Source organism: Streptomyces sp. SUK 48, from assembly GCF_009650765.1.
Taxonomy (GTDB): Bacteria; Actinomycetota; Actinomycetes; order Streptomycetales; family Streptomycetaceae; genus Streptomyces.
In genome coordinates this window covers 454,795-566,058 of the sequence record NZ_CP045740.1, presented here as the reverse complement: position 1 = coordinate 566,058, position 111,264 = coordinate 454,795, and the positions used below count along the sequence as shown (strand labels likewise).

Sequence of the window (111,264 nt, the reverse complement as noted above, 5' to 3'; positions counted from 1 at the left end):
TGGGGGCGCAGCCAGTCCTGTCCGGAGACGACGTCCGGGGTGGCGCCGGGCAGCAGCCACGCTCCGGTGGCGGGCGGCAGCGGCGCCTCGTCGACGCGGTGGACGGTGACGTCGCCCACGGTCCAGGAGGGGACGGTGGTCGGGCCGGTGGTCTGCGGAGTGCCGGTGGTCTGCGGAGTGTTCGTGCGCGTGCTCATGATCGGTAGTTTCCTCGGGTCTCGTTACGGAAGGTCGTGGTGGGCGGGGTGCGCGTGGTGGGCGCCGTGTGTGTGGTGTGTGCGGTGGGACGTCCCGCGCCCCGGCAGGGCGAGCGCCGCCAGGGCCGCGGCGGCGAGCAGGGCGACGGCCAGGGCGTAGCCGTGGGCGGTGGTGCCGAGCCCGTAGTGCTGGGTGGCGGCGCCCGCGGCGATGGCGGGCAGGCTCATGGACAGATAGCTGAGGACGTAGTAGGCGGCCAGGGTCGCGGCGCGGTCCTGTTCGTCGAGCGAGGCGAGCGTCATGCGCAGCGCCCCTTGGGAGACGGCCCCGAACGCGACGCCCGCCAGGGCCGCGCCGCCGTAGACGGCGGGCAGGCCGAAGCCGTGCAGACCGAGCAGGCTCAGGGCCGCGGACGGCACGACGGCGAGGCTGCCGCCGGTGGCGGCGGCGCGCGGCGCGGTGCGCCGCAGCGCCCACACGGTGAGCGTGGCCGCGGCGGTGAGCACGAAGAAGACCAGGCCGCCGGCCGCCGGTGGGGCACCGGGGGCCACGAGGCGTACCAGCGCCGGCCCGAGGGAGGAGTAGAAGCCGCCCAGCGCCCAGACGGCGACGACGGCGGTGCCGACCGTCAGCAGGGCGCCGCGCGCCGACGACGGCACGGCGAGGCGAGGGCGCAGCGACCGCAGGGCACCGGCGTGCGCGCGGGCCGTCTCCGCGGTGAACGTGACCGCGACCGCCTGGGCGGCGAAGAGGGCCGCCAGCAGGACGTACACGGTGACCGTGGGCGCGGGGGCGAAGCGGACGAGGAGGGTGGAGACCAGGACGCCGACGGCCATGCCCGCCACCGGGGCGATGCTGTTGGTCAGCAGGGCCCGGCCCGGGCGCAGGGGGTCCTGGAGGTCGAGGAGGGCCGCTCCGGCGGCGCTGGTGGCCGCACCGGTGGCCGCTCCTTGCAGGATCCGGGCGCTGATCAGCGCTCCGGCGCCGTCCGCCGAGGCCAGCAGCGCCATGGCGGCGGCCGCCAGCAGCAGGGCGCCGACCAGGACGGGGCGCCGCCCGAGGTGGTCGGAGAGCGCGCCGGTGGTGAGCAGGGCCAGCAGCAGCGTCAGGGCGTAGGCGCTGAAGACCACGGTGATGGTGAGCGCGGACAGCCCCCAGGCGTCCTGGTAGCGGGGGTACAGCGGCGTCGGCGCGCTGGAGGCCGCGAGGAGGGCCGCCAGGATCGAGGCGTCCAGGGCGAAGGACGCCGCGCGCCGGGCGGTCCGGGTGCGGGCTCCCGGGCGGCTGGGGCCGGAGTGCGCGGGTGCGCTGGGTGTGACGGTGCACATGAGATTCCTCGGCGCTAAAAGCAATGGGTTTGCTTTAAGTCACCGTAGGCCCTACCATCGGCTAAAGCAAAACCTTAGCTTTTAGCCGAGGGGTTCCGTCCCCCCGGCCCCGAGGAGAGAGAAGTCCATGTCCTCCGTCGAGCTCACCCCGCCGGAAGCGGCCCGCTGGGCCGCCCGCACCGGGCTCCCGCTGCCTGCCGACCGCCATGCGGCGGTCGCGGCCATCGCCAACCACATCCACTCCGTCGTCGCGGTCCTGCGGGAGCTGGACTTCGGGGACACCCCGCCCGCCCTCGCCTACCGCGTGGAACAGGAGACGCACGATGCGACCGTATGAGCTGTCCCTGAGCGCGGCCGCCGAGGAGATCCGGGCCCGGCGGCTGTCCCCCGTCGAACTGACGGACTCCGTCCTGGAGCGCGTCGCACAGGTGGAACCGCACCTCCAGGCGTACGTCACCGTCACCGCCGAGCACGCCCGCCGGGCCGCGCGCGAAACCGAGGACGACATCGCGGCCGGCCGCCACCGCGGTCCGCTGCACGGCATTCCGATGGGCCTCAAGGATCTGATCGACGTCGCCGGCGTGGCGACCTCGGCCAGCTCCCGCGTCCGGGCCGACCACCGCGCAAAGGCCGACAGCACCGTCGCCGCCCGCCTGTCGGCGGCCGGGGCCGTGCTGGTCGGCAAGACGCACACCCACGAGTTCGCCTACGGGCTGACCACCCCGCAGACCGGCAACGCCTGGGACGCCGGCCGGGTCGCCGGCGGCTCCAGCGGCGGCTCCGCCGTCGCCGTCGCCGCGGGCGGCGCCACCTTCGCCCTGGGCACCGACACCGGCGGATCGATCCGGGTGCCCGCCGCGCTGAACGGAGTGGTCGGCCTCAAGCCGACGTACGGCCTCGTCCCCCGCCACGGCGTCACGTCCCTGTCCTGGTCGCTGGACCACGTCGGCCCGATCACCCGCACCGTCGCGGACGCGGCCCTCGTCCTGACCGCCCTGGCCGGACACGACCCCCGCGATCCCGCCTCGCTGACCGCACCCGGCACCGACTACCGGCCGGATGCGGACCCGGACCTGACGGGCCTGCGGGTGGGCGTGCCGCGCACCTACTTCTTCGACCATGTCGATCCCGAGGTGGAAGCCGCCGTACGGCACGCGATCGACCGGCTTCGAGAGCTCGGCGCAGTCCTCGTCGACGTCGAGATCCCCATGACCCGCTACATCCAGGCCACGCAGTGGGGCCTGATGGTGCCCGAGGCGACCGCCTACCACGAGCGCACCCTGCGCACGGTCCCCGAGCTGTACCAGGACGACGTCCGCATCCTCCTGGAGGCCGGCGAACTGATGCCCGCCGGGGACTACCTGCGCGCCCAGCGCGCCCGCACCCTCATGCGGCAGGAATGGACGCGCATGCTGCGGGACGTCGACCTGGTCGTCGCCCCCACCGTCCCGGCCACCGCGGCCAAGGCCGGCCAGGAGACGATCACCTGGGCCGACGGCACGGCCGAGGGCGTCTCCGACGCCTACGTACGCCTGTCGTCCCCCGCCGACATCACCGGGTTGCCGTCCCTGTCGGTACCGGTCGGCCACGACACGGCGGGTCTGCCGATCGGCATGCAGCTGCTCGGGCGACCGCTCGGCGAGAGCGTGCTCCTGCGGGCCGGCCACGCCTACGAGCGGACCCAGCCCGCCCGCGAGCTGGCGCCCGCGGTCTGAACGAGGCGCTTCGGCCCGGCCGGACCGTTCCCTCCGGGCCGAAGGCGCCGCCCCTCCCCGTCGCGTGCGCGAGGCGGACGGCGCGGGTGTGGGACGGAGGGGCGTGCGTGAGGCCGACGGCTGGCTAGACGCAATGATTTTGCTTTAAGGTGAGTGCTGTGAGCAGGCAGATGGTGCGTCCCGGTGGGCGCAGCGCCCGGGTCCAGGCGGCGGTCCACGACGCCGTCCACGAACTCGCCTCGGAAGTGGGCCGGGACGCCCTGACCGTGCCGATGGTCGCCCAGCGCGCGGGGGTGACGCCGTCGACGGTCTACCGCCGCTGGGGGGACCTCCAGGAACTGTTGTCGGACGTGGCGGTCGAGCGGCTGCGGCCCGACACCGCGCCGGGGGACCACGGCGCCCTGGCGTCCGACCTGACGGCCTGGGCCGAGCAGTTCCTCGACGAGATGGCCTCTCCCGCCGGTCGCGCCTACATCCGCGACGCCCTGCTCGGCGACCCGGACGGCAGCAATGCCGGCCAGTGCTCGGCCTACGCCGCCGACCAGATCGGCTTCATCCTCACCCGGGCGGCTGAACGGGGGGAGGAGACGCCGGGCGTCGAGACGGTCATCGACCGCGTCGTCGCGCCCATGATGTACCGCATCCTGTTCCGCCCGGACGGCCTCGACGCCACGTACGCGCGCCGGCTCGTGGCCGGGATCCTCGGTTGAGTTCCGCCGTCGGCGCCGGGGGTGCCGCTCTCGCTCGTACGCGCTGACCGGCTCCCGGCTCAGCGCACCCGGCCGCGTGGTTTCAACGGCACCGGCGGCAGCTCGGGCGCGTGCAGCGGGGCGCCGTCGTAGCCCTTCACCTCGCCGAAGCGACTGCCCTTGGCCCAGTCCTCACGGGCCTGTTCGATCTCCTCCTGCGTCCGCCCCACGAAGTTCCACCACATGATCAACTCCTCGGCGAAGGGTTCGCCGCCCAGGAGCACGACCCCGGCGTCGGACTCGGCGCGCAGGGGGAGTTCGGAGCGGCCGCAGCCGAGGTAGAGCATCGAGCCGGGCAGCACCGGTACGCCGTCCACATGGACCTCGCCGGACATCGCGAGGACGCCGTACTCGAAGTCGGGGTCCAGGGGCAGCCGGACCTCGGCGCCCCGGGTGAGCGCGAGGTCGGCGCCGACGATCGGGGTGTACGCCGTGCCGGGGGAGACGGCGCCGTCGAGGTCGCCGAGGAGCACCGTGGCGGTCAGCCCGGGCGCGGTGACCGTGGGCAGCTCGGCGTGGAACTCGAACCGCGGGTCCGTGTGCCGGTGCGCGTCGGGCAGCGCCACCCACAGCTGGGCGCCGTGGAGCAGACGGGCGTGCGGGCGGGGGCTCTGCTCGGAGTGGCTGATCGCGCGCCCCGCGGTCATCAGGCCCAGCTGCCGGGGCCGGATCGTCTGGAGGCTGCCCGTGGAGTCGCGGTGCAGCACCTCGCCCTCGTGCAGCCAGCTGACCGTCTGCAACCCGATGTGGGGGTGCGGCGGGACCTGCATGCCGGGCTCGTCGGCGATGTCGTCCGGGCCGTAGTGGTCGACGAAGGCCCACGCGCCGATCATGCGGCGGCCGAGGTTCGGCAGCAGCCTGCGCACCTCGGTCGATTCCCCCAGCCTGACGGGGCGGGGGCTCAGCAGCTCGCGGACGGGTTCGGCGACGACGAATCCACGGCCACCGCAGACGGTCGGCTCGGGCGCGCGGTCAAGGTTGCTCATGCCGCCCAACTTAGCGGTGCCGGTGCCGGACCGGTGAGCGCGGACGGGTGCAATTCGCCGGCGTGCTCACCGCGCGTGCGGCGCCGGGACGGAAGGGCTCGCCACGGGCGTGGGCGACGCGGAGCTCGGCACCGGTGAGGGAGTGCCCGCGGTCGGACGCGGGGGGTGGGCCGGCGGTGCCGGGCGGCTGCCGCCGTCGTGGAGGGCGAACAGGACGAGGGCCGCCACCGCCGCCAGCGCCAGCAGCCCCACCACGGTGCCGCGCAGCGAGGGACGGCGGACCCCGAGCGCGTCGGTCGGCGGGCGCAGGGGGCGCAGATCGGATGGTCCGACGGCGTTCGCGCGGGCGGCCAGGGCGGCGCGCAGCCGTTCCTCGACGGCCTCCCGGACGGCCCCGTCGACGGGTGAGTGGTTCATCGCAGACCCTCCAGTCGCCGGCCGAGCGCGTCCAGGGCCCGGCTGGCCGTGGACTTGACGGCCCCGCGCGACAGACCGAGCGTCGTCGCGATCTCGGCCTCCGTCAGATGCGACCAGTAGCGCAGCACCAGTACCTCCCGCTGGCGCCGGGTCAGGGTGCCCAGCGCCGCCAGCACCTCCCGGTGGTCCTCATGGATGAGCACGTCCTCCTCCGGCGCGGGCGCGTGCCCCTCCGGCACCGGAGGGTGCGCCCGTACGGTCCTGCGCCGGCGCAGCACCGAGCGCGCCGTGTTGACCACACTGGTCCGCAGGTACGCCTCCGGGTCGTCCAGGGCGGCGAGCCGATGGCCGTGCCGGCGGAACAGCGCGGTGAACGCGTCCTGTACGACGTCCTCGGCCGTGGGCAGATCGTCCACCAGCAGCACCGCCAGGCGCACCAGGGGCAGCCGGCGGTGGTGGTACAACTCCTCGATCCCGGGCGGGGGTTCGGGCGTGGCCGTCCCCGCGGTCGGGGGACACGGCCCGGACACGGTGTCCGTGTCCATGCCGATACGGGCGAGGAGCCGGGTGAACCGCCGCCGGAGCGAGGGGAGTCGGGCCGCTGTGACCCGTTCCCAGGGCAGGGCCGCCGGTGGTGTGGCTGTCGTCATGGATCTCCCGGGACCGGGTGCGGGGAACCGCCGTACGACGGCTCCCCGCACCCGCCCCTACCTCAGTGCTGCGGCGGAACCGGCGCCGGAACGGCCGGGCCGTGGTGCGGGTGCGCGGGCGTCGACGGCACCGGCGACGGGGACGCGGAGCGCGGCGGAGCCGGCACGGGCGACGGGGTCGCCGTACCGCCGGGCACCGAGGGGACGGGACGCGGGGTCGCCGTACCGCCCGGCACCGAGGGGACGGGACGCGGGGTCGCCGAACCGCCCGGGACCGACGGCACCGGCTTCGGCGTGGCCGCGCTGCCGGAGTGGCCCGCGGCGTGGTGGTCGGACTGCGCGGCCTGGGCGGCCACGGTGCCGGTGACGGCGAGCGCCGCGCCGAGCGCGGAGACCCCGAGGACGGTGCGCAGCTTGCGGGCGCGCAGCGGACGGGGGACACGGTGTGCGGACATGAGTTCCTTCGGGGCTGGTCGGACAACTGGACGAAAAGGAGGGCCTCCACCCGGACAGACGTCCGACCCCGGTCGAGGTTGCGGGTCCCGGCCGACGAATTTTCCGTACGGTCCCCACCGCCCCGACCACCACCGCGCCGGCCACCGCCCCCACACCCTCGCAACGCCCCCGCGCCCGTCAGTACACCCCCGCCCCCTCCTCCGCGGCCGTCACCGCCGCCGCATGGCCGAACAGCCCCGGCAGCCCCCCGGTGTGCACGAACACCGTCTTCTCACCGGGGAGTACGTCGCCGTCGCGCACCGCCGCCGCCAGTCCGGCCAGCGCCCGGCCCGTGTACGTCGGGTCCAGCACGATCCCCTCGGTGCGGGCGGCCAGCCGCAGCGCCTCGGTCACCGGCTCCGTCAGCGTCGCGTACCCCGCGCCCACCTGGTCCCGCCGTATCCGCAGCCGCTCCGCCGTGACCTCCCGCGAGGTGAGCGGCGCCGCGAACGCCACCACCGCGGCGGCCGGGTCGGGCAGCGCGCCCACGTCGACGCCGAGGACCCGGTCGGTGCCGAGGGCGGCGACCAGACCGGCCATGGTGCCGCCCGAGCCGAGCGCGACCACCGCCGTGCGCGACTCCGGCAGTTGGGCGCGCAGTTCCTCGCCGCAGCGCACATAGCCCCGGGCGCCCAGGGTCCCGGACCCGCCGAACGGGATCAGCGCGGGACGCCTCCCGTCCGCGCGCAGCCGGTCGCACACCTCGGCCGCGGCCGCGTCCAGACCCGCCTGGTCCACCTCGCCCGCCCAGGCGAGCCGGGCCCCGAACAGCCCGTCGAGCGCGAGGTTCCCGGAGCGGGAGGCCCCGGGGGAGCCGCGCAGCACCAGCACGACGGCAAGCCCCAGCCGGGCGGCCGCGGCGGCGGTCAGCCGGGCGTGGTTGCTCTGCGCGGCGCCCGTGGTCACCAGCGTGTCCGCGCCCTGCGCGAGCGCCGCGCCCACCGTCCACTCCAGCTTGCGGATCTTGTTGCCGCCCCCGCCCAGACCGGTCAGATCGTCCCGCTTGACCCACAGGTCCTCCGGGCCGAGCCCCAGCGCCGCGGCCAGCCGGGGCGCCGGTTCGAGCGGGGTGGGAAGGGTGCCGAGCGGCACGGGCGGGTGTGTCATGGGCGGTCCTCGGGGGAGGAGGGCCGGGACTCCCGGCACGGTGCCGGAGGACCGGAGCCCTCGGTGCGGAGACGACGGGGAGACGACGGTACGACGACCAGTCGATCACGGGAGATCGGGTACGTCACTCACGTCGCTCACACCGGCAGCAGCCGCCCCACCAGCCCCCCGAGCTGCCGCGCCGTACGGCACTCGTGCATCTCCACCAGGTCCGCGTACGCCGGCGCGGCCGAGTCCCCGGTGCCCCACTGTTCTGCCGGTTCGGGGTTCAGCCAGTACACGCGCCGGGCCCGCCGGGCGATCTCGCGGACCGCGGGCAGGTTCGGGTCGCTCTGGTTGGTGCGGGCGTCGCCGAGGACGAACACCGTGGTGCGCGGGCCCACCGCGGCGCCGTACCGCTCGGTGAACTCGCCCAGCGCCATGCCGTAGTCGCTGCTGCCGTGCCAGCCGGTGAGCGTGGCCTCGGCGCGGATGCGGGCGCCGAGGCCCTCGGGGTCGGCGCGGCCGTGGTCGAGCAGTCCGGTCACCTCGTCCAGGCGGTTGACGAAGGCGAACACCCGGACCTTGCCGAACTGGTCGTGCAGCGCCTGCACCAGCAGCATCGTGAAGTCGGAGAAGCCCGAGACCGAGCCGGACACATCGCAGAGCAGGACCAGTTCGGGGCGGACCGGACGGCGCCGGCGCAACACCGGCCGCATCGGGACGCCACCGGTGGACAACGAGGAGCGCAGGGTGCGGCGCAGATCGATGGTGCCGCGCGCGGCCCGGCGGCGGCGCGCGGCGAGCCGGGTGGCCAGCTTGCGCGCGAGCGGCTGGACGGCCCTGCGCAGCTCGGCCAGTTGCTCCCTGCTCGCGAAGAGGAAATCCACCCGGTCGGCCGTCGGGCGCACCGCGCGCCGCGCGATCTCGTCCCGTCCGCGCCGCTCGGCGACCCGGCGCCGCGCCTCCGCGCCGACCAGCCGCCTGAACTCCTCGATCCGGCGCCGGATCTCGTCGTCCAGCAACCGGTCGGCGAAGTCACCGCCGGCCCCCGCACCGGCCCGTACATCGGCCCGCACCCGGGCCAACAGGGTCTGCGGGCGCAGCCGTTCGAGGGTCTGGTACGCCGACCAGCCGTCCGACCCCGGTGAACTCCCGTACCCGCCGAACCCGTCGACCGCCTGAGCCGCCAACTGGGCCATCAGCGTGCGGTCGTCGGCCGCCAGTGCCTCGGCCAGCCGGTCGCGCAGGCCCTCGCGGTCGGCGGGACCGGCGTCCGGGGCGCCCACCCCGCGCGGGAAGTAGAGGTCGAAGACCGGGTCGAACACGGCGCGTTGGGCCGCACCGTGCAGCAGGGTCGCGGCCAGCCCCTCGCGCAGCAGCTCCCGGTCACCGAGTCCCAGCGCCTCGGCCGCCAGGGCCGCGTCCACCGTCTCCCCGGTGCCGATCCGCACCCCGTGCGCCCGCAGCGCCCCGACCAGGCCGGTGATCCGCTCGGCGGGGTCTGTCACAGCGCGTCCAGATCGAGCTTGGCCGCGGCCTTCTGGATGTCGTCCTGATGCTTGAGGATCACCCCGAGACTGTCCCGTACGACCGTCTCGTCCAGCGTGTCCGCGCCCAGCGCCAGCAGCGTGCGCGCCCAGTCGACGGTCTCGGCGACGGACGGCGCCTTGCGCAGGTCCATCGCGCGCAGCGCCCCCACCACCCGGACGACCGACTCCGCCAGCGCCTCGGGAAGGCCCGGCACCTTCAGCCGTACGATCCGCCGCTCCAGCTCCTCCTCCGGGAAGCCGATGTGCAGGAACAGGCAGCGGCGGCGCAGCGCCTCGGACAGCTCGCGGCCCGCGTTGGAGGTGAGCACGACGAACGGGCGGCGGGTCGCGGTGACCGTGCCCAGCTCCGGCACCGTGATCTGGAAGTCGCTGAGCACCTCCAGGAGCAGGCCCTCCATCTCGACGTCGGCCTTGTCGGTCTCGTCGATCAGGAGCACCGTCGGCTCGTCGCCGCGGATCGCGGTCAGCAGCGGGCGCGGGAGCAGGAACTCCTCGCTGAAGACGTCGGTCCGGGTCTCGTCCCAGCTCTCGCCGGGGCCCGCGCTGATGCGCAGCAGCTGCTTGGCGTGGTTCCACTCGTACAGGGCCCGGGACTCGTCCACGCCCTCGTAGCACTGGAGCCGCACCAGCCGCGCCTCGGCCACCTGGGCGACGGCCTTGGCCAGTTCGGTCTTGCCGACCCCGGCGGGGCCCTCCACCAGCAGCGGCTTGCCGAGCCGGGCCGCGAGGAACACGGTGGTGGCGACCGCGGGCGAGGCGAGGTAGCCGGTCTCGGCGAGGCGGGCGGAGACGTCGTCGACGGACGTGAACAACGGGGTCCTCCGGCGGGGTCGGGGCGAGCCGGGCGCGGAGTGCCACCCGAGCCCTCCTATCTAAGCGCTTGTTCAGCGCCCCTGTCACGCAGCGATTCCCGGCCGCTCGTCCGAGCGTCGTACGGCCGTCTCGCGTACGCCCCTCCCTCGTACGGCCCCCCACCGCGCGCACCCCGCCCCGCCCGCCGGTGCAATGGACCCGTGACCGCGGCCCCCGACGACTGTCTCGCGCGCAACGAATGGATCTGCGGCGCCTATCTGAGCAGCCGTCGCGGAATCCTCCTCGACGCGGTCGTCCAGCACCTCCAGCTGACCGCCCTGGCGGTCCTGATCGGCCTGGCCGTCGCGGTGCCGCTCGCGGTGCTGGCCCGCCGCTGGGGCTGGGCCGCCGGACCGGTGCTCGCCCTGACCACGATCCTCTACACCATCCCGTCCCTCGCGATGTTCTCCCTGCTGCTGCCCCTCTACGGCCTCTCCGCCACCCTGGTCGTCGCCGGCCTGGTGCTGTACTCGCTCACCCTCCTGGTCCGCAACCTGCTCGCGGGCCTGCGCGCGGTCCCGGAGGAGACCCGGCAGGCGGCGCGCGGCCTCGGCTACGGCCCCATCCGGCTGCTGCTCACCGTGGAACTGCCCCTCGCCCTGCCCGCCGCGATGGCCGGGCTGCGCATCGCCACCGTCTCCGCGGTCTCCCTGGTCACGGTCGGCGCGATCGTCGGCTACGGGGGGCTCGGCAACCTCGTCTACGCGGGCATGAACACCTACTTCAAGGCCCAGGTGCTCACCGCGTCCGTGCTCTGCGTGCTGATCGCGATCGCCGCGGACCTCCTGCTGCTGGGCGTACAGCGGCTGATCACCCCCTGGACCAGGGCGGCCGGCGCATGAGCACCCTCACCGCCACCTGGGACTGGCTCGCCGACCCCGCGCACTGGTCCGGCGACAACGGCGTGTGGCACCGGCTGCTCCAGCACCTCCTCCTCACCGTCGTCTGCCTCGTCCTGAGCTGCCTGATCGCGCTGCCCGTCGCCCTGGTCCTCGGCCATCTCGGCCGGGGCGGAGCGCTCGCCGTGAACATCTCCAACGTCGGCCGGGCCGTGCCCACCTTCGCCGTGCTGGTCCTGCTGCTGCTCACCCCGGTCGGCAACTGGGGCGAGGGCCCCACCGTCGTCGCCCTGGTGCTGTTCGCGGTGCCGCCGCTGCTCACCAACGCCTATGTCGGGATGCGCGAGGTCGACCGGGGAGTGGTCCAGGCGGCCCGGGGCATGGGCATGACCGGCCGCCAGCTGATGTTTCACGTGGAACTGCCCCTTTCGCTCCCTTTGCTGATGAACGGGGTGCGGATCGCCGCCGTACAGCTCGTCGCCACGGCCACCATCGCGGCGCTCGCGGGCGGCGGCGGACTCGGCCGGATCATCACCGCGGGGTTCAACCTCGCCAGCACGCCCCAGGTGGTCGCGGGCGCCCTGCTGGTCGCCGTGTTCGCGCTCCTCGTGGAGAGCGGCTTCGAGATCGCCGAACGGCTCGGGCCCGCCTGGGCGAGGGGAGGACGATGAGACGCGTCCTGGGTCTGCTGCTGCTCCTCGCCCTCACCGGCTGCGCCACCGGCCCCTCCCTGGAGAACCGCGGCCGGGTCACCGCGCCGCCCGGGGACAGCCACCACCTCATCATCGGCTCGGCCGGCTTCACCGAGAGCGACCTGCTCGCCCAGATGTACGCCCAGCTGCTGAACCGGGCCGGGTACACGACGTCGATCCTCACCGTCTCCAACCGGGAGCTGTACGAACCCGCCCTGGAGTCCGGCCAGATCGATGTGGTGCCCGAGTTCGCGGCCACCTTCGCGGACTGGCTGAACGCCAAGGTCCACGGCACCGACGCCCAGCCGGTCGGCTCACCCGACCTGGACACCACGATGAACGCCCTGCGCGCGCTCGCCGCCCCCCGCGGACTCACCGTCCTGCCCCCGGGCCGGGCCGTCGACCAGAACGCCTTCGCGGTCGGCGCCGACTACGCCCGCCGGCACCACCTCAAGACGCTCAGCGATCTCGGCGCCTCCGGACTGAAGGTACGGCTCGCGGCGGGCGACGAGTGCGTGCAGCGGCCGTACTGTGCCCCGGGCCTGAGACAGGAGTACGGCATCGACGTCACCGCCGTCGACCCCAAGGGCGTCGGCACCACCCCGGCCAAGCGGGCGGTGCAGCAGGGCCGGGACCAGATGGTGCTGACGACCACCACGGACGCCACCCTCGACCAGTTCGGCCTGGTCCTGCTCACCGACGACCGGCACCTCCAGAACGCGGACTACGTGGTCCCGGTCGTCAACCGCGCCCGCGCGGGCGGCGCCGGGGTCACCAGGGTCCTCGGCCGGCTCAACGAGGTCCTCACCACCGCCGACCTGGCCGACCTGAACGAGCAGGTCGACAGCTGGCGCAGGCTCCCCGCCGACGTGGCCCGCGCCTATCTCAGGGACAAGGGTCTGCTGAAGTAGACCCGCCCGCGTCCGCGGCCCTTGGCCTCACGCGTCGGACACCGAGTCGAAGGGCACCTGCCCGCGCGCCACGCCCCGCGCGTCCGCGTCCACCGAGCGGCGCAGCGCCTCGTGCAGCTTCGCCGGGGTCAGCACGCCGAGGAAGCGCGCCCCGTCGAGGACCGCGACCCACCCGGCGTCGTGCTGGAGCATCACCCCGAACGCCTGCTTCAGCGGCGCCCCGACCGGCACCCACGCGGTCATCCGATGGCCGAACTCCCCGACCGTGCCGCCCGCCGCCAGGTCCGCCACCCCGACCCAGCCGTGCAGATCGCCCCGCTCGTCCAGCACCACCGCCCAGCGCGCCCCCTGCTCGGCCAGCCGCTCCCGCGCCCGCTCGGCGGGCTCGTCCGGCCGGGCCACCGGCGGCTGCTGGAGATCGTCCGGCTCGATCGCGGTCACCGAGAGCCGCTTCAGCCCCCGGTCCGCGCCCACGAACGAGGCGACGTACGGCGTGGCGGGCGCCCCCAGCACCGCCCCCGGGGTGTCGAACTGTTCGATACGGCCCTGTCCGTACACGGCGATCCGGTCGCCGAGCCGGACGGCCTCCTCGATGTCATGGGTGACCAGCAGCACCGTCTTGCGCACCTCGGCCTGCATCCGCAGGAACTCGTCCTGCAACTGCTCGCGCACCACCGGGTCGACCGCGCCGAACGGCTCGTCCATCAGCAGCACCGGCGGATCCGCCGCCAGCGCCCGCGCCACGCCGACCCGCTGGCGCTGCCCGCCGGACAGCTGCTGGGGATAGCGCGGCCCGTAGGTCTTCGGGTCGAGGCCCACCATGTCGAGCAGCTCGGCGGCCCTGGCCCGCGCCTTCGCCCGCTTCCAGCCGAGCAGCGCGGGCACGGTCGCGGTGTTGTCCAGCACGGTGCGGTGCGGGAAGAGGCCCGCCTGCTGGATGACGTACCCGATACGGCGGCGCAGCCGCACCGGGTCGACGGCGGAGATGTCCTCGCCGTCGACGCTGATCCGCCCGGAGGTCGGCTCGATCAGCCGGTTCACCATCATCATGGTCGTGGTCTTGCCGCAGCCCGAGGGGCCGACCAGCGTCACCAGCTCGCCCTCCGCCACCTCGAAGGAGAGGTCGTCCACGGCCGTCGTACCGTCCGGGTAGCGCTTGGTGACCTGCTCGAACCGGATCATGTCCTCACGCTAACGGCGCCGCCGGTGCGACGCGCGCCGACGCCGGGCGCCGTGCCGGTGGTTCAGTCCGGTGGTTCAGCCGTCCAGCAGGATCACTTCCAGCGTGCGCGGCCCGTGGACGCCCTCCACCCGGTCCAGCTCGATGTCACTGGTGGCCGAGGGGCCGGAGATCCAGGTCAACGGGCGGGTGGGGGCCAGGCGTTCGAGGGCCTGCGGCACCGACGCCACGACCTGCGACGGGACGCGGACCACGCAGATGTGGTGGTCGGGGATCAGCGAGATACGGCGGCGGCCCTGGTCGGGGGAGCCGTCGAGGACGAGGGTGCCGGTCTCGGCGATCGCCACGGCGCAGCCGGTCACCACGCTGCCGACCCGGTCCAGGCGCTGCGGGGTGAGTTCCGCCCGGTCGTGGATCCGGACCGGGTCGGCGGCCGTCATCCACCAGTCCGGCAGCCCCGGCGGCACCAGCACCTCCTCGGCGCCGCGCGCGGCCAGCAGCCGGGTGATGAGGAGCGGCAGATCCGCCGCGTCGGCGCGGTGCACGATCGCCCGGTAGTCCGCGAGGTTCTCGGCCAGCAGATCGACGCTCTCCTCGACCGTCCGCTCCCCGTGCTCGCGCAGATAGTCCCGGGGCACGGCCTCCTCGTACGGCCGCTCGCCCGCGGGTACGTCGGCCAGCGCGCGCCGCACCCGGCCCAGGATCCGCTCCCTGCTGTTCACTTGGCGTCCTTTCCGCCGCGGGTGCGCTGCCACCAGTCGCGGAACGGCTCCGCGGGCAGCGTCGGCAGATCCCGGGTGTGGGACCACGCCCGGCCGGGACCCGGCAGGGTACGGGGGTGCAGCCGGCGGGAGCGGGAGGCGAGCCGCTGGCCGGTGCCCAGGGCGCCCGGGTGCCCGAACGCCCAGGCCGCCGCCCGCATCGCGGCCCGCTCGGCCGCGTGCCCCTTGGCCGGGCGCAGCACCACCTTGTTGCCGCCCCGCACCGCCGGGCCGCCCTCGACGACCCGTTCGCGCAGATGCACCAGCACCTCGGGGATGTCGATGGCGACCGGGCACACCTCGTAGCAGGCGCCGCACAGGCTCGACGCGTACGGCAGCGAGGCGTCGATCTCGCTCCCGGTGCCCCGGAGTTGGGGGGAGAGGATGGCGCCGATGGGGCCCGGGTAGACCGAGCCGTAGGCGTGTCCGCCGGCCCGCTCGTAGACGGGGCAGACATTGAGGCAGGCCGAGCAGCGGATGCAGCGCAGCGCCTGGCGGCCGACCTGGTCGGCGAGGGCGTCGGTGCGGCCGTTGTCGAGCAGCACCAGGTGGAAGGCGCGCGGGCCGTCCTCGTCGGTCGTGCCGGTCCACATGGACGTGTACGGGTTCATCCGTTCGGCGGTGGAGGAGCGGGGGAGGGTCTGGAGGAAGACCTCCAGGTCGCGCCAGGTGGGCACGATCTTCTCGATGCCGACGACCGAGATCAGCGTCTCGGGCAGGGTCAGGCACATCCGCCCGTTGCCCTCGGACTCCACCACGACCAGGGTGCCGGTCTCGGCGACCATGAAGTTGGCGCCGGAGACGCCGACCCTGGCCCGCAGGAACTTCTCCCGCAGATGCAGCCGGGCGGCCTCGGCGAGATCGGCGGGCGTGTCGGTCAGGTTCTCGGGCGCCGGGCGGCCCCACGCGGCCATCTCGTGCGCGAAGATCTCGCGGATCTCGCCGCGGTTGCGGTGGATGGCCGGGACGAGGATGTGCGAGGGGCGGTCCTTGCCCAGCTGCACGATCAGCTCGGCGAGATCGGTCTCGTAGGCGCGGATGCCCTCGGCCTCCAGCGCCTCGTTGAGCCCGATCTCCTGCGTGGCCATCGACTTGACCTTGACGACCTCCGACTCGCCGGTCTCCTCGACCAGCCGGGCCACGATCCGGTTGGCCTCGTCGGCGTCGGCGGCCCAGTGGACGGTGCCGCCGGCCGCGGTCACCGACGCCTCCAACTGCTCCAGATAGCGGTCGAGATGGCGCAGCGTGTGGTCCTTGATCCGGCGGCCCGCCTCGCGCAGCTCGGCCCAGTCGGCCAACTCCGCGACCGCGCCCGCGCGTTTGGCGCGGATGGTGTGGGTGGCGTGCCGCAGATTCCCGCGCAGGGTCGCATCGTCCACGGCGGCGCGCGCGGCCTCTGGAAAGGCAGGCATGCCGACGAATGTGCCGCTCATAGCGCCGGGTCCTCCTCGGTGCTCGCCAGGATCTCCGCGATGTGGACGGGCCGGATGCCCGCCCTGAGACGGGTCATGGTGCCGCCGATGTGCATCAGGCAGGAGTTGTCGGCGGCGCACAGCACCTCGGCGCCGGTCGACTCGGCGCTGCGCACCTTGTCCGTGCCCATCGCGGCCGAGACCGCGGCGTTCTTCACGGCGAAGGTCCCGCCGAACCCGCAGCACTCCTCCGCGCCCGGCAGCTCCACCAGGTCGAGGCCCGCCACGGCCTCCAGCAGGCGGCGCGGCCGGTCGCCGAGGGCCAGGCCGCGCAGGCCGTGGCAGGTGGGGTGATAGGTGACCGTGTGCGGATACCAGGCGCCCACGTCGGTCACGCCCAGCACGTCCACGAGGAACTCCGTGAGTTCGTACGTCTTCGGCACCACCGGCGCGACGGTCCGCGCGAGCGAGTCCCCGCGTCCCTCGGCCCTGGCCCGTTCGCCCATCCGGGGATACAGCTCCCGCACCATCGCCCCGCACGACCCGGAGGGCGTCACCACCGCCTCGTACTCCCCGAACACCTCCGCGAACCGCCGCGCCAGCGGCTCCGCCTCGTGCCGGTACCCGGTGTTGTAGTGCGCCTGCCCGCAACACGTCTGCCCCATCGGGAAGTCGACCTCGACCCCCAGTCTCGTGAGCAGCCTCACCACGGCCTTCCCGGTCTCCGGATAGAGCGTGTCATTGACACACGTCAGGAACAGGGCGACACGCATCGCGGCTCCTCGGGAGGGATCACGGGGCGCGACGCAGCCTAGTCGCCGCAGGGGCCGCGACGCGGACCGGGGACCGGGGCGTGGCGCGCGCCCTGGCATGTGCGGAAGTGCTCGCGGCGGGCGCCGATCCCGGGATTCTCGCCGACTACCTGGTGGACCGCCGGGTGGCCGCCAGGCCGCCGGCCCGCGCGAGGGGGACCGTCGGGGACGCGCTGGAGGCGGTCGTCGGCGCGGAGGCGCTGAAGGAGAGCGCGGAGGGCGCCTTCCGGTACTCCGGACATTCCGGACCCTGACGCCCGCCGCGGGCGCGCCGCGACCGACGCCGCGGCGGCCCGGCACCCGTCCACCCCGGCGCACCGCCCATGTGCTGAACTTGACCCGTCCGTCCCACCCCTCCCGGGAGACCCGTTGAGCATCAGCTACCGCCAGCCCGGCGTCGTTCTGACCGATCGCCGGTTCACCGTGCCCCTCGACCACGCCGATCCCGGCGGCGAGAGCATCGAGCTGTACGCGCGGGAGGTGGTCGCGGGGGACAAGGCGGGCAAGGAACTGCCCTGGCTGCTCTACCTCCAGGGCGGCCCGGGCTTCGGGGCGAATCGTTTCATCGGACGGGGGGCGTGGCTGGACCGCGCGCTCGACGAGTACCGCGTCCTGCTCCTCGACCAGCGCGGCACGGGCAGCTCCACCCCCGCCACCCGCCAGACCCTCCCGCAGCGCGGCGGCCCGGCCGCACAGGCCGACTACCTCGCCCACTTCCGCGCCGACTCCATCGTGCGCGACTGCGAGGCCGTCCGCGCCGAGGTCACCGGCGGCGCCCCCTGGACCGTGCTCGGCCAGAGCTTCGGCGGCTTCTGCACGGTGTCGTACCTCTCGCTCGCCCCCGAGGGCCTGGACACCGCCCTGATCACCGGCGGACTGCCCTCCCTCGACGCCCACGCCGAGGACGTCTACCGCGCCGCCTACCCCCGCATCGAACGCAAGGTCACCGCGCACTACGCCCGGTACCCGCAGGACATCGAGCGGGCCCGCCGCATCGCCGACCACCTGCTCACCCATGACGTGGTCCTGCCGAACGGCTACCGCCTCACCGTCGAGGCGTTCCAGTCCCTCGGCCTGATGCTCGGCAGCGGCGACGGCAGCCACCGCCTGCACCACCTCCTGGCCGACGCGTTCGTCCGCACCCCGGCCGGACCCGAGCTGGCGGACGCCTTCCAGGAGCAGGTGCAGAGCCTGCTGTCGTTCGCGGGCCACCCCCTCTACGCCCTCGTCCACGAGTCGATCTACGGCCAGGACGCCCGCCCCACCGCCTGGGCCGCCGAACGCGTCCGCGCCGAGTTCCCCCGGTTCGACGCCGCGAAGACCCTCGCGGGCGACGAGCCGCTGCTGTTCACCGGCGAGACCATCCACCCCTGGATGTTCGAGACCGACCCGGCCCTGCGCCCGCTGCGCGAGACCGCCGAACTGCTCGCCGCCCGCACCGACTGGACCCCGCTGTACGACCGCGACCGCCTCGCCGCCAACGAGGTCCCGGTGGCCGCGGCCGTCTACCACGACGACATGTACGTGGACGCCGGCCACTCGCTGGACACGGCCCGCGCCGTCCGCGGTCTGCGCACTTGGGTCACCGACGAGTTCGAGCACGACGGGCTGCGCAGCGGCGCGCCCCGGGTGCTGGACCGGCTGCTCGCCCTGGTCCGGGACGAGGTGTGACACGGCGGGTCCGGGCACCCTCGGCGGGCGCCCGGACCCCTCTGTCTCACGGCCTCACGCGGCGAGCGCGTGCCCCGGATGCAGGACGACCTTGGTGTAGCCCTCGATCCGCTTGTCGAACTTCTCGTACGCCTGCGGCGCCTGGTCCAGCGGCAGTTCATGGGAGACCACGAAGCTGGGCTTGGCCCGCCCGGCGATGATCAGATCGCGCAGCTGGCGGTTGTACCGCTTCACGTTGCACTGGCCGGTGCCCATCTTCTGGCCCTTCTCGAACATCTTGCCGATCGAGACCAGGAGCTGGCCGTGCTTGGCGTGCTCGTCGGGCCCGCCCGGGTCGGACGGCACATACAGCCCCGGCACGCCCAGCCTGCCGGTCGCCCGTACCGTCTCCACCAGCGAGTTCAGGACGATGGCCGGTTCCTCGTGGCTGGTGTCGTCGTGCGCCTGGGCCTGGTAGCCGACGGCGTCCACGCCCTTGTCCGTGCCCTCGCCGTTCGTCTGCGCCCTGATCTGCTCGGCGGGGTCGCCCTGGGTGAAGTCGATCGGGATGGCCCCGATCTCCTCGGCCTTGGCCAGCCGCTCGGGCACCCGGTCCACCACGAACACCTTGGACGCGCCGCGCAGCAGCGCCGAGTAGGCGGCCATCAGACCCACCGGCCCCGCGCCGTAGACGGCCACGCTCTCGCCGGGGGACACCTGGGCCAGCTCACAGCCGTGATAGCCGGTCGGGAAGATGTCGGCGAGCAGCACGAAGTCGGTCTCGAACTGTTCGCCCGGCGGGAGTTTCAGACAGTTGAAGTCGGCGAACGGCACCCGCAGGTGCTCGGCCTGCCCGCCCTCGTACGGGCCCATGGCCACATATCCGTAGGCGCCGCCGGCGAAGCCGGGGTTCACCGTCAGACAGAAGCCGGTCTCGCCGGCGAGGCAGTTCTTGCAGAATCCGCAGGCCACGTTGAACGGCATCACGACACGGTCGCCCACGGACAGCGAGGTCACACCGCTGCCGGTCTCCTCGATCACCCCGAGGTTCTCGTGGCCGAAGACGATGCCCGGCTCGGCCGCCGTGCGGCCCTCGTACATATGCAGGTCGGAGCCGCAGATCGCGGTCGACGTGACGCGTACGAGCACGTCGTTGGGGTGCTCGATACGCGGATCATCGACGTCTCGCACCGCCACGCTGAACGGCTCTTCGTAGACGACGGCTTTCACCTTGGTCACCTCCGCGTGGAACGCTGGACGGCGGCGGCGAGCCAGGGCCGGGGGAGCAGGCGTCGGACCCGGGCCCCCGGTACGTGCCGGAGCCCCCGTGCGCGCGCTTCACCGCCGGTACTTCCAGGTAACCCCCGTGGGGCAGGGGTCGCAACCCCCGGCCGGGCGGGCCGGGATTCCGGCTGGTCGGCGCCAGTAGGCTGTGCTCATGCCAGATCAGATAGCCGGGCTCGGGGAGCTGCGCGGGGATTGCGCGAGCTGCTTCGGGCTGTGCTGCGTCGCCCTGCCCTTCGCGGTGTCCGCCGACTTCGCGCTCGACAAGCCGGCGGGCCGGCCGTGCCCCAACCTCGCCGCCGACCACCGCTGCGGCATCCACGCCCGGCTGCGGGACAAGGGCTTCTCCGGCTGCACCGTGTACGACTGCTTCGGCGCGGGCCAGAAGGTCTCCGGGCACACCTTCGACGGGCAGGACTGGCGTACGGCGCCCGAGGACCGGGCCCGCCGGATGTTCGACGTGTTTCCCGTCGTAAGACAGCTGCACGAACTGCTCTGGTACCTGACCGAGGCGCTGACCCTGGCCGCCGCCCGGCCCGTGCACGCGGAGCTGCGACGGGCGCTCGGGGAGACCGAACGCCTCACCCTGCTGCCCGCCGAAAAACTGGCCCGCCTGGACGTCGCCGCGCACCGCTCGGAGATCAACGTCCTCCTGCTGCGCACCAGCGAACTGGTCCGGGCCGGGGCGAGCGGCGGCAAGGGCAAGAAGGACGGCAGGGGCAAGGACCGCCGCGGCGCGGATCTGATCGGCGCCCGGCTCCGGGGCGCCGACCTGCGCGGGGCGACCCTCCGCGGCGCCTGTCTCATCGCGGCCGACCTCACCGGCGCGGATCTGCGCGACGCCGACATGATCGGCAGCGACCTGCGCGACGCCGACCTCTCCGACGCCGATCTGACCGGCGCCTTCTTCCTCACCCAGCCGCAGGTGAACGCGGCCCGGGGAAACGCGGGGACGAAGCTGCCGGGGACGTTGAACCGGCCGGGGCACTGGGCCGGTGCGGCGGGGGAGTAGTACGGCAGCGGGGAAGCGACCGAGGCACCGCACACGTCGGCTGTCGCATCGGGGCGCCGGACGTGCGGCCGGGGCAGGCCATGGCGGCGCGCGGTTTCCCACTCGCCCGCCGGTGCGACAGCACGCCCCCGCCGCCGCGGCGATTCCCGAGCCGATGTGCCGGCAGGTGCACGGGTGCCGTGGCCCCGGGTCCGGCGTGCGACCCGGCCGACGGGGCACCGGCGCTCCGTCAGCGTTCCCGGAGCGGTCCGCGCGCCGGCGTCGCCCGGGCGGGCCGCACCGTGCCGGGCCGCCGAAGCTCTCCGAACCGGCCCCTGTCCGTCCCGGCACCACGCTGATCCCGCGTCACGCGGACCGCCGCCGAACCGTCATCCCCGGGTCCGCTCCCACGCCGCCCGGCCCACATCTGTGACGGCCCCCTCAACTCCCGCTCCCCGCAGCCCCTTCCGCATGCGCCGGGCAGCCGCCCCCGGGGGCCTCGCCGTTCGCCCGCTCCGGCGCCGCGTCCGGCCGCGCCGTCCGCTCGGGCGTCGCCCGGCGCGACAGCCGCAGCCGGAAGTCCTCCGGCATCAGGGTCAGCCGCTCGGTCACCTCCAGCCGGTACGCCGGGTCGGCGTGGAGGTCGTAGCGGCGCAGGAGGAGGGCGAGCACGAGGGTGGCCTCGTGGAGGGCGAACTGGCGGCCGATACAGGCGCGGAGCCCGGTGCCGAAGGGCTTGAAGGTGTGCGGGGCGCGGGTGCGCACCGCCTGGGGGGTGAAGCGGTCCGGGTCGAAGTCCTCCGCGTTCTCGCCCCAGACCGCGGGGTCCCGGTGCAGCATGGGCGTCAGGACCAGGGCCCACGCGCCCCGGAGCATCGGATGGTCCCCGGCGAGCACCGTGTCCCGGCGGGCCTCACGGGCGAACGCGGGCGCGGTCGGCCACAGGCGCAGCGACTCGTCGAGGACCCGCCGCACATAACGCAGCTTGGCCACCTGCTCGTAGCCCGGCCGCCCGGTGTCACCCCAGACGCGGTCCACCTCGGCGCGCGCCTTCGCCGCGATGTCCGGGTGCCGGGCGAGGTAGTACAGGGCGAAGGAGAGCGCACCGGACGTGGTCTCGTGCCCGGCGACCAGGAAGGTGATGACCTGCCGGCGGACGTTCCGCGCGGACAGCCTCTCGCCGGTCGAGGGGTGCTCCGTGGCCAGCATCCGGTCCAGCAGGTCCCCGGCACCGCCGCCCGACCCGCGCCGCTCCTCGACCAGGGCGTCGACCGTGCGGTTCAGATACGCCATGTCGGCCGCGTTGCGCCGGGCCGCGCCGCGCAGCAGCAGCGGGGCCAGCGGGCCGGGCACGGAGTTGAGCCGCTGGGCGTAGGTCAGCGTGCCGATCATCGCCGAGACGAAGGGATGCGGCCGGTCCCGCTCGAAGGAGCCGAAGTCGTGTCCGAACCCGGCCCGCGCGATCGTCTCCAGGGTCAGCTTGGTCATGTCCGCGGGCACGTCCACCGGGCGCCCCGCGGCCAGTTCCCGGTCCCAGCGGTCGGTCAGCCGCCCGGCGACCGCCAGCATCATCCCGTGGTAGCCCTCCATCGCGTCCCGGCTGAACCCGGGCACCAGGACGTCGTGCGCCAGCTGCCAGTTGGGCTCGTGGTTGTACGCGGTGAACAGACCGTCCCCGGCGACCGGCCGCAGGTTGGCCACGCCCAGCCCGACATGCTTGGCGAACCGGGACTCGTCGGCGAGATCGGCGGCCGGCCCCGCCCCCCACACCACCACGATCTCCTTGTTGAAGATCCGCCGCCGGAAAACGGGTCCCAGCTCGCGCGCGAACCGCATCGAGTCCTGGACGGGCTTGCGCCGGTCGACGCCCACCACATCGCCGAGCAGCGGCAGCCGGCGCGGCGGATGCGGGACACGGTCCAGTTCGGGCCACCCCAGCTCGGCACTCCGGAAGCCCTTCGGACGCTGCGGATCCCCGGTCGCGTCCGTGGTCCGCGCGCTCTCCGTCGTCTGCGCCATGACGCCGATCTCCCTTGACCCAGTGGGCCGTTGAGCCCCCGATACGCGCTTGTTGTACGTGGATTCAACAACGCCCTCAGTCTGGTCCGCTTGTTGAACCGACGTCAAGTAAAGTGACGCCATGCCCGCGAACCAGGGGGAACGCGCCCGGCGCCGCCTCAGCACCGGCGAACGCCGTGAGCAGCTGCTGACGGTCGGCGCGCGACTGTTCTCGGAGAGCCCGTACGACGAGGTGTGGATCGAGCAGGTCGCCGATCTCGCCGGGGTGTCCCGGGGGCTGCTCTACCACTACTTCCCGACCAAGCGGGACTTCTTCGCGGCGGTCGTGGAGCGCGAGAGCGAGCGGATGCTGCGCATGACCGCGGCCGAGCCGGGCGTGCCGGCCCGCGAGCAGCTGACCGCGGGACTCGACACCTACCTCGGCTACGTCGAGGCCCACGCCCACGGCTTCCGCGCCTTCCACCGCGCCGACGCCGCGGGCGACCAGGCCGTACGCAAGGTCTACCAACGGGCCCTGGCCGCACAGGAGAAGCAGATCCTCGCCGCCCTCGCGGCCGACCCCGAGTTCGGTCCGGTCTCCGAGCGCGCCCCCCATCTGCGGCTCGCCGTGCGGGGCTGGCTGGCCTTCACCACCGCCGTCTGCCTGGAGTGGCTGCGCGACGCCGAGCTGAGCCGGGACCAGGTACGCGACCTGTGCGCGCGGGCACTGCTCGGCTCCATCGCCTGAGCCCCGGCAGGGCCCTCCGGCGACCTCGTACGCCCGTTCCTGACTGTGTATTACCTATGAAGATTCCATGGGTTACCCATGGTGATGATCACGTTGTTTCGTGACTGACGCCGTTTTAGGGTCCCAGTCGACCACTTATTTTTGCGTTACATCTGTGCACGGGGGCTGGCAGATGATTCGTCTTCGTGCTGTCACCCGTGCCTGGAAAGGAACTCGGGTGACTCCTCGTATGCGCAGGATGCTTCCCGTCGTGGGGGTAGCTGCGGTTCTGGCGCTGGCGGGCGCGCCGATGCTCGCGTCCGCCGACCCGCAGCCGACAGGGGGCCCCGCAGGAGCCACGCCGCCGTCCGCGGTGGAGGACTACGCCTATCCGAACGCGGATCAGATCCAACGGGACAACGGCATCAAGCTGATCAAGGGCGACGGACACATCACGTTCGCCGCGTGCGACGACTCCGCCCAGCAAATCAAGGTCCTCACCGTGCAGGGGCAGAGCGGCAATCCGCAGGGCGCGTACTGCTTCAAGGCGAACGCGAAGACGGGGTATCTCACCCTCGAACTGGGGCGGGTGTTCGCTCTGGAGACGGCCGACCACCCCATCAGCGCGGACTTGAGGCCGCAGGCGGATCCGTCGGCGCCCGTCAAGACGGTGACCGTGGACAAGAACGGCTACCAGAGCGTGGGCGAGGGCGCGGCCGGTGGTGCGCCGACCGTGCTGCTGGAACTGCGGATCACCGGCTGACCCGGTCCACCCGCCCGTTCTCCCTCCGTTCTCGCACGACAGCAAGGAACTTGTCATGTCTGGTTTTCGTCCGCGTACCGTGTGGACCGGCGGCCTCATCGCCGCCACGTCGCTGGCCGTCTCCCTGACCGCCGCACCCGCCATCGCCGTATCCGGTCCGGCCGCTTCCGCCACGGTCTCGGCCTCCACCGCCCGGCTCGACATCGGCGGCCGGCGCGGTTGTTCGGCCACCCTGGTGGCCCCGCAGTGGGTGCTGACCGCCGCGAGCTGCTTCACGGACACACCGGGCGGCGCGCTTGCCTCCGGCGCGCCGAAGCTGAAGACGACCGTCACCCTCGGCGGCAGCGCCGAGCAGGTGGTGAGCCTGGTGCCGCGCACGGATCGCGACGTGGTCATGGCCCAACTCGCCAAGCCCGTCACCGGTATCACTCCCGTCCAGGTGGCGGCCGCTGCGCCTGCCGCCGGGGACGAGGTCCAGGCCGCGGGGTTCGGACGCACCCATGACGAATGGGTGCCCGGCCAGGTCCACGCGGCCGCCTTCACCGTCCAGAACACCACGGCCACCGCCCTCGATCTGGCCGGCAAGTCGGACGGCGCCGCCCTCTGCAAGGGCGACACCGGCGGTCCGGTGTTGAGCGGCACGGGGGCGGTCGTGGGTGTCAGCAGCCTGTCCTGGCAGGGTGGTTGTCTGGGCACCGATGCGGCCGAGACCCGCACCGGCGCGGTGGCCGCAAGGGTCGACGACCTGTCCTCCTGGGTGCAGCAGGTCGTCTACGCCCCTGTCTTCGCGGCCGCCCCGTGGAAGCACGCGGTGCACCTCACGGCCGGCTACTACACGGGTGATTCCGCGGGCGGCACCCGCCACATGGACATGATCGTCGTCTGGGACGACGGCGAGGTCACCCTCTACCAGGGTGGTTACGGCAACGACCCCGCTCGCCCCTTCGCCGCGGAACACCAATTGCAGCCCGGGAAAAGCGTCTGGACCCACGCCGTCGACGTGACCAGCGCGAACACCGGCGGCCGCACCGACGGAGTCGTGGTGCGCTGGACCGACGGCGAGATGACCCTGTACACCTCCGTCGATACCAAGGGCCTCCACGGTGAGAAGCAGCTCGCCCCGCCGAACACCGCCGCGTGGAAGGACGACGTCCAGCACCTGACCGTCGGCCGCTTCACCGCGAACGGCCTGCGCGACGACCTGCTGGCCACCTGGAAGGACGGCCACGTCTCCGTCTTCGGCGACCTGGCGGCCAACGGACTGAAGAAGCAGACCCAGACCGTCGCCAAGAACACCACCTGGCCCCACGCCGAGAATCTCGCCTCTGGCTTCTTCACCGGCAAGGACACCGACGACCTGCTGGTGCGCTGGACCGACGGCGAGACCACCATCTACCCCGGCATGAGTGCCAAGGCCCTGCCCGGTGAGATCAAGGTCCGGCCCGCCAAGTCGTACTGGACCAACGCGGCCGCGATCACCGCCGGCGCCTTCACCGTCAACACCACCGCCAACGACATCCTCGTCCGCTGGAACGACGGCCACGTGAGCCTCTTCACCGGCGTCGACGCCAAGGGCCTCCACGAGGAAATTCCGCTCGCGCCCGTCGGCTGACACATCGGAACCCGGTCTTTTGGGGGCGGCTCGCGGGTGACCGTGCGAGCCGCCCTGGCACCGCGCTGCCCAGCGGCCAATGGCCCGGGCGGCACAGACCCGCGGTAAGTCACCCCCCCAACCGAAGGAACGAATCGAGTCCGCAGTGACATATCAACGACGCCCACGGCGCGTCACAGCAGGGGCTCGGCACGCGATCCGCGTGCTGTGTGTGGCCCTGCTGCCCGGCGCGCTCGTCCTGGGCCTGCTGGGACCTGTACCCACCCCGGCCAGAGCCGAGGGAACCACTTATACGGACACCGGTATCTCCGGTGCGCTGCCGGACACCGACCGCGCCAGGGTGGTGCGCCTGTGGGAAACGGGCGGTCCCGGAGTGCGAGCTGCCGCCGAGGTCGCCCTCATCGGCAGTGACGACGACGTCAAGAACTTTCTCTCCGGGGCCTCGGACATCGCTGTCCAGGACGAGCGGGTGGCCGTCGCCCAGTTCGCCAGTGTCGGCGGCCTGAGCCTCCAGGACGCCGCCCGTAAGGCGCTCGACGGGACGCCGGACGACCTGAAGGCGTTCCTGAAGGACGGGTGGAAGGCACCGCTGGAGCAGGATCAGCGGGTCCGCGTCGCCCAGATCATCGACGTCGGCGGTCCGGAAGTGCAGAAGGCGGGACGCGCCGCGCTCAACGGCACCTCCGAGGACATCAAGAAGTTTTTGGCCAACGACCAGTACAACGACCGGGAGCAGGACGAGCGGCTCGAGGTCGCGCAGATCATCGCGGCCGGCGGACCGAACATCCAGGCGGCCGGCCGTATCGCCATCAACGGCACCGCCGACGACATCCACGAGTTCCTCCAGGTCGGCCAGTACGTGTCCCGTGCTCATGACCAGGAGCACGCCACGATCGCGCAGCTCGCCGATCAGGCGGCCAAGGCGGGCAAACTGGCGGGGCAGCAGACCAAGGCCGCCAAGGACGCCTCCGCCCGGGCGGTGACCGCGGCGAAGCTGGCGAAGGCAGCGGCGCAGAAGGCCGAGACCGAGACGGAGGCCGCGCGCAAGGACACCCAGCACGCGGCTGCCGCCGCGGCGCGCGCCGCGAGTGCTGCCAAGCAGGCCGCGGCCGCCGCGCAGACGGCGATCGACGCGGCCAACGCCGCCACCAACGCGGCGAGGGTCGCGGCCAACGCCGCCTCAGCGGCTGCCGCTGCCGCCGGCGGTGCCGCTCAGGCCGCCGCCCAGGCCCGGGACGCCGCCGCGAACGCGGCCGTCAACGCCGGCCAGGCAGGCGCCGCGCGCAAGGCGGCCCAGCAGGCACGGGACGCTGCCGCGGGAGCCCATGCTGCTGCCGAGGCCGCCGACTCGGCCCACACCGCCGCCGCTCAGGCAGCGGACGCGGCGAAGGCGGCCAGCGGCGCCGGCAGTGACGCCACCGATGCCGCAAGCGCGGCCGACCAGGCCAACACGCTGGCCGACCAGGCCGGCGCCCACTCCGGTGAAGCCGCGAATGCCGCCGCCAGCGCGCACCGGCACGCCCGGGAAGCGAGCCGTGCCGCCGCCGCCGCCGAATCGCTGGCGAATGAGGCCGCCACCGATGCCGGTGAGGCGCGTGACGCGGCGAACGACGCCGCCACGCATGCCGAGAACGCGGCCAAGGCGGCAGACGACGCCGCCGCCCACGCCGGGCAGGCGGCAACCGCCGCCAAGCAGTCCGCCGCGCACGCCAAGGAGGCCAAGAAGGACGCCGACACCGCCAGCGCCGCGGTCGCCAAGGCACAGAAGGTCCACGACCTCGCGGTCCGCATCGACACCGAGCAGCTGACCGCGCGTACCAACGAGGCCATCGACCGCGCCCAGGACCTCAAGGCACAAGAGGACCAGCGCACCGCGACACAGCAGGCGGCCACGCAGCAGACCAAGGACCTCGACGCCACGGCGGCCAAGCTCGCCGACCAGGCGTCCAAGCCCGGCGCGGATGCCGCTCAGATCGCTCCCGAGGCCCGCAAGGTGGCCCTGGCGACGGCGAAGACCGGTCGCCCGTGGAGCCAGTCGGCCGCGCTCGTGGCACTGGCCGGCTCCGACACGGACATGACCGACTACATCCGTACCGGCCGCCGGGACGCGAGCGCCCAGGACGATCGCCAGGACGTCGAACACGTCGCGGAGGCCGCCGGATCGGCCGATGTTCGCACCGCTGCCGCCAAGGCCCTCGAAGGCGACGGTGGCACGGTGAGCGCGTTCCTCGCCACCGGCCAGTACGAGGCCATGAAGCAGGACATGCGCCTGTACATCGCCCGGACCATCGCCAACGCCGGACCGATCGAACAGCAGGCCGGCCGCACCGCGTTGAACACCGACACCACGGACGCGCTGCGCCAGTTCGTCACCACCGGCGACGGTCAGGCGCGCACCCAGGACGAACGCGTACGCGCCGCCCAGCTCGCCGACGCCAAGAACAGCGGCAACGGTCCCCAGGTCAGGGCCGCGGCGCGGATCGCCCTGGAGGGGCCCTCCGACCTCCTCCATCTCTTCGTCACCGTCGGCCAGTACAAGGCGCAGCGTCAGGACCAGCTCGGCGCCACCCACGAATCCCAGATCCAGCAGCTCATCGCACAGGCCGCGGGCGTGGCCGCCACCGCACAGAAGAACGCGGCCGAGGCGGGCAAGGCTGCAGCCGACGCCGCCAAGGCCAAGGACGAAGCCGCCGGTTACGCGAAGCAGGCGTCGCAGTCGGCCGAGGACGCGAAGAAGTACGCCACGCAGGCCGACGGGTACGCCACACAAGCCGAGCAGTCCGCCAAGGACGCCGCCGCTTCGGCCTCCACCGCCCGCAAGGCACAGCAGGACGCCGAGAACGCCGCCGCCTCGGCCGTCACCTCCGCGGCCCAGGCCCAGTACTCGGCCACCGCCGCACGTGGTTCCGCCGACTCGGCCCGGACGGCGGCCCAGCAAGCCCGTGCCTCCGCCCTCGCCGCAGGCAAGGACGCGAATGCCGCGGCCAACGCGGCGACGGAGGCGTTTCGGACCGCGGTCCAAAAGCAGCAACAGGAAATCGCCAAGTGGCAGCAGCTCCGGGACAAATGGCATAAGGAGCAGTCCGACCAGCAGGACGACGGCAGTTGGGTGCCCGACTGGTTGAAGGACACGGCCAACACGATCGGCGACTACGGCCAGGCGATCCTCGGTAATTCAGACGTCTGGGCGGGCCTGTTCGAGACAGGTGCCGGCATCTTCGGCGTCGGGGCGGGCGCCTCGGTCGACGTCGCGGGCGGAGGTCTGTGCCTGACCATCATCGGCTGCCTCGAGGGAGCGCCGGCGATCGTCGTCGGCACCGGGATAGCGGGCGCGGGGATCTACGGAATCACCGACGGCATCGGCAGGTTCAGCAACGGCCTCGGCCAGGCGCTGCGCGAGGCCGAGTCGAATGGCGGCGGCGGTTCGCTCGGCTCCGACAAGTACTGGCCCGGCGGCAAGGCGTCCGATGTCTGCGGCATCGAGCGCAGCACCGGTTGTGAACAGGTGGCGGAGTCCATTCAGCAGGACATCGGGGGAACCCATATGCGCATCACGGACCGCTATGGAGCGCCGACTCTCGGAAAGTACCGCGAACAGGATTCCTTCTGGGGTCACCACGACGTCGTCGTCAAGGACGGCCGTGTATACGATGCCTGGACCGGGCCGGAGGGCGAGACGCTGGACGAGTACCGAGGCAAATTCGAGTACGGCGACGACCTGGTATTCACTCCAGTCGACTAGGAGGGACAGCCGGTGGACTTTCCCACCCGTCTCGGAGACGTCCAGAGAAGGCCCGGTGCTTACGGGCTCGACGGCTCCTACAGGAACTATGTGGCCTTCATCAACGGAGGCGACGCGGCAACGGATGGCGAACTGCTCCGGGGTTTCCGCCCCTGGCTCGCGGAACGGCTCGGGCATGGCGCGAACCTTGTCTGGTGGGTGCTGGTGGAGAAGACATACGCTGCCGAGGCCGGTGTCCCGAGCGATGCTCCGCTTGCCGACGAGGATCTGTGTGACCGCTTGTTCGGCCTTCTGAGCGAGTACTTCGCCGACGGCGCCAGCTGAGCGAACCACCCCGACGCAGTCGGCGCACGGCCCGGACCACACGTGGTCCGGGCCTTCGCCGTACCGGGCGCCCCGTGAGGCCCGACGGCCCGAGCGGGTGCGCCCTTCGGGAGCTGTCGGCCGGTGCGCCTGGTTGGCGCGCGCCTCGATCTCCGATAGGTTAGGCAAGGCTTACCTAAGGAGGTCTCGGGATGGGTGACACGCAGGCATGGACGGCCGCCCCCGGCGCGGCGGAGATGGCCCGCTCGGTGCTCGCGGCCGCGTGGTCGTGCGCGGTGACGGCGGGCGGCGCCCGTGAGGAGTACGTCGGCGCGCACACCGTGACCGACGAGGGTGCGGTCCTGCTGACGGTGCCCGAGGACAGCGCCCTGCACGTGGCGGCCCTGTGCGCCCCGCGCCAGGACTCCCGCGCGGTGCTGGAGTTCGCCGACGTGGCGCCCGTGGCCGTCCGCGACCGGATCCGCGCCCGCCTCTGGCTGGCCGGCCGGCTCACCCCGACCGGCGACGCCCTGTGCTTCCACGCCAACCGGGTGGTGCTGCGGCGCTCCTCGGGCGCCGTACTCGTCGACCCGGACGAGTTCGCCACCGCCGCCCCCGACCCGCTGGCCACCGCCGAGGCCGGGCTGCTCACCCATCTCGCCGAGGCCCACCCGGACGCCGTGGAACGGCTCACCCGGCTGGTGCGCCCGGAGAGCCTGCACGCCGCGATCCGGGTGCTGCCCCTCGCCGTCGACCGGCACGGACTGACCCTGCGCATCGAACGCACCCGCGCCCACGGCGACGTACGCCTGCCCTTCCACACCCCGGCCGACGACCTCGGCCAGCTCACCGAGCGGGTGCACGCCCTGCTGGCGCAGGCGAGCGCCGCCGGATGCCCCCGGACGCTACAGCGGCAGCGCGCAGACGGCGACGGGTGACGCGAACGGCCCGCCCGCGGACCGCAGTTCACCGCGCTCGGTGTCGACATGAAAGACGGTGACCGTGCCGGAACGCTGGTTCGCCGCGAACAGCAGCCTGCCGTCCGGCGAGAAGGCGATCTGCCGCGGGAAGTCCCCGCCCACCGGCACCGTGCCGAGCAGCCGCAGCCGCGCCCCCTCGGCCTCGACGGCGTACCGGGCCAGGCTGTTGTGCCCGCGATTGGCGAGGAAGGCGTACCGGCCGTCCGCCGTGACCAGCAGCTGCGCCGGATAGTTGGTGACGTCCCCGGTGGCGCCGGTGGACTGCGGCTCGCCGATCGTCAGCCGGCCGGTGGCGGGGTCGTACCCGCAGACGACGACCGTGTCGTCCACCTCGTTGGCCAGATAGGCGTGCCGCCCGCCCGGATGGAAGGTCAGGTGGCGCGGCCCCGCGCCCGGCCGGGTGTGCGCCTGGCTCACCTCGCCGAGCGTGCCCCTCGCGGGGTCGAGGCGGTACGTGTAGACGGTGTCGGTGCCGAGGTCCACCGCGAGCAGATGACGGCCGTCCGGACCGGTGCGGAACTGGTGCGCGTGCGGCCCCTCCTGCCCGGGTCCTGGCGCCGGTGAGGTGTGCGTGACCAGGTCGGTGCGCTCGCCCAGGGCACCCGAGGCGCCGATCGGATGCACGGCGACACTGCCCGAGGTGTAGTTGGCGCTGAGCAGCCACCGCCCGGACGGGTGCACCGACAGATGGCAGGGGCCCGCGCCGCCGGTGCTCCGCGCCCCGAGGACGCGCCGGTCGGCGAGCCGTACGGCCGTCACCCCGCCGTCCTGGCGCTCGTCCACGGCGTACAGGGTCCGGCCGTCCGGGTGGACGGCGAGGTACGAGGGGTCGGGCACCCCGGTGAGCGTCCCGGACCCGGTGATCAGGCCCGACTCCGGGTCGTACGAGGCGAGCCCGATGCCGCTGCCGCCGCCCGGCACCGAGGTGTACGTCCCCAGGTACAGCGGGCGGGGCCCGTCCACGCGGCCGGCGGTCCCGCGCCCCGGCGCGGTGGCCGGCGCGCGGTCCGGGGGAGGGGCGGCCGGGGCCGGCACCGCCACGGCGGCGGCCGCGCCCGCGCCCATCCCGATGAATCTGCGCCTGCTCCAGCGGCCGTCCACCCGTGCCCGCGTGCTCATGCGCCCACCTCAGGTCGTCCCGGTCGTGCACGGCCACCCTCGCCCGAGCCGGGCCCGCGGGGCAAGCCCGGCACCGGCCCGCTCACTGTGTGCGGTCACCGAAGCCCGTACGGCGCCACAGCTCCTCCTGGACCCCGAGCCGCTCGCGCAGCCGGGTCATCCGGGGCAGCTTGGCGCGCTGCTCGCGCGAGACCCGGTCCAGCTCCTCCAGCAGACGGTGGGTGCGGTGCTCGGTGTCCATCTCGTCGATGATCCGGGTGGTCTCGGTCAGCACGGCGCCCAGCAGCTGCCAGTTCGCCCAGTCCGCGCGGATCTGCTCCCGCAACTGCTCGGCCAGCCGGTCACGGGTGCCGGCCGCGGTGTGCAGCTCGGCCGTCAGCCGCGACTCCGCCGACTCGGCGTCCGCGCTCAGATGGGCGGTCACCAGCACCGCGAAGCTGACCACCGCGTCGCCGATCTCCGACAGCAGCTCCTCCACGGTCGCCCCGACCCGCGGCGGGAACAGATAGTCGGACTCGCGGGCCTTCGCCAGGTCGGTGAAGGAACGGGCCAGCACCCGCAGCACCACCGTGCAGATCTCCAGCGTGTCCAGACCGGTGCGCAGCACCACCCGGTGCAGCAGCCCCTCCTTGACCCGCGGATTGAGCCGCAGACTGTCCTCGGCCTGCCGCAGCGAGGCGTCCACCTCGGCGATGTACTGGTCCAGCCGGCGTGCCTCGTGCAGCCGCTCGGCCGCCCGCTCCCAGGGGATGCGGTCCGCGGCCTCCTCACCCATCCGCAGCATCAGCTGCCGCACCCGGCGCGCCAGGTCCTCGATCGACTCGCCCGCCTTGTCCACCCAGACGGGCGGCGGCAGCAGCAGATTGCAGGCGGTGCCGACGACCGCGCCGATCAGCGTCTCCACGATCCGCGCCCAGGCGGTGAACCCGACCGTGGTCACCCCGAGCACCAGCATCGCGCTGATCGCCACCTCGGCCACGTACTCGTCCACCCGCACCAGATGGCCGACGCCCAGCGAGGCCACGATCAGCAGCGCGAGGCTCCACCAGGTCAGGCCCACCAGCACACTGAAGGCGATGGCGACCAGGACGCCGGCCACCACCGCGTTCACCCGGCGGATGCCGTTGGTGAGGGTGGCGTAGAACGTCACCTGGACCACCAGCAGTGCGGTCAGCGGCGAGGTCAGCGGGGCCGGCTCGGGACTGAGCCGGAGCGCGATGACGTAGGCGATCGTCGCCGCCGTGGCCGATCGCAGCGTCTGGACGACCACCGGCTCCCGGCGGCGCTTCGCCAGACGCAGCAGTCCCTCGAACCCCTTGCGTACCTGGTGCATCCCTTCGCCTTTTCCCGTTCCCCGGGCGCGTCGAACGTGGCTGTTCGAGGGGGGTGGGCGGTTGGGCCGTCCGGCGGGGGTACGGGACCGGGACCGGGTTTCTCAGACGTACAGCTTGTCGAGGAACGCGGCCAGATTGCCCGTCGTCCGCGCGATCTGCTCCTCGACGGTGAGGCTTTCCTCGATCCGCATCCCGGTGTCCGGGGTCTTCTTGCCCCGCAGGTACAGCGAGCACGCCAGGTCCGTGCACATGTACAGGCCGACCGAGTTGCCCTCGCGGCCCGCCGTGCCCGCCTTGCGCGCGGTCATCAGCGATACCCCGCCGCCGCGATGGGTGGTCAGACACAGGGAGCACATGCTGCGGTGCAGGAAGCCGCGCTGGGAGGAGGGGAAGCGCAGCGCGACGCCCGCCGGCCGGCCCTCCCGCTCGGTGACCAGATAGCTGCGGTCGGGCGCGCCCGGATCGCGCCAGCCGAGGAAGTCCAGATCCTCCCAGGGCCGCTCCCCGAGGTCGCGCGGGACGGCGAGCCGCTTGGCCTCACCCTTCGAGCAGTTCACGAAAGAGCTGCGGATGTCCTGCTCGGTGAGCGGTTTCATGGAAAATCCTTCGTCGTGCGTGCGCCTGACCCGGGAACATGGGGCCCCTGATCAGCCTAAGTACCCCAGGGGAGGGCAGGCCAATGGATTTCCCGGACGGACTTTCGACCCGCGCCCGGCGCGCCCTGCGCCATGTGGCGGCCGGCGCCCTGGGGCCGCCGCTCGCCGCCGGCCCGCGCATCACCCTCAATTTCCACCCCGACCGTTTCTCGGGCGGGCTGCCGATCCTCGCCTCGCTCGCCCGGGACGGCGTCTACCACTCGCAGTTCGTCACCGGAACCGGCAACGGCGGGCTCACCGCGCACCCCGGCGGCGACCGCTGGCGCTGGGAGAGCCGGATCTTCGGGGGCGCCTACGACGACGCCGAGCCGGCGGAGCGGCCGGTGTACGGCGCGCTGGACTTCCGCCGCCAAGTGGTGGGCGCCGCACCCCGGTTCGGCTCCTCGCATCTGCGGCTCACCGCCCCGGCCACGGCCCGCGCGACCTTCTGCTACCCGGACAGCGCCGCCGAGCCCACGCACTTCGGCACGGCCGGCGCGATGGGGCTGATCGCCCTCGCCGAGGCGGACCGGCGGGACGCCCTCGACGACTACATCGAGAGCCATGTCCACGGGGGAGTGCTGCTCGCCCGGGACGTCGAGGCCCTGGTCCTGGACGCGAGCTACCGCGGCACCCCGGTGGAGGCGGCCGCCCGGAGCCTCCCCTTCCCGCTGGAATGGCACCCCGGTTACGCCCTCACCGTCGACCGGCTCCGCCACCACGCCGACTACCGGGGCCCGCGGTACACCGCCCTCGGCGCCCGCCTCGCGCCGGACGGCCTCCTGACGCCCCGCCACCTCGGCGACGCCGCCCGCACCGGCCGGCACGACCTCCAGCACCTGAAGATGCTCTGGCACACCCTGGCCCGCTTCGGCGCGCCGGAGGGAGCGGGCACGGCGCGCGTCGAGGGGGTGTGCGCGGCGGGCTGAGCCGGCGGGTTCGCCCCGGCGCGTGGAGCACACGGAGTTCCTGCTTAGCTCACAGCATGAACTAAGGGTTGGTGGAAAGTCGCGTTCCGGTCGCCCGAAGGAGTATGTTGCAGGTCGGGCATGGTTCGTGAAAGGAGCCGCATGGCGGGGCGGAACGGGCGCACGGTGCGTGATCTTCGGCGGGGCAACCGCACCGCCGTGTTGCAGCGGCTGTACTTCGACGGCCCGTTGAGCCGGTTCGAGCTGGGTCCGGCCACCGGTCTCAGCTCCGGGTCGGTCAGCAATGTGGTCGCCGATCTGGTCGCCGACGGACTGGTCGAGGAGGCCGGCAGCGTCGACTCCGACGGCGGCCGGCCCCGTACGCTGCTGCGCGTCGCCCCGGGCAGCGGGCAGATGATCGGCGTCGACGTCGGCGAGACCCGCGTCCGGGTCGAGCTGTTCGACCTGGCCCTGAGCGAACTCGCCCGCACCGAGCGCCCGTTGACCGCCCAGCGCTACGACGCCGACGTCATCGCCGGACACATCCGGGACGGTGTCGCCGAGGTGCTGGGGGCGGGGGCCGCCGTACCCGAGCGGCTGCTGGGCATCGGTGTCGGTGTCCCCGGCATCGTCGAGCACACCGCCGACCGGGGTGCCGTCGTCCACGGCCAGACCATCGGCTGGGACGCGGTCCCGTTGGAGCGGCTGCTCCGGGCCACCTCCGAACTGCCCGGCTCCGTGCGGTACTTCATCGACAACGGCGCCAAGACGCTGGGCCAGGCCGAGATGTGGTTCGGCGCGGGACGCGGTGCCCGCAATGCCGTCGTCGTGCTCTTCGGCTCCGGCGTCGGCGCCTGCCTGGTGACTCCCGAGGTGGAGCGCGGCCGGGCCGTCGAATGGGGGCATCTGACGGTACGGGTGCGCGGGCGCCGCTGCCGCTGCGGCGCTCCGGGCTGCCTGGAGGCGTACGCGGGGGCCGAGTCGCTGCTCGCCCGCTGGCGCGAGGAGGGCGGGCGCCCGCCGGCCGGGGCCGACGAGGAGACCGCGCTCACCGCCATGCTCGCGGCCGCCTACCCGGTGGCCGGCGGCACGGCCGACCCGGTGGCGCTGGCCGTCCTGGAGGAGACCGCCGAGTACCTCGGGGCGGGCCTGTCCGACCTGATCAACCTCTTCCAGCCCGAGCGGATCATCGTCGGCGGCTGGGCCGGGCTCCAGCTGGGCACCCGGTTCCTGCCCGCCGTACGCCGGCACGCGACGACGTACGCCCTGCGGCACCCCGCCGACAAGGTCACCATCGAACTCGGCCGCCTCGGTCCGGACGCCGTGACCGTCGGTGCCGCGATCCTCCCGCTGGCCGACTTCTTCACCAGCGGCGGCCACCGCCCCGCACCGGCCCCCGAGAGCCCGCTCCCCGCCTGGCGGACGGCGTTGCGGGAGCGGACTCCGGGCGCGTGACGGGCGCACGACGGGCACGTGAGACGCGCGTGTGACGAATGCGTGACGCTCCGTCAGGGGCCGGCGGGCCGCGGTCTCAGGCCGCGGTCAGGGTGCGGCCGAGGAGCGGGAGCAGCCGGTCCCAGTGGCGCTGGAACGCGGCGGCGTCGAAGGCGTCGGTGTCCGCCATCGTGAAGCCGTGGACGGTGCCGGGGTAGACCTCGGTGCGGTGGCCGACGCCCGCCGCCTCGAACGCCTCCTCGATCGTGGCGATCCCCTCGGGCGTCATGTCCCCCTCGGCGAGACCGAGATGCACCTCGGCGGTGAGGCGCTCCGGGACGAGCAGGTGCGGGCTGTCGGGGTCACCGGTGACCAGGAACCCGGGGTGGAACCCGGCGACCGCGGCCACCCGGCCGGGATGGGCCGTCGCGGTGCGCAGGGCGAGCACGGCGCCCATGCAGTAGCCGATCGCGGCGAGGGGCCCGGCCGCCACCTCGGGCCGGTCGGCCAGGAAGGCCAGGTAGGCGTCGGCGTCGCGCAGGACGCGTGCGGTGGTGTGCGCCTCGACGAGCGGCATCAACTGGGCGATGACCTTGGGCCGGATCTCCTCGCCGATGTGCTCGGGCAGGTCGATCAGCGGCACCGGGCCCTGCCGGTAGTAGGCGTTGGGCACGAGCACGTAGTACCCGTGTCCGGCCAGTTCCCGGGCCATCTCCTCCAGCACGGGCCGCAGGCCGAAGGCGTCGGGGTACATCAGCACGGCGGGGTGGGGCCGGTCGTCGTCGGGAAAGGCGGCGAACGCGTCGGCGACGCCGTCCGGGGTGGGGATGCGCAGTGTCTCGGTGGGCATGATCGATCATCCTTGCCCGCGCCGCCGGACGCGCGCAAGGGAGATCAACCGTGCGGGCGACAAGGGGCGTTCAGTCGGGTGACTCGTCCGGGCCCGGGTGCTCGGGGTGGACGGTGGCCGCACGCGGCGCGCCACGCGGTCCGGTGCCGGCCTCGTCCGTGTCCGGCAGTTCGTCCCCGTCGTCCCTGTCGGCCTCGTCCGGCCGCCCGCCAGGGTTCTCGCTCGCCGGACGGTCCGTCGGCCCGTCCGCCGGCCGGTCCTTGGGCAGGTCCAGCGGATCGTCGGACCGCGCCTGCTGGTCGGGCATGTCCCTGGGGACCGGGTCCGGCTGCGGCGCCCCGGTGGGTTCCTGTTCGGGTTGTGCGGTCATGGTGTTCTCGCCTTCCTCCCCTTGTGTGCGGTCAAGTTGTGTGCGGTCAAGTGTCATCGCCGGTCAGCCCACCGTGCGGCCCCGCAGCGGCGCGGTGTCCAGCCCGCCGCCCCGCTGGAGTCCCTCCAGGAACTCCTCCAGCACCTCGGTCGCCGTCCACCGGGGCCGCCAGCCCAACTCCTCGTGCGCGCGCGTGCAGTCCATCAGCGGCAGCCGCAGCACCGCGTCGAACAGATGCGGGGACGCGGGCAGCAGCCGCAGGTTCCAGGCCGCGGCCACGGCCGAGCGGACGGCCGTCCGCGGCAGCCGTACCGGACGCGCGCCGAGCAGATCGCCGAGGACCGCGGCGTCGAGCGGCGGGTCGGCGGCGAGGTTGAAGGCGCCCCGGGCCGTCGCCGAGCGCACCGCGAGCCGGTACGCCTCGGCGGCGTCGTCGGTGTGCAGCGCCTGGACGCGCAGTCCGGGGATGTCCGGCAGGAACGGCAGCAGCTCGGGCCGGGCCAGCGGGCCGGGCAGGAAGCGGCCGCCGAAGATCCGGCGCTGCTCGCTCGCCGACTCCCGCTTGAACAGGAACGCCGGCCGCATCCGCACCACCCGCACCTCGGGGTGATCGCGTTCGAACACGTCCAGGGTGCGTTCCAGATACGCCTTCTCCCGGCAGTACGCGGCGTCCGGCCAGCCGTGCGTCGGCCAGGACTCGTCCACCGCGTGGTCCTTGGGACCCGGCGAGTACGCCCCCACGGAGGAGGCGTGCACCAGCACCGGCACCCCGGCCGCGGCGACCGCCTCGAACACCCGGATGCTGCCGAGCACATTGGTCCGCCAGGTGGCCGCCGGATCGTGCGTCGGCTGGAACGCCCACGCCAGATGGACCACCGCGTCCGCGCCCGCGAACCGCTCCTCGAGGTCCGCCCCGTCCGACGCCAGGTCGACGGCGGACCACTCGGTCCCCGGCGGCGACCACTCGGGCATCCGGCGCGCGAGGCCCCGTACCGAGGCGATCCCGGGATCCTGGGAGAGCAGGCGCACCACGCTCGTACCGACATTGCCGGTGGCCCCCGTGACCACCACCGTGCTCCCCGCTGAGCTGCTCACCTTCGGCTCCTTCCGTCCTTCGGCGAAGGGTCCGCGACGAGCGGCCGGGTACCCGGGCGGACCGCCCGCACACGCGTGCCCGGCACTCGGACACACGTGCTTGACGTGCCGGGTCATCGACCGGGCCGTCCGTTTTGGGCACGATCGGGATCATCGGCGGACCGCTGCCCCCGCGCGTCCGCCGACGCACGCGCGCGCCCCACCCCGAGGAGGACCCCCATGCCGTACTACGACAGCCCCGTCGACGGCACCCGGCTGCACTACGTCGACCACGGTCCCGCCTCCGGTACCGTCGCCGTCTTCGTCGCCGGCGCCTATCTGGGCCACGAGATGTGGGAGCACCAGATGCTGCCGCTCGCGGAGGCCGGGTACCGCTGCGTGGGCCTGGACCGGCGCGGGCACGGGCGCTCGGACGACGTCTGGTCGGGGTACGACCTCGACAGCCTCGCCGACGACCTCCAGGGGCTGCTCGACCATCTCGACCTGCGCGAGGCCACCCTGGTCGCGCACTCCGTGGGCACCGCCGAGGTGGTGCGCTGCCTGACCCGGCACGGCTCGTCCCGGGTGGCCCGGGCCGCGCTGGTCGGCGGGGTCGGCCCGGGCATCATGCGCTCCGAGCGGCTGCCCGACGGGCTGGACCCGGCGATCGCGCGGGCCGACGAGGAGTTCTTCCGGCGCGACCGGGCCGCCTGGTTCACCCGGTTCGCGGACGCGTTCTTCGCCGTCACCAGCGCGGGGAACGAGGTCTCCGACGCCTGCGCGCGCTATCTGATCGACCGCTGCCTGGTGGCCACGCCCCGCGCCGCCACCGCCGTGCGGTCCGTCGTGACCGGCCTCGACCTCACGGCCGAGCTGCCCGCCGTGGACGTACCGGTGCTCGTGGTGCACGGCACCCACGACACCTCCGCACCCCTGGCCCATACGGGTGAACGGCTGGCCCGGCTGGTGCCGGACGCCGCCTTGAAGGTGTACGAGAACGGCGGCCACGGCCTGTTCCTCACCCACGCGCGGCGCCTCACCGCCGATCTGCGGGAGTTCCTCGGCGCCGCCGGGGCCACGGCGGCCGCCACCGGGATCTGCCGGATGCTGGCCGCGGCGGGGATCGGCGGATAGCCGGGCCCGCCGTCACGGCCGGGGGAGGGGGCGAGTGTCCGGGAACGGAGAAGCCCCGGCCGTGACGGGGGGACGCACGGCCGGGGCGGTCTGAGTGTGGGTGCGGACGGCGGTCGCCTCTCGGCGAAAGGCTCCACAGGGCTTCAGCCGAACGATCGTCCCCGTGGGCGGAAGGTGAGGCCCGGGGACACTGTCCCGTCCGTACCCACGCCTGGTTCAACGGGCGGGGGGCATCCGCTGTTCCACCCCCGCCGGTGAGCTGTGCCACAGGGCGGAACGCTCAGGCCAGCGGGCTGCCGTCGAGACGGGCGAGCAGGTCCGCGGGGTCCGCGTAGACCTCCCGCGCACCGGCCTCCGTCAGATCGGCCCGGGGAATCCCGCCGCACAGCAGTCCCAGGCAGCGCACCCCGGCCTTGGCGCCGGCCCGCATGTCCCACACGGTGTCCCCGACGAACACCGCCCGCTCGGCCGGCACCCCGGCCAGCTCCAGCGCGTGCTCCACGGGTTCCGGAGCGGGTTTGCCCTCCTGGACGTCGTCGCTGCTCGCGGTGGCCTCGATCGCCTCGTCCGCGTCGATGGCCCGGCGCAGCGCGCCCAGCTCCGAGCCGCTCGCCGAGGTGGCGAGGACGACCGTCCAGCCGTCCCGGTGCAGCCGTCGCAGCAGCTCACCGGCGCCCGGCAGGGCGGGCAGCCGGTCGAAGTACTGCCCGTACAGCGCCTTGTGCGCCGCGTCGAGTTCCGCGTCCTGCTCGTGGTCGCGGTCCTCGCCCAGCAGATGCGCGATCAGGTCCGTGGAGCCGAGGCCGACGGCCCGGTGCAGGGCGTGCATGGGCACGGTGTGACCCGCCTGGCGGAACGCCTCCCACCAGGTGACGACGTGCAGATGATTGGTGTCGACGAGCGTTCCGTCGACGTCGAAGACGGCGGCGCGCTGCTCCATCCGGGGACCCTCTCTGTCGCTCTCTGTCGTTCTTGCGCTTCGCGAGCGGGTACCACGTCAGGCGTCCGCCACGCGTGCGGGCAGCCGCCCCTCGCGCGTCCAGCCCAGCAGCTCCTCCGCCGGCCAGGTGGTGACCACCCGTTCGGCGGGCACCCCGCACTCCTCCGCGCGGGCGCAGCCCAGGATCTGCCAGTCCAGCTGGCCGGGCGCGTGCGCGTCGGTGTCGATCGCGAAGAGGGTCCCCGCGGCCACGGCCCGGCGCAGCAGCGGGCGGGGCGGGTCCAGCCGTTCGGGGCGGCTGTTGATCTCCACGGCGGTCCCGGACTCGGCGCAGGCCGCGAACACCTCGTCCGCGTCGAACTGCGACGGAGGGCGCCCCCGGCCGGTGACCAGGCGCCCGGTGCAGTGCCCGAGGACATCGGCGTGCGGATCGCGTACGGCGGCCACCATGCGGCGGGTCATCGCGCGGGCGTCCATCCGCAGCTTGGAGTGCACGGACACCACGACCACGTCCAGCCGCTCCAGCAGCTCGGGCTCCTGGTCCAGCGAGCCGTCGTCCAGGATGTCGCACTCGATGCCGGTGAGCAGCCGGAACGGCGCCCAGCGCGCGTTCAGCGCGGCCACCGCGTCCAGCTGCTCGCGCAGCCGCTCGGGGGAGAGGCCCCGGGCCACGGTCAGCCGCGGCGAGTGATCGGTGAGCACGGTCCACTCATGGCCGAGCGCGATCGCCGCCCGCCCCATCTCCTCGATCGGGCTGCCCCCGTCGGACCAGTCCGAGTGCGTGTGGCAGTCCCCCCGCAGCAGCGCCCGGAGCGCGGCCCCGGGCCCCTTCGCACCGGCGCTCTCGCTCTCCTCCTCCAGCGCGCGCAGATACCCGGGCACCTCCCCGTCCAGCGCCTCCCGCACCACCCGCGCCGTCTTCGGCCCGACCCCCTTCAGCGACTCCAGCGAACCGTCCGCCGCCCGCGCCGCCACCTCCCCGGGCGGCAGCCCGTCCAGCACCCGGGCGGCCGTACGGAACGCCCGTACGCGGTAGGCGGGCGCCAGCGACCGCTCCAGCAGGAAGGCGATCCGCTCCAGGGCGGCGACGGGTTCCATACGGCCAAGACTGGCACCGCCCGCCCGCCCGGGGCGCGGCGGACCGATCCCCCGCAAGGCGCCCCGAACGACCCATCGGGGGCGTTCCGTCCTAACCTGAGTTGCATGACCGAACAAGCAGCCCCCTACATCTCCCAGCCGCGTATCTGGGTGCTGGGCGTGTGCCCGGGGAAACCGGGTGAGCCGCCCTTCAGGATCATGGAGATCGACGGGGAGGTGATCGGCGCGGCCCGGAACGTCACCGATGTGCTGCAGGTCGCCGCCGCCTACGGCATCACCATCCACGACCTCGACGATCCGGACGTGGTCCGCTGGGTCGGCGGCGGCAAGTACACCTGGACGCTGCACTGAGCCGCCGGCTCAGCCCACCGTCCACTTCTGGTTGGCGCCGCCCGTGCAGGTCCAGAGCTGCAGCCGGGTCCCGTTGGCCGAGTTGTTCCCGGTGACGTCCAGACACTTGTTCGCCTGCGGGTTGACGATGTCGTGCGCACCCGTGACGGTCCACTTCTGGTTGGTGCCGCCGGTGCAGTCCCACAGCTGGACGGCCGAGCCGTCCGCCGTACCCCGGTCGGTCACGTCCAGGCACTTGCCGAGCGCCCGTATCGTGCCGTCCGAGCCGACCGTCCAGGACTGGGCGGCGGTGCCGTTGCAGTCGTAGAGCTGGACCGGGGTGCCGTTCGCGGAGTTCGCGCCCGCCACGTCCACGCACTTGCCGGCCAGCCCCCGGATCGGCAGCCCCGCCGCCGTGTCGCTGGTCGTGACGGAGACCGAGTCCACCACCAGCTGCGCCGGGAACGGGGTGCTGCCGTCCGGGTCGCCGGGCCAGTAGCCGCCGACCGCGAGGTTCAGGATCAGGAAGAACGGCCGGTCGTTGTACACCCAGGTCTTGCCGCCCAGGTCGGCGGGCGTGCGCCGCTCGTAGACGGTGCCGTCCACCGACCAGGTGATCGAGTCCGGCGCCCAGTCCACGGCGAAGGTGTGGAAGCCGTCCGCGAACGCCTGTCCGTTCGGCAGGCTGTAGCCGGCGCCGATGCCGTTCGAACCGGAGTAGCCGGGCCCGTGGATGGTGCCGTGCACGGTCGAGGGTTCAAACCCGACGTTCTCCATCACGTCGATCTCGCCCGAGTCCGGCCAGTTCACCGGCGTGCCGAGCATCCAGAACGCGGGCCACATGCCCTGCCCCCGCGGGATCTTCATCCGCGCCTCGACATGCCCGTACCGCGCGTCGAACTTCCCGGCCGTGTTCAGCCGCGCCGAGGTGTACTGGCAACTGCCGTACCAGCACTGGTATCCGGCCGGATTCTCCTTCTTCGCCGTGATCACCAGATGGCCCTGGCCGTCCAGGGCCGCGTTGTTCGTGCCCGAGGTGTAGTACTCCCGCTCGTGGTTGTTGACGTTGTCGCCCGTCTCCTGGGTCCACTTCGAGGAGTCGACCGCCGAGCCTGCGGGCCCGTCGAAGGTGTCGGAGAAGGTGGTCACGGTCGCGGCGGGGGCGATCCGGCCCTCGGGGCGCGCCTGCGCGGGGCCGACGGCGGCCGCGCAGGCCAGCGCGGCGGACAGGGCGGCGAACAGGCAGCCGCGGAGCGTACGGGGGGAGGCCATGGCTCTCCGATCGGTGGGGGGAGGCTCTCGGATGGAGCGATGCTTCTTGATTTAAGGAGTGAGATAAGGGGGCGTCAAGAGGTTGGCGCAGAGCTGCTGTCGGGCGGTCGGCGCGCCCCGCCGGTCGCCGTTCACGCTCCCGGGGCACTGCGCCCGCGCATCCGCGTGCCGCCGCCCCGCCGGGGGTCCGGCGGTGCTTGGATGCACCGAGCGGCGAAGCGGACACACCGCCGCGAACCGGAAGCGGCTGGACAGGAGCGGGGAAAGAGGAGGCGAGGGATGCGGCGGCGTACGACGCCTCGTGCGGTCCTGCTCGCCACCGGTGAACTCCTGCTCTGGTGGGGTGCGTTGGCCCTGCTCTGGCTGGTGCTGATCAGTGCCGTCGACACTCTGGAGCGGATCGTGGGCGCGAGCGTCGCCGCCGCGGGCGCGCTGCTGGCACGGGCCGGCCGGCGGGCGGTGACCTGGCGGTGAACGGGTGGATCCTCGCGGCGACCGTGGAACTGGGCGGGGGAGGAGTGGCCGCCCTGTGGGGCGTGACCACCGGCCCCACCGCCCGCCGCGTCGTCGCCCAGAACCTCACCACCGCCGCCCTGTGCCCGGCCCTGCTGCTCCTCGCCCAGGGGTACGGCCGCCCCGCCTATCTGGACCTCGCCCTGCTGCTCGCCCTCCTCGGACCGGTCGGCACCCTGGTCTTCGCCCGGCTGCTGCACGAGGACCTGGAGGGGCGGCGGCCGAGCGCCTGGGGGCTCACCTACGCCGTGGCCGCGGTGGGCGCCGCCGTCGTGACCGCCCTCTGCGCGGTCACCGGACCGGGCCGGGCCCTGGTGAAACTGCTGGTGATCGGCGCGCTGCTGATCGGCGGCAACCTGATCGCCTCCCGGGCCCTGTCGGGCGGCTTCCGGGGGGTGCGCGGTGGCTGACCCGGGACGGGAAGACGGCCGGGGGAACGCGCGGGCAACCGCGCGCAGGAGAGACGCCGGATGACCGATGCCCCGGTCCTCGTGGCCCTGCTGCTCGTCGCCGCCGCCGCGACCGCCGCCGTCGCCCAGCGCGACCCCGCCCGGCAGGCCCTGGTGCTGTCCGTGCTCGGGGTGCTCCTGGCCGTGCTGTTCACCGTGCTCCAGGCCCCCGACGTCGGCCTGTCCCAACTCGCGGTCGGGGCCGCCCTCACCCCGCTGCTGATCATGCTGTCGGTGCGCAAGATCCGCAGGCGCCGCCGGGACCGGGACGGCACGCGGTGAGCCGGCGGCTGCGGCTGTGGCTGCTCGCCGCGGGCGGCGCCGGGCTCGCCGCCCTGCTGGCCGCCGCCTGCCTGGACCTGCCGGCATTCGGCGGCCGCTCGCACCCCTACGGCACCCGGGCGGTGCGCGCCTCGCTCGCCCGGCACACCGCCAACACCATCGCCTCCGTCAACTTCGACCAGCGCGCCTACGACACCCTCGGCGAGATGAGCATCCTGTTCGCCGCCGTCCTCGGCTGCGTGGTGCTGCTGCGCCAGGCCCGCGACGAACACCGCGAACGGCCGCGGCCGGCCGAGGTGGCCCGGCCGGTACGGCGCTACGCCCTGCTCGTCGTCCCCGTCGCCCTGGTCTGCGGTCTGTACATCGTGGCGCACGGCCAGCTCAGCCCCGGCGGCGGCTTCCAGGGCGGTGTGGTCGCCGCGACCGCCCTGCACCTGCTCTATCTGGGCGCCGACTACCGCGCCCTCGAACGCGTCCGCCCGCTCGGCGCCTTCGAGACCACCGACGCCTTGTCCGTCTGCGCCTACCTGGTGCTGGGCCTCGCCGGGGTGCTGGCCGGGACCGCGTTCCTCGCCAACACCCTTTTGCCGTACGGCACGTTCAACACGCTGTCCTCGGGAGGCTCCGTGCCGCTGCTGAACGCCGCCGTCGGCATGGAGGTGGCGAGCGCCGTCGTCGTCCTGCTCGCCAACTTCCTCGACCAGGCCGTGGAGATCGTGGAGGGGAACACGAAATGAGCGCCGTGACGCAGGTCCTGCCGTACCTGGTCGCCGCCTATGTCTTCCTGACCGGCTGCTACGGCCTCGCCACCAGCCGCGATCTGATCCATGCCGTCGGCTGTCTCTCGGTGTGCCAGGTCTCCACCTACGTCCTGCTGCTGGCGGTCGGCTACCGGTCCGGCGGCACCGCGCCCGTCTTCTCCGACATCGAGCCCGGCAGCCGGCCGCTGGTGGACCCGGTGGTGCAGGCCCTCACCCTCACCGACATCGTGGTCGGCGCCACCGTCACCGCGCTGCTGCTCGCCCTGGTGCTCCAGATCGTCAAGCGGCACGGCACCCTCGACCCGGACGAACTGCGGGAGCTGCGCGGCTGATGCCCCATCTGCTTCCGCTCCTCGTCGCGGTGCCGCTGCTCGGGGCCGCCCTGCTGGCCGCCGCCGGCCGCCGGCTGCCCCGGGCCGCCGCCGAGCTGACCGGCCTCCTCTGCTGCGCCGCCACGGCCGCACTCGCCCTCGTCCTGCTGCTGAACTCCTCGCCGCCGATGGTCGAATGGGCCGGCGGCTGGGTGCCCGTCGGCGGGGAGAGCGTCGGCATCGAGGTGATCGGGGACGGCCCCTCGCTCGGCATGGCGGCCCTCGTCTCGCTGCTCACCCTCTCCGCCCTCGCCTACTCCTGGCGCTACTTCGACGAACCGCCGCGCGGCCACGCCGGTTCGTTCCCCGCCCTGCTGCTCGTCTTCCAGGGCGCCATGTGCGGATTCGCCCTCGCCGGGGACCTGTTCAACGCCTTCGTGTTCTTCGAGCTGATGAGCGTGGTGGCGTACGCGCTGACCGGCTTCCGCATCGACGAGGCCAAGGCCGTGCAGGGCGCGCTGACCTTCGGGGTCGTCAACTCGCTCGGCGCGTACGCCATGCTGACCGGCATCGGCCTGCTCTACGCCCGCACCGGCGAGCTGTCCATGTCGAAGATCGGCCGGGGCCTGGACGCCTCGGCCGGGCGCGGTGGGCCGGACGCGCTGGTCCTCGCCGCGTTCGTGCTGGTGCTGACCGGGCTGCTGGTGAAGGCGGCCACCGTGCCCTTCCACTTCTGGCTCCCCGACGCCCACGCCGTCGCCCCCACCCCGGTGTGCGTGCTGCTGTCCGGGGTGATGGTCGAACTCGGCGTCTACGGCGTCTGGCGGGACTACGGCACCGTCTTCGCCGGACCCGGCGGCATCCCGGCCGCCGGCCTGACCCGCGCCCTGGTCACCCTCGGCGTGCTCACGGCCGTGACCGGCGCCGTCATGTGCTGGTACCAGCGGCACATCAAACGGCTGCTCGCCTTCTCCACGATCGCGCACACCGGCCTGTTCCTGGTGGCCGTCGGCGTGCTCACCCCCGAGGGCGACGACGGGGCCGCCCTCTACATCCTCGGGCACGCCGGGGCGAAGGCCGCCCTGTTCGCCTGCGCGGGCGCGCTCCTCGACCGGTTCGGCAGCGTGGACGAGCACGAACTGCACGGCCGGGCACGCGAACTGCGGGCCACCGGCGTGCTGTTCGCCGTCGGCGGGCTCGCCCTCGCCGGACTGCCGCCCTTCGGCACCGGGCTCGGCAAGGCGGTCAGCGAGGAGGCGGCCGGCGGGCCGCTCACGGTGGTGTACGTGCTCGCGTCCGCGGTCACGGCGGGCGCGGTGCTGCGGGTCGCCGCCCGGGTCTTCCTCGGGCTTGGGCCGCCGCCCGAGGACACCGACGCGTACGAGACCAGCGGCACGGCGGAGCGGCCGGAGACGTCCGGGCTGCTGCGCCGGGTGCCCGACACCATGACGACGGTCCCGGCCGTGCTCCTCGCGGCGGCCCTCGCCGTGGGCACCGTCCCGGGCTTCGGCGACCTCGTGGCCCGCTCGGTCAACGAGGCGGGCTCGGGCGGCGCCCGCGCCTCGGCCGCCTGGACCCTCCACGGCGTCCTGCTCGGACTGGTCTCCACCGCCCTCGCCCTCGCCCTCGCCACCGCCGCGCTCACCCGCCACCACCGCCCGCCCGCCCCCGCGTGGACGACGCCCCTGCGCCGCCTCCAGTCCGGCCACGTCGGCGACTACGTCGCCTGGCTCCTGGTGGGCACCACCCTGCTGGCGGCGCTGGCCCTGCCGGGGGTGCTCGGCGGCTGACGGACGGTCATCGCGCCGCAGGTAATGACTCCGCTTTACCGGAGCAAATTCCGTATCGTGCGATCAAAGAATTGCTCTGTTCGCGATGAGAGTTTCCTTGAAGAAGGCGCGACACGGCGTGCCGGGCGCCCGGCGTGACCAAAACTTCCGGGCATGGCAACAAACGTTCTCGACGCGACCGCCGCCACCGGCGCCGGCCGCCGCGCACCATGGAAAACCCCGGCGGGTGAGCCCCCGTACGCCCGTCCGGCACTACTGCTCCTCACCTTCCTCGCCGCGGTGTTCTACGCCTGGGGCATCACCCATAGCCAGTACCACACCTTCTACGCCGACGCGGCCCGCAGCATGACCGGCAGCTGGAAGGCGTTCTTCTACGGCTCTTTCGACCCCGCGAATTCCATCACGCTGGACAAATCCCCGGGATTCCTGTGGCCGCAGGCCCTGTCCGCGCGCCTGCTCGGCTTCCATCCCTGGACCCTGACGCTGCCCCAGGTCCTGGAGGGCGTGGCGAGTCTGCTGGTGCTGTACCGCCTGGTGCACCGCTGGGCCGGGACGCACGCGGCCCTGCTCGCCGCGACGGCCTTCCTGGCGACCCCGGTCGCCGTCGGCCTGTTCCGCACCTCGGTGGAGGACCCGGCATTCACCCTGTGCCTGCTGCTCGCCGCCGAGGCCACCCAGCGGGCCGCGCGGGCGGGCCGGCCGCTCCCGCTGCTGCTGGCCGGGGTCTGGGTCGGCGCCGCCTTCCAGGCGAAGATGCTGGAGGCATGGGCCGTCCTGCCCGCCCTCGCCCTGGTCTACCTGGTCTCGGCCCCGCTCGCGCTGCGCCGCCGCCTCGCCCACCTCGGCCTGGCCGCCCTGGTGACGACCGCCGTCTCGGCCTCCTGGATGCTGGCGGTGACCCTCGTACCGGCCACGGACCGCCCGTACGTCGACGGCACCACCAACAACTCCGCGTTCAGCATGGTCGTCGGCTACAACTTCCTGAACCGTTTCGGCTCGCTCGGCATCAGCGCCGCCTCCACCGGGAGCGTGAGCGCGACACAGGGCGGCGGGCACCGGGGTGCCGGGGCGAGGGGCGCGGCCGGGCCGGGGGCCGCAGGCGGTACGGCGGACACGCGCGGGACGTCCGGGCGGCGGGGCGCCAAGGCGCGGGGAGCGTCCGGGCCGCGCGGTGCGGCGGCCGCCGCCGGTGCCGCGTCGCCGTACGCGGGCGGGTTCGGCGGCGCGGAGAACGGCTGGGCGAAGATGTTCGGGACCACGCTCGCCGCCCAGACCGGCTGGTTCTACCCGTTCGCCGCCGTGGCCGTCGTCTGCGGTCTGCTCTGGCGGCGGGGACGGCCGCGCACCGACGCCTCACGCGCCGGGTTCCTGCTGTGGGGTGCCTGGCTCGCCACGTACTTCCTGGTGTTCAGCGCCGGCAGCGTCGGCCCGCACACGTACTACATGGGGGTGATCGCGGTGCCGCTCGCCGCGCTCACCGGTGCCGGGACGGTGCTGCTGTGGCGCGCCCACCGGGCCGGCGGCCGGCGTGCCTGGGCGCTGCCCGGCGCGGTGGCGGCGACCACGGTGTGGAGCGCGTGCCTCGCCGACCGGTTCGCCGCCTCCTTCCTGCCGTGGCTGGCGCCCGCCGTCGTCGCGCTCGGCCTCGCCGCCGTCGTCCTGCTGGCCCTCACCCGGCCCGAACGGCCGCGTGGCGGCGGCCGGTTGGCGCTCGCCGGGCTCGCCGTCTCGCTCGCGGCCCTGCTCGTCGCCCCGAGCGCCTGGGCGGTGCAGGTCTTCAACCCGGCGTACGGCACCTCGGGCATGGGCTCGGTGGGCCCGACCACCCCCAACGGGGAGCGTACGAGGGGGAGTTCGGGACCCCAGGCCGCCGGCGGCCGGACGGCGTCACCCTCCGGATTCGCCGCCCTGGCCGGCATCGCCTCGAACGGCACCCTGACCCCCGACGAGCGCCGCCTCCTCGACTACACCCGCGCCCATCAAGGCGGCGCACGCTATGTGTTCGCCACCACCAACTGGAACACGGCCTCCCCGTACATCCTGTCGGCCGGCGCCGACGTCCTGCCGCTCGGCGGATTCAGCGGCAAGGTGCCCTTCCCGGCCCGGGCCGACTTCCAGCGGCTGGTGGCCGCGGGGCGGGTCCGGTACGTGCTCGCGGGCGGTCCCGCCGGGCTCGGCCCGCTCGCGGCCGGCAGCGGCAACGCGGCCGCCGGGCCGACGCAGGCCACCCGGATCACCGACTGGGTCGAGGCCACCTGCGCGAAGGTCCCCGCGTCGGCGTACGGCGGCACGAACGCCCCGGCCACGCCCCCGGCGGCCAGACGGACCGCCCGGACGCTCTACCGCTGCGGCCCCGGCCAGTAGCATGAGCGACGGCAGCCCGGAATGATCATGCGAGGAGCAGATCGTGCGCGACATCGCCGTCTTCAGCGGCAGTGCCCATCCCGAACTGGCCAAGGAGGTCTGCGCGCATCTGGGGGTGCCGCTGAGCCCGGCCCGGGTCAGCCGGTTCGCCAACGACTGCCTGGAGGTGCAGCTCCAGGCCAACTGCCGGGAACGGGACGTCTTCCTGATCCAGCCGCTGGTCAAGCCGGTGCAGGAACACCTGGTGGAGCTGCTGCTGATGTGCGACGCGGCCCGGGGCGCCTCCGCCTCCCGGATCACCGTCGTGATGCCGCACTACTCCTACGCCCGCTCCGACAAGAAGGACGCGCCCCGCATCTCCATCGGCGGCCGGCTCGTCGCCGACCTGATGGTGGCGGCGGGCGCGAGCCGTGTCCTCGCCATGACCCTGCACTCCCCGCAGGTGCACGGCTTCTTCTCGGTACCGGTGGACCATCTGCACGCGCTGCGCGAACTGGCCGCGCACTTCGGGCAGTACGACCTGTCGCGCACCACGGTGGTCTCCCCGGACCTCGGCAACGCCAAGGAGGCCGCCGCCTTCGCCCGGCGCATCGGCGCGCAGGTGGCGGCCGGCGCCAAGCAGCGGTACGCGGACGACCGGGTGAGCATCAGCTCCGTCATCGGCGAGATCGCCGGGCGGGACGTCATCGTGCTGGACGACGAGATCGCCAAGGGCAGCACCGTACTCGAACTCCTGGACCGACTGCGCGAGTTGGGTCCGCGCTCGATCCGGGTGGCGTGCACCCACGGGCTGTTCGCGGCCGGTGCGCTGCGGCGGCTCGGGGAGCAGCCGGACGTGCTGGAGATCGTCTGCACCAACACCGTGCCGATCCCGGCCGACGAGCACACCGACAAGCTGCGCGTGCTGTCCATCGCCCCGGCCCTCGCCGAGGCGGTACGGCGCATCCACAACGGGGAGTCGGTCAGCGCCCTGTTCGAGGAGGGGTGAGCCGTCCCGGGGGCGCCCCCTCACCGTGAACCGGACGCGGCCCCGGCTCCCGCCAGGGCCGCGTCCGGCGTGGCGTGCGGCGGCAGCAGCCGGGACAGGCCCGTCGCCCGCAGGACGCGCAGGGTCAGCGGGTGGGTGCACACCAGGTGCAGCTGTCCGCCGTGGCCGAGGCTCCGGGTCCGCGCCCGGTAGAGCAGGCGCAGCCCCGAGCAGTCGAAGAACTCCACGGGCCGCAGATCGAGCACCACCTGGGCGCCGGGGCGGCCGGTGATCCGGTCCAGGAGGGGGAGGATCTCCGCCGCCGCGACGAGGTCGATCTCGCCCCGGAACTCCAGGACGGTGTGCGCACGGTATGCGTACACGCGCAGATGCCGGGTGAGGGACACGGGTACCCGTCGCACCTCGGCATCACCTCCCACCCGCACCCGGACGTCGGATCTCCGACCGTCAAGTTACCCTCGATGGAAGGAATTTGAGCATGTTCGATTGACATATGTCTTCAGGTTTCGCGCGTGTCCGCGGGCCGTTCAGTCGACCAGCAGCACCAGCTTCCCCGTGGTGCGCCCGGTCTCCCCCCGTTCGTGCGCCTTCGCGGCGTCGCCCAGCGGGTACGTCCCGGCGATCTCCGCCCTCAGCGTCCCCGCCCCGGCCAGTTCCGCGACCGACCGCATGCCGGACCGGTCGGCGTCCACCAGCATCCGTACCGCCCGTACGCCGAGCCGCTCGGCCTCGTCGTACAGCTCGCGGGAGCCCACCGGCAGGATCGACACCAGGATTCCGCCGGGCCGCAGCGTCCGCAGGGAGCGCAGCGCCGTCTCGCCGCCGAGGGTGTCCAGGACGACGTCCACGTCCCGTACCGCCTCGGTGACATCGGTGGAGTGGTAGTCGACCGGCTCGTCCACGCCGATCTCCCGCAGGAAGCCGTGCTTGGCGGCGCTCGCCGTACCGATCACGTACGCGCCGTGCGCCGCCGCGATCTGCGCGGCCACGTGCCCGACCCCGCCGGCCGCCGCGTGGATCAGCACCCGCTGTCCCCGCCGCAGTCCGGCCCGCTCGGTCAGTGCCTGCCAAGCGGTCAGCGATACCAGCGGCAGCGCGCCCGCCTGGGTGTGGTCGACCGAGGCCGGCTTGTGCCACAGGGCGCGGGCGGGGGCGATCACGTACTGGGCGTGCGAGCCGTGTCCGAAGGGGTAGGGCAGCATGCCGAACACCTCGTCGCCGGGCCGGAACTCGGCCACCCCGACGCCGGTCTCGGCGACCTCACCGGAGACGTCCCAGCCGAGCACGAACGGGGGCTCGCCGAGGAATCCGCCGGTGGCGCGGTGTTTCCAGTCGGTGGGGTTCAGACCGGCGGCCCGCACCCGGACCAGCACCTCGTTCGGCCGGGGCGTCGGCCGCTCCAGCGTCACTTCCCGCAGTACCTCGGGGCCGCCGAGGACGTCCTGGCCGATGGCTCGCATGGTGGTCACATCGTTCATGGTCCCCCAGCCCGCCCCGCCGCGCCCCGCGGCGGGCCCGCTCCCGCGTCCAGGGGTCGTACGGATGGCGCACGAGAGGGAGGGCGCGGTATGCGCGCAGGACTGGCGGCGGTAGGACTGGCGGCGGTGACGGCCGCGGCGGGGGCGGGCTGCGGTGCCGACGGCCCCGGGACGGGACCCCTGGTGGTGAAGGGAACCCCGCCCGTACGGCCGTACGGCGGACCGCTGCACGTCCGTACCGGGCAGACGGCGGGCAAAAGCGGCACCCGGGCGCTGCGCGCGGCCTCCGGCGCGGCCGACCGGGTGCTGTACTCCTTCGACGTCGGCGGCCGTACCAAGGTGGCCGTCGTGGTGGCCAGGGACCGCAAGGACCGGCCCGGCCGGGGCCCCGAGACCAGCGCCTCCCGCGATCCGGCCGAACTCCCCGAGCGCTTCACCGCCACCACCGAGTGGGAGGTCTGGACCGGCCGCGACGGCCGCCGGTCCCGGTGACCCGGCTCTCCGGCTCACCCGGCCCGGACCACGGCGGCTGGGCGTCCGCCCACTTCCTCACCCTCGGCGACCGGATCCACGCCCGTGATCCCGAGGGCGTCCTCGCCCGCGCCGGCTTCCGCACCGCGCCGTACGCCGGCCGGCTCCCCGCCCTGCCCGCCGACGCGTACGACACCGGATACCACCGGCGCGACCAGCGTCTTTGGCTGACCCCCGGCCGGGCCACGGCCTACGGAGACGCGCCGTCGGTGACGCGCCTCGTGCGCGGGCCAGGGCCCCGCGGCCACACTGGAGCGCGCCCGCATCTTCCCGCGCACCCGCATCCCGCCAGGAGGCCGAACGCGATGACCCCGCCGCCCGCCCGCACCGCCGAGCAGCGCAAGAAGGACACCCTGCACCGGCTGGACCACGACGAGGACGCCTGGGTGGCCACGGCCGGACCCGACGGCGGGGCGCCCTACCTGGTGCCGCTGTCCTTCGTCTGGGACGGCGCCCTCCTGCTGTTCGCCACCCCGGCGGACAGCCCGACCGGCCGCAATCTGGTCGACAGTGGCCGGGTCCGGCTCGGCATCGGGTCGACCCGGGACGTCGTCATGGTGGACGGCAGCGTCCAGTCGGTGAGCCCGGAGGACCTGCCCGAGGAGGACGCGGAGGTCTTCGCGGGCAAGACCGGCTTCGACCCCCGGCGGCTCGCCACCCGCCATCTGTACTTCCGGGTCGTCCCCGAGCGCGTCCAGGCATGGCGCGAGGCGAACGAACTGCCCGGACGTGACCTCATGCGCGACGGCCGGTGGCTGCTCGACGGCTGAGCGGGGCGGGGCGGCACCTCAGCGCCGTCCGCGCTTGCCGCCCTTGCCCCGCTTGTGCTCCGCGCGCGTCCGGCTCTCCGCGCCGTTCTTCTTGTCCTCGGCGTCCTCGGCCACCGGCCACACGCCCGTGGAGCGGGCGATGGCCTTGGCGCCGGTGCGGTCCACGGCGCTGCGCACCACCGCGAAGATCGCGCCCTGGATGGCCGCGGCCAGCAGGATGTCGCGCATCCTGCGGTCCTCGTCCAGGGCGCTGGGCGCGTCGTCCTCGTGCCGGATCGCCTTCCACGCCTGTTTGAAGGCGAGGCTCGCGACGGCGCCGCTCGCCCAGCTGAGCACGAAACCGATCGGCTGGTAGACGAAGGGGAGCTTGGTCTTCTTCGACTTCGACATGGGTGTCTCCTTCCTCGTCAGATGGATCTCATACGGGGCGGCCCGCGGCGGCCACCCGTTCGCCCTCGGGCACCGGGCCCGGGGGTGTGCCGTCGCCGAACGGTCGGCCGCCCAGCTCCTCGCGGTGGTGCGGGCTCAGCCAGGACGCGAGATCGGGGCCGAGCGGCACGATCCCGGTCGGGTTGATACCGCTGTGCACCTGGTAGTAGTGCCGCTTGATGTGGTCGAAGTCGACGGTGTCGCCGAACCCCGGGGTCTGGAACAGGTCCCGGGCGTACGCCCACAGCACCGGGTCCTCCGCCAGCTTCCAGCGGTTGCACTTGAAGTGGCCGTGGTAGACGGGGTCGAACCGGACCAGCGTGGTGAACAGCCGGATGTCCGCTTCCGTGAGGGTGTCCCCGACCAGATACCGCTGTCCGGCCAGCCGTTCGGCGATCATTTCCAGCCGCCGGAAGACGCCCGCGCACGCCTCCTCGTACTCCTTCTGGTGGGTGGCGAACCCGGCCCGGTACACGCCGTTGTTCACGTCCTCGTACACCCCGGCCATCACCTCGTCGATCTCCTCGCGGCGGGCCGCCGGATACAGATCGGGGGCGCCCGCGCGGTGCAGGGCCGTCCACTCGGTGGCGAGGTCCAGGGTGAGCTGCTGGTAGTCGTTGGTGACCAGTTCCCCGCTCGCCACGTCCACGACGGCGGGCACGCTCACCCCGCCCGGGTAGCCGCTCTCCCGGCGGTCGTACGCCTCGCCGAGGTAGCGGATGCCGAGCACCGGGTCCCGGCCGTCCGGATCCAGGGTGAAGCGCCAGCTGCGGTCGTCCTGGATCGGGTCGGCGACCGCCATCGACAGCGCGTCCTCCAGGCCCAGCAGCCGGCGGGAGATCACCGCCCGGCTCGCCCAGGGGCACGCGCGCGACACCACGAGCCGGTAGCGCCCCGCCGCCACCGGCCACCCGTCCCGGCCGTCCGCCGTGATCCGGTCCCGGAAATGGCTGCGCGACCGGCTGAAGCTCGTGTGGCCGTAGGCGCGGTTGCCGTCACCGCCCATGTCTCCTCCTCGCCGCCGGGCCCCAGGCCCCCGCCGCCGGGGCCCCGGAGCACCGGCTTCTCCGTCAGAGCACCGACTTCCCCGTTTCCGGGCACCCGCACGGTGTGATTCCCCGGCCCCCGGGCAGTCGGCCCCCGTGAGCGGAACACCACCGGAACGACAGGAACAGGGGGCCGTCCCGACGGGGGCCGCCCGCGACGAGGGGCACACCCGGGGCAGTGACCGGATCCGGGCCCGTGAGCGGCGCGCCCGGGCGAGCGACCGCCGTACCCGGGTCACCGTCCTGGTCGCCCTCGGAGCCAATCTGCTGATCGCGGTCGCCAAGGCCGCCGGCGGGGTGATCTCGGGCTCGCCCGCGCTGCTGTCGGAGGCCGCGCACTCGGTCGCCGACTCCCTCAACGAGGTGTTCCTGCTGGCCGCCCTGCGCCGCAGCCGCCGCCCCGCCGACGACCGGCACCCCTTCGGCTACGGCAAGGAACGCTTCTTCTGGTCCCTGCTCGCCGCCGTCGGGATCTTCGTGATGGGCGGCTGCTTCTCCTTCTACCAGGGCGTCGAGGCGCTGCGCCAGGACACCATGGAGACGACCCGCGGCTATGTGGTGGGCCTGATCGTGCTGGGCGTGGCGCTGCTCGCCGAGGGCGGCTCGCTGCTGCGCGCCCTGCACCAGGTGCGCAACCGCGGCGGGCGGGCGGCGCTGCGCGATCCGGCGCTGCGCACGGTGGTCGCGGAGGACGGCACGGCGGTGCTCGGCGTGACCCTGGCGATCGCCGGGATGGCCCTGCACATGGCCACCGGGCAGGTCGCCTGGGAGGCGTCCGCCTCGCTCGCCATCGGCGTGCTGCTGGTCTACATCGCCTACCGGCTGGGCCGCGAGGCCCGCGACCAGCTCATCGGGCAGGCCGCCGACCCGGAGCTCAGCGGCCGGATACGCGCGCTGCTGCGGGCGCAGCCGGAGATCGACAGCGTGGAGGAGCTGTTCACCATGAAACTGGGCCTCGACTCCACGCTGGTGGCCGCGCGCATCGACCTCGCGCCGGGCCTGGACAGCGAACGGGTCGAGGAGGTCGCCGACCGCATCAAGCGCTCGCTGGCCGCGACGTTCCCGGCCGCCGACCAGATCTTCCTCGACGTCACCGACGGACCGGACGGCGGGACACGGCAGAGCCCCGCCGCGACGGGGGAACGCGGCGGGGCCTGACGGCACGACTGCCCGTACGAAAGAGGGCGCACACCCGCCGGGTGAGGATTTCCCCGGCGGGCGCCCCCGTGCCGGGCGGTCAGCTGCCCTCGGCCGGCTCCAGGACGAACACCGGGATCTCCCGGTCGGTCTTCTCCTGGTACTCCGCGTACGGCGGGTACGCGTCGACCGCCCGCCCCCACCACTCGGCCTTCTCGGCGCCGGTGACCTCGCGGGCCCGCATGTCCTGCCTGACCGGGCCGTCCTGGAGCTCGACGCGCGGATCGGCCTTGATGTTGAAGTACCACACCGGGTGCTTCGGCGCTCCGCCCTGCGAGGCCACCACCGCGTACGCGCCCTCGTGCGTCACCCGCATGAGCGGGGTCTTGCGGATCTTCCCGCTCTTCGCGCCCCGGGTCGTCAGGACGATGACCGGCATCCCGGTGTCCATCAGGGTGTTCCCCTTCGTCCCGCCGGAGCTCTCGTACAACTCCACCTGGTCGCGCACCCACTGATCCGGGCTCGGCTCGTACTCACCCTCGAGAGGCATGGATCCGTTCCCCTTCGTCGCTCTCACGCATGCATGGCACCGGTCACAACACCGGCGGCCGCATGATTCATCCGTACCGTATCCGTACCGTGCTTCCCCGCGCCGCCGTGATCATTACCTCCTCGGTCATCGCGTCACCCCCACCACACCCGGCACAGTGGTCACCGTCCGAAACCGGCACCGACCCCCGGGAGCGACCTCATGCCGTACGACCCCACCCCCGAGACCCGCGCCGCGGTCCGGGAACTCCTGGCCAGGATCGGCGCGGGCGACCCCGACCGGATCGCCGGGCTGTACGCCGAGGAATGCGACTGGCGGCTCGACTGGCCCGAGGAGGAGCATGGCCGCCCGGACACCCCGTGGATCCGGCACCGCGCCACCCGGGCGGACGTGGCCGCCCACTTCCGGGAGCTGGCCGCCCACCATGTGCCCGCCGAGGCGGACACCAGGGTCGAGCGCGTGCTGGCCGACGGCGAGGACGCGGTCGTCCTCGGCGTCGTACGGCAGACCGCCGCACCGACCGGCCGCGCCTACACCGCCCGGATCGCCCTGCACCTCACGGTCCGCGACGGCGTCGTCGTACGCCACCACGTGTACGAGGACAGCCTCGCCGTGGCCCGCGCCTTCGCCCCGCGCGAGGGGGGCGCCGGGGCGCCGTGAACAGCGGATGCGCCGTCTGGCCGGAACTCGACCCTCCTACCTTCGCGATCCGGACGGATCGGGAGGATCCTTGAAGTGGCTGAACTTGTCATCGACCCATAGGTGCCTGAGGCATCTAATGAAGATCGGCACGACGCACTTCTTCGTCTGCGAGGTCTTTCCATGACGGAACTGACGGACATCACCGGCCCGGCGACCCCGGCCGACCCCGTCGCCTTCCCCCAGGACCGCACCTGTCCCTACCACCCGCCGACCGGCTACGCCCCGCTGCGCGAGGACCGGCCCCTGGCGCGCGTCACCCTGTACGACGGCCGTGAGGTCTGGATGGTCACCGGACACGCCACCGCCCGCGCACTGCTCGCCGACCCCCGGCTGTCCAGCGACCGCCGCCGCGGCGAGTTCCCGTCGATCTCCCCCCGCTTCGAGGGCGTCCGCGACCGCCGGGTGGCGCTGCTCGGCCAGGACGACCCCGAGCACCAGCGGCAGCGGCGGATGATGATCCCGTCGTTCACTCTCAAACGCGCCGGCGGGCTGCGGCCCGCCATCCAGCGGATCGTGGACGACCTGCTGGACACGATGATCGAGCAGGGCCCGCCCGCCGATCTGGTCTCCGCCTTCGCGCTGCCCGTGCCGTCGATGGTGATCTGCGATGTGCTCGGCGTGCCCTACGCCGACCACGAGTTCTTCGAGGAGCAGTCCCGGCGGCTGCTGCGCGGGCCGACCGCCGAGGACAGCCAGGGCGCCCGCGACCGTCTGGAGGAGTATCTCGGCGGCCTCGTCGACGCCAAGGCCCGGCAGTCCGAGCCCGGCGACGGCGTCCTCGACGATCTCGTCCACCAGCAGCTGGGCCAGGGCGCGCTGGAGCGCGCCGACGTCGTCTCGCTCGCGGTGATCCTGCTGGTCGCGGGCCATGAGACCACCGCCAACATGATCTCCCTCGGCACCTTCACCCTGCTCCAGAACCCCGGCCGGCTGGCCGAGCTGCGCGCGGATCCGGCGCTGCTGCCCGCGGCCGTCGAGGAGCTGATGCGGGTGCTGTCCATCGTCGACGCGCTGGCGCGGGTGGCGCTGGAGGACATCGAGATCGACGGCACCACCATCCGGGCCGGTGAGGGGGTCTTCTTCTCCACGTCGGTGATCAACCGGGACCCGGGCCAGTACGACGACCCCGACGCCCTGGACCTCCACCGACCCACCCGGCACCACGTGTCGTTCGGCTTCGGCATCCACCAGTGCCTGGGCCAGAACCTGGCCCGCGCGGAGCTGGAGATCGCCCTCGGCACCCTGCTCGCCCGGCTGCCGGGACTGCGGCTGGCCGCGCCCGCCGAGGAGATCCCCTTCAAACCCGGCGACACGATCCAGGGGATGCTGGAACTCCCCGTGACCTGGTAAGAGGCTCAGCTCATGCACATCGAGATCGACAAGAACGTCTGTATCGGCGCGGGCCAGTGCGCGCTGACCGCGCCGGGTGTGTTCACCCAGGACGACGACGGGTTCAGCATGCTGATCCCCGGCCGGGAGGACGGCGCGGGCGACCCGAACGTCCGCGAGGCGGCCCGGGCGTGCCCGGTGGGCGCGATCACCGTGACGGACCCGGCGGCGGCGGAGGCGTAGGCGGGCCGAGCGAGATGACGACGGGGGCGGGCGGCGGCCGGCGAAGTGGGCGACGGGCTCGCCCGGCCGCCCGCCTCACTGCCCGGTCCGCCTGCCCGGCCCTTCGGGTGCCCGGACCCGCCGTCGGCCCTGTCGGTCGGCGACGGGTCCGGCGTCCGGGCCGGTCGCCGCCGGGGGGTCAGTTGGCATGCATGCTCTGCGCCATCCGTACCAGCTCGTCGCTCTCCGCCGCGTCGATCTCGACGTCCAGGACGGTGCAGACGCGGGCCAGCAGGAAGTAGAAGCCCGCGAGGACGAGGGTCTCTACGATCTGTTCCTCGGTGTAGTGGGCGCTGACGGCCGCGTAACGGGCGTCGTCCACGAGGGGCGAGGCGGCCGCGGCGGCGGCGAAGGCGACGAGCGCCTGCTGGGCCGGGGTGAAGACCTCTGCGTCGTACCGCTGGGCGCGCAGGGCCGCGCGCTGCTCGTCCGTGACCCCCGCGGCCCGGGAGATGGGCACGTGCTGCGCCCACTCGTACTCGGCCTCGAACACGGTGCCGTAGGTGAGGATGAGCAGCTCGCGGTCGACCGCGCCGAGGCTGGCGTCGGCGAAGAGCGAGGCGCCCAGCCGGGCGATCTGCGTGACCGACCGGGGCGCGTGGCCGAGCATCCGGTACACGTTGATGATGCGGCCCTGGCTCAGCGAGCGCAGGGATTCGGGCAGCGCCTCGGTGTCGAGGCAGGGGATGCGGGACATGGGTCTCTCCTTGGGACAGGTCGGCTGGGGGCAGGTCGGCACGAGGGGCAGGGCGAGGGGCGGGTCAGGAGTCCTGGTCGTCCAGCCAGCGGGGTCCTGACGAGCCGCGGGGGACCAGCAGCGGGCCGCGCCAGGCCGGCGGGGTCTCGCTCAGGGTCACCGGCGGTGCCACGAGCGAGAGTTCGCCGAGCGGGGTCTGCCGGACGAGGCGCTCGGGCTGGACCAACGGCGTCGCGGGAAGCAGCCGTTCGACCTGCTCGGGCGTGAACGTGCCGAGCTGATAGGCCCAGTTGGAGACACCGGCGAGGGAGACCCGGACCCGGTAGCTGCCGCCCTCGTGGGCGCGGCGCAGGACCGCGCTCATGACGCCGGCGGCGACGAGGTAGGCGGCCAGGTAGTCGTTGAGCATCCGGCCGGGTGGCAACTGCGGCTGCCCGTTCCGCCGTTCGCTCCAGTTGACGCCGGTCAGGGCCTGGGCGTGCTGGTCGAAGCCGCCCCGGTCCTGCCAGGGGCCGCTGTGGCCGTAGGCGCGCACGGAGACATGGATGACGCCGGGGGAGATCTCGGCGCACTCCTCGGGGCCGAGCCCGAGCCGGGACATCTTCCCGGGCCGGTGGTTGTGCACGAACACGTCGGCGGTGCGCAGCAGTTCCTCGAAGGCGCGCCGGCCCTCGCCGCCGGAGTCCAGGGCGAGCCGGGCCGAGCGCAGACCGACACCGGTCTCGTTCCAGCACAGATCGTGGTCGAAGGCGTTCGGCTCGCACACGTGCAGCACGTCGGCGCCCTGCTCGGCGAGGACCCGGCCGGCCGCGGTGCCCGCGAAGACATGGGTGAACTGGAGGGAGCGCAGCCCGGACAGCGGCTGGGCGCCGGCCGGCAGCGGGCGCGGCGGGGCGCCGTCGTCCACCCGCTCCACGGACACGAGGGGTTCGTCCATGACGGCCCGGCCCTGCGGGTGCGCGAGGAACTCCTCCCGGCTGCGGACGATCGCGAGCGGGACCCCCCGGACGGCCGCCTCCTCCTCCAGCTCCCAGGAGATCCGCCGCGCGACGGCGGCGCCGATGGCCTCGCGGGTGTGCGCCGTGCCGAGCAGGTCGAGGAAGGCGTCGCGGGTGCTCGGATAGCAGGCGATCGGGATGGCCCAGCGGTCGTCCGCGGTGCGGTACAGATCCCACAGCGCGGGGGCGAGCCCGCCGCCGAGCCCGAGCACGCTGCCCATGTTGGAGCCGTAGCCGTTCAGCGTGTTGCCGCCGCCGAGGTAGGGCGTGAGCTGGTGCACCGCCTGCCCGAGGTCGAGGCCGAGGCGCTGCGGGCGGCCCGTGGCGCTGTGCCAGATCTGGGCCGCGCCCACGGCGGAGGACAGCAGGGCTATGCCCATGGCCGAGCCCAGCCGGACGGTCGACGGCACCAGCGGATCCTGTCCGCGCACGACGAGTTCGCTGACCGCGCCGTCGCGCGACAGGCCGAGCGTCTTCAGGGTCCTGTCTAATTCACCGATCAGATCGAATTCGTTTTCTTTCATGCCCGGAAACATAGCACCGATGAGGTGGCAGTAAACCGGTCGAGTGTCATTTTCGGAGGGGATGCGGGACGCTGTTGATGAAAGTAGAACCGTCATCAGCCGGCTATCAGTTCACTATCAGGAAGGGCTGGTTCGGTTGTTCTGAAGCAGTCGATTCGTAGAGAGGCGGTGACGTGGATGTCGCATGATTTTCCCGCCGTGGAGGAGCTCGACCACCTGCCCGAGCACGAGCGCCGGGAAGTCATCGAGGACCTGGTGGTGGCGGAGTTCAGGAGTGCCCTTTTCATGACCGACCGCGAGGAGTTCGCCCTGGACGTGGGCTTCTTCGACCTGGGGATCACCTCGCTGCGGCTGAGCGAGGTGAAGCTTTCCCTGGAGCGGAAGCTGGGGCGAGAGATTTCGACGGCCACCCTTTTCGGCCATCCGACCGCCGGTCAGTTGATCGACCATCTTTGTGCGTGATCTTTTTCCTGACCGGAGGGAATAAATGTCGGACACATCGAATCCTACGGCGGCCGAACTGGCCGCCGTACTCGCCGAGCTGCAACGCAAGGACGAAGCGCTCGCCGCCCACGCGGACGCGCTCGCCGCCCTGGAACGAGAGAAATACGAACCCATCGCCATCGTGGGGATGGGGCTGCGTATTCCGGGCGGGAACAACGACGTCGACACATTCGCCGAGTTCCTGCGCGAGGGCCGTTCGGGCATCGGGCCGCTGCCGGCCGACGAGCGCCGTCAGATGGCCCCCGGCGACGGCGAGGGAGCCGACGGGACGGACGGCGACCTGCCGCCCGGCGGCTACGTCCGCGACGTCGACCGCTTCGACGCCGCCTTCTTCTCGATCTCCCCCAAGGAAGCCCCCTACATCGACCCCCAGCAGCGGCTGGCCCTCCAGACCGCCTGGGAGGCGCTGGAGCACGCGGGCATCGACCCCACCTCGCTGCGGCACGGCGACACCGGCGTGTTCATGGGCGTCACCACCCTCGACTACATCTTCGAGTCCACCGACCTCGCCCCCGCCGACCTCGACGGCTACCTCGCGCCCGGACTGACCCACAGCGCCGTCTCGGGCCGGATGTCGTTCTTCCTCGGGCTGCGCGGCCCGTGCATGACCGTCGACACCACCTGCTCCTCGTCGCTGACCGCCACCCACCTCGCCGTGCAGGCGCTGCGCGGCGGCGAGTGCGGGATCGCGCTGAGCGGCGGGGTCAACGTCATCCACAACGCGCAGAACCACACCATCCTCAAGCTGGGCGGGGTGCTCTCCGCCGACGGGCAGTGCAAGACCTTCGACGAGCGGGCCGACGGCTACGCCCGTGCCGAGGGCTGCGGGGTGCTGGTCCTCAAGCGGCTGTCCGACGCGGTGCGGGACGGCGACACCGTGCACGCCGTGATCCGAGGCTCCGCGGTCGGCCAGGACGGCGAGAGCGCGGGCCTGGTGGCCCCCAACGGCGCCGCCCAGGAACAGGTCATGCGCTCCGCCCTGGCCCGTTGCCGGCTCACCCCCGGCGACATCCACTACGTCGAGGCCCACGGCACGGGCACCGCGCTCGGCGACCCCACCGAGATGGACGCGATCAGCGATGTGTTCGCCGAGTCGCACAGCAAGGAACGGCCCATGGTGGTGGGCTCGTTGAAGACCAACATCGGGCACATGGAGGGCGCGGCCGGGGCCGGCTCGCTCATCAAGGCGGTGCTCCAGCTGCGGGAGCGGACGGTCTTCCCGCACCTCAACCTCGTCACCCCCTCCCGGCGCATCGCCTGGGACGAGGCCCCCGTCACCGTGCCGACCGAGTGCCGCGCCTGGCCCGGCACCGGCCCCGGGCGCGCGATGGTCAACGGGTTCGGCGTGACCGGCACCATCGCCTCCGTCGTCCTGGAGGAGGCCCCGGCCGTACCCGCCGAGGAGACGGCGGCCGAAGCGCGCCCGAGCGCCGTGCTCACGCTGTCCGCCAAGAGCCGCGCCTCGCTGCGCCGGCTCGCCGAGCGCTACCTCGACCACCTGGACCGCCACCCCGGCACCCCGCTCGCGGACCTGTGCCGCACCTCCAACACCGGGCGCGCGCACTTCCGTTACCGGATCGCCGAGGTGGTGGGCGACCGGGACGACGCCGTACGGGCCCTCGGCAAGCGGGCCGAGTCCCTGGCGGCGGGCAGCGCCCGCGGCGGCTCGGCCGGCGTCCCGAAGGTGGCGTTCCTGTTCTCCGGCACCGGCACCCAGTACCCCGGCATGGGCGCGGCGCTCTACCGGCAGTACCCGGCCTTCCGCGCCGCGCTGGACGCGTGCGACGCCATCCTCACCCCGCTGCTCGGCGTCCCGCTCGGCGCGCTGATCCGCGGCGAGTGCGAGGCACCCGAGCGCATCCACGAACCCCGTTACCTCCAGCCCGCGTTGTTCAGCCTCGAATACGCGATGGCCCGGCTCTGGCTGTCCTGGGGCGTGCGTCCCTCGGTACTGATGGGCCACAGCCTGGGCGAGTTCGCCGCCGCCGCGGTGGCCGGGCTCTTCTCGCTGGAGGACGGCGCCCGCCTGGTGGCCGCCCGCGGCCGGCTGAGCGAGGCGCTGCGCAGCAAGGGCGGGATGGCCGCGGTCGGCGCGCCCGCCGCCGAGATCGCCCCGCTGGTCGAGGACTACCCGGACCTGACGATCGGCGCCGTCAACGGCCCCGGCCAGTGCCTGCTCACCGGCGGTCACGACGCGCTCGCCGACGCGGGCCGGAAGCTGACCGAACGCGGCGTGAAATTCACCCCGTTGAAGGGCGCCGTGCCCTACCACTCGCCGCTGATGGCCGAGATCACCGACGCCTTCCGCGAGGTCCTCGCCGGTGTCGAGTTCCGCACCCCGGGCATGGCCCTGGTCTCCAATGTGACCGGACGCGTGGCCCGCGGCCGGCAGATGGCGGACCCCGAGTACTGGATCAGGCACCTGCTCGAACCGGTGCAGTTCGAGGCCGGTGTCCAGGCGGTGGACCAGCGCGGACGGCACGTCTTCGTCGAACTCGGCCCCTCCGGCGCGCTCACCGCGCTGGCCCGCACCTCGGCTGGCGACGGTGACCACGTCTGGCTGAGCAGCACCTTCCGCGACGACCGCGACGGCGACATGGTCCGCCGCTCCCTCGCCAAGGCGTACGAGGCGGGCGTGCCCGTCTCCTGGGCCGGCTACCACGAGGGCGCCCCGAAGCGCCGTATCCCGGTGCCGTCCTACCCCTTCGACGGCAAGCGGTACTGGCTGCCCACCGCGCAGCGCCGCGCCGCCGAGGCCGCCTGGCAGGCGGAACGGACCGGCGAGGACCAACCGGGCGCGAACGGCGGCCTGTTCTACGAGCAGCACTGGCTCGCCCAGCCCCTGCCGGACACCCGCCGCGAAGGCCGGCGCGTCCTCGTCACCGGGGACACGGACCGGCTGCCGCGGGCCCTCGCCGAGACCGCCGCGGCGCAGGGCGTCGCCCTCGACGTCGTACCCGACCCCACGGCCCTCGCCGGGGCGCTGGAGGGCGAGCCGCCCACCGATGTGTGCTGGCTGTGGCGCGCGCACACCGGCGAGGAGACGGGAGCGGCGCGGCTGCGCGCCGAGTCCGAGGCCAACTACCGTGAGCTGCTGGCCGTGTTGGACACGCTGGGCCGCTCGGGCTTCGGCCGGGGCCAGCGGCTGTGGCTGGTCACCGAGGGCGCGCAGCACCTGCCCGGCGACAAGGACGCCGAACCGGCGGCCGCCGCCACCCTGTGGGGCTTCGGGCGTGCCCTCGGCGCCGAGTTCCCCGGCTACCGGGTGACCCTGCTGGACCTGGCGCCCGCCGCCGACGGCGTCGCGGGGCTGGTGGGGGAGTGCCTGGCGGCGGGGGAGAGCGAACTGGAGATCGTCCACCGCGACGGCGGGCGCTGGGTACGACGCCTGCGCACGGCCGACCCCGTGCCCGCGGACTCCCGCCCGCTCACCGTCCGCCCCGACCGCACCTATGTGGTGGCCGGCGCGACGGGCATGGTCGGACGGGCCGTCGCCCGCCGCCTCGTCGCCCTCGGCGCCCGCCATCTGGCCCTGCTGAGCCGCACCGGCGGCCCCGCCCCGGCCCTCGGCGACGGCGTCACGGTCCAGGTCCACGCCTGCGACCTCGGCTCCGCCCCGGACGTGACCCGCGTCCTGGCCGAACTCGCCGCCACCGCACCCCCGGTGGGCGGTGTCGTGCATGCTGCCCAGGAGGCCGCGCGGGACCTGCCGCTCGCCCAGCAGACCTGGGAGAGCCTGGACGCCGTGTTCCAGTCCAAGGTCTACGGCGCCTGGCTGCTGCACGAGGCCACCGCCGACCTGCCCGAGCTGGACTTCTTCCTCGGCTGCTCCACGGCCGGCGCCCTGTTCGGCGCCGCCACCCAGACCGGAGCCGGTGCGGGCGCCGCCTTCCTCGACCATCTGATGGCCCAGCGCGCCGGTGCCGGCCTGCCCGCCACCGCCGTCAACTGGGGCCCGTGGGCGCCCCGGGAGCCCGGTCGGCGGCTCAGCTCCTCGCTGGTGCGCAGCTGGGAGGGGCAGGGCATCACGCTCCTGGAGGAGGACGAGGCCACCGACGCGCTGCCCGCGCTGCTGGACGCCGGACGCGCCCAGGTCCTGATGGGCCGCTGCGACTGGAACCGCTTCGTGGCCCGCAGGGCGCCCAGCGCGCTCTTCGCCGAACTGGTCTCGGGGACCGCCGCGGACGGGGCGCCGACCGGCCTCGACGCCCTGACCGACACCCCGGGAGCCGCCCGTTCGGCCGGGATCAACGCCATCGTGCGGACCCGGCTCGCGGACGTCCTGCGCTTCGAGTCGGCCGACGACATCGAGCCCGACGCCGAACTGGCCGCCCTGGGCATGGACTCGCTCAACGCGGTCGAGATCCGCAACGCGCTGGAGGCGGCCTTCAGGATCACGCTGCCCGCGTCGGTCACCTTCGACCGGCCCAGCGTGGACCTGCTCGGCGCATACATCGAAGAACTGCTGTCCGGTGCCGAGGCGCCGGCGCACGAGGCGGGAACGGGAGCACACCGATGACCACAGCCACGCGATCGCGGACCCTGGGGGACGTGATCTCCCGCCAGGCCGCGCTCCGGCCCGAGCAGCCGGCCGTCGTCTGCGCCGGACGGTCGCTCACCTACCGGGAACTGGACCGGGAGAGCGCGCGGACCGCCGAGGTGCTGCGCGCGGCCGGTGTCGTACCCGGCGCCCGGGTGGGCTACCTCGGCAAAGAGGCCGTCGAGTACTGGGAGCTGGCCTTCGCCTGTGCCCGCACCGGCGCGGTCCTGGTCCCCGTCAACTGGCGGCTGACCTCGCAGGAGGTGGACCACATCCTGCGGGACTCCACCACCCAGGTGCTGCTGGTGGACCAGGAGCACCTGCCGGTGGCCGCCGAGGTGCGCGCGGGGCTGCCCACGCTGCGGACCCTGATCTGCCTGGACGCCGACACGCCCGGCGCCGGGTCGCTGGCCGCCCGCAAGGACGCGGTGGCCGCGGGCACCGGCCCGCAGGCGTCCGGCGGCCGGGAGGTGCCAAACGACGCGGAGAGCCCCGTCGTGCAGATCTACACCAGCGGCACCAGCGGGCTGCCCAAGGGCGTCGTCCTGCCGCACCGCAGCTTCTTCAACGTCGCCGAGGCGATGGACGACAACGGCCTTGACTGGCTCGACTGGAAGCCCGGCGACCGCAGCCTGATCGGCCTGCCCGGCTTCCACATCGGCGGCCTCTCCTACGCGATGCAGGCGTTCAACGCCGGTGTCACCGTGGTGTCGCTGCCCGCCTTCATCAGCTCCGACGCGGTGCGGGTGATCGAGGAGGAGAAGGTCACCACCGGCATCGTGGCGCCCGCCATGCTGGAGCTGATGCTCCTCGAACCGGCCGCCGCCCGGGGCGCCCTCGGCTCGCTGCGCAAGGTCGTCTACGGCGGCTCGCCGATCGGCGAGGACCTGCTGAGCCGGGCGATCGACCTCATGGACTGCGACTTCCTCCAGATCTACGGCAGCAGCGAGACCGGCAACTTCGCGGTCTGCCTGCCGCCCGCCGACCATGTACCCGGCAGCCCCCGGCTGCGCGCGGCGGGCCGCCCCTACCCGGGGATCGAGGTGCGCATCGAGGACCCCGAGGGCCGGGTGCTGCCCACCGGTGAGGTCGGCGAGGTCTGTGTGCGCACCCCCGCCCGGATGCTCGGCTACTGGCGGCTGCCCGAGGCCACCGAGCGCACCGTGGTGGAGGGCTGGGTGCACATGGGGGACGCAGGCTACCTGGACGAGGACGGCTACCTCTACGTCCGCGACCGCGTCAACGACATGATCATCGTGGCGGGCGAGAACGTCTACCCGAAGGAGATCGAGGACGCCCTCGCCCGGCACCCCGCCGTGTCCGGCGCCGCCGTGGTGGGCCTGCCGCACGAGCGCTGGGGCGAGTCCGTGCACGCCCGGGTGGTCCTGGAGCCCGGCCAGGAGGCGGGGGCCAGGGACCTGCACCTCTTCCTGCGCGGCCGGCTGGCGGACTTCAAGATGCCCACGTCGTACGACTTCGCCGACGCCCTGCCCCGCAACCCCAGCGGCAAGGTCCTGCGCCGGGCGGTACGCGACGAACTCGCCGCCGCGAAGAGCTGACCGTACGTCCCGTACGACGCCGGCCCGTCCCCTCACCGAGGGGGCGGGCCGGCGTCGTACACGAGGGCCCCGGACCGGTGAACCCGCCGCTCACACCACCCGGGTGCCGGGCAGTTCGTGGAGGTCGCCGGCGGTGCGGTGCGGGTGTGGACGACACCGAGCGGACGCCCCGGGGGAGGGGCGTCCGCTCGGTGTCGTCCGGTGGGGGTCAGCCGTGCAGGTGGCGGCGCAGATAGTCGTGCCAGGTCTGTTCGAGGGTCCTGGAGAGGGCCGACCGCGGCGCGAACACGTCCCACGAGTGGAAGGCGTGCGCGTAGACGTGCAGGTCGACCGGGACACCGGCGTCGATCAACCGCCGCGCGAAGTCGAGGTCCTCGTCGCGGAAGACGTCGAACTGGCCCACGGCGACGAAGGTGTCCGGCAGACCGGCGAGGTCGGTGGCGCGGCCGGGCGCGCAGTACGGGTGCACGTCCGGCGCCCCCACGCGGTCGCCCAGCACCGCGGCCCAGGCGTACAGGTTCTCCCGCCGGTCCCAGACGCCGAGTCCGGTGATCTCCCGGCTGGAGCGGGTCTCGTTGCGGTCGTCGAGCATCGGGTAGTGCAGCGACAGCAGCCGCGGACGCCGCTCACCGCGGTCGCGGATCATCAGCGCGGCGACCGTGGCGACCGCCCCGCCGCCGCTCGCGCCCGCGAGCCCGACGCGGTCCGGGTCGATCCCGTGCGCGGCGGCGTGCGCGGTGAGGTACGTGTAGGCCAGATGGCCGTCCTCGGCCGCGCCCGGTGCCGGGGTCTCCGGCGCCAACCGGTAGTCGACCGCGGCCAGTACGACATCGAGCCGCAGTGCCAGGTCCGCGGCGTACGCGCGGGCCGTGCGGTCGTGGGCGCTGCCGAGGACCTGGCCGCCGGCGTGGAAGTAGAGCAGGGCCGGGCGCACGCGGCCGGTGTCGCCGGGGTGGAACATCAGCACGTCGAGCCGGGTCCCGTCCGGGCGCGGGAGGCTCAGGGTCTCGGCCTTGACGCGCGGGTCCGGGTCGGGCGCGGGCAGCCACGCCTCGGCCGCCGCCACCCGCTCGCGGCACGCGGGGATGTCGGAAAGGTCCAGCAGGGCGCCGTTCGGGGCCTTGGGCAGCGCGGCCAGCGCGGCCGCGAGCTCCGGGTCGATGTCGTAGGCCATGGTCTCTTTCCTTCCCGGGATCGGAACAAGGGGGCGTCGCCCGACGCGGAGAACCCGGCCGCGCGGGCGATGACGGCCGGGGCGCGGCGACCGTGCACACCCGGACGGCACCGGGGCGTCGCCGCCGTCCGGGAGCACCGGACGCGACGCGGCCGCGATGCCGCCCGGAGCCCCGGCCGGGAGCGGGGCGAGGACCGCCTAGCCGATGTAGTCCCCCGGCTCGAAGACGGCGGTGCGCTCCTTGTACGCCTCGATGCTGGCGGGCCAGTTGTTGACCACGCGTCCGTCGCCCGTCTTGTACCAGCTCGCGCAGCCGGCGGCGAAGGCCGTACCCGACAGGTCCCGCTGGAGCTCCTCGTTGTACCGGCGCTGCACCTCGGGGGCGACGTCCAGGGTGCGGTTCCGGTCGCCGTCGAGGGAGCCGAGCGCCTTGAGGACGTAGTCGATCTGGCACTCCACCATGAACAGGATCGAGTGGTGGCCCAGGTTGGTGTTCGGGCCGTAGAGCATGAACATGTTGGGGAAGCCGCTGACGGACACGCCGAGATACGCCTCGGGGCCGTCCTTCCACGCCTCGCGCAGCGTCAGCAGGTCCCGTCCGACGACCTCCGCCCCGCCGGTGCGGTCGAGCGGCTGGAAGCCGGTGGCGTGCACGATCACGTCGACCTCGTGCAGCCGCCCGTCCGCGGTCCTGACGCCCTCCGGCTCGATCCTGGTGATGGGCTCGGAGACCAGCTCGACATTGTCGCGGGAGACCGCCGGATAGTAGTCGTCGCTGATCAGCACCCGCTTGCAGCCGAACGCGTAGTCGGGGGTGAGCCGCTCGCGCAGCCCCGCGTCGGCCACCTGTGCGGCCAGGTGGTCCTTGGCCACCCGCAGGAACTCGTCCCGCACCGGGTTGCCGTCGTCGCGCAGGCCGACGGCCCAGCCGTCGCGCTCGCGGTAGAGGCCCTCGCGCAGCTCGTCGTAGCGGTGCGGCTCGGCGAGCAGCGCGGCGCGCTCGTCGTCGCTCAGCGCCTGGTCCTGGCGCGGCAGCAGGTAGTTGGGGGACCGCTGGAACACCGTCAGCCGCCCGGTGTCCCGCGCGATGGCGGGCACCAGCTGGACGGCGCTGGCCGCGCTGCCGATGCAGGCGACCCGCTTGCCCGTCAGATCCAGGTCCTCGGGCCAGCGCGCCGTGTGCGCCTGGAGCCCGGTGAAGCGCTCCGCGCCCTCGATGTTCGCCCAGGCCGGCAGGTTGAGCTGCCCCCACGCGGTGATCAGCGCCCGGGCCCGCAGCCGCTCGCCGCGCGCGGTGCGCAGGTGCCAGCGGCCGTCCTCGTCCGACCAGGTGGCCTGGGTGACCTCGGTGCCGCAGCGGATGTGCTCCGTCAGACCCTGGCTCTCGGCGAACCGTTGAAGGTTGTGCAGGATCTCCGGCTGCCCGGCGTACGTACGGCTCCAGTCGGGCTGCTCGCCGAAGGAGTACCAGTACAGGTGGGACTGCACGTCGCAGGCCGCGCCGGGGTACGTGTTGTCGCGCCAGGTCCCGCCGATGGAGGCGGCCTTCTCCAGCACCGTGAACGTGTGCCGGCCGGCCTCCTTGAGACGGGCGGCCATGCCGAGGCCCGACATCCCGGCGCCGATGATGACGATCTCGAAGTCCTCGTCCATAGTCATCCCCTTCCTAGTGCCTCTTCGCGGTCCACCCTGGACAGGACTGCTGATCGACGACTGAAGAACGACTGATGAGCCAAAGACCGAGATTTGCTCACTAGAATTGCAATAGAAAAGGATGTGGCAAGTAAACCCTCGCCGACGCGGAAGAGAAAAGCATCCGATAACGCTTTGACAGCGCTCTCTTGGTGCTCGCGTCGACATTTTGTGCGGGGTATGCGCGAGGAATAGTCTCGCGCAATGCGCTGACACGGAGCTGACGCGCCGCGGACCCCTTCCGAAGGGGCCCGGAGGGGGAACGAGGAACGAGGCTGCGGCGGTACGCCCCCGGGGGTTTCCGGGCGTACTGCCGCAGCCTCGTCGATGGCCGGCCGCTGCCGGCCGCGGCGCCCCTAGGCGGGCACGGCGGCGTCCAGCGAGGGCGCCTGGTTGAGGATCTGCTGGAGCCGCTGGCGCAGCTTGAGCGAGGGCTCCATGCCCAGCTCGCTCGCCAGCCGGTGCCGCGTGCTGTTGTACGTCTCCACCGCCTCGGCCTGCCGCCCGGTCCGGTACAGGGCCAGCATGAGCATCTCGGTCAGCCGCTCCCGCCAGGGGTGGATGGTGCGCATGCGCTTCAGCTCACTGATGCTGTGCACCGGGTCCGCCAGCTGTATCTCCAGCCACAGCTTGTCCTCGACCGCGCACAGCTGCTCCTCCTCCAGGGCCAGCGCCACGCTCTGCGACATGGGCCCCTGGGCGACGTCCTGGAAGGGCGCCCCGCGCCACAGGCCCAGCGCCTCGTCGAGCAGGCGAAGTGCCTGGTCGGGGGCGTGCCGGGCGCAGGAGCGGGCCTGGCCGGCCAGCCGCCGGAAGGCCGCCGCGTCGGTCTCCTCGTCGCCCAGCTCCAGTACGTACCCCGACGAGCGGGTGAGCAGCTCGGGCGCCCGGCCGTCCGGTCCGGCCAGTTGCTGGAGGGTCCGGCGTAACCGGTACACGTGGGCCTGGAGCGAGTTCTCGAAGGTGGGCGGGGGGTTCTCCCCCCACAGCTCGGTGTACAGCTGCTCGGCGGCCAGCGGCCGGCCGGGGCTCACCAGCAGCGCCGCCAGCAGGGTGCGCTGCCGGTTGCCGCCGACGGTGTGCGTACGGCCGCCGGTGCGCACCTCAAGGGGGCCGAGGAACGCGCAGACCGGACGCGCGGGGGAAACCTCGCGGACCGCTGGCTCGGAAGGCAGTCTGCGGCCGTTGTTCGGATAGGTGTCCTCGAACTGAGAATAGGTGATCACTTTTTCCTCCTGCCGTGCCGTACGCGGTTCCTTTAATTGACTCCAGTAACCTTCGCAACCGCAAGTATCGAGGAGAGTCGGCCGTCGCTTCCAGGCCAGTGCGTGTCCATTGAAACAATGCTGATTTCTATCGGTGATGTCGGGACGGACCACCGCATGTCGGACATCATCGTCGCCGGTTCGCCATCGTACGGTGCCGAATATCGAGCTCAGCCACGGCTGGTTAAGGCACCGTATTAACGGTTTTCCAATTCTCGGGCCCGCTTTCATCGGTCGATCAGGAACCTGTCAGGTGCGGTTGCTTGGATCGCGGGTACCGCCGACCGCGACCAGTGAAAGAGGTGTGTGATGGGGGCCGTCCGTCAGCCGCTCCGGGTGGGGGTCCTGTTGCCGACCCGGGAGCAGGCGATCCTCGGCGAGCACGACGCCTCCTCCCTGCTGGACTTCGCGCGCCGCGCCGAACAACTCGGCTTCGACTCCCTGTGGACGGGCGACTCGCTCACCGCGCGCCCGCGGCTCGACCCCCTGGTGGTGCTGTCCGCCGTGGGCGCGGTGACCCGCCGGGTGCTGCTGGGCACCGCGGCGATGACGCCTGCGCTGCGCCACCCGCTCGTGGCCGCGAGCATGGTCAGCAGCCTGGACCAGGTCAGCTCCGGCCGGCTCGTCCTCGGCGTGGGATCCGGCTTCCCGGTCCCGGAGACCGACGAGGAACTGGCCGCCGTGGGTGCCTCGGCCGCTGCCCGGGCCGGCACCCTCGACGAGGTCACCGCGCTGTGGCGGACGGCCTGGAGCAGCACCCGGCCCGGCGCGCCCAACCACTTCACGGGCCGGCACTGGCAGGCGGAGGGCCTGGATCGGATGATCTGCCCGGCCGCGCTGGACGGACCGCCGCTGTGGCTCGCCGCCGGCGCCGACAGCGCCCGCGCGCTCGAACGGGCCGCCCGCCTCTACGACGGCTGGCTGTCGTCCCGTACCTCGGCCGAGTCCTACGCCGGTGCCCGGCGCCGTCTGGAGGACCTCTGCCGGCGCGCCGGGCGCCGGGCCGGCGCGGTGACCCCGGCCCTGTACCTCACGGTCACGGTCGGCCCGGACGAGCGGGGGGCCAGGGTCGAGCTGGACGACTACCTCGAACACTGCTACGGGCGCGCCCTGGAGCAGATGTCGGCCATGCGCGCCTACGCCTGGGGGCCCAGCGAGCACTGCGCGCAGCGCGTCGCCGACTATGTGCGGGCGGGCGCCCGGCACATCCTGCTCCGCATCGGATCGCTGCGACCGGAGACACACCTGCGGGAGATAGCGGACGTACTCGTCTCCAAGGCCCGCCAGACAGATCAGGAGAACACATGAGCACCGCCGGCAGCACCCGACGTGCCCGCTGGTTCACCACCGCGGGGGCCGAGCCGCACGCCGACCACCAGGTGTTCCTCTTCCCGCACGCGGGCGGCACCGCCCCGGCCTACCAGGCGTGGGCCGCCACCCTGCCCTCCACCATGGACGTGCGCACCCTGCAACTGCCGGGCCGTCAGGAGAGGCTGGGCGAGGAGCCGTTCACCGACGTGGAGGTGCTGCTGGACGCGCTCCTGGAGGTCTTCGAGGCCGAACTCGACGGCCGGCCCTATCTGCTTTTCGGCCACAGCTTCGGCGCGCTGCTCGCCTACCGGCTGTCGGTGGCCGCCGCGTGGAACGGCCTGCCGGCCCCCGCGCTCCTCGGCGTCTCGGCCTGGGCGCCGGCCCTGGAACCGGCCGCCGAACTGGACCGGGTCGCCACCATGACGGACGAGGAACTCCTCGACCGGGTCGGCCAGTTGGGCCTGATGCCGGAGGGTACGACGCTCGACCCGGCCACCCTGGCCTCGATCATGCCCGCGCTGCGCGCCGACTTCCTCGCCGCGGGCAGCCTGCGCGAGGACGGCGAACCGGCGCCCTGCCCGGTCGCGGCCTACTGCGGCACCACCGACCCGATCGTGGCACCCGGCGACATGGCCGCCTGGGCCGGCCACAGCGCCGACTTCCTCGGTGCGACCCAGTTCCCCGGCGGCCACTTCTACCTCTTCGAGCACACCGCGGCCCTCCAGCACAGCCTGGACCGCCATCTGCGCCGCCTGTCCGCCCGGATCTGACGAGCACGCTCCGGCACGGCGAGGCGGGAAGAGCGCCTCATCGGCCGATGGACGCGGCCTGCGTCCGGCCCCGGTACGGTCCGGGTCGAACTGCCGGACGGCACCGTCCTGCCCGCCGGGAGCGCGGAACCGGACGCGCGGCTCTCCGGCCTGCCCGGCCGCCAGGTCCGCGTCCCGGACCGGCCGCCGGAACACGGCACCCTGGAACGCGCGGTGCCCGCGTACGCGGGCGGCCTCCCGGATGCCCTGTGCGAGCGGGCGTCCCGGGACGAGACCGGCGACCCGGTGGCCGTGGGCGCCGGGAGAGGCCGGAGCACCGGCCGGTTCGCACTCCGGCCCCCCCTGAACCGGGCCGCACCGCGCGGTCGCCGGTCGATACGCTTCCCGGGTGAGCGAACACGCCGGAGCATCCGAGAAGCCGTTCCTGTACGTCGTCGTCTGCGCGGCCGGTATCGCCGCCGGGGTCGAGGAGTTGATCGCGGCCGGGCAGGAGCGGGGCTGGGAGGTCGGGGTCATCGCCACACCGGTGGCGATGGGCGGCTTCTTCGACGTCGCGGCGGTTCAGGCCCGTACCGGCAGGGTCGTACGGTCGGCCTGGCGGTCCCCGGGCGATCCGCGGCCGTTCCCGGCGCCGGACGCCGTGGCGGTCGCGCCCGCCACCTTCAACACCGTCAACAAGTGGGCGGCGGGCATCGGCGACACCCTGGCCGTCGGCACCCTGTGCGAGGCCGCCGGTCTCGGGGTGCCGATCGCGGTGCTGCCCTCTGTGACCGGCGCGCTGGCCGCCCATCCCGCCTACCAGGACAGCCTGGTACGGCTGCGCGGGATGGGCGTGCGCTTCGGGGAGCCGTACCCCGGTGAGCCGGGCCCCGACGGCGCTCGCCCGAAGTTCCCCTGGACGACCGCCCTGGACCTGCTGGAACGCGCCTAGGCGCAGGTCAGTTCGGGCCCCTCCAGCATGCCGCCGGTGTACAGGGCCTGGCCGTCGGGCATCCAGTAGCCCAGCTTGGAGACCACGGTCGAGCAGGTGGCGCCGACGGTGACGCGGACCCGGACCTGCTCCGGGTGGCCCGGCTGGAGCTCGGTCAGCGCGCAGTCAAGCGAGTACGGCAGCCGGGTCCTCGCCGGGTACTCGCCCACCAGCGGGTTGACGCAGCGGGCGTCGGTGGTGGCGATCCGGACACCGCTGGCCGCCTCGCCGATCAGCCCGAACCGGGCGCTGCCGTCGCCCTCCGCGCTGTCCCGGCGCACCGTGTAGACGAGCGTGGTCGTGGCGTTGCGGCGCAGCGTCGTCCGGTCGGCGGTGATGGCGTGCGTGGGCGGCGCCTTGGGCGCGGTCAGTGTCAGGGTGGCCCGGACCTGGCCGGTGAGGTCCACCCCGGCGGGCGCGGACCGTACCCGCACGGTGGCCGTGATGTCGTACGTGCCGGGCCCCGGGTAGTCGCCCGAACCGGGCAGCGGCCCGCCGGCCAGGGCCTTCCCGGAGCGCTCGGCGGTCCAGGTGCCGTTGGTGCGGCAGCTGTAGCGGACCCGGGTGCCGGCGCTACCGCAGGCGGCCGGGGCGGAGACCGCGAACTGCGGGGTGCCGCTGCCCGCGCACAGGCTGACCAGCGCGTACTGGCCGTGATCGCCGCGCAGCGTGCCGGCGACCGCGCACAGCGTGGCCGGCTCCTCGGCCTTCGGGGCCCCGGCGGCGGCCGGGCTGCCCCAGGCCGGGGTGACGAGGGCCAGGGGCAGCAGCGCCGCCCCGGTCAGTGCTCTCAGGGTGATCGGACGAGTCGGCACCGCGTTCCTCCCGGGCGGCCGGGACCGGCCGGTCGCCGGTCGCCTACCCATGAGGATCGTCCGACGGTACGACCGCCCGTCGCCTCCCACGCCGAACGGTCACCTGGGGGCAGCAACACCTCCGCCCCGGCGGCCCTACCGCACCGCGCGTACGTACCCGGCGGCGCCCGGAGCGGAGACGTCCCGGTCCCGGCGGACGATGCTCAGCCGCTTGCCCCAGCCGGCCAGGGCCTTGCGCAGTCCGGCGGACGTGTACTCGATGTCCACCACCCGGTCCCCGAACGCCTTCGCGTACACCCCGCATTCGTCGTACTGCCCGCACTCCTCCGCCACCGCGAAGTCCAGCCCCGCCCGGCGCCGCTCACCGGCCAGCTCGGCGGTGTTCTTCTGCGCGATGGCCAGGTGCCGCTCGTGCGCGTGCCGGGAGAGCAGGGCGATGAACGAGGTCGCGTCGGCGGCGGAGAGCAGCCCGTCGGAGCGGGTGTAGCTGTCGTAGTTGTCCGGCTCCACCGCGTCGAAGCCCTTGCGCGCGCAGTCGTCGATCCACCCGTCCACCCGGCGCGCGACCCGCTCGCGCTTGGCCGGGGTGCCGATGTCGAGCAGCGCCTCGTTCCAGTCCCTGTCCATGACGACCTTGCCGTGCGCGTCGCGCAGCAGCAGGTCGCGCGGCCAGGAGGCGCGTTCGGCGGGCTGGGCCTGGAAGGCGTTGACGTAGCAGATGTTGTACAGGCCGGGCGCGGGGGAGTCGGACCGGTCCCGGCTGACGACGCGGACACCGGCCGGCGGGGGATAGGCGCCGCCGATCTGGTAGTCGAACCCGGCGTGCCGGGGCGGCAGCCGCACCGCGCGCCCTTTCGCGCCGTCGTCCTTTCCGGTGGCGGCACAGCCCGTCAGGACGGAGACGGCGACGGCCAGTACGACGAGTGACGCGGCGCGGAACATGTCAGGATCAAAGCGTTCAAACGCTTCGGCCGTCAAGCCGCTCCCCGGCCACGTCGTAGGCTCGGCCGTGACCACCCGTCCCGAAGGCAGGAGCAGCAACGATGCAGTATGTGAAGCTCGGTTCGACGGGCCTGGACGTGTCGCGGGTCTGTCTGGGCTGCATGACCTACGGGGTGCCGGAGCGCGGCAATCACGAGTGGACCCTGGACGAGGAGGCCGCCCGCCCGCTGATCCGGCAGGCGCTGGAGGCGGGCATCACCTTCTTCGACACCGCCAACGTGTACTCCGACGGCACCAGCGAGGAGATCGTCGGCAAGGCGCTCAAGGACTTCGCGCACCGGGACGAGATCGTGCTGGCCACCAAGGTGCACGGGCGGATGCGCCCGGGGGCCAACGGGGCCGGGCTGTCCCGCAAGGCGATCATGACCGAGATCGACCACAGTCTGCGCCGCCTCGGCACCGACTACGTCGACCTCTACCAGATCCACCGCTACGACCACGGCACGCCGATCGAGGAGACGATGGAGGCGCTGCACGACGTGGTCAAGGCGGGCAAGGCCCGCTACATCGGGGCGAGTTCGATGTACGCGTGGGAGTTCTCCAAGGCGCAGTACACGGCGGAGCGGCACGGCTGGACGAGGTTCGTCTCCATGCAGGACCACTACAACCTGCTCTACCGGGAGGAGGAGCGGGAGATGCTGCCGCTCTGCGCCGACCAGGGCGTCGGCGTGCTGCCGTGGAGCCCGCTCGCCCGGGGCCGGCTCACCCGTGACTGGGGCACGGTCACCGAGCGCAGCGAGCACGACGTCTTCGGCGGCAAGCTGTACCAGGAGGGCGACCGCGCGATCGTGGAGGCGGTCACCCGGATCGCCGGGGAGCGGGGCGTGCCGCGCGCCCAGGTGGCTCTCGCCTGGCTGCTGCACCAGAGCACCGTGACCGCGCCGATCGTCGGCGCAGGCAAGTCCCGGCACATCGAGGACGCGGTCGCCGCCGTCGAACTCACCCTCGGGGACGAGGAGATCGAGGAGCTGGAGCGGCCGTACACACCGCGTGCGATCAGCGGTCACTGAGGCCGGTACCGGCCGTTCTCAGGGGTGATGCGGCGGGTGATGCGGTGGTGGCGGGGGGATGGTCGCGAGGCCGGGGGCCGGTTCGGGCCAGACCAGCAGGACCGGGCAGGGGGCGTGGTCGACGGCGAAGCGGACCGCCGGGCCGAGGCTGCGCGGGCCGAGCCGGGACCGGTCGCCGTCCCGGGCCAGCACCAGCAGATCGGCCCCCTCGGCGGCGGCCACCACCTCCCGCTCCACCCGGCCGGCCCGCTCCTCGCACGCGGCGGGCCGGCCCAGCCGCTCGGCCGCCGCGGCCAGGAGTGCGGCCGCCGATGTCCCGCCCAGCTCCTCCAGCAGGGCACCGGGATCGCGCTCCGGGTGCCCGCGGCCCAGCAGCCCCGCGAACGCGCCGTGCGCGACCCCGGGCACATCGGGCCCGCTGACATGCAGCAGCACCACCTCGGCGGAGTCGGGCGCATGCGCGCGCACGGCGTCCACACAGGCGGGCCAGGTGCCCTCGACCAGCCAGACGATCACCCGCATCGGGTCGGCCTCCCGTCACAGAACGTGCAGCGACCCCCACAGTGCCACCACCGCGACCGCGAGGGAGGACGGCACGGCGAGCAGACCCAGCCGGGTGAACTCGCCGAGGTTCACGCCGTGCTCGTGCTGGTGCACGATCCGCCGCCACAGCAGTGTGGCCAGCGACCCGGCGTAGGTCAGGTTCGGGCCGATGTTCACCCCGAGCAGCACCGCGAGCACCGCGCCGGGACCGGCCGGGGCCGCGAGCGGCAGCAGGACCAGCACGGCGGGCAGGTTGTTGACGATGTTCGCGAGGAGGGCGGCCAGCGCGGCGATCCCCAGCAGCGCGGGCAGCCCGGTGCCGCCCGGCACGATGTGCCCGAGCGCGTCGGCGAGCCCGTTGTCCACCACCGCCCGCACCACGATGCCCAGCGCGAGCACGAACGCGAGGAACGCCGGGGCCGCCGCCTTCACCACGGTCACCGGGGTCGCCTCGCGGCGCAGCAGCGACCGCCCGGCCAGCACCAGCGCACCGGCCGCCGCCACCCAGGCGGGCTCGACACCGAACGCCGACGCCACCACGAACCCGGCCAGCGTGCAGACGACGGTCACCACCGCGAACCGGGGGAAGATGGGCGGCTCGCCGGTGTCCGGGGCCGCCGGGGCCGCCGCCGCGAGGTCACCGGCGAAGAACCGCCGGAACACCGCGTACTCCACGGCGATCGCCGCCAGCCACGGCAGCGCCATCAGCCCGGCGAACCGGGTGAAGCTCAGCCCGCTCGCCGCGAACGCCAGCAGGTTCGTCAGATTGGACACCGGCAGCAGCAGCGACGCCGTGTTCGACAGATGCGTACAGGCGTAGACGTGCGGCTTGGGACGTACGCCGGTGCGGGCGGCGGTGGCGAACACCACCGGGGTGAGCAGCACGATCGTGGCGTCCAGGCTGAGTACGGCGGTGATGGCGGAGGCGAGCGCGAAGACCGCCGTCAGCAGCCGCACCGGCCGTCCCGCCGCCCAGCGGGCCATCCACGCCCCGCAGGCCCGGAACAGGCCCTCCACGGCACAGAAGTGGGCGAGCACCAGGACCGCCGCGAGAAAACCGACCACCGGGCCCAGCCGCTCGGCCTCGGCGCGGGCATGGTCGAGGGAGATGGCGCCGGTGGCGATCACGATCCCGGCGGCCGGGACGGCCATGACCGCCTCCGGCCACCCGAAGGGCCGTACGACGGCGAAGGCGAGCACCGCGAGGAGCAGTACCACGGAGAGTGCTTCGGCGAGCGGGCTGTTCAGGGCGGGTCCTTCCGGATTCGATCACGCTTTCCCGCCCATGAAAACAGATGTCCCCGGCCGCCCCGCGGCGGCCGGGGGCGGAAGGATCAGGGAGCGGTGCCGGGGCTGAACACGGTCAGGAAGACGGCCGAGGAGTTCCCGGAGACCGGGACCTCGCCGCCCGTCCACGTCACCTTGAGATGATCGCGTTCATTCGGCGGGGTGATCAGCAGGGCCGCCGGCTTGGCCGTCCTCGCGCCGCTGACCCCCGGGTTGGAGAAGGTCAGCCCGGCCCAGGCGCTCTGGCCGGGCTTGAGCGTGACCGTCGTCGACGAGCCCGACTCGCGCCCCGGGTTGGGGCCGAGCTGCCCGCCGGAGGCGTTCACGAAGGCCGCGCCCGGGAAGCCGCGCACGGTGCAGGTACGCCCGGAGGTGTTGGTGAGCACCACGGGGAAGTTCTCCTGCCCGGCGCCCGGGTCGTTGCGGCCCACGGAGGCGCGCAGTTCGGAGGTGTGGCAGCGGGTGCTCGCCGCGGCGGTGGTGCCCCCGCCCGAGGTGGCGGTCGTCCGGGTCGACGCGGTCGCGGGGGCGCCGGTGTGCGTGGAGGAGGCGGGGGAGGACGTGGTCGAGGCGCCGGAGGACGCCGGTGCGGAGGAGTCGCCGCTCGCGGGCGCCGCCGTACCCGAGGACGTCATGGGGGGATCGCTGTGCACGGTCTGGCCGTTGCCGCAGGCGGTCAGCAGGCCCAGCACGGCGACCGAGCCCGCGAACAGGGCTCCGCGCCGCGCGGACCGTGGGGTGTACACCATGTCGCTCAACACTCCTGGTTGGTCGGGGCACGCGCCGGACGCGTGCCTACGGTGCCGAGTGCGCCGTCACCCCACTCCGATGCACGGACCGTGGGAAAAGTTCGGAACACGAGGATTCTTTTTCCCGCTTCGGCCCCGGACCGACCCTCGCGTCACCCCTCAGCGCACCCGCAGGGAGCGCAGTACGCCATCGGTGGCGTCGCCGTCACCCCGCTGGCGTAGCTGCACATACACCTGCGGCTCGGTGGCGCCGCCCGCCGGGACGAGCGCGGACTCGGTGATCGAACCGCCGTCCGGACAGCCGCTCCAGGTCCGCACCAGTCCGTGCCAGTCCGCGCTGCGGAAGGCGCGGCTGCCGGAGTGGTGACAGCCAAAGTGCGCGAGCGCCTTCACCCGTGCGGTGACATCGCCGTGCGCGCTGACCCCGACGAACACCCCGTCGACCGGGGTGGCCAGATCGGGCCAGTGGGCCAGGTCGTCCGCCACCACCAGGCCCGGTTCGTGCCCGGAGCCCAGGCCCAGCGCATGCGGGTCCCAGCCGGAGTCGCGCAGCTCGCGGTCCCAGCTCGCGGGCACCCGCACGCTCACCCGGCCGCCCGCGTCCGCCACCCGCGGCTGCTCCGGGGCCCCGCCGCGATGGAGCACCACGGTCACCGTGACCGCCGCCACCGCGGCGGCGGCCAGCGCGGCCACCGACAGGGTCACCGCGTTCAGCCGGCCCCGGACCCGGTCGAGGCGCGGGCGCCCGGGCCTCCCCGCGGCCGCCGGGAGGCCCGCCAGCCGGTCCAGCTCGGCCGCGAACGCGCCGGCGCCGGGCCAGCGCCGCGCCCGGTCCGGCTCCAGCGCCCGCAGCAGCGCCCGCGCCACGCCGTCCCCGAGTCCCGGCCGCAGCCGCGCGGGCGGCACCACCTTGCCGGGCGGCCCCGGCACGCTCCCGGTGACCAGCTCGTAGCCGACCGCGCCCAGGCTGTAGACGTCGGCCCGCTCGTCGATGCCCGCGCCGGGCTCCGCCTGCTCCGGCGGCCGATAGCCCGCCGAGCCCGCCGCCAGGGTCAGCGCGGAGCCCTGCGCCAGGCTCTTGGCGAGCCCCAGATCGGCGAGCAGCACCCGCCGGGTGCCGTCCGGGGCGGTGTGCAGCAGCACATTGGTCGGCTTGATGTCGCGGTGCACGATCCCCGCCTCGTGCAGCGCGGCGGCGGCCCGCGCCGCCTGTGCCGTCAGCGCCAGCGCGTCCGGCACCGGCAAGGGGCCGTCCCGCAGCAGCTCGGCGAGGGTGCCGCCGTCGGCGTACTCCATCACGAAGTACGGCCGTCCGTCGGGGAGTTCACCGATGTCGTAGACCTGCACCACCCGGCTGGAACCGGCCCGGCGCAGCAGCCGCGCCTCCGACAGGAACCGGTCCCGGACGTCCAGCCGGTGCGACCAGTTCTCGGCGAGCACCTTCACCGCCACCGGGGCCTGAAGCTCCGGGTCGTGGGCGAGCCACACGGTGGCGAAGGCTCCGGTGCCCAGCGGCCGTTCGAGGCGGTAGCGGCCGATCCGCTCCAGGGAGTGCATACGACTATCATGCCTGCCTTGAGATCGACCCGAAGGAGTGCGTGACGTGCAGGACGAGGCGCCGGTGGAGGAACTCGCCCGGCATGCCGCCGCCGGTGACCCCGCGGCCCTGGAGCGGCTGCTGGCCGAGCTGCGGCCGGACGTCGTCCGCCGCTGCGGGCGCTTCCTGCCCTGCCGGGAGGACGCCGAGGAGGCCGCCCAGGACGTGCTGCTCCAAGTGGCCCGGCACATCGGCACCTTCGAGGGCCGCAGCCGTTTCGGCACCTGGCTGTACACCGTGGTCGCCAACTGCTGCCGGCAGAAGTACCGCGAGCTGAAGCGGCGGGCCGCCGAACAGCCCGTCGCCATCGAGCCGGCGCACGCCGTCGACCCGCGCACCACCAGCGTCATCGCCGGCTCCCGGGTGGACCTGCTGGAGGCGCTGGAGCGGCTGGAGCGCGAGCATCCGCAGCTGGTCGCGCCGCTGGTCTACCGGGACATCTGCCAGCTCGACTACGCCGAGGCCGCCGAACGCGCCGGCATCCCCCTCGGCACCTTCAAGTCCCGGCTGCACGAGGCCCGCAGACAGGTACGGCCCTGGCTGACGAGCCTGTGAGGGCGACCAGCCCTCGTCCTCGCCTCTAACCCTCCTCTCCTCTAGCCCTCCTCCTCGAACAGCGGCAGCTCCGCCCAGATCGTCTTGCCGTCCCCGGTGTGCCGGCTGCCCCAGCGCTGGGTGAGCTGGGCGACCAGCAGCAGCCCCCGGCCGCCCTCGTCGAAGGTCTTGGCCCGGCGCAGATGCGGGGCGGTGTGGCTGGTGTCGGAGACCTCGCAGATCAGCGTGGCCGCGTCATGGATCAGCCGGAGCCGGATCGGATGGGCGCCGTAGCGGATGGCGTTGGTGACCAGCTCGCTGACCACCAGCTCCGCCGTGAACGACGCCTCGCTCAGCCCCCACACGTCCAGTTGCTCCACCACCGCCTTGCGGATCGGCGCGACCAGCGCCGGGTCCGCCGGGATGTCCCAGGTCGCCACCTGGGAGGCGGGCAGGCCCTGGGTGCGGGCGAGCAGCAGCGCCACGTCGTCGGCGGCGCCGCCGGACGGCAGCAGGGTGTGCAGGATCCGGTCGCAGGACAGGTCCAGTGAGCCGACGCCCGCGCCGAGCGCCTCGAAGAGCTTCGCGCGCCCGGCGTCCCCGTCCAGGTCCCGGTCCCCGGACGTGACCAGGCCGTCCGTGTACAGCGCGAGCACCGTGCCCTCCGCCAGCTCCACCTCGGCGGACTCGAACGGCAGCCCGCCCAGGCCCAGCGGCGGTCCCGCGGGCAGCTCCAGCTGGTGCGGTCGGCCGCCCGGCGGCAGCGCGATGGGCGGCGGATGCCCGGCGCGGGCCAGCGTGCAGCGCCGCGACACCGGGTCGTAGACCGCGTACAGACAGGTCGCGCCGACCTCGCCGGTGCTGCCGTCCCGGCCGGTCTCCTCCGCGAGCCGCATCACCAGGTCGTCCAGATGCGTGAGCAGTTCGTCCGGGGCGAGGTCGATGTCCGCGAGGGTGCGTACGGCGGTGCGCATCCGGCCCATGGCGGCCGACGCCTGGACGCCGTGCCCCACCACGTCCCCGACGACCATCGCGACCCGCAGCCCCGACAGCGGGATCACGTCGAACCAGTCGCCGCCCACCCCCGCGCGTGCCGCCGGCAGATACCGGGAGGACGCCTCCAGGGCCGCCGTGCGCGGCAGCGTGCGGGGCAGCAGGCTGCGTTGCAGGGCGAGGGCGGTCTCCCGCTCGCGCGAGTAGCGCCGGGCGTTGTCGATGCAGACGGCGGCCCGGGCGGTGATCTCCTCGGCCAGCATCCGGTCGTCGGCGTCGAAGCTGTCCGGGCGCCGGTGCCGTACGAAGACCGCGACGCCCAGGGTGAGTCCGCGGGCCCGCACCGGGACCGACATCGTGGAGTGGATGCCGAAGCGCCGCACCTGCCGGGTGCGGGCGCTGTTCCAGTTCATCCAGGGGCTCGTGCCGCCCGCGGTCCTGGAGAAGACGAGAGTGCGGCCCGCGGTCAGCGAGTCCGCCTGCGGCGAGCCGCCCGGATAGCGCTCGGTCTGCCCCGGCTCCATCACCGCCTCCGGCACCCCGTCCAGGACCGAATGGTGGGCGGCCCGGCGCAGGGTCACCGGGGTGGCCACACGGGCCGGGGGCTCCCCGCCGTACTCCTCGGGGTCCAGCAGATCGATGGTGACGAAGTCGGCCAGCGCCGGCACGCACATGTCGGCCAGCTCCTGCGCCGTCCGGGTGACGTCGAGGGTTGTGCCGATGCGCATGCTCGCCTCGTTGACCAGTTGGAGGCGCTGCCGGGCCCGGTGGCTGTCGCTGACGTCGTGCGCGGCCAGGCACACGCCCCGCACCCGGCCCGCGCGGTCGTGCACCGGCGCGAGCCGGGCGAGCCAGGCGTGCGCCCGGCTCTCGCCGCCGGCCCGCATGAAGGTCCGCACGTCCAGCGGGCGCCCGGTGGCCAGCACCTCGCGCATGCCCCGCGCCAGTTCCTCGCTCTGCGGATCGTCGACCAGCTCCGTGAAGGGCAGACCCAGCGCGTGGTCCTGCGGCAGCCCGGACACCACGGACATGGCGTCGTTCATCCGGCGCAGCCGCAGCTCCTCGTCGTAGACCGCGATCGCGCACGGCGACTGGATCAGGCCCGCCTCGCCCAGCGGATCGTCCGCGGCGGGCGGCTCCGTGCGGGGCACCGGGGCGACCAGGATCCACCGGTTGCCCGCGCCGCCGTCCGGCGCCGGGCGGTACCGGGCGAGCAGCCATACGTCGACGCTGTGCCCGTCGAGGTGGCGCACGGCGAGCGTGCCGTGCCAGCGGGAGTCCCGGGGCAGGGCGGGGGCGGGCCCGGTGAGCAGTTGCGTGGCGGGGCGGCCCACGACGGTGTCGGCGGGGTGGCCGAGCAGGCGCCGCGCGCCCTCGTTCCACTCCACCAGCGTGCCGTCGTCGGCGATGACAGCCCGGGCCGTCGCCGCCTCGTCGAACGGATAGACCCGGCTCATCGTCGCCGCTCCCAAGCGCACACTCACAGTGAACAGGTGGCACCCCTCGCGGCCCCAGCCTAGTGCTTCCCGCACACCGGCGGACGCCGGGCCCCGGGACCCGGCGCGGCCGCTGTCCGGGGTACCGCAGCGGATATGAGGCGACCTGCGGAAATTTACGGGCGAGTACCCGAGCGGTACCGTTTGGCCCATGCCAGCTCTCAACGTGGAGTTCAGTGACCGGGAACTAGAGGACCTGCGGCAGATCGCCAAGGAGCGCGGTACGTCGATGAAGGCCCTCGTCCGCGAGGCCGCCGCCGCCGACATCGCCCGGCACCGGGCGCTGAAGGAGGGCGCCGCGGCGTTCCGCAGCTTCTTCACCGCGCACGCCGAGGAGTTCGCCGCCGCCTTCCCCGAGGACGAGCCTCCCGCACGGGGCGAGGCCGCCTGAGTGATGCAGCCCGTCATCCATATCGATGTCCCGTGGCTGCTCCAGCGGCACGAAGAGGTCCTGCCCGAACAGCCCGCGGTCGACGACTTCTCCGCGCTGGTCGCCGCCGTCGCCCGGCACCGGGTCGACCCGCCCCGGCTCGGCGTGGACTCCGACCCCGCCTGGCGGGCCGCTGCCCTGCTGCACACCCTCGCCCTGCTCAAGCCGCTGCCCGCGGCCAACGCGCGGTTCGCCTGCGCCACCGCCGTCGCCTACATGTTCGTCAGCGGCGCCGGCATCGACCCGCCGTACGGCGCCCTGGTGGACCTCGCCCGCGATCTGATCGTGGGCAAGACGGACGTGTACGGAGCCGCCGACCGGCTCCGCTCCTGGCAGATCTGAACGCCGGGCGCCCGCCTCGGCGGATGACCCCGCCGGCCTACGGCGGCGCCGCCCGTCTCCGTGACGTCCAGCCTGCGCCCGCCCCGGAATCCCGGACCCGTGGGCGGTGATCACCGGGTGAACACGAGGAGTCATGAAGGGGGTTCCGGACGGCGGTGTCGGAATGTTTCCGGACGATTAAATAACCGCTGATTTTCGGCCAATTGACGACTTCCCAGGGGCCGCCGCCGCCCAGTTCCCGGGTCCCGACGTTCGAATTCCGTGACTTCACGCCACTGCTTCAACACGAAAGGTTACCGAAACCTGTGGGGTCGATGTGTGTTTCCGGCGGGGACTCGGCAGAGTGGCGCTCGCCGGTCCGACGTCCTACCGGAAACGGAGCCGGCACCCGTCTAGTTCGAGCGGAAGGATGCACACCATGCGGAACACCGCGCGCTGGGCAGCGGCCCTCGGCCTCACGGCCGTCGCCGTCTGCGGACCCCTGACCGGGGCCGCCGTCGCCGCCCCGGACGCCGCCCCGGCCTCGCTCTACGCCCCTTCGGCGCTGGTGCTGACCATCGGCCACGGCGGCGCAGCGGCCACCGCGACACCCGAACGCGCCGTCACCCTCACCTGCGCCCCGACCTCCTCCGGCACCCACCCGGCCGCCTCCGCGGCCTGCGCGGAACTGCGCGGTGTCGGCGGTGACTTCGCCGCCCTCAAGGCGCGCGACGATGTCTGGTGCAACAAGCTCTACGACCCCGTGGTCGTCACCGCCCAGGGGGTGTGGCAGGGCCAGCGGGTCAGCTACGAGCGCACCTTCGGCAACTCCTGTGAGCGGGACGCCGTCGGCGGCAGCCTCTTCGCGTTCTAGCGGGGCCGCCCAAGGACCGGGATCGCAGGGTCTTCCGTACACACCGGATCAGGACCGTTACTGGGGAGTGCGGACCTCTCGGAACGGGGAACCCGCGATCTCGCGCCGGACCGCCGAGCGAAGTGGGGTCGCCCGCCGGTTTGCCGGCACACAGAGCCGCTCCCCGGACAGGCCCGTGGGGGGCCTACCGGGGAGCGGCGAAAAACGAACGGTGTTCAGGACTTGCGCCGATGGCTCGTGTCGCACCACGGGTAGCGGCGGCTGCGCCGACAGGTGCACAGAGCGACACGGAAGCGGTCCGAGGACACCGTCGTACCGTCTTCCAGTTCCACCTCGACCGGACCCTCCACGAGCAGCGGCCCCCGCCGTTGCACCGTGATCCGGCGGGCGCGGTCAGCGGGTTCGTTCGGCACGGATCACCACCAGCTCCTCCGTTCTCTCGTGCGGCGCGAGCAGCCCGCGCCGGCGCAGCCACTGCTCCCGGGAGCGCAGCACCGGGCCCAGCGCGATCCAGCGCCGCCGCACCACCGTGGCCTTCAGGCCCGCGCCGCGCAGCAGTTCCAGACTGCGCCCGGGATCGCTCAGCGCCGACTGCACGATCAGCACCACGCCCCGGGACGTCAGCAGCGCCGGGGCATCCCGGCAGATCCGGTCCAGCAGCAGCCGTCCGTCGTGGCCCGCGTCCCAGGCCCGGGACCGGCCGCGCGGCCCGCGCCCGCCGTGCGGGGCGGGGACGTAGGGCGGATTGGCGAGGATCAGGTCGTACGGCCGTCCGCGCGCCGGCGTGAAGAGGTCGCCGCGCCTGGCCCGTACCGGCAGCCGGAACAGCAGGGCGTTCAGCCGGGCCGTCCACACCGCCCGCCGGGACATGTCCACCGCGGTCACCTCGGCGCCCCGCCGGGCCGCCGCGAGTGCCAGTGCACCGCTGCCGGTGCCCACGTCGAGCACCCGCGCCCCGGCCGGCACCGCCTCCTCGCGCAGGGCCTCGGCCAGCAGTGCCGTGTCGTCCTGGGGTGCGTAGACACCCGGAAGCAGCAAAGCGATCACAGGACGCGAGTACCCGGACATGGCGGAAATATGGGTCATGTCCCGCTCGGCCGCGCGAGCGCGTCCGGCTGTCCGAGGGGGACGCGCAGCGAGGACCGGCCCGCGTGCCAGTCGGCGAGCAGCCGCCCGGCGAGCCGCTCCTCCAGGTACTCGGTCGCGTCGATGCCGAAGGCGATGTCCGCGGCCAACTCCGGTTCCTCCGCGAGCAGTCCGCCGATCACCTCGTGCCGGATTACCTGCTCGTGCACCGCGTCGGCCTCCACGTGCTCGTCGTAGAAGAACCGCGCGGCCGCGCCCGCGCCGGTGCGTCCCAGCGCTTCGGAGAGGCGCCGGGAGCCGGGGGAGGAGGTGATCTCCACCTCCGCGAAGTGCCCGACCAGCGCGCCGCGCAGCGCGCGGTGCAGGCCGAACAGGGACATCAGGTTGACGACGGCCAGCATCTCGGCGGGCGCCGCGTCCAGATAGCGGCCGTATACGGTGTCCAGGCCCAGGTCCCGCATCAGGTCGACGAACAGGCGCGCGTGCACCCGCTCGGCCCGGCCGCCGCCGAACTCGTCGTACTCCACCGCCGCCATCGCGGCCTTCGCCCGCCCCCACAGCCGGGGCAGCACCCAGGCGTGCGGGTCGGCCTCCTTCAGGTGGTACAGGGAGCGCTGCGCCGCGTACTCGCGCAGGTGCCACAACTCGCCCTCGGCGCACAGGAAATGAGTGACGCCCGTGCCCTCGGCCGGTTCCACCAGGAGCGCGCCGAGCGCGTCGTCCAGGCTTTCGTGCCCCGGGGTGTCGGCGCGCAGCGCGGCCAGGAAGCGGTGCTCCAGCGCGGCCCGCAGCCGCAGCAGGTCCGGGTCCCACTCGGCCTCGGCGGGCACGCCCGCGAAGCCGCGGTAGTGCAGCTCGTAGCAGAGGTACAGGGCGAGTTGCGGGTCGTCCCCGTAGGGGTCCGGGTCCCCGGCGCCGGCCGGGTCGGGCAGCGGTCCGGCGCCGCGCAGGTAGGCGACGAGCGCGGCGGACAGCGGGCCGCGCGCGGGCGGCAGCTCGGGTCCTCGTGGGTCCATGGCGGCCGGGTACCCGGATCCGGGCAGGTCAGTGGCGCCGTCCGGCGGCCGTCCGGTCGCCGCCGGACTGTTCCTGGGCCTCCGTGCTCGGGCTGAGGGCGTCTCCCGCCTCGCCGTCGGCCTGGCGCTTGCCGTCGCGCAGCTCGGCCCGCTCGACCTCGTGCAGCACTTCCTCCAGCGCCGTCTCGGGCCGCTTGCCGTGGTCCCCACCGGACATGGTGTCTCCTTCTCGCGAATGATCGTCCTGACCGGCTCCCGGTACCCGGACCTGCGGAGAACACGCCTGGCCCCGATCACGTACGGCCGGGCACGGGCGAGGGGCCGCCGTCTCCCTGCGGACGGCGGCCCCTCGGATCGCGTGGCCTCACATGTGGACGACGGTCGGCGCGCCCGCGTCCTGCCGGGGCACTCCGCGCCGGTAGAGCAGGAAGCAGATCACCGTGCCGGCGGCGAAGAAGCCCGCCGACCACCAGAAGGCGGTGGTGTAGCTCTCGATCGTGGCCTGTGCCTGGACCAGCTTGCTGGTGGCGTCACGGCCAGCCATGTAGTGGGTCGCGGCGCTGGTCGCGAGGGTGTTCAGCAGGGCCGTACCGACCGAGCCGCCCACCTGCTGCATGGCGTTGACGCTCGCGGAGGCCACGCCCGCGTCCTCGGCGGCGACCCCGCCGGTGGCCAGCTGCATCGCGGGCGGCATCACCAGGCCGAGGCCGAAGCCGGTCACGATCAGCTGCGGCAGCACGGCGCCGCTGTAGTGCGAGCCGAGGCCGATGCCGGTCAGCCAGGCCATGCCCGCCATCGCGATGGCGAAGCCCAGCGGGATGACCGCCTTCGGACCGAGGCGCGGCACCAGCAGCGTGGTGCCCAGCTGCGCCGCCACCATCAGCGCGCCGACCATCGGCAGGAACGCCACACCGGTCCTGGTCGGGCTGAAGCCCAGGTTGAGCTGGAGGTAGTAGGTCAGGAAGAGGAACACGCCGAACATGCCCGCGCCGGTGATCAGCACAGCGAGGAAGGAGGCCGAACGGTTGCGGTCCAGCAGGATGCGCAGGGGCAGCAGCGGGTGCGCGGCGCGGGTCTGCCACCAGGTGAACGCGGCGAGCAGTATGGCGCCCGCGAGCAGGAAGCCCCAGGTCAGCGGGGAGTGCCAGTGGTGGCTCTCGGCGTTGGAGAAGCCGTAGACCACGGAGAAGAGGCCGCCGGCGACCAGGACCGTGCCCGGCACGTCCAGCTTGGCGTGGCTCGCGTCGCGGTGGTTGCCCAGCAGGATCCAGCCGCCCGCGAAGGCGACGACCGCGATGGCCACGTTCACGTACAGCGTCCAGCGCCAGTCCAGGGCGTCGGTGAGCAGGCCGCCGAGCAGCAGGCCGACCGCGCCGCCGGCACCGGCGATCGCGCCGTAGACGCTGAACGCGCGGGCCCGCTCGCGGGCGTCGGTGAACGTGGTGTTCAGCAGGGACAGCGCGGCCGGTGCGAGCAGTGCGCCGAAGGCGCCCTGGAGGGCGCGGGCGGTGACCAGCATGGCGAAGCCGTTCGCCGCGCCGCCGAGCGCGGAGGCCCCGGCGAAGCCGACGACACCGACGAGGAAGGCGGGCTTGCGGCCGAACAGGTCCGCGATGCGGCCGCCGAGCAGCAGCAGTGAGGCGAAGGCCAGCGCGTAGGCGGTGACGACCCACTGCCGGTTGCCGTCGGAGAAGCCGAGGTCGCGCTGGGCGGAGGGCAGGGCGATGTTCACGATCGTGGCGTCGAGGACCACCATCAGCTGGGCGACGGCGATCACCGCGAGGATCCACCACCGCCGGGGCGAGGCGTCGTGCGGCGCGGGCCCGGCCCCCGTTCGGGGGTCGTCGGTCAGGGTTTTCTGGGACATGGGGGAACCACTCCAGGGAAAGTCGTTCACGCGCGAGTCATACGGCGTACATAAACGAAACGGTTTCGTACGCGTCGAGGCTAGACCAGCTTGAGCGAAACGGCAACGTTTCGCTGTTGCGCCCGGGAAACGCACCGGGCGGCGACATCGACGCGCCACGCGCCGACACCGACGCCGCGGCTCCATCACGGGCGCGCCGCGCCGACCGACCCCCCCGCCCCCACGCGCAAGGACCGAGGCACCATGCCCACCGACCTCACCGGCACCTACCGTGCCCTCGACGACGGCCGCTGCGCCCTGCGCTTCGGCCGCGTCTACGACCGTCCCGTCGAGCACGTCTGGCGCTTCGTGACCGACCCCGGCGAGCTCTGGCGGTGGTTCCCCTGCCCCGCCGAGATGGAGCTGCGCCCCGGCGGCACCGTCCGCTTCGGCGCCGACCCGGCCCGGCCCGGCGCCACCGGGGAGGTCAACGCCGCCGACCCGCCCCGGCACGTGTCCTTCACCTGGGGCCCAGACGAACTCCGCTTCGACCTGGAGCCCCTGGCCGAGGCCGGCACCCGGTTCACCTTCACCGACATCCTCGGCGTCCCCGACACCGCCGCCCGCACCGCCGCCGGCTGGGAGGTGTGCCTGACCTGCCTCGACGCCCTGGCCCGCGGCGAGCACCCGACGGGCCCGCCCACCCGGCCCACCCCGCTGTGGCGGCGGTACTACGACGGCTACGTCGGCGCGGGCCTGCCCTGCGGCGCCCCGGTCCCGGACCCGGACTGACCCCGGCGGGACCCCCGTCCGCGCCGCTTCCACGTGCGCGGAGTATCCGGGTGTGGCGCCCTGGATACACCGCGCGGGTCCGGCCCAGGAGCTCGCGCATCCCGCACGCCGTCGCAATGAGGTCGCCACCATGTCCCACGCCCCGTCCCCCGCAGGACCGTCGAACCGCGCACGGCCGGTGACGAAGTCCGGCCCGGCGGCGGGAGTTGACGCCCGGCCCGCCGATCAGCGAACCCCGCACTCCACGGCCCTGGTGACCGGCGCCTCCTCCGGCATCGGCGCGGCCGTGGCCCGCCGGCTGGCCGCCGACGGAGGCTGGCGGCTGGTGCTCAACGGCCGCGACCTCACCCGTCTGGAGCAGGTGGCCGCAGAGATGTCGGCGACGACCGTCGCCGCCGACCTCAGCTGGCCCGGCGCCGGCCGCCGGGTGACCGAGGCGGCCCTTAACCACCTGGGCCGGGTGGACCTGGTCGTGGCGGGCGCCGGCGTCGGCTGGGCCGGTGATTTCACCGGCATGCCCCGCGCCCGCATCGACGAACTGGTCGGCACCGATCTGCTGGCCACCCTGCACCTCGTGCGCGGACTGCTGCCCCACATGGTCGCGGCCGGCTCCGGGCGGATCGTGCTGCTCGGCTCGGTCGCGGGCAGCGTGGGCGTGCGCGGCGAGGCCGTGTACTCCGCGGTCAAGGCCGCCGTCGCCGCGTTCGCCGACGCGCTGCGCTACGAACTGCGCGGCACCGGCGTCGGCGTCACCCATGTGGTCCCCGGTGTGGTCGACACCCCCTTCTTCGACCGGCGCGGCGCCCCCTACCGGCGCTCCTGGCCCCGCCCGGTGCCGCCCGAGCGGGTCGCGGACGCCGTGCTCAGCGCCGTGCGGCGCGGCACCGACGAGGTGTACGTGCCCGGCTGGCTGCGGCTGCCCGCCCGGGTGCGCGGTGCCGCGCCGGGGCTCTACCGGCGGCTCGCCGCCCACTTCGGGTGAGCGCCCGTGCTCGCCCTCACGGTCGGCCTGGCCCTGTGCTCGGCCCTGGCGAACGCCGCCTCCTCGGTGCTGCAACGCCGGGCCGCCGCGGTCGACACCCCGGCGGAACCCGGCGGGGCCGGCGCGCTGCTGCGGGGGCTGCGGCGGCTGCTGCGGCGCCCGGACTGGCTGGCCGGTGTCGCCCTGCTGATGCTGTCCGCCGTCATGCAGGCATGGGCGCTGGCCGTGGGCAGTCTGTCGCTGGTGCAGCCGCTGCTCGCCACCGAGCTGCTGTTCACGCTGATCGTGGGCGGCCTCGTCTTCCGGCGCCGCCCGGACCGCCGCACCTGGCTGGCCTTCGTCGCGCTCGCCCTGGGACTGGCGGTCTTCCTGCTGTCGGCCGCGCCGCGCCCGGGCCGCGACGACGCCACGTCCCGGGCCTGGCTCATGGCGGGCGGGGTGGCCTGCGTCGTCGTCCTGCTGCTGGTGCTGGCCGCGCGCACGGTACGCGGGCCCGCCCGCGCCGCGCTGCTGGGCCTCGGCTCCGCCGTCTCCTTCGCGACCACCGCCGCGCTGCTCAAGGAGACCGTGGGACGGCTGGAGCTGGGGCCCGCCGTGATGTTCTCCCACTGGTCCCCGTACGCCACCGCCGCCGTCGGACTGGTCGCCTTCCTGCTGCTGCAGAGCGCGCTCGGCGCCGGGTCGCTGGCCGCCTCCCAGCCCGCGCTCACCCTCGGCGACGCCCTCACCAGCGTGGCGCTCGGCTGGGCCCTGTTCGAGGAGTCCGTGCAGCTGGGGCTGCGGATCATCCCGGAGATCATCGGCATCGCGCTGATCGGCGCGGGCAGCATCGGACTGGCCAACGCGCCCTCCGTGGGCCGGGGCTGGGACACGCCCGCCGAGGCGGACGGCGGTCAGGTCCGCACGCGCCATGAGTGAGCACCCGGCTCCGTGGCGGGCGGCCTCACCCTCCGCGCGCGCCCTGCGCACGGCCGCCGCCCTGCTGCCGCTCGGGCTCGCGGGTGCCCATATCGGCCCGGCCGCCACCTGGCTCCCCGCCGTACGACTGCCGCTGTTCCCCGGGCTCGCGGGCACCGGAGCGCCCCACCATGCCGCCCTGACCTTCGACGACGGCCCCGATCCCCTCGCCACACCCCGCTTCCTGGACGCCCTGGACGGGCTCGGCGTGCGCGCCACCTTCTTCGTGCTCGGCGAGCACGCGGTGCGCCATCCCGCGCTGGTCGCCGAGACCGCCCGGCGCGGGCACGAGATCGCGGTGCACGGCTGGCGCCACGACCGGCCCTGGCACCCCGCCCTCACCCGCGAACGGCAGGGCGTCGCCCGAACCGCCCGCGCCGTCCACGACCTGACCGGCCACCGCCCCCGCTGGTACCGGCCGCCGTACGGCATCCTCACCTCAGCCCGCTGGCTGGCCGCCCGGCGCGCCGGGCTGCGACCGGTCCTGTGGTCCGCCTGGGGCGAGGACTGGCGGGCGGACGCCACCGCGGAGTCGGTACGCGCCCTGGTGACCACGCAGCTGCGGGGCGGCGGCACGATCCTGCTGCACGACTCGGACCGGCAGTCCGCGCCCGGCTGCTGGCGCTTCGCCCTCGACGCGCTGCCGGGCATCGTCGGGGACTGCCGGGCGGCGGGACTGACGGTGGGTCCGCTGGGGGAGCACGGCATCGGCTGATCAGGAAGACCCGGGGCCGGGGCGTTCGGCGAGGTCCGCCACCGCCGCCATCGGGTCCGCCCGGAACAGGGCGCGGGTCTGTGCCGCCCTCGCCTGGGCGGAGGACGGGAGGCCGGCCAGGGCCTTCAGCAGACCGGGCGCGTGAGGGGCGAGGGCCGACAGCCCCAGGTCGGCCATCCGGCGGACGCCCTCCAGACCATGGCCCGGCAGCGGGCGGTAGCCGATGACCGGCAGCCCGGCCGCGAGGGCCTGGACGGCGGTCTGGCCGGCCGCGTTGTCCAGCAGGGCGTGCGCGGCGCCGAACAGCCCCGGCATGTCCGCGACCCAGTCGAGGGCGAGCACCCCGGGAACCCGGCCGACCCGCTCGTACAGCCGCCGGTTACGGCCGCACAGCACCACCGGCAGATATCCGGCACCGGCGAGCAGCGCGGCGGTGGCGTCCGGCCGGGACGCCGCTCCCCAGGCACCCGCGGACAGCAGCACCGGCGGCCGGCCGGGCGCGTGCCGGGCGAACCGCTCCCGCCAGCGCGCCGCTCCCGGGGCCGGTGCCGAGAACATCGGCGCCACGGCGGGACCGGTCGGCACGGCCGCCGTGCCGAGACTCCGGCGCACCTCCCGGGCCGCCGCCTCGGTCAGGCACAGATAGCGGTCGTTGCCCGGGTGCAGCCACTGCCGGTGCACGGCGAAGTCGACCAGGTAGACCGCGCTCGGCACCCGCAGCCGCCCCCGCGCCCGCAGATCCCCGGTCAGCTGGGCGGCCAGATGGAAGACGGACACCACCACATCGGCGTCCAGCCGGTCCACGAGCGCGAGCAGCCGCTCCCCGGCGAGCCGCGCGAGCGGCACCCCGCTCGGCCGGGCGCCGCCGCGGTCGCCGCGCAGGAACGCGTCGTAGACCCCCGCGTACACCCAGGGCGCGTGCCGGACCACCGCCCGGTACCAGCCGCACAGCCCCGCCCCGAGCCCGCGGGGCAGCAGCGTCAGCACGTCGACGACGTACGGCTCATGGCCGTACCCCCCGGCCCGCCGAGCGAGTTCGGCGGCGACCGTGTCATGACCGGCCCCCATGCTCGCGCTCAGGATCAGCGTCCGGCGCCGCCGGGGCACCTCGGCGGATGCGCACACGGGCCCGATTCTCCGGGGCCGGGGCGGTCGAACCGGACAACCCGGGCCCGTGTCGCACCGCGTGTCGCGGCGCCCCGGTGGACCCGACTGGCCGACTCCTCCGTGGCGGGACGCCCGGTCCGTGCCACAGTGAAGCCAGGCGCGCGTCCACGCCGGACCCGCACGCGCGCGGCGGTGAGCACGGGAGGTGCCGTGAGTCGGTTGCGGCGCGGCCTGCACCGCGCTTGGCGGTGGATCCGCGTCCAGGCCCTGTTCACGCACGGCCGGGAGCTGGAGCTGATGCACCGGGCCATGGGTTTCGCCACCCTGGCGCTGGTGACGTTGGCCCCGCTGCTGATCGTGGTGGCCGCCGCCGATCCGCTGGTCCAAGGCGGGTTCGCCTCCTGGCTGACCGACGGGATGGGGCTGTCCGGGCCCTCCGCGCGCGTGGTCACGGACGTCATCAGCCCCCCGCACAACGTCATCGGCACCACCAGCGCCTGGAGCGCCGTGCTGCTCGCCGTGTTCGGGGTGTCCTTCGGCGGCAGCGTGCAGAACGCCTACGAACGCATCTGGGGTCTGGCCGCCGGGCCCTGGCACCGGGTCTGGCGGCAGGCCACCTGGCTGATCGTGCTGACGGCCTACCTCTACCAGGAGGTGGCGACCAAGGCCGCGCTGCACGGCTCCCAGCGCATCCTGCTGTCCGGGCTCAGCGGGGTGCTGTTCTTCTGGTGGGGACAGCACTTCCTGCTCGGCGACCAGGTCCGCTGGCGGGAACTGCTGCCCGGCGCGCTGGCCACCATGGTCGGCCTCGCCGGGCTGCGTGCCTTCTCCTACCTCGTCTTCACCCCCCTGATCGTCACCAACGCCCTGAGCTACGGCGCGGTCGGCACCGTCCTCGTCCTGGAGTCCTGGCTGATCGGCGTCGGCTTCGTCCTCTACGGCGGCGCCCTGTTCGGCCGCTGGTTCTGCGAGCACCACTGGGTGATGCCGGTCCATCTGCGCCGGCACGAGGAGGCACACGATGACGGGGACGGAGACGTTGGGGACGGCGGGGAGCCGGAGCGGGACGAGAAGGGCTCCTAGCGAACCGTCCGGGCTTCCCCTAGCCTCCGTCGTCCGCGCGGTCCACGAGCCGCCGCCGGGCGATCGCGTCCCCGGGACCGGCCCGGCGGGCCAGTAGGCCGGCGACGTGGGCGCGGTGCGGGGCGTCCGCGTTGCCGCCGTACTTGAACTTGGCGGTCACCTTCTCCACCCGGACCCGCAGCCCCTGGATACCCGAGAGGCGCCGCCCGTGTTCGGCGGGGTCGACGAGGGAGGCGCCGCCGTCGCTCTCCTCGCGGGCGAGCTGGCGGCGCAGGATCTCCGCCTTGCCCTCGGCGTCGGTGACGATCCGCGCGGTGCCGACCAGCTGGGCGGCGGCGTAGTAGGTGGTCGGGACGCCCCGCGCCGGGTCCTCGTCGCCGATGGTCTTCCACGCGCCCGGGATGTAGGCCCAGTCACCGGCGACGGACATCATGACGACCGGGTTCTCCTCGATCGCGGCCCACACGGGGTTGGCACGGGCGAGATGCAGCAGGACCTCCGCCCCGTCCGCGCCGCGTTCCACGACGAACTGCGTCGGCACGACCACCGGCACGTCGCGCCCCCGCCCGGCCGCGACCAACTGCCCGAACCGGTGCGCCCGGGCCAGTTCGAGGCCCTCCTCGGCCGTCCCGGCGTCCCATGGCTGAACGAACAACGTCCCCTCCTGTGACGGTTCCAGGGTCGTGAGCCTACGCGGAGGCCGCGCCCGATTCGGGCGCGACCTCCGGTCCCGGGGCCTTCGGTTCGTCGTCCTCACCGTCGTCCGCGGCCGGCCGGGCGCGGTGTGCGGCGAGCCCGCGCCAGGCGGTCGCCGCGCTGGCCACGCTGAGGGCGGCGGCGGTCAGGAAGCTCCAGCGGGCGTCGCCGCCCGCGCCGGAGGCGATCGCGCCGAACAGCACGGCGCCCAGGGGGTTGGCGGCGAACGCGAACGTACGGGCGTTCGCGGTCACCCGGCCGAGCAACTGCGGCGGCACGACGCGCTGGCGCACGGCGCGGATGTGCACGGACGCGAACACCGACAGGCCCCCGTGCAGGAAGTTCGCGGCGGCCAGGAACAGCGGATCGCGGGCCGCCCCCATGGCCAGCAGGGTCCCGCCGAGGCCGATGACGGACACGGCGATCAGCGGACCGGCGTCGAAGCGCCGGGCCGCCGCGTTGGCGACGGAGGTGGCGCCGATGCCGCCGAGCCCGGCCGCCGCGAGGATGACACCGATCCAGGTGGGTGAGGCGTGCAGATCGTGGGTGGCGTAGAAGACGACCAGCGTCTCGGCGGCGATCACCAGGTTGATGACCACCTGGAGCGAGACCAGCCGCATGACGAGCGCGTGGCCGCGGATGTAGCGCAGCCCCTCGGCCATGTCCCGGCGGACCGAGGCACGCGCCCCGGGCTCGGCCGGGGCACCCGCGTCGAAGCGCATCGGGACGAGGGTGAGGGCGGAGAGCAGGAAGGTGACGGCGTTGAACCACATCGCGGAGGGCACGCCGAACGCGGCCACCCCGGTCCCGATGACGGCGGGCCCCAGCAGCAGACCGAGCTGATTGCTCATCTCCAAGCGGGCGTTGCCGGTCACCAGGTCCCGCGGGCGCAGACTGGTCTGGACGGCGACGGCCAGGGCGGTCTCGAAGAACACCCCGGCCGAGGACGCGGCGAAGGCCAGCAGCAGGACGAGCCCCGGGCCGAAGGGGGCGTGCACGGCGGCGGGCAGCGCGCCGAACACCGCGAAGCGCAGCAGGTCGCAGACCAGCATCACCCGTCGGGGGTTGCGCATACGGTCCACGATGGGCCCGGCGAGGAAGCCCACGAGCAGGTACGCGACGGTGCGGGGGGTCGCCGCGAGGGCGCCCAGGACCGGGCTGCCGGTGGCGTGGATCACCAGCAGGGGGACGGCGAGGGCCGCCGCGCCGTCCCCGATGACGGAGATCGTCTGACCGCCCCACAGCAGCCTGAAGGTGCCGCTGCGGACCGTACCCGTGCTCAACGCCACGTCTGTCGTCCTTTGCCTGCTCGCTCGTCGGCGGCTCGTCGGCCGTCGCCGGTGCCGCGCGTTCTCCGGGTCTCGCGGGGCATCCGCGTCCCGCGTGTCATACGAGGAAGTCGCCGGGCCACCCCTGCCACGGGTCGCGTCCGAAGCCCACCAGGGTGCCGAGCGCGCCGGCCGCGTCGCACGGCAGGGCGGTGTATCCGGCGACCTCCGCGGGTGGTTCGTCGAGGGAGTCGACGAGCCTGAGGACGGTCGAGGGGTGGGCCGCGGCGACGGCCTCCGCGGGCGTGGCCGCGGTGTCGTCGCGCCGCCGCCAGGGCGGGGCGCCCGCCGCTCCGGTGCGCCACACCCCGCCGAGGCGGGTGCAGCTGCCGGGGTGCTGATGGGCGCCGAGCGCGGCCGCCGCCGCGTCGAGCCGCTCGCCGCCGGGGCCGGCGAGCACCACGCAGCCGCCGGTGGCGCCCAGCACACTCGCGCGGGTGGCCGCCCGCACCTTCTCGGCGGTGGCGGGGTGTCCGGTGACCACCACCAGGTCGTCGGCGGTCAGCGCCGTGACCGCCTCGGCGGCGGGCACGGCTGCCGGGCGCAGCGAGTCCTCGGGCAGGCGCAGCAGCCGTGCCGTCCGGGACACCGCCGAGGCGATCGCGGCGCGCTGCCGGTCGTGGCCCGCGACCAGTACCGGGAAGCCGCACACCGCGAACGGCGCGGCCCGCCGCAGCAGATGGACCGTGTGCCCGTGGGCGGGCAGCAGGGCGAGCACCCGCCCGCGCCCGTGCCAGCCGGCCCGGGCGGCGGGTTCCCGGCCCGCGAGGGCGAGCGTCCGCCGGGCCGCCCAGCGCGCGGTGGCGGCCACCTCCCGGGCGAGCGCCCCCGGCCACACCGCGTGCGGGAGCCGGGGGTCGCGCAGGGCCGCGGTGTCGTCGCCGGGCACGCCCTCGGCCAACAGGTCGCGCAGCGCGGCGAAGGGTTCCCGCAGGGGCCGCCGCTCCAGCGGCAGCACGGCGCCCACGCCGAACAGGCCGTCCCCGGCCGCTCGTCGGGCCGTCTCAGGCATCGACGTGCCAGCCGGCGCGCTGGACGATCGCCGCCTCGCCGTGCCGGTAGTGCTGGAGGATCCCGTCCAGGAAGCTCCAGGTGAGCTGGGGGACGAGGGCGGCCGCGGCGACGGACTCGCGGTCGACGCGGTGCCGATCGGTGAGCAGGTCGAGCAGCACCCGGGTGTCGTCGCCGTGACCGAGCCGGGTGTCCTCGTCGTCGTGGCGCCGCATCGCCGCCACCATCGCCTCCGCACCGGGACACCGGTCGAACACCGTGCGATAGAAGCCGTCGTGGCGGGCGTGCACCCCGCCGTCCACGGCGCTGAGCGACAGCTGGAGGTAGGTCAGGGCGATGACGTATGCCTTCCAGTCGCGCTGGCCCAGTTCGCGCAGGGTGCCGACGAACGCGACCGTGGTCGGCAGCGGCCGCATCCGGTCGGTGGGCAGCCCGGCGTAGCGGTCCCCGCGCGCTCGTTCGATGCCGCGCAGGAACATCTTGCCGTGGTTGAACTCCTCGGTCAGGTGCTTGACCAGTTCGGCCCGGATCACGGGGTCGGGGCAGGCGGCGACCGCGGCGCCGCAGTGCTGCCAGATCCCGGCGACGTAGTGGTAGTTCTCGACCATCCAGCCGTGCACCAGCGGGAGGGTGGGCTCCTCGGTGAGGCGGCGCCACAGCCGGTGTCCGTCGATGGCCGTCATCCAGCCCTCGACCAGCTTCTCCAGGTCGGCCGCCCCGGTGCCGCCGTCCCAGTCGCGCGCGGTGCGGGCGGTCAGGTCGCGTGCGGCGGTGGCGGGGGTGGGTCCCGTACCCGGCGCGCCCGGTTCCCGGTCGGTGGCGCGCCCGGCGAAGGTGTAGGCGAGCGCGAGGGTCCGGCGGACGCCGGGGCGCGGGCTGCGCGGGCCGTGTGTCACGGAGTCGTAGATCTCGGCGGGCCACACCGGCAGTCCGTCGGCCTCGCCGCCGAGGGTGCGGACGGGACCGTCCAGGGCGAGGGCCGGGGCCGCCTCGACCACGGTCGCCGACAGGCCCTCGGTGAACGTCTCCAGCCAGCGCACGATCATCTCGGCGACCAGGCTCACCGCGTTGAGCCAGTCGGCGAGTTCGGCTGCGGGCACGACGCGGGCGGCTTCCAGGGCGTGCCGCCAGTTGGAGCCGTGGCCGAGGCCGAGGTCGGTCTGCACATGCTCGAAGATCGCGTCGACCGCCTCGCGGGAGAGGACTCCCTGGTCGACCAGCATGGTGTGCCACCCGGCGACCGACTCGCGGTCCCCCGCGGTGTATTCCAGCAGCCCGGAGCAGATCGCGGCGGCCAGCGGACCGTAGGCGGCGACCGTGCGCATGAGGTGGATCCACTCGACGGTCACCGGCCCGGGGCGGGCCTCGCGGACCAGGTCGCGGGGCAGCCCCAGCGCGGCGAGCCCGTTCTCGAAGTACGTGTCGTGGTCGGCCTCTTCGACCACATGGTGTGCCTGGAGGCGGATCAGGGGGCCGGGCCGCAGCGCGTCGGTGATGCCGCTGGCCATCCGGAACGGCGCCGCGGCCAGATAGTGGCGCGACTCCAGGAGGTAGGCGAGGACGGGCGCGGCGCCGTCGGTGCCGCGGGCCGCGCGGATGCGTCGCCACACGGGGTGGCCGTAGACGAACTCCAGGCTCGCCCGGTACTGGGCCTCGACCAGCTGTTCGGCCTCGGCGGCCGGGAGGCACCGGTCGGCGGGACCGAGCCCGAGCGGGCGCAGCAGGGTGGTCAGCAGCGCCGCGTGGCCGGCCGCGGCGAGCGGAAGCTCCACGGAATCCACGAGAATTACCGGTTCCGTTTTTTCTTCGCTATGGGAACGGGAAAGGTAGGGAACCGTCCTACGGAGCTTCGTCAATTCTCTCTCCCACGCCGGATGTCAGGTGTCCGCGCCGTCCTGACGTGCCGGTACCGCCCCCGTGGGGACGGCACCGGCACGCGCGGGAACGTTTACTCGACGACCGCGGCCCGCAGTTCCTGCGACGCCTCGGCGGCGCGCGCCTCGACGTCCGCGATCTCCTGGAGTTCCTCGATCGAGATTTCCTCGGCCATCGCATTCTCCTTCGTCAGTGCCGGCAGGTCGCCAACCTGAATACCGGCCGAATCAGGTTCCGGCAAGAAGGTGTCCTATGGATCAATGCGTTTCGGCCATTTGCCGCCGCACCAGTTCGTGCAGCCGTCCCGTCGTGTCCGCGAGCAGGTCGGCCGGGCTGCCCTGCTGGACCACGCGGCCGTCCTCCATGACGATCACCCGGTCCGCGTCCATGACCGTGGACAGGCGGTGGGCGATCACGACCCGGGTGGCGTTCAGCTTGCGGGTGCTCTCGATGACGACGCGCTGGGTGTCGTTGTCCAGCGCGCTGGTCGCCTCGTCGAAGAAGAGGACGCGGGGGCGGCGGATCAGCGCCTGGGCGATCATCAGCCGCTGGCGCTGCCCGCCGGAGACCGAGCCGCTGCCCGAGACGAGGGTGTGCAGGCCCATCGGCATGCGCTTGATGTCCTCCGCGAGCCCCGCCATCTCGGCCGCCGCCATCGCCTCCTCGGGGGTGTACGGCTCGGTGCCGCAGATGACGTCCAGGAGGGAGCCGGTGAAGGGCTGGGCGTGCTGGAGCACCACCCCGCACTGCCGGCGCACCGCCGACTGGTCGAGGGCGGCGAGGTCCTGGCCGTCGTACAGGACGCTGCCCGACAGGGGCCGGTCGAAGCCGATCAGCAGCCGCAGCAGCGTGGACTTGCCGCAGCCGCTGGGGCCGACGACCGCGACGAACTCGCCCGCGCGGACGGCGAAGCTGACGTCGTCCAGGACGAGCGGGCCGTCGTCGGAGTACCGGAAGGACAGCTTGCGGGTCTCCAGCGCCCCGGTGAGCGGACCGGGCCGGGTGCTCGCGGCGCGGACCTCGGGGGCGGCCCGGAGGACCGGCCGGATCTCCTCGAACAGCGGCAGCGCGGCCACCGCCGACACCAGCGAGCCGGTCAGCTGGGTGACGGAGGTCAGCACCATCGTCACCGAGGTGTTGAAGGTGAGGAAGTCCGCCGCCGACAGCGTGCCCCTCGCCGGGCCCGCCAGCAGCATGAACATCAGCAGCGAGCACACCGGCAGATAGACCGCGCCGAGCACCGCGGTGAGGTTCTTGATCCGCCCCGCCTTCTGCTGGAGCTCCCGGCTGCGCGCGAACTCCCTTGCCCACGCGGCGTAGGCGTAGTTCTCGGCGGCCGCGACCCGCAGCTTGGGCAGCCCGCGCAGGGTCTGGAACGCCTGGTTGTTGAGCTGGTTGCCGAGCACCACCAGGCGCCGCTGCCAGCGCACCTGCCACAGCCCGAGCCCCAGGAACACGGCCGCGATCACGACCAGCATCCCGATCGCCGCGAGCGCCATCGGCACGCTGTACCAGAACAGCAGACCGAGGTTCATCGCGCCGACCGTCACCGACTGGGCGACCACCGGGCCGACGCCCGCCAGCATCCGGCGCATCGCGCTGATCCCCATGGCGGCACTGGCCAGTTCGCCGGTGGAGCGCTCGGTGAAGAACCGGGTGGGCAGCCGCAGGAGCCGGTCCCAGACGGCCGGTTGCAGCGCCGCCTCGACGCGCCCCTCGAGGCGCAGGATCGACAGGTTCTCCAGCAGCGTGAACGCCGCCGACACCACCCCGCTCACCATCACCGCCAGGCACACCTGGACGATCAGGCCCTCTTCGGCCCTCGGCACGTACTCGCCGAGCACCTTGCCGGTCGCGATGGGCACCAGCGCGCCGATCGCCACCGTCACCAGTCCCGCCACCAGCAGCCCGAGCAGATCGCCGCGGGCACCGCCCAGCGTGAACCGGAGCAGCCCGAGGGGCGAGAGCGCCTTGTCGGGCAGCGGCCGGTAGAACATCACCGCGCGCGGCTCGAACTCCTCCGCGTTCGCCTTGTCGACGGGCGTCTCCCGGCCGCTGCCCGGGTGGACGGCCGCATAGCCGCCGCGCCGCCACAGCAGGGCGACCGGCGCCCCGGACAGCGCCCGCTGTCCCACCAGCGGCCCCACGTTCTCCCGCCACCAGCGCCCTTGGAGCCGTACGGCCCGGGTGCGCACCCGGGAGGCCAGCGCCACCCGCTCGACCGGATCGAGGCGCTCGCTCTCGGCGCCGCCCCGGGCCGGCTCGGCGAGCGTGATCCCGGCGGCCTCGGCGACCAGCACGCAGGCCGCGTACGTGGCATCGGCGTCGGCGGCCGTCGTACGACGCCCCGAGCGGCGGCCGATCGAGGCCAGCAGGGTGCGGTCCGCCTGGGCGCCCGCCGCCTCACCCGCCTTGATCCCGGCGGCCGTGCGGGTCTCATGGCTGCGCTCCAGCTGCTCGATCCAGCGGTCCAGCGCGGTCAGCAGCCGGTACTGCTGGTCGACCAGCGACTGCCACAGCGCCGGGTCCATCAGCAGATCGGCGGCGGCCTGTGCGCCGTACAGCGAGCCGTACTGGACGCTGCCCGGCGGCACCTGCATCCAGAACACGTCGTCGTCCGTGAGGACTTCGGGCCGCTCCTCGGCCAGCGGGGCCTGGAAGAGGACGGACAGGCCGCGGCCGACGCCCAGCGCGAGGGCGTACTCCAGCGGGCTGGACGCGGGCGGCACGTACTGCGGCCGCCCGTGCGCGTCGTAGGACCAGGTCTGGGTGCCCGCCTGCTGGTACAGCTCGCGCAGGTTCACCCGGTGCACCACGCAGTCCCGCACCGGGCGGGCCACCAGGGTGTGCTGGGGGCCGGTGACCGGTCCCAGCAGCAGCGCGCCCGCCTCCAGGCGGCCCAGGTGGTGCCAGTGGCCCTGCTGTCCGGCGTCCACCGCGAACAGGTCCAGCGCGCCGGCCGCCACCAGCCACAGCACCTCGGGGCCCTCCAGGTCGAGGCGGGTGAACCCGGCGCAGTCGACCCGGGTGCCGAGCGCGCCCAGCGCCCCGAGCACCAGGTCGCCCTCGTAGCCCTCCTGAACGCGCATCAACGCTCCCTGACCAGCGCCGCGTACGCGCCGCCGCGCGCCACCAGCTCCTCGTGCCGCCCGCGTTCGACCACCGTGCCGTGCTGGAGGACGACGATCTCGTCGCTGTCGCGGACCGTGCTCAGCCGGTGCGCGATCACCACACAGGCGCAGCCGCGCCGGCGCAGGTTGTCCATCACCACCAGCTCGGTCTGCGCGTCCAGCGCGCTGGTCACCTCGTCCAGGACCAGGATGCTGGGCCTGCGCACCAACGCCCGCGCGATCTCCAGGCGTTGGCGCTGCCCGCCGGAGAAGTTGCGGCCGTCCTGGTCGACCTTGCCGTGGATGCCGCCGGGCCGGCGCGCCACCACCTCGTACAGGGCCGCGTCCTTCAGCGCCTCGACCACCGCCTCGTCCGGGACGGACGGGTCCCACAGGGCGACGTTGTCGCGGACCGAGCCCTCGAAGAGGAACACCTCCTGGTCCACGAAGGAGACGGAGGCGGCGAGCGCGCCGCGCGGGATGTCCTCCAGGCGCCGGCCGTCGATCCGGATCACCCCGTCCCAGGGGGCGTACAGCCCCGAAATGAGCCTGGACACGGTGGACTTGCCGCTGCCCGAGCCGCCCACCAGGGCCACCTGCCGCCCCGGTCCCACGGTCAGGTCGAAGCCGGCCAGCAGCGGCTTGTCCAGCGGGCTGTAGCCGAACGTCACGTTCTCCAGCTCGACATGGCCGTGCAGCCGGCGCGTCTCGTCGCCGGGGCCGCCCCGCGCGTAGAGCGGATCGGCCTGGAAGTTCTCCACGTCCTTCAGCCGGGCCACGTCGGCGGCGAAGTCCTGGATGCGGCCCGCCACCCCGTTGAGCCGGGTCAGCGGCGCGGTGAAGCGGGTGACCAGCGCCTGGAAGGCCACCAGCAGCCCCACCGAGATATGCCCCTCGACGGCGCGCAGACCGCCGATCCACAGGATCAGCGCGCTGTTGAACGTGGCCAGCGTCGGGGCGACCACCCCGAGCCAGGCGCTCGGCACCCCGAGCCGCTGCTGCTCCTCCAGCGTGGCCGCGTGCTGCCCGGCCCACTTGCGGAAGTAGCCGTCCTCACCGCCGGTCGCCTTCATCGTCTCGATCAACTGGAGCCCGGTGTATGCCGTGTTGGTCAGCCGGGCGGTGTCCGCGCGCAGCTTGGCCGTGCGGGTCGCGCGCAGCCGTACGACCAGCCGCATGGCGGCGATGTTCAGCAGGGCCACGCCGATGCCGAGGAACGTCAGCTGGGGGTCGTAGGTGTAGAGCAGCACCGCGTACAGCACGACCACGATCGCGTCCACGCCGGCCGCCGCCAGGTCGCGGGCCAGCGTCTCCGCCACCTGGTCGTTGGACTGGAGGCGCTGCACCAGGTCGGCGGGGGAGCGCTGGGCGAAGAACGTCACCGGCAGCCGCAGCAGATGGCGCAGGAAGCGGGCGCTGCTCAGGGTGGAGGAGATGATCCGGCCGTGCAGCAGATTGGCCTGCTGGAGCCAGGTCAGCACCAGGGTGAGCAGCACGCAGGCGGCCATCGAGGTGAACAGCACGCCCAGCAGCGAGGTCTGCCCGCCGATCAGGAACATGTCGATATAGGTGCGGCTCAGCGCCGGTACGGCCGCGCCGACCGCGACCAGCAGCAGACTGGCCAGCACCGCGGCGGGCAGGGTGCCCGCGGTGCCGCGCAGCCGGGCCGGCAGCGCGCCGAGCACGCCCGGCCTGCGCCCGCCCCGGGTGAAGTCCTCGCCGGGCTCCAGCACCAGGACGACCCCGGTGAAGCTGCCGTCGAACTCCTCCAGGGGCACGAAACGGCGGCCCTTGGCGGGGTCGTTGATGTGGATGCCGCGCCGACCGAGACGGCGGCCCGTCCCGTCGTAGACGACGTAGTGGTTGAACTCCCAGAACAGGATGGCCGGGGCGCGCACCTCGGCGAGGGCGGCCAGGTCCATCTGCATGCCCCGGGCGGTCAGGCCGTAACCGCGCGCCGCCTTCAGCAGGTTGCTGGCGCGCGAGCCGTCCCGGGAGACCCCGCAGGCGATGCGCAGTTCCTCCAGCGGGACATGGCGGCCGTAGTGGCCGAGGACCATCGCGAGGGCGGCGGCGCCGCACTCGACGGCCTCCATCTGGAGCACGGTGGGCGTGCGGACGGTGCCGGCACGGGAGGCGGGGGCCGGACGCCGGGCGGGGGCGGCGCGTCTGCGGCCGCGGGTCTCCTGGGGGGCGGGCGTCACGGGAGCAGCCAATCGACGGGGTGCTGGTCGGCCAGCCGGATGGAGGCGGAGGCGAGGGTCATGGAGGCCGGCCGGAACGGCGGCCCGTCGGCGGTCGACCACCGGTAGCCGCTCCTGGTGGCGGACGAGCCGTCAAGGCGCACGGTCACGGCGACCGGGCGGCCGTCCTCGGTGAACTGGCGGCCGAGCTGGCTGTCGCCGAGGAACGCGGCGATCGACTGCGCGGACTGCGCGGCCCGGTCCACCGAGCGCACCTGACCGCGCAGCACGCCGTAGCGCTGCGCCGGTACGGAGGAGACGGTGAGGTCCACGGAGGCGTGCGCGGGGATGGCGGCGGCGCTCTCGGCGGGGACGTACACGGTCGCGTACAGCGGGTCGTCCGGGTGGGCGGTCTTCTCGACGGCGGCCACGTCGGTGCCGGTCTGCACGATCTGCCCGATGGTGGCGGCGAGCGTGGTGATCCGGCCCGCGGCGACCGTGCGCACCACCGAATCCCCTTGCGGGGTACGGACCTTGACCACGGGGGCGTTCGCGGGCAGCTGCCGGCCCTGCCGGGCGAGGACGGCCGTCACCTGACCCGCCACGGGGCTCTGGAGGACGTAACTGCCCTGCCCGTGGGTGAGGATGGCGCTCGCGCTCACCGTGGAGGCGACCGAACCGGTCACCGCCCAGACGGAGGCCGCGGCCATGACGGCGACGGTGACCCCGAGCGCGAGCCGGCCCTGCGGGCGGGCGAGCCGCACCGGGAGGTCCAGCTCCTGGGGCGACTGGAGCTTGGCGAGGGCCTGTTGGCGGAACTGCACGGAACTTCCCTCACCTGTGGGGGAGTCGCGGGTGTTTCGGGACGCCCGAGAGCCCCGGAGCCGGGGGACGGCTCCGGGACCGACGGGGAGGCAAGAGGCTCGGTCAGAGACCGGCGACCAGGCCGGTGACCGGGGCCACGTTCAGGCCGGTGACACCCTCGACCGTGCCGATGGCCGTGTTGGCCAGGTCGGAGACCGGGGCGATGCCGTTGACGGCGCCGGTCACGGTGTTGAGGGCGTTCACCTGGAGACCACCGGAGACGGCGTCCAGCTCGGCGTCGGCGATCTCAGCGGTCTGGACCTGGGGGGTGGAGTTCATGATGGAACTTCCCTTCATATGGATATTCGCAAGGGGGGAACGGACCTCTCCGGTCGACAGGCGATCGACAGGAGGAAGGGCCGCGGTGCGAAGGATCAAAGCACGCGGGCCGTCCGCGCTTCCACTCAATCAGGCCCCTCACCAGCGAACTTGATCCACGAGGGGGTGCAACCGTGCAGGCGCGGGCACGGCTTGTCGGCGACTTTTTCACATGCGGCACGGCATCGTCGCGGCCACGGGGTTGCCCCGGGCGGCGGGTCCGGCACGACGGCCGCCCGGAGCGGGCCGGGGGCGCCCGGATGTGCAGAAGCACTGACCGCGGTGGCTTGGTTGAGCATTCAATGTGCAGATTCGCTGAAGCGGGGATTCCGGTACGCATCGTGAACTGAACGTCATGGACCGATCGCTGAACGTGGCGCTTCGGGTGCGAGGGCTCTCATTCGGGCGTGGAGGGCTCTCAGTCGTCGCGCGCCCGCAGGAGCAGCAGCGCCACATCGTCCCTGCGCGCCCCCGCCGGCACGCTCTGCCGGACCAGTTCGTCCGCGAGCATCTCCAGCGGCAGCCCGCCCAGCTGAGCGAGCCGTGCGCCCAGTTCCGCCAGGGCGTCCTCGATGTCCACGCCGGGGGATTCCACCAGGCCGTCGGTATAGAGGACGAGGACCGAGCCGGGGGTGAGGGCGACCTCGGTCGTCGGGTACGCCGCCGACGGGTCGATGCCGAGCAGCGGGCCGCCGGCCAGGTCCAGCACCCGCACCTGCCCGTCGGGCCGCCGCAGCAGCGGCGGCGGATGCCCCGCGCGCGCCATCACGGCGAGCCCGGCCGCCGGGTCGAGGCGCAGATACAGACAGCTGGCGAACAGCTCCGCGCCCAGGTCGATCAGCAGCCGGTTGGTGCTGGCCATCACCTCGTGCGGGCCCTGCCCCACCGCGGTGTACGCCCGCACTCCGGTGCGCAGTTGCCCCATCAGGCCCGCCGCCGTCACGTTGTGCCCCTGCACGTCCCCGATCACCGCCGCCGTCAGGGGCCGGGCCGCGACCAGGTCGTAGAAGTCGCCGCCGATCTCCATGCCATGAGTGGCCGGCAGATACCGGGCCGCCGCCTCCACGCCCGGCAGCGACGCCAGCGAGTGCGGCAGCAGCGCCTGTTGCAGCCCGTGCGCCAGCTGGTGCTCGGCGTCGTAGAGCATCGCGCGCTCCAGGGCCTGCGCGATCAGCCCGCCGAGGGCGGTCAGTACGGCCCGCTCGTCGGCGGGGAAGAGCCGCGGCTCGGCGTACGCCAGCACACAGGTGCCGACCGGCCGCCCGGAGGCGATCAACGGCAGGTACGCCCAGGCCGAGAAGCCGTCCGGGCTCTCCTCCCGCTCCGGGTAGAGGCGCCCCATCTGCTCCCGGGACTCGAAGAACGCGGGCACCCCGCTGCTCAGCGCCCGCATGCCCGGGGTCCGCTCGGACAGCGGCAGCCCCTCGAACCGCTCCACCACCCGCGGATCGTCGTACCCCCGGTGCCCCAGCAGATGCAGCCGCCCGGCCTGCGGCGAGGCGATCGCCAGCGCCCGGCAGCCCACCGCGGGCGCCAGCTCCTCCCAGACCAGCCGCACCACGTCCCGCACCCCCACCGCCTCGGTCAGCGCGCCCGCCAGGTTCAGCACCTGGGAGATCGTCACCAGCCGGGACGGCCCCGCCTCCACCGGCGCGGCGGCCCGCACCACGTCGGCCATCGGGCGTGCCCGGACGATGCGCACGCTGAGCCCGGTCAGGCTCGGGTACAGCCGGAACGACAGCCAGTCGCCGGGCGGCCGCAGCGCCACGAACGAGGTCGGCTGCTGGCTCAGCAGCGCGGCCCGGTAGCGGTCCTCATAGGTCGGATCGTCCAGCCAGGGCACCGAGAGCCACGGCAGGGTGCCGAGCAGGTCGTCCGGGGACCTGCCGAGCAGACCGGCGGCGGCCGGGCTGACGTAGCCGATCCGCCCGTGCAGATCCAGCGACAGCAGTCCGTACGGCAGCCGGGCCACCATCCGCGTGGCCTCGACGGAGCCCAGTGTGCCCGCCACCTCGGGTCCGGGCGCCGCCAGCAGATCGTGCTCACGGCCCAGGGGCCTCCGTTCCCTCGCGGCGCGGGCGAGCCGCAGCGCCAGCCGCTTGCAGGCCGCGGTCAGCCGGACCCGCTCCTCGGTGGACAGCGCGGGGGGATGGCTCCCGGGCCAGGTCACGAACACCGCGCCGTACACCTCGTGCGCCGTCGCCAGCGGCAGCGCGGCCAGCGCGAACGGGTACGGCAGCACGACCGCGATGCGCGGATAGCGCCCCGCCATCTCCTCCTCGCCGCCCACCCAGACCAGGTGCCGCTTGCGCACCGCGTCCGCGACCGGCACCGACGCGCCGAGCCCCAGCCGCTCCCAGGGCGCCGCGAAGGCCCGGGGCAGGCCCGCGTGGACCGCCATCTCCAGGACCGGTTCGTCGGGCCTGAGCAGGTACACCGCCCCGGAGTGGGCGTGCACCTCCTCCATCATCGAGGCCAGGGCGAACGACAGCACCGGCTCGCCGGCCGGTGTCCCGGCGGCAGCCGCCCGAGAGGGCCCTGGCCCGTCGGACACGCCGACCACCTCCTCGTACGGCCGCGTGTCGCATCCCGGCTCAAGACTCCCCCGTGGCGGCGTCCGGCGCACGGCGAGCGGGCCGGAGGGCTTGGTTGCGGGTTGGACAGGCGCGCCGGCGGGACCACGCCTAGATTCGATGGGGTGGCACACACCTTCGAGGAACTGGTGCAGAAGCAGCGGGCGGCCGAGACGGCCCACACCACGGTCGAGGAGCTGCGGGAGGCGTACGGCCCGCCGGCCGAACAGGGCATGACCGGCGCCCAGTCGGGCACCTACGAGACCGCCCTGCGGGCCTGGCGCGACCTCGCCCGCGATGTGCAGACCGCGCTGAGCGAGTACGCGAAGGAGACGGGCCGCCCGCGCGCCGACATCGAGGCCGAGGTGGAACGCGCCGCCGCGGCGCAGGGGCAGCGGCCGCCGGCGCTCTGACGGGCGGCCGGGGAAAGACCCCCGTAAGAACCAGTATTCGTCTCTCCACCCCGGGTACCCGCCGTCCATGAACACTGCCATGTACGAAGCGGCCGCCGGCAGGCAGGTCTTCGGCTACGTCCTCATCCTGGTCGCCGGGGTCGTCCTGGTCGGCGGACTGATCTGGGCGTTCCGGCTGGGCTTCAAGGTGCGCGAGCGCGAGCCCGCACCGCCGCTCCCGGAGGAGCAGCCCAAGCTGCCGCCGACGGGCCCGGTCGGCGAGACCATCGAGATGCGCGAGCCCCGCGAGGTGCCGAAGGCCGCCGACGGGAGCGAGCGTCTCACCCCGCACCAGGTCGACAACATCCGCTCCCAGCGCGCCGACGACCAGCGGCGTCCGCGCTGGTCGCCCGGGTCCGGCGGGTCCTTCGGCGGCGGTGGTGGCGGCCGCACCTGAGCGGCTCCGGCGCGCGGCCGGTGTTTGCGGGCCGCGCGGAGTGGTTACCCGCACCGGACAGTCCAGACCAGGTCTGCGGGGTCGACACCACGCCGGTCCCGCCGGCCGCCGTACGCAGAGGGTGGATGACACGACGTGATCGCGCAGCCGATCGAGCAGCCGGACATACCGCAGGCCGAGACGGGGTGGGCGCAGGCGCACAGCCGGCGGGACCACCCGGATCTGCGGGTGCGCACCTGCGTGCCCGCCGTCCTGGACCGCACCGGGACCTGGCGGCCGGGCAACGGCCCCGAGGACACCATCGTGCGCGGCGAGGACTGAA

The 111,264-nt window shown here is 73.7% G+C and carries 107 protein-coding genes and 1 pseudogene (1 of these 108 only partly in view); 52 read left to right on the top strand and 56 right to left on the bottom strand.

Annotated elements, in window-relative coordinates; genetic code table 11:
• Both GHR20_RS02570 and GHR20_RS02565 read right to left on the bottom strand, forming a co-directional pair.
• Positions 1–197, bottom strand: partial view of an MBL fold metallo-hydrolase gene (locus GHR20_RS02570; protein ID WP_153812044.1) — the 5' end (the start) only. Its footprint begins 748 nt before the window's first position; the window shows 197 of its 945 coding nt (coding positions 1–197); it begins with the start codon at positions 195–197; its stop codon lies off the left edge, out of view.
• A gap of 24 nt (positions 198–221) precedes the next feature.
• Entirely contained in the window at positions 222–1,526 is a 1,305-nt protein-coding gene (locus GHR20_RS02565) for an MFS transporter (RefSeq protein WP_153812043.1), read from the bottom strand.
• A 127-nt stretch (positions 1,527–1,653) separates the two neighbouring features.
• Between GHR20_RS02565 and GHR20_RS02560 the strand changes: the two genes are divergently transcribed.
• From GHR20_RS02560 to GHR20_RS02550, 3 genes are all read left to right on the top strand, one after another.
• Positions 1,654–1,863 carry a hypothetical protein gene (locus GHR20_RS02560; protein WP_111587251.1) on the top strand — a complete coding sequence of 70 codons (210 nt, stop codon included), beginning with the start codon at positions 1,654–1,656 and terminating at the stop codon, positions 1,861–1,863.
• Positions 1,850–3,241, top strand: a complete 1,392-nt coding sequence (locus tag GHR20_RS02555; RefSeq protein ID WP_153812042.1) for an amidase — start codon at positions 1,850–1,852, stop codon at positions 3,239–3,241. The genes GHR20_RS02560 and GHR20_RS02555 overlap by 14 nt, the downstream gene beginning before the upstream one ends.
• A gap of 170 nt (positions 3,242–3,411) precedes the next feature.
• The gene (locus tag GHR20_RS02550) at positions 3,412–3,951 is read left to right on the top strand and encodes a TetR/AcrR family transcriptional regulator (RefSeq protein ID WP_153815795.1); all 540 of its coding nucleotides are present in this window, start codon (positions 3,412–3,414) and stop codon (positions 3,949–3,951) included.
• 59 nt (positions 3,952–4,010) lie between these two features.
• On the opposite strand, the gene GHR20_RS02545 is transcribed toward GHR20_RS02550, so the two are convergent.
• From GHR20_RS02545 to GHR20_RS02515, 7 genes are all read right to left on the bottom strand, one after another.
• Positions 4,011–4,976, bottom strand: coding sequence for a pirin family protein (locus tag GHR20_RS02545; protein ID WP_153812041.1), 966 nt, complete (start codon positions 4,974–4,976; stop codon positions 4,011–4,013).
• Positions 4,977–5,042: 66 nt separating this feature from the next.
• Positions 5,043–5,393, bottom strand: coding sequence for a hypothetical protein (locus tag GHR20_RS02540; RefSeq protein WP_153812040.1), 351 nt, complete (start codon positions 5,391–5,393; stop codon positions 5,043–5,045).
• Positions 5,390–6,043: a SigE family RNA polymerase sigma factor gene (locus GHR20_RS02535; RefSeq protein ID WP_153812039.1), complete on the bottom strand. Its 654-nt coding sequence runs from the start codon at positions 6,041–6,043 to the stop codon at positions 5,390–5,392. The genes GHR20_RS02540 and GHR20_RS02535 overlap by 4 nt, the downstream gene beginning before the upstream one ends.
• Positions 6,044–6,105: 62 nt before the next feature.
• Positions 6,106–6,498: a hypothetical protein gene (locus GHR20_RS02530; protein ID WP_153812038.1), complete on the bottom strand. Its 393-nt coding sequence runs from the start codon at positions 6,496–6,498 to the stop codon at positions 6,106–6,108.
• A gap of 178 nt (positions 6,499–6,676) precedes the next feature.
• Entirely contained in the window at positions 6,677–7,645 is a 969-nt protein-coding gene (locus tag GHR20_RS02525; protein WP_153812037.1) for a pyridoxal-phosphate dependent enzyme, read from the bottom strand.
• Between the two features lie 137 nt (positions 7,646–7,782).
• Positions 7,783–9,135 (bottom strand): VWA domain-containing protein, encoded by a 1,353-nt coding sequence (locus GHR20_RS02520; protein ID WP_148024798.1) that lies wholly within the window; start codon positions 9,133–9,135, stop codon positions 7,783–7,785.
• Positions 9,132–9,989, bottom strand: coding sequence for a MoxR family ATPase (locus GHR20_RS02515; RefSeq protein ID WP_153812036.1), 858 nt, complete (start codon positions 9,987–9,989; stop codon positions 9,132–9,134). Before GHR20_RS02515 ends, GHR20_RS02520 begins: the two co-directional genes overlap by 4 nt.
• Before the next feature lie 201 nt (positions 9,990–10,190).
• Between GHR20_RS02515 and GHR20_RS02510 the strand changes: the two genes are divergently transcribed.
• From GHR20_RS02510 to GHR20_RS02500, 3 genes are read left to right on the top strand one after another with little or no spacing between them, the layout of a single operon-like run.
• Complete coding sequence (locus tag GHR20_RS02510; protein WP_111581782.1) at positions 10,191–10,871, top strand: ABC transporter permease; 681 nt, start codon at positions 10,191–10,193, stop codon at positions 10,869–10,871.
• Positions 10,868–11,539: an ABC transporter permease gene (locus tag GHR20_RS02505; protein WP_111581781.1), complete on the top strand. Its 672-nt coding sequence runs from the start codon at positions 10,868–10,870 to the stop codon at positions 11,537–11,539. Before GHR20_RS02510 ends, GHR20_RS02505 begins: the two co-directional genes overlap by 4 nt.
• Positions 11,536–12,471, top strand: a complete 936-nt coding sequence (locus GHR20_RS02500; RefSeq protein ID WP_153812035.1) for an ABC transporter substrate-binding protein — start codon at positions 11,536–11,538, stop codon at positions 12,469–12,471. The genes GHR20_RS02505 and GHR20_RS02500 overlap by 4 nt, the downstream gene beginning before the upstream one ends.
• A gap of 27 nt (positions 12,472–12,498) precedes the next feature.
• On the opposite strand, the gene GHR20_RS02495 is transcribed toward GHR20_RS02500, so the two are convergent.
• The 4 genes from GHR20_RS02495 to GHR20_RS02480 form a co-directional block, all read right to left on the bottom strand.
• Positions 12,499–13,653, bottom strand: a complete 1,155-nt coding sequence (locus GHR20_RS02495; RefSeq protein WP_153812034.1) for a betaine/proline/choline family ABC transporter ATP-binding protein — start codon at positions 13,651–13,653, stop codon at positions 12,499–12,501.
• 75 nt (positions 13,654–13,728) lie between these two features.
• Positions 13,729–14,373: a lactate utilization protein C gene (locus GHR20_RS02490; RefSeq protein WP_153812033.1), complete on the bottom strand. Its 645-nt coding sequence runs from the start codon at positions 14,371–14,373 to the stop codon at positions 13,729–13,731.
• Positions 14,370–15,845, bottom strand: a complete 1,476-nt coding sequence (locus tag GHR20_RS02485; RefSeq protein WP_153812032.1) for a LutB/LldF family L-lactate oxidation iron-sulfur protein — start codon at positions 15,843–15,845, stop codon at positions 14,370–14,372. Before GHR20_RS02485 ends, GHR20_RS02490 begins: the two co-directional genes overlap by 4 nt.
• Positions 15,842–16,597: a (Fe-S)-binding protein gene (locus GHR20_RS02480; RefSeq protein WP_153812031.1), complete on the bottom strand. Its 756-nt coding sequence runs from the start codon at positions 16,595–16,597 to the stop codon at positions 15,842–15,844. The genes GHR20_RS02485 and GHR20_RS02480 overlap by 4 nt, the downstream gene beginning before the upstream one ends.
• Positions 16,598–16,677: 80 nt before the next feature.
• Between GHR20_RS02480 and GHR20_RS02475 the strand changes: the two genes are divergently transcribed.
• A complete protein-coding gene (locus GHR20_RS02475) occupies positions 16,678–16,890 on the top strand; it encodes a hypothetical protein (protein ID WP_153812030.1) in 213 nt (70 codons plus the stop codon).
• Between the two features lie 115 nt (positions 16,891–17,005).
• Positions 17,006–18,307 carry an alpha/beta fold hydrolase gene (locus tag GHR20_RS02470; RefSeq protein WP_153812029.1) on the top strand — a complete coding sequence of 434 codons (1,302 nt, stop codon included), beginning with the start codon at positions 17,006–17,008 and terminating at the stop codon, positions 18,305–18,307.
• A gap of 54 nt (positions 18,308–18,361) precedes the next feature.
• Here GHR20_RS02470 and GHR20_RS02465 read toward each other — a convergent pair whose 3' ends face one another.
• Positions 18,362–19,516 (bottom strand): glutathione-independent formaldehyde dehydrogenase, encoded by a 1,155-nt coding sequence (locus GHR20_RS02465; RefSeq protein WP_111581991.1) that lies wholly within the window; start codon positions 19,514–19,516, stop codon positions 18,362–18,364.
• Positions 19,517–19,724: 208 nt separating this feature from the next.
• On the opposite strand from GHR20_RS02465, the gene GHR20_RS02460 reads away from it, so the two are divergent.
• A complete protein-coding gene (locus tag GHR20_RS02460) occupies positions 19,725–20,582 on the top strand; it encodes a pentapeptide repeat-containing protein (protein WP_153812028.1) in 858 nt (285 codons plus the stop codon).
• A gap of 420 nt (positions 20,583–21,002) precedes the next feature.
• Here GHR20_RS02460 and GHR20_RS02455 read toward each other — a convergent pair whose 3' ends face one another.
• The gene (locus tag GHR20_RS02455; RefSeq protein ID WP_153812027.1) at positions 21,003–22,580 is read right to left on the bottom strand and encodes a cytochrome P450; all 1,578 of its coding nucleotides are present in this window, start codon (positions 22,578–22,580) and stop codon (positions 21,003–21,005) included.
• Between the two features lie 121 nt (positions 22,581–22,701).
• Between GHR20_RS02455 and GHR20_RS02450 the strand changes: the two genes are divergently transcribed.
• From GHR20_RS02450 to GHR20_RS02425, 6 genes are all read left to right on the top strand, one after another.
• Positions 22,702–23,307: a TetR/AcrR family transcriptional regulator gene (locus GHR20_RS02450; RefSeq protein ID WP_153812026.1), complete on the top strand. Its 606-nt coding sequence runs from the start codon at positions 22,702–22,704 to the stop codon at positions 23,305–23,307.
• Positions 23,308–23,557: 250 nt separating this feature from the next.
• Complete coding sequence (locus GHR20_RS02445) at positions 23,558–24,049, top strand: hypothetical protein (RefSeq protein ID WP_243877870.1); 492 nt, start codon at positions 23,558–23,560, stop codon at positions 24,047–24,049.
• Positions 24,050–24,104: 55 nt separating this feature from the next.
• Positions 24,105–25,661, top strand: coding sequence for a S1 family peptidase (locus tag GHR20_RS02440; protein WP_153812025.1), 1,557 nt, complete (start codon positions 24,105–24,107; stop codon positions 25,659–25,661).
• Between the two features lie 79 nt (positions 25,662–25,740).
• Entirely contained in the window at positions 25,741–29,403 is a 3,663-nt protein-coding gene (locus GHR20_RS02435; RefSeq protein WP_153812024.1) for an ALF repeat-containing protein, read from the top strand.
• Between the two features lie 12 nt (positions 29,404–29,415).
• Entirely contained in the window at positions 29,416–29,727 is a 312-nt protein-coding gene (locus GHR20_RS02430; protein ID WP_148024785.1) for a hypothetical protein, read from the top strand.
• A 191-nt stretch (positions 29,728–29,918) separates the two neighbouring features.
• The gene (locus tag GHR20_RS02425; protein WP_148024784.1) at positions 29,919–30,644 is read left to right on the top strand and encodes a DUF2470 domain-containing protein; all 726 of its coding nucleotides are present in this window, start codon (positions 29,919–29,921) and stop codon (positions 30,642–30,644) included.
• Here the strand turns inward: GHR20_RS02425 and GHR20_RS02420 are convergent.
• From GHR20_RS02420 to GHR20_RS02410, 3 genes are all read right to left on the bottom strand, one after another.
• On the bottom strand, positions 30,612–31,805 hold the full coding sequence (locus tag GHR20_RS02420) for a lactonase family protein (protein ID WP_194858781.1): 1,194 nt from the start codon (positions 31,803–31,805) through the stop codon (positions 30,612–30,614). The genes GHR20_RS02425 and GHR20_RS02420 overlap by 33 nt on opposite strands.
• Before the next feature lie 82 nt (positions 31,806–31,887).
• Positions 31,888–33,138 (bottom strand): aromatic acid exporter family protein, encoded by a 1,251-nt coding sequence (locus GHR20_RS02415; RefSeq protein ID WP_181516014.1) that lies wholly within the window; start codon positions 33,136–33,138, stop codon positions 31,888–31,890.
• A gap of 102 nt (positions 33,139–33,240) precedes the next feature.
• Positions 33,241–33,735, bottom strand: coding sequence for an FBP domain-containing protein (locus tag GHR20_RS02410; RefSeq protein ID WP_111581769.1), 495 nt, complete (start codon positions 33,733–33,735; stop codon positions 33,241–33,243).
• Positions 33,736–33,818: 83 nt separating this feature from the next.
• Between GHR20_RS02410 and GHR20_RS02405 the strand changes: the two genes are divergently transcribed.
• A complete protein-coding gene (locus GHR20_RS02405; RefSeq protein ID WP_148024783.1) occupies positions 33,819–34,703 on the top strand; it encodes a DUF3626 domain-containing protein in 885 nt (294 codons plus the stop codon).
• Positions 34,704–34,844: 141 nt separating this feature from the next.
• Positions 34,845–36,137 carry an ROK family transcriptional regulator gene (locus GHR20_RS02400; RefSeq protein WP_153812023.1) on the top strand — a complete coding sequence of 431 codons (1,293 nt, stop codon included), beginning with the start codon at positions 34,845–34,847 and terminating at the stop codon, positions 36,135–36,137.
• Positions 36,138–36,213: 76 nt separating this feature from the next.
• Here GHR20_RS02400 and GHR20_RS02395 read toward each other — a convergent pair whose 3' ends face one another.
• The 3 genes from GHR20_RS02395 to GHR20_RS02385 form a co-directional block, all read right to left on the bottom strand.
• A complete protein-coding gene (locus GHR20_RS02395; protein ID WP_148024782.1) occupies positions 36,214–36,966 on the bottom strand; it encodes a dienelactone hydrolase family protein in 753 nt (250 codons plus the stop codon).
• Between the two features lie 70 nt (positions 36,967–37,036).
• Entirely contained in the window at positions 37,037–37,336 is a 300-nt protein-coding gene (locus GHR20_RS02390) for a hypothetical protein (RefSeq protein ID WP_153812022.1), read from the bottom strand.
• 63 nt (positions 37,337–37,399) lie between these two features.
• The gene (locus GHR20_RS02385; protein ID WP_153812021.1) at positions 37,400–38,431 is read right to left on the bottom strand and encodes an SDR family oxidoreductase; all 1,032 of its coding nucleotides are present in this window, start codon (positions 38,429–38,431) and stop codon (positions 37,400–37,402) included.
• 219 nt (positions 38,432–38,650) lie between these two features.
• On the opposite strand from GHR20_RS02385, the gene GHR20_RS02380 reads away from it, so the two are divergent.
• The gene (locus tag GHR20_RS02380) at positions 38,651–39,544 is read left to right on the top strand and encodes an alpha/beta hydrolase (RefSeq protein WP_153812020.1); all 894 of its coding nucleotides are present in this window, start codon (positions 38,651–38,653) and stop codon (positions 39,542–39,544) included.
• 280 nt (positions 39,545–39,824) lie between these two features.
• Here the strand turns inward: GHR20_RS02380 and GHR20_RS02375 are convergent, their stop codons facing one another.
• Together GHR20_RS02375 and GHR20_RS02370 are read right to left on the bottom strand one after the other, a co-directional pair.
• Entirely contained in the window at positions 39,825–40,484 is a 660-nt protein-coding gene (locus tag GHR20_RS02375) for an HAD family hydrolase (protein ID WP_153812019.1), read from the bottom strand.
• Between the two features lie 57 nt (positions 40,485–40,541).
• Positions 40,542–41,582, bottom strand: coding sequence for a PHP domain-containing protein (locus GHR20_RS02370; RefSeq protein ID WP_153812018.1), 1,041 nt, complete (start codon positions 41,580–41,582; stop codon positions 40,542–40,544).
• Between the two features lie 105 nt (positions 41,583–41,687).
• On the opposite strand from GHR20_RS02370, the gene GHR20_RS02365 reads away from it, so the two are divergent.
• Positions 41,688–41,933 carry a hypothetical protein gene (locus GHR20_RS02365; RefSeq protein ID WP_111581760.1) on the top strand — a complete coding sequence of 82 codons (246 nt, stop codon included), beginning with the start codon at positions 41,688–41,690 and terminating at the stop codon, positions 41,931–41,933.
• Between the two features lie 9 nt (positions 41,934–41,942).
• Here the strand turns inward: GHR20_RS02365 and GHR20_RS02360 are convergent, their stop codons facing one another.
• On the bottom strand, positions 41,943–43,184 hold the full coding sequence (locus tag GHR20_RS02360) for a lectin (protein WP_153812017.1): 1,242 nt from the start codon (positions 43,182–43,184) through the stop codon (positions 41,943–41,945).
• Positions 43,185–43,463: 279 nt separating this feature from the next.
• Between GHR20_RS02360 and GHR20_RS02355 the strand changes: the two genes are divergently transcribed.
• From GHR20_RS02355 to GHR20_RS02320, 8 genes are all read left to right on the top strand, one after another.
• Positions 43,464–43,658 (top strand): hypothetical protein, encoded by a 195-nt coding sequence (locus GHR20_RS02355; protein WP_111581758.1) that lies wholly within the window; start codon positions 43,464–43,466, stop codon positions 43,656–43,658.
• On the top strand, positions 43,655–44,107 hold the full coding sequence (locus GHR20_RS02350) for a monovalent cation/H+ antiporter complex subunit F (RefSeq protein ID WP_153812016.1): 453 nt from the start codon (positions 43,655–43,657) through the stop codon (positions 44,105–44,107). Before GHR20_RS02355 ends, GHR20_RS02350 begins: the two co-directional genes overlap by 4 nt.
• 60 nt (positions 44,108–44,167) lie before the next feature.
• A complete protein-coding gene (locus GHR20_RS02345) occupies positions 44,168–44,428 on the top strand; it encodes a hydrogenase subunit MbhD domain-containing protein (RefSeq protein WP_153812015.1) in 261 nt (86 codons plus the stop codon).
• A complete protein-coding gene (locus tag GHR20_RS02340; protein ID WP_153812014.1) occupies positions 44,425–45,165 on the top strand; it encodes an MnhB domain-containing protein in 741 nt (246 codons plus the stop codon). Before GHR20_RS02345 ends, GHR20_RS02340 begins: the two co-directional genes overlap by 4 nt.
• Entirely contained in the window at positions 45,162–45,521 is a 360-nt protein-coding gene (locus GHR20_RS02335; protein WP_111581754.1) for a sodium:proton antiporter, read from the top strand. Before GHR20_RS02340 ends, GHR20_RS02335 begins: the two co-directional genes overlap by 4 nt.
• Positions 45,521–47,290, top strand: coding sequence for a complex I subunit 5 family protein (locus tag GHR20_RS02330; protein WP_153812013.1), 1,770 nt, complete (start codon positions 45,521–45,523; stop codon positions 47,288–47,290). The genes GHR20_RS02335 and GHR20_RS02330 overlap by 1 nt, the downstream gene beginning before the upstream one ends.
• A 153-nt stretch (positions 47,291–47,443) precedes the next feature.
• Complete coding sequence (locus GHR20_RS02325; RefSeq protein WP_153812012.1) at positions 47,444–49,654, top strand: glycosyltransferase family 39 protein; 2,211 nt, start codon at positions 47,444–47,446, stop codon at positions 49,652–49,654.
• Positions 49,655–49,697: 43 nt separating this feature from the next.
• Entirely contained in the window at positions 49,698–50,642 is a 945-nt protein-coding gene (locus GHR20_RS02320; protein ID WP_111581751.1) for a ribose-phosphate pyrophosphokinase, read from the top strand.
• Positions 50,643–50,662: 20 nt separating this feature from the next.
• Here GHR20_RS02320 and GHR20_RS02315 read toward each other — a convergent pair whose 3' ends face one another.
• Positions 50,663–51,043: an anti-sigma factor antagonist gene (locus tag GHR20_RS02315; RefSeq protein ID WP_111581750.1), complete on the bottom strand. Its 381-nt coding sequence runs from the start codon at positions 51,041–51,043 to the stop codon at positions 50,663–50,665.
• A 126-nt stretch (positions 51,044–51,169) separates the two neighbouring features.
• Positions 51,170–52,120, bottom strand: coding sequence for an NADP-dependent oxidoreductase (locus GHR20_RS02310; RefSeq protein WP_153812011.1), 951 nt, complete (start codon positions 52,118–52,120; stop codon positions 51,170–51,172).
• Positions 52,121–52,210: 90 nt separating this feature from the next.
• On the opposite strand from GHR20_RS02310, the gene GHR20_RS36660 reads away from it, so the two are divergent.
• Both GHR20_RS36660 and GHR20_RS02300 read left to right on the top strand, forming a co-directional pair.
• Positions 52,211–52,612, top strand: coding sequence for a hypothetical protein (locus GHR20_RS36660; RefSeq protein WP_194858780.1), 402 nt, complete (start codon positions 52,211–52,213; stop codon positions 52,610–52,612).
• A 344-nt stretch (positions 52,613–52,956) separates the two neighbouring features.
• A complete protein-coding gene (locus GHR20_RS02300) occupies positions 52,957–53,421 on the top strand; it encodes a pyridoxamine 5'-phosphate oxidase family protein (protein WP_148024771.1) in 465 nt (154 codons plus the stop codon).
• Between the two features lie 114 nt (positions 53,422–53,535).
• Here the strand turns inward: GHR20_RS02300 and GHR20_RS02295 are convergent.
• Together GHR20_RS02295 and GHR20_RS02290 are read right to left on the bottom strand one after the other, a co-directional pair.
• Positions 53,536–53,811, bottom strand: a pseudogene (locus tag GHR20_RS02295) (DUF4235 domain-containing protein); the annotation flags it as partial.
• A 28-nt stretch (positions 53,812–53,839) separates the two neighbouring features.
• Positions 53,840–54,856 (bottom strand): glutathione S-transferase C-terminal domain-containing protein, encoded by a 1,017-nt coding sequence (locus GHR20_RS02290; RefSeq protein WP_153812010.1) that lies wholly within the window; start codon positions 54,854–54,856, stop codon positions 53,840–53,842.
• Between the two features lie 226 nt (positions 54,857–55,082).
• Between GHR20_RS02290 and GHR20_RS02285 the strand changes: the two genes are divergently transcribed.
• Entirely contained in the window at positions 55,083–56,054 is a 972-nt protein-coding gene (locus GHR20_RS02285) for a cation diffusion facilitator family transporter (RefSeq protein ID WP_153815793.1), read from the top strand.
• Positions 56,055–56,133: 79 nt separating this feature from the next.
• Here the strand turns inward: GHR20_RS02285 and GHR20_RS02280 are convergent, their stop codons facing one another.
• A complete protein-coding gene (locus GHR20_RS02280; protein ID WP_111581744.1) occupies positions 56,134–56,583 on the bottom strand; it encodes a nitroreductase family deazaflavin-dependent oxidoreductase in 450 nt (149 codons plus the stop codon).
• A 201-nt stretch (positions 56,584–56,784) separates the two neighbouring features.
• Here GHR20_RS02280 and GHR20_RS02275 point away from each other — a divergent pair, with 201 nt between their 5' ends.
• The 3 genes from GHR20_RS02275 to GHR20_RS02265 all read left to right on the top strand — a co-directional run bounded on the left by GHR20_RS02275 (position 56,785) and on the right by GHR20_RS02265 (position 58,857).
• Positions 56,785–57,243, top strand: a complete 459-nt coding sequence (locus tag GHR20_RS02275; protein WP_153812009.1) for a nuclear transport factor 2 family protein — start codon at positions 56,785–56,787, stop codon at positions 57,241–57,243.
• Positions 57,244–57,405: 162 nt separating this feature from the next.
• Entirely contained in the window at positions 57,406–58,635 is a 1,230-nt protein-coding gene (locus GHR20_RS02270; protein WP_111581742.1) for a cytochrome P450, read from the top strand.
• A gap of 12 nt (positions 58,636–58,647) precedes the next feature.
• A complete protein-coding gene (locus tag GHR20_RS02265) occupies positions 58,648–58,857 on the top strand; it encodes a ferredoxin (protein ID WP_111581741.1) in 210 nt (69 codons plus the stop codon).
• 178 nt (positions 58,858–59,035) lie between these two features.
• On the opposite strand, the gene GHR20_RS02260 is transcribed toward GHR20_RS02265, so the two are convergent.
• Entirely contained in the window at positions 59,036–59,593 is a 558-nt protein-coding gene (locus GHR20_RS02260; protein WP_111581740.1) for a carboxymuconolactone decarboxylase family protein, read from the bottom strand.
• Positions 59,594–59,657: 64 nt separating this feature from the next.
• On the bottom strand, positions 59,658–61,115 hold the full coding sequence (locus tag GHR20_RS02255) for a CoA transferase (protein ID WP_194858778.1): 1,458 nt from the start codon (positions 61,113–61,115) through the stop codon (positions 59,658–59,660).
• Positions 61,116–61,313: 198 nt separating this feature from the next.
• Between GHR20_RS02255 and GHR20_RS02250 the strand changes: the two genes are divergently transcribed.
• Genes GHR20_RS02250 through GHR20_RS02240 form a run of 3 tightly spaced genes read left to right on the top strand, consistent with a single transcriptional unit; the run spans position 61,314 to position 67,718 of the window.
• Entirely contained in the window at positions 61,314–61,577 is a 264-nt protein-coding gene (locus GHR20_RS02250) for an acyl carrier protein (RefSeq protein ID WP_241670694.1), read from the top strand.
• Between the two features lie 25 nt (positions 61,578–61,602).
• Complete coding sequence (locus tag GHR20_RS02245; protein WP_153812007.1) at positions 61,603–66,138, top strand: type I polyketide synthase; 4,536 nt, start codon at positions 61,603–61,605, stop codon at positions 66,136–66,138.
• Positions 66,135–67,718 carry a long-chain-fatty-acid--CoA ligase gene (locus tag GHR20_RS02240; RefSeq protein ID WP_153812006.1) on the top strand — a complete coding sequence of 528 codons (1,584 nt, stop codon included), beginning with the start codon at positions 66,135–66,137 and terminating at the stop codon, positions 67,716–67,718. The genes GHR20_RS02245 and GHR20_RS02240 overlap by 4 nt, the downstream gene beginning before the upstream one ends.
• A gap of 208 nt (positions 67,719–67,926) precedes the next feature.
• On the opposite strand, the gene GHR20_RS02235 is transcribed toward GHR20_RS02240, so the two are convergent.
• The 3 genes from GHR20_RS02235 to GHR20_RS02225 form a co-directional block, all read right to left on the bottom strand.
• On the bottom strand, positions 67,927–68,892 hold the full coding sequence (locus GHR20_RS02235) for an alpha/beta hydrolase (protein ID WP_153812005.1): 966 nt from the start codon (positions 68,890–68,892) through the stop codon (positions 67,927–67,929).
• Between the two features lie 198 nt (positions 68,893–69,090).
• Entirely contained in the window at positions 69,091–70,545 is a 1,455-nt protein-coding gene (locus GHR20_RS02230; RefSeq protein ID WP_148024764.1) for an NAD(P)/FAD-dependent oxidoreductase, read from the bottom strand.
• Positions 70,546–70,940: 395 nt separating this feature from the next.
• A complete protein-coding gene (locus tag GHR20_RS02225; protein WP_243877868.1) occupies positions 70,941–71,810 on the bottom strand; it encodes an AfsR/SARP family transcriptional regulator in 870 nt (289 codons plus the stop codon).
• Between the two features lie 348 nt (positions 71,811–72,158).
• Here GHR20_RS02225 and GHR20_RS02220 point away from each other — a divergent pair, with 348 nt between their 5' ends.
• The 3 genes from GHR20_RS02220 to GHR20_RS02210 all read left to right on the top strand — a co-directional run bounded on the left by GHR20_RS02220 (position 72,159) and on the right by GHR20_RS02210 (position 74,861).
• Positions 72,159–73,157, top strand: coding sequence for an LLM class flavin-dependent oxidoreductase (locus tag GHR20_RS02220; protein WP_111581732.1), 999 nt, complete (start codon positions 72,159–72,161; stop codon positions 73,155–73,157).
• Positions 73,154–73,930, top strand: coding sequence for an alpha/beta fold hydrolase (locus GHR20_RS02215; RefSeq protein ID WP_153812003.1), 777 nt, complete (start codon positions 73,154–73,156; stop codon positions 73,928–73,930). The genes GHR20_RS02220 and GHR20_RS02215 overlap by 4 nt, the downstream gene beginning before the upstream one ends.
• A gap of 388 nt (positions 73,931–74,318) precedes the next feature.
• Complete coding sequence (locus GHR20_RS02210) at positions 74,319–74,861, top strand: flavoprotein (RefSeq protein ID WP_153812002.1); 543 nt, start codon at positions 74,319–74,321, stop codon at positions 74,859–74,861.
• Here the strand turns inward: GHR20_RS02210 and GHR20_RS02205 are convergent.
• Together GHR20_RS02205 and GHR20_RS02200 are read right to left on the bottom strand one after the other, a co-directional pair.
• Positions 74,858–75,715, bottom strand: coding sequence for a hypothetical protein (locus tag GHR20_RS02205; RefSeq protein ID WP_153812001.1), 858 nt, complete (start codon positions 75,713–75,715; stop codon positions 74,858–74,860). The genes GHR20_RS02210 and GHR20_RS02205 overlap by 4 nt on opposite strands.
• Positions 75,716–75,850: 135 nt before the next feature.
• The gene (locus GHR20_RS02200; protein WP_153812000.1) at positions 75,851–76,657 is read right to left on the bottom strand and encodes an endo alpha-1,4 polygalactosaminidase; all 807 of its coding nucleotides are present in this window, start codon (positions 76,655–76,657) and stop codon (positions 75,851–75,853) included.
• Between the two features lie 101 nt (positions 76,658–76,758).
• Here GHR20_RS02200 and GHR20_RS02195 point away from each other — a divergent pair, with 101 nt between their 5' ends.
• Entirely contained in the window at positions 76,759–77,727 is a 969-nt protein-coding gene (locus tag GHR20_RS02195; RefSeq protein WP_153811999.1) for an aldo/keto reductase, read from the top strand.
• Between the two features lie 18 nt (positions 77,728–77,745).
• On the opposite strand, the gene GHR20_RS02190 is transcribed toward GHR20_RS02195, so the two are convergent.
• From GHR20_RS02190 to GHR20_RS02175, 4 genes are all read right to left on the bottom strand, one after another.
• On the bottom strand, positions 77,746–78,249 hold the full coding sequence (locus tag GHR20_RS02190) for a universal stress protein (RefSeq protein WP_153811998.1): 504 nt from the start codon (positions 78,247–78,249) through the stop codon (positions 77,746–77,748).
• A gap of 15 nt (positions 78,250–78,264) precedes the next feature.
• Entirely contained in the window at positions 78,265–79,518 is a 1,254-nt protein-coding gene (locus GHR20_RS02185; protein WP_153811997.1) for an SLC13 family permease, read from the bottom strand.
• Between the two features lie 86 nt (positions 79,519–79,604).
• Complete coding sequence (locus tag GHR20_RS02180) at positions 79,605–80,306, bottom strand: DUF4232 domain-containing protein (RefSeq protein WP_153811996.1); 702 nt, start codon at positions 80,304–80,306, stop codon at positions 79,605–79,607.
• 159 nt (positions 80,307–80,465) lie between these two features.
• Positions 80,466–81,863, bottom strand: a complete 1,398-nt coding sequence (locus GHR20_RS02175; protein ID WP_153811995.1) for a serine/threonine-protein kinase — start codon at positions 81,861–81,863, stop codon at positions 80,466–80,468.
• 46 nt (positions 81,864–81,909) lie between these two features.
• Between GHR20_RS02175 and GHR20_RS02170 the strand changes: the two genes are divergently transcribed.
• Entirely contained in the window at positions 81,910–82,458 is a 549-nt protein-coding gene (locus GHR20_RS02170; protein WP_111581722.1) for an RNA polymerase sigma factor, read from the top strand.
• 41 nt (positions 82,459–82,499) lie between these two features.
• Here GHR20_RS02170 and GHR20_RS02165 read toward each other — a convergent pair whose 3' ends face one another.
• The gene (locus GHR20_RS02165; RefSeq protein ID WP_153811994.1) at positions 82,500–84,887 is read right to left on the bottom strand and encodes a SpoIIE family protein phosphatase; all 2,388 of its coding nucleotides are present in this window, start codon (positions 84,885–84,887) and stop codon (positions 82,500–82,502) included.
• A 190-nt stretch (positions 84,888–85,077) separates the two neighbouring features.
• On the opposite strand from GHR20_RS02165, the gene GHR20_RS02160 reads away from it, so the two are divergent.
• From GHR20_RS02160 to GHR20_RS02150, 3 genes are all read left to right on the top strand, one after another.
• Positions 85,078–85,317: a hypothetical protein gene (locus GHR20_RS02160; RefSeq protein ID WP_111581720.1), complete on the top strand. Its 240-nt coding sequence runs from the start codon at positions 85,078–85,080 to the stop codon at positions 85,315–85,317.
• A gap of 3 nt (positions 85,318–85,320) precedes the next feature.
• On the top strand, positions 85,321–85,698 hold the full coding sequence (locus tag GHR20_RS02155; protein WP_153811993.1) for a toxin Doc: 378 nt from the start codon (positions 85,321–85,323) through the stop codon (positions 85,696–85,698).
• Between the two features lie 418 nt (positions 85,699–86,116).
• Positions 86,117–86,551 carry a protease inhibitor gene (locus GHR20_RS02150; RefSeq protein ID WP_111581987.1) on the top strand — a complete coding sequence of 145 codons (435 nt, stop codon included), beginning with the start codon at positions 86,117–86,119 and terminating at the stop codon, positions 86,549–86,551.
• Positions 86,552–86,766: 215 nt separating this feature from the next.
• Here GHR20_RS02150 and GHR20_RS02145 read toward each other — a convergent pair whose 3' ends face one another.
• From GHR20_RS02145 to GHR20_RS02125, 5 genes are all read right to left on the bottom strand, one after another.
• Complete coding sequence (locus GHR20_RS02145; RefSeq protein ID WP_111581719.1) at positions 86,767–86,964, bottom strand: CDGSH iron-sulfur domain-containing protein; 198 nt, start codon at positions 86,962–86,964, stop codon at positions 86,767–86,769.
• Positions 86,945–87,619: a HemK2/MTQ2 family protein methyltransferase gene (locus GHR20_RS02140; RefSeq protein WP_153811992.1), complete on the bottom strand. Its 675-nt coding sequence runs from the start codon at positions 87,617–87,619 to the stop codon at positions 86,945–86,947. The genes GHR20_RS02145 and GHR20_RS02140 overlap by 20 nt, the downstream gene beginning before the upstream one ends.
• Before the next feature lie 14 nt (positions 87,620–87,633).
• On the bottom strand, positions 87,634–88,653 hold the full coding sequence (locus GHR20_RS02135; RefSeq protein ID WP_153811991.1) for an iron-containing redox enzyme family protein: 1,020 nt from the start codon (positions 88,651–88,653) through the stop codon (positions 87,634–87,636).
• A 28-nt stretch (positions 88,654–88,681) separates the two neighbouring features.
• Positions 88,682–88,870: a hypothetical protein gene (locus tag GHR20_RS02130; protein ID WP_111581716.1), complete on the bottom strand. Its 189-nt coding sequence runs from the start codon at positions 88,868–88,870 to the stop codon at positions 88,682–88,684.
• 147 nt (positions 88,871–89,017) lie between these two features.
• Complete coding sequence (locus GHR20_RS02125; protein WP_153811990.1) at positions 89,018–90,520, bottom strand: MFS transporter; 1,503 nt, start codon at positions 90,518–90,520, stop codon at positions 89,018–89,020.
• Between the two features lie 243 nt (positions 90,521–90,763).
• On the opposite strand from GHR20_RS02125, the gene GHR20_RS02120 reads away from it, so the two are divergent.
• The 4 genes from GHR20_RS02120 (at position 90,764) to GHR20_RS02105 (ending at position 93,945) form a co-directional block, all read left to right on the top strand.
• The gene (locus tag GHR20_RS02120) at positions 90,764–91,291 is read left to right on the top strand and encodes an SRPBCC family protein (RefSeq protein ID WP_153811989.1); all 528 of its coding nucleotides are present in this window, start codon (positions 90,764–90,766) and stop codon (positions 91,289–91,291) included.
• Between the two features lie 130 nt (positions 91,292–91,421).
• Positions 91,422–92,273, top strand: a complete 852-nt coding sequence (locus GHR20_RS02115) for an SDR family NAD(P)-dependent oxidoreductase (protein WP_153811988.1) — start codon at positions 91,422–91,424, stop codon at positions 92,271–92,273.
• 6 nt (positions 92,274–92,279) lie between these two features.
• On the top strand, positions 92,280–93,191 hold the full coding sequence (locus tag GHR20_RS02110) for a DMT family transporter (RefSeq protein ID WP_111581712.1): 912 nt from the start codon (positions 92,280–92,282) through the stop codon (positions 93,189–93,191).
• Entirely contained in the window at positions 93,184–93,945 is a 762-nt protein-coding gene (locus tag GHR20_RS02105) for a polysaccharide deacetylase family protein (RefSeq protein ID WP_153811987.1), read from the top strand. Before GHR20_RS02110 ends, GHR20_RS02105 begins: the two co-directional genes overlap by 8 nt.
• On the opposite strand, the gene GHR20_RS02100 is transcribed toward GHR20_RS02105, so the two are convergent.
• Entirely contained in the window at positions 93,946–95,013 is a 1,068-nt protein-coding gene (locus GHR20_RS02100; RefSeq protein ID WP_153815792.1) for a galactosyldiacylglycerol synthase, read from the bottom strand. It abuts the gene before it with no gap.
• A gap of 258 nt (positions 95,014–95,271) precedes the next feature.
• Between GHR20_RS02100 and GHR20_RS02095 the strand changes: the two genes are divergently transcribed.
• Positions 95,272–96,135: a ribonuclease BN gene (locus GHR20_RS02095; protein WP_243878277.1), complete on the top strand. Its 864-nt coding sequence runs from the start codon at positions 95,272–95,274 to the stop codon at positions 96,133–96,135.
• Between the two features lie 19 nt (positions 96,136–96,154).
• Here the strand turns inward: GHR20_RS02095 and GHR20_RS02090 are convergent, their stop codons facing one another.
• The 9 genes from GHR20_RS02090 to GHR20_RS02055 all read right to left on the bottom strand — a co-directional run bounded on the left by GHR20_RS02090 (position 96,155) and on the right by GHR20_RS02055 (position 110,074).
• Complete coding sequence (locus tag GHR20_RS02090) at positions 96,155–96,790, bottom strand: FMN-binding negative transcriptional regulator (protein WP_148024745.1); 636 nt, start codon at positions 96,788–96,790, stop codon at positions 96,155–96,157.
• A gap of 34 nt (positions 96,791–96,824) precedes the next feature.
• Positions 96,825–98,120, bottom strand: a complete 1,296-nt coding sequence (locus GHR20_RS02085) for an MFS transporter (protein WP_194858777.1) — start codon at positions 98,118–98,120, stop codon at positions 96,825–96,827.
• A 97-nt stretch (positions 98,121–98,217) separates the two neighbouring features.
• On the bottom strand, positions 98,218–99,171 hold the full coding sequence (locus tag GHR20_RS36655) for a hypothetical protein (protein WP_194858776.1): 954 nt from the start codon (positions 99,169–99,171) through the stop codon (positions 98,218–98,220).
• Positions 99,164–100,942, bottom strand: coding sequence for a hypothetical protein (locus GHR20_RS02080; RefSeq protein ID WP_153811985.1), 1,779 nt, complete (start codon positions 100,940–100,942; stop codon positions 99,164–99,166). The genes GHR20_RS36655 and GHR20_RS02080 overlap by 8 nt, the downstream gene beginning before the upstream one ends.
• A gap of 360 nt (positions 100,943–101,302) precedes the next feature.
• Positions 101,303–104,134 (bottom strand): NHLP bacteriocin export ABC transporter permease/ATPase subunit, encoded by a 2,832-nt coding sequence (locus GHR20_RS02075; RefSeq protein ID WP_194858775.1) that lies wholly within the window; start codon positions 104,132–104,134, stop codon positions 101,303–101,305.
• Entirely contained in the window at positions 104,134–106,359 is a 2,226-nt protein-coding gene (locus tag GHR20_RS02070) for an NHLP family bacteriocin export ABC transporter peptidase/permease/ATPase subunit (protein ID WP_153811983.1), read from the bottom strand. The genes GHR20_RS02075 and GHR20_RS02070 overlap by 1 nt, the downstream gene beginning before the upstream one ends.
• A complete protein-coding gene (locus tag GHR20_RS02065) occupies positions 106,356–107,162 on the bottom strand; it encodes an HlyD family efflux transporter periplasmic adaptor subunit (protein WP_153811982.1) in 807 nt (268 codons plus the stop codon). Before GHR20_RS02065 ends, GHR20_RS02070 begins: the two co-directional genes overlap by 4 nt.
• A gap of 103 nt (positions 107,163–107,265) precedes the next feature.
• Complete coding sequence (locus GHR20_RS02060) at positions 107,266–107,481, bottom strand: hypothetical protein (RefSeq protein ID WP_037652534.1); 216 nt, start codon at positions 107,479–107,481, stop codon at positions 107,266–107,268.
• A 457-nt stretch (positions 107,482–107,938) separates the two neighbouring features.
• Positions 107,939–110,074 (bottom strand): SpoIIE family protein phosphatase, encoded by a 2,136-nt coding sequence (locus GHR20_RS02055; RefSeq protein WP_153811981.1) that lies wholly within the window; start codon positions 110,072–110,074, stop codon positions 107,939–107,941.
• Between the two features lie 144 nt (positions 110,075–110,218).
• Here GHR20_RS02055 and GHR20_RS02050 point away from each other — a divergent pair, with 144 nt between their 5' ends.
• The 3 genes from GHR20_RS02050 (at position 110,219) to GHR20_RS02040 (ending at position 111,263) form a co-directional block, all read left to right on the top strand.
• Positions 110,219–110,506 carry a hypothetical protein gene (locus GHR20_RS02050; RefSeq protein ID WP_153811980.1) on the top strand — a complete coding sequence of 96 codons (288 nt, stop codon included), beginning with the start codon at positions 110,219–110,221 and terminating at the stop codon, positions 110,504–110,506.
• A 67-nt stretch (positions 110,507–110,573) separates the two neighbouring features.
• A complete protein-coding gene (locus GHR20_RS02045; protein ID WP_237520391.1) occupies positions 110,574–110,942 on the top strand; it encodes a DUF6479 family protein in 369 nt (122 codons plus the stop codon).
• A gap of 135 nt (positions 110,943–111,077) precedes the next feature.
• Positions 111,078–111,263: a hypothetical protein gene (locus tag GHR20_RS02040; RefSeq protein WP_111581704.1), complete on the top strand. Its 186-nt coding sequence runs from the start codon at positions 111,078–111,080 to the stop codon at positions 111,261–111,263.
• Position 111,264 lies beyond the last annotated feature (1 nt).

Excerpts from the sequence above, each read along its gene's own strand:
- GHR20_RS02310 (WP_153812011.1), bottom strand. The coding sequence starts at position 52,120 with ATGAACGATGTGACCACCATGCGAGCCATCGGCCAGGACGTCCTCGGC.
- GHR20_RS36655 (WP_194858776.1), bottom strand. The coding sequence starts at position 99,171 with ATGCCTGAGACGGCCCGACGAGCGGCCGGGGACGGCCTGTTCGGCGTG.
- GHR20_RS02440 (WP_153812025.1), top strand. The coding sequence starts at position 24,105 with ATGTCTGGTTTTCGTCCGCGTACCGTGTGGACCGGCGGCCTCATCGCC.
- GHR20_RS02325 (WP_153812012.1), top strand. The coding sequence starts at position 47,444 with ATGGCAACAAACGTTCTCGACGCGACCGCCGCCACCGGCGCCGGCCGC.
- GHR20_RS02565 (WP_153812043.1), bottom strand. The coding sequence starts at position 1,526 with ATGTGCACCGTCACACCCAGCGCACCCGCGCACTCCGGCCCCAGCCGC.
- GHR20_RS02100 (WP_153815792.1), bottom strand. The coding sequence starts at position 95,013 with ATGGGGGCCGGTCATGACACGGTCGCCGCCGAACTCGCTCGGCGGGCC.
- GHR20_RS02370 (WP_153812018.1), bottom strand. The coding sequence starts at position 41,582 with ATGGAACCCGTCGCCGCCCTGGAGCGGATCGCCTTCCTGCTGGAGCGG.
- GHR20_RS02115 (WP_153811988.1), top strand. The coding sequence starts at position 91,422 with ATGTCCCACGCCCCGTCCCCCGCAGGACCGTCGAACCGCGCACGGCCG.
- GHR20_RS02160 (WP_111581720.1), top strand. The coding sequence starts at position 85,078 with ATGCCAGCTCTCAACGTGGAGTTCAGTGACCGGGAACTAGAGGACCTG.
- GHR20_RS02300 (WP_148024771.1), top strand. The coding sequence starts at position 52,957 with ATGACCCCGCCGCCCGCCCGCACCGCCGAGCAGCGCAAGAAGGACACC.
- GHR20_RS02420 (WP_194858781.1), bottom strand. The coding sequence starts at position 31,805 with ATGAGCACGCGGGCACGGGTGGACGGCCGCTGGAGCAGGCGCAGATTC.
- GHR20_RS02455 (WP_153812027.1), bottom strand. The coding sequence starts at position 22,580 with ATGGCGCAGACGACGGAGAGCGCGCGGACCACGGACGCGACCGGGGAT.
- GHR20_RS02360 (WP_153812017.1), bottom strand. The coding sequence starts at position 43,184 with ATGGCCTCCCCCCGTACGCTCCGCGGCTGCCTGTTCGCCGCCCTGTCC.
- GHR20_RS02130 (WP_111581716.1), bottom strand. The coding sequence starts at position 88,870 with ATGTCCGGTGGGGACCACGGCAAGCGGCCCGAGACGGCGCTGGAGGAA.
- GHR20_RS02555 (WP_153812042.1), top strand. The coding sequence starts at position 1,850 with ATGCGACCGTATGAGCTGTCCCTGAGCGCGGCCGCCGAGGAGATCCGG.
- GHR20_RS02560 (WP_111587251.1), top strand. The coding sequence starts at position 1,654 with ATGTCCTCCGTCGAGCTCACCCCGCCGGAAGCGGCCCGCTGGGCCGCC.
- GHR20_RS02335 (WP_111581754.1), top strand. The coding sequence starts at position 45,162 with ATGAGCGCCGTGACGCAGGTCCTGCCGTACCTGGTCGCCGCCTATGTC.
- GHR20_RS02125 (WP_153811990.1), bottom strand. The coding sequence starts at position 90,520 with ATGTCCCAGAAAACCCTGACCGACGACCCCCGAACGGGGGCCGGGCCC.
- GHR20_RS02140 (WP_153811992.1), bottom strand. The coding sequence starts at position 87,619 with ATGTCCGGGTACTCGCGTCCTGTGATCGCTTTGCTGCTTCCGGGTGTC.
- GHR20_RS02235 (WP_153812005.1), bottom strand. The coding sequence starts at position 68,892 with ATGGCCTACGACATCGACCCGGAGCTCGCGGCCGCGCTGGCCGCGCTG.
- GHR20_RS02270 (WP_111581742.1), top strand. The coding sequence starts at position 57,406 with ATGACGGAACTGACGGACATCACCGGCCCGGCGACCCCGGCCGACCCC.
- GHR20_RS02200 (WP_153812000.1), bottom strand. The coding sequence starts at position 76,657 with ATGTTCCGCGCCGCGTCACTCGTCGTACTGGCCGTCGCCGTCTCCGTC.
- GHR20_RS02365 (WP_111581760.1), top strand. The coding sequence starts at position 41,688 with ATGACCGAACAAGCAGCCCCCTACATCTCCCAGCCGCGTATCTGGGTG.
- GHR20_RS02540 (WP_153812040.1), bottom strand. The coding sequence starts at position 5,393 with ATGAACCACTCACCCGTCGACGGGGCCGTCCGGGAGGCCGTCGAGGAA.
- GHR20_RS02135 (WP_153811991.1), bottom strand. The coding sequence starts at position 88,653 with ATGGACCCACGAGGACCCGAGCTGCCGCCCGCGCGCGGCCCGCTGTCC.
- GHR20_RS02415 (WP_181516014.1), bottom strand. The coding sequence starts at position 33,138 with ATGCACCAGGTACGCAAGGGGTTCGAGGGACTGCTGCGTCTGGCGAAG.
- GHR20_RS02485 (WP_153812032.1), bottom strand. The coding sequence starts at position 15,845 with ATGAGCGGCACATTCGTCGGCATGCCTGCCTTTCCAGAGGCCGCGCGC.
- GHR20_RS02075 (WP_194858775.1), bottom strand. The coding sequence starts at position 104,134 with ATGCGCGTTCAGGAGGGCTACGAGGGCGACCTGGTGCTCGGGGCGCTG.
- GHR20_RS02530 (WP_153812038.1), bottom strand. The coding sequence starts at position 6,498 with ATGTCCGCACACCGTGTCCCCCGTCCGCTGCGCGCCCGCAAGCTGCGC.
- GHR20_RS02450 (WP_153812026.1), top strand. The coding sequence starts at position 22,702 with ATGCCCGCGAACCAGGGGGAACGCGCCCGGCGCCGCCTCAGCACCGGC.
- GHR20_RS02435 (WP_153812024.1), top strand. The coding sequence starts at position 25,741 with ATGGCCCGGGCGGCACAGACCCGCGGTAAGTCACCCCCCCAACCGAAG.
- GHR20_RS02400 (WP_153812023.1), top strand. The coding sequence starts at position 34,845 with ATGGCGGGGCGGAACGGGCGCACGGTGCGTGATCTTCGGCGGGGCAAC.
- GHR20_RS02380 (WP_153812020.1), top strand. The coding sequence starts at position 38,651 with ATGCCGTACTACGACAGCCCCGTCGACGGCACCCGGCTGCACTACGTC.
- GHR20_RS02460 (WP_153812028.1), top strand. The coding sequence starts at position 19,725 with ATGCCAGATCAGATAGCCGGGCTCGGGGAGCTGCGCGGGGATTGCGCG.
- GHR20_RS02500 (WP_153812035.1), top strand. The coding sequence starts at position 11,536 with ATGAGACGCGTCCTGGGTCTGCTGCTGCTCCTCGCCCTCACCGGCTGC.
- GHR20_RS02495 (WP_153812034.1), bottom strand. The coding sequence starts at position 13,653 with ATGATCCGGTTCGAGCAGGTCACCAAGCGCTACCCGGACGGTACGACG.
- GHR20_RS02215 (WP_153812003.1), top strand. The coding sequence starts at position 73,154 with ATGAGCACCGCCGGCAGCACCCGACGTGCCCGCTGGTTCACCACCGCG.
- GHR20_RS02180 (WP_153811996.1), bottom strand. The coding sequence starts at position 80,306 with ATGGTGTACACCCCACGGTCCGCGCGGCGCGGAGCCCTGTTCGCGGGC.
- GHR20_RS02195 (WP_153811999.1), top strand. The coding sequence starts at position 76,759 with ATGCAGTATGTGAAGCTCGGTTCGACGGGCCTGGACGTGTCGCGGGTC.
- GHR20_RS02045 (WP_237520391.1), top strand. The coding sequence starts at position 110,574 with ATGAACACTGCCATGTACGAAGCGGCCGCCGGCAGGCAGGTCTTCGGC.
- GHR20_RS02345 (WP_153812015.1), top strand. The coding sequence starts at position 44,168 with ATGACCGATGCCCCGGTCCTCGTGGCCCTGCTGCTCGTCGCCGCCGCC.
- GHR20_RS02405 (WP_148024783.1), top strand. The coding sequence starts at position 33,819 with ATGGATTTCCCGGACGGACTTTCGACCCGCGCCCGGCGCGCCCTGCGC.
- GHR20_RS02175 (WP_153811995.1), bottom strand. The coding sequence starts at position 81,863 with ATGCACTCCCTGGAGCGGATCGGCCGCTACCGCCTCGAACGGCCGCTG.
- GHR20_RS02240 (WP_153812006.1), top strand. The coding sequence starts at position 66,135 with ATGACCACAGCCACGCGATCGCGGACCCTGGGGGACGTGATCTCCCGC.
- GHR20_RS02545 (WP_153812041.1), bottom strand. The coding sequence starts at position 4,976 with ATGAGCAACCTTGACCGCGCGCCCGAGCCGACCGTCTGCGGTGGCCGT.
- GHR20_RS02245 (WP_153812007.1), top strand. The coding sequence starts at position 61,603 with ATGTCGGACACATCGAATCCTACGGCGGCCGAACTGGCCGCCGTACTC.
- GHR20_RS02220 (WP_111581732.1), top strand. The coding sequence starts at position 72,159 with ATGGGGGCCGTCCGTCAGCCGCTCCGGGTGGGGGTCCTGTTGCCGACC.
- GHR20_RS02165 (WP_153811994.1), bottom strand. The coding sequence starts at position 84,887 with ATGAGCCGGGTCTATCCGTTCGACGAGGCGGCGACGGCCCGGGCTGTC.
- GHR20_RS02550 (WP_153815795.1), top strand. The coding sequence starts at position 3,412 with ATGGTGCGTCCCGGTGGGCGCAGCGCCCGGGTCCAGGCGGCGGTCCAC.
- GHR20_RS02150 (WP_111581987.1), top strand. The coding sequence starts at position 86,117 with ATGCGGAACACCGCGCGCTGGGCAGCGGCCCTCGGCCTCACGGCCGTC.
- GHR20_RS02105 (WP_153811987.1), top strand. The coding sequence starts at position 93,184 with ATGAGTGAGCACCCGGCTCCGTGGCGGGCGGCCTCACCCTCCGCGCGC.
- GHR20_RS02425 (WP_148024784.1), top strand. The coding sequence starts at position 29,919 with ATGGGTGACACGCAGGCATGGACGGCCGCCCCCGGCGCGGCGGAGATG.
- GHR20_RS02290 (WP_153812010.1), bottom strand. The coding sequence starts at position 54,856 with ATGGGCGGTGACGGCAACCGCGCCTACGGCCACACGAGCTTCAGCCGG.
- GHR20_RS02535 (WP_153812039.1), bottom strand. The coding sequence starts at position 6,043 with ATGACGACAGCCACACCACCGGCGGCCCTGCCCTGGGAACGGGTCACA.
- GHR20_RS02330 (WP_153812013.1), top strand. The coding sequence starts at position 45,521 with ATGCCCCATCTGCTTCCGCTCCTCGTCGCGGTGCCGCTGCTCGGGGCC.
- GHR20_RS02375 (WP_153812019.1), bottom strand. The coding sequence starts at position 40,484 with ATGGAGCAGCGCGCCGCCGTCTTCGACGTCGACGGAACGCTCGTCGAC.
- GHR20_RS02395 (WP_148024782.1), bottom strand. The coding sequence starts at position 36,966 with ATGCCCACCGAGACACTGCGCATCCCCACCCCGGACGGCGTCGCCGAC.
- GHR20_RS02255 (WP_194858778.1), bottom strand. The coding sequence starts at position 61,115 with ATGAAAGAAAACGAATTCGATCTGATCGGTGAATTAGACAGGACCCTG.
- GHR20_RS02505 (WP_111581781.1), top strand. The coding sequence starts at position 10,868 with ATGAGCACCCTCACCGCCACCTGGGACTGGCTCGCCGACCCCGCGCAC.
- GHR20_RS02275 (WP_153812009.1), top strand. The coding sequence starts at position 56,785 with ATGCCGTACGACCCCACCCCCGAGACCCGCGCCGCGGTCCGGGAACTC.
- GHR20_RS02230 (WP_148024764.1), bottom strand. The coding sequence starts at position 70,545 with ATGGACGAGGACTTCGAGATCGTCATCATCGGCGCCGGGATGTCGGGC.
- GHR20_RS02410 (WP_111581769.1), bottom strand. The coding sequence starts at position 33,735 with ATGAAACCGCTCACCGAGCAGGACATCCGCAGCTCTTTCGTGAACTGC.
- GHR20_RS02525 (WP_153812037.1), bottom strand. The coding sequence starts at position 7,645 with ATGACACACCCGCCCGTGCCGCTCGGCACCCTTCCCACCCCGCTCGAA.
- GHR20_RS02480 (WP_153812031.1), bottom strand. The coding sequence starts at position 16,597 with ATGCGTGTCGCCCTGTTCCTGACGTGTGTCAATGACACGCTCTATCCG.
- GHR20_RS02265 (WP_111581741.1), top strand. The coding sequence starts at position 58,648 with ATGCACATCGAGATCGACAAGAACGTCTGTATCGGCGCGGGCCAGTGC.
- GHR20_RS02120 (WP_153811989.1), top strand. The coding sequence starts at position 90,764 with ATGCCCACCGACCTCACCGGCACCTACCGTGCCCTCGACGACGGCCGC.
- GHR20_RS02280 (WP_111581744.1), bottom strand. The coding sequence starts at position 56,583 with ATGCCTCTCGAGGGTGAGTACGAGCCGAGCCCGGATCAGTGGGTGCGC.
- GHR20_RS02355 (WP_111581758.1), top strand. The coding sequence starts at position 43,464 with ATGCGGCGGCGTACGACGCCTCGTGCGGTCCTGCTCGCCACCGGTGAA.
- GHR20_RS02390 (WP_153812022.1), bottom strand. The coding sequence starts at position 37,336 with ATGACCGCACAACCCGAACAGGAACCCACCGGGGCGCCGCAGCCGGAC.
- GHR20_RS02260 (WP_111581740.1), bottom strand. The coding sequence starts at position 59,593 with ATGTCCCGCATCCCCTGCCTCGACACCGAGGCGCTGCCCGAATCCCTG.
- GHR20_RS02155 (WP_153811993.1), top strand. The coding sequence starts at position 85,321 with ATGCAGCCCGTCATCCATATCGATGTCCCGTGGCTGCTCCAGCGGCAC.
- GHR20_RS02060 (WP_037652534.1), bottom strand. The coding sequence starts at position 107,481 with ATGAACTCCACCCCCCAGGTCCAGACCGCTGAGATCGCCGACGCCGAG.
- GHR20_RS02190 (WP_153811998.1), bottom strand. The coding sequence starts at position 78,249 with ATGCGGGTGATCGTCTGGCTGGTCGAGGGCACCTGGCCCGCCTGTGTG.
- GHR20_RS36660 (WP_194858780.1), top strand. The coding sequence starts at position 52,211 with ATGCGCGCAGGACTGGCGGCGGTAGGACTGGCGGCGGTGACGGCCGCG.